Annotated in this window: 97 protein-coding genes, 1 tRNA gene and 7 pseudogenes; 54 read left to right on the forward strand and 51 right to left on the reverse strand. The window is 61.6% G+C overall.

Features of this window, described 5'->3' with window-relative positions:
• Nucleotides 1-25: 25 nt before the first annotated feature.
• Together FJ941_RS13070 and FJ941_RS13075 are read right to left on the reverse strand one after the other, a co-directional pair.
• A complete protein-coding gene (locus tag FJ941_RS13070; RefSeq protein WP_140506077.1) occupies nucleotides 26-1,120 on the reverse strand; it encodes an ABC transporter ATP-binding protein in 1,095 nt (364 codons plus the stop codon).
• A 122-nt stretch (nucleotides 1,121-1,242) separates the two neighbouring features.
• Nucleotides 1,243-2,139, reverse strand: coding sequence for a LysR substrate-binding domain-containing protein (locus FJ941_RS13075; protein WP_140506079.1), 897 nt, complete (start codon nucleotides 2,137-2,139; stop codon nucleotides 1,243-1,245).
• Nucleotides 2,140-2,215: 76 nt separating this feature from the next.
• On the opposite strand from FJ941_RS13075, the gene FJ941_RS13080 reads away from it, so the two are divergent.
• From FJ941_RS13080 to FJ941_RS13110, 6 genes are all read left to right on the forward strand, one after another.
• A complete protein-coding gene (locus tag FJ941_RS13080; RefSeq protein ID WP_181165877.1) occupies nucleotides 2,216-3,817 on the forward strand; it encodes an amidohydrolase in 1,602 nt (533 codons plus the stop codon).
• 23 nt (nucleotides 3,818-3,840) lie between these two features.
• Nucleotides 3,841-4,773: a dimethylarginine dimethylaminohydrolase family protein gene (locus tag FJ941_RS13085; protein WP_140506082.1), complete on the forward strand. Its 933-nt coding sequence runs from the start codon at nucleotides 3,841-3,843 to the stop codon at nucleotides 4,771-4,773.
• Between the two features lie 221 nt (nucleotides 4,774-4,994).
• The gene (locus FJ941_RS13090; RefSeq protein WP_140506084.1) at nucleotides 4,995-7,148 is read left to right on the forward strand and encodes a penicillin-binding protein 1A; all 2,154 of its coding nucleotides are present in this window, start codon (nucleotides 4,995-4,997) and stop codon (nucleotides 7,146-7,148) included.
• A 111-nt stretch (nucleotides 7,149-7,259) separates the two neighbouring features.
• On the forward strand, nucleotides 7,260-7,844 hold the full coding sequence (locus tag FJ941_RS13095; protein WP_140506086.1) for a DUF1214 domain-containing protein: 585 nt from the start codon (nucleotides 7,260-7,262) through the stop codon (nucleotides 7,842-7,844).
• Complete coding sequence (locus tag FJ941_RS13100; protein WP_027143955.1) at nucleotides 7,837-8,406, forward strand: DUF1254 domain-containing protein; 570 nt, start codon at nucleotides 7,837-7,839, stop codon at nucleotides 8,404-8,406. The genes FJ941_RS13095 and FJ941_RS13100 overlap by 8 nt, the downstream gene beginning before the upstream one ends.
• 411 nt (nucleotides 8,407-8,817) lie before the next feature.
• Nucleotides 8,818-9,843, forward strand: coding sequence for a hypothetical protein (locus FJ941_RS13110; protein WP_140506089.1), 1,026 nt, complete (start codon nucleotides 8,818-8,820; stop codon nucleotides 9,841-9,843).
• On the opposite strand, the gene FJ941_RS13115 is transcribed toward FJ941_RS13110, so the two are convergent.
• The 3 genes from FJ941_RS13115 to FJ941_RS13125 form a co-directional block, all read right to left on the reverse strand.
• The gene (locus FJ941_RS13115) at nucleotides 9,821-10,168 is read right to left on the reverse strand and encodes a DUF1491 family protein (protein WP_140506091.1); all 348 of its coding nucleotides are present in this window, start codon (nucleotides 10,166-10,168) and stop codon (nucleotides 9,821-9,823) included. The genes FJ941_RS13110 and FJ941_RS13115 overlap by 23 nt on opposite strands.
• Before the next feature lie 70 nt (nucleotides 10,169-10,238).
• Nucleotides 10,239-11,021 carry a peptidoglycan-binding protein gene (locus tag FJ941_RS13120; RefSeq protein WP_140506093.1) on the reverse strand — a complete coding sequence of 261 codons (783 nt, stop codon included), beginning with the start codon at nucleotides 11,019-11,021 and terminating at the stop codon, nucleotides 10,239-10,241.
• On the reverse strand, nucleotides 10,996-12,747 hold the full coding sequence (locus tag FJ941_RS13125) for a PAS domain-containing sensor histidine kinase (protein ID WP_140506095.1): 1,752 nt from the start codon (nucleotides 12,745-12,747) through the stop codon (nucleotides 10,996-10,998). The genes FJ941_RS13120 and FJ941_RS13125 overlap by 26 nt, the downstream gene beginning before the upstream one ends.
• 532 nt (nucleotides 12,748-13,279) lie before the next feature.
• Here FJ941_RS13125 and FJ941_RS13130 point away from each other — a divergent pair.
• Together FJ941_RS13130 and FJ941_RS13135 are read left to right on the forward strand one after the other, a co-directional pair.
• The gene (locus FJ941_RS13130) at nucleotides 13,280-13,630 is read left to right on the forward strand and encodes a DUF5330 domain-containing protein (RefSeq protein WP_140506097.1); all 351 of its coding nucleotides are present in this window, start codon (nucleotides 13,280-13,282) and stop codon (nucleotides 13,628-13,630) included.
• A 99-nt stretch (nucleotides 13,631-13,729) separates the two neighbouring features.
• Nucleotides 13,730-14,158: a SufE family protein gene (locus tag FJ941_RS13135; RefSeq protein WP_140506099.1), complete on the forward strand. Its 429-nt coding sequence runs from the start codon at nucleotides 13,730-13,732 to the stop codon at nucleotides 14,156-14,158.
• 168 nt (nucleotides 14,159-14,326) lie between these two features.
• Here FJ941_RS13135 and FJ941_RS13140 read toward each other — a convergent pair whose 3' ends face one another.
• Both FJ941_RS13140 and FJ941_RS13145 read right to left on the reverse strand, forming a co-directional pair.
• Nucleotides 14,327-14,752 (reverse strand): MucR family transcriptional regulator, encoded by a 426-nt coding sequence (locus FJ941_RS13140; protein ID WP_027143963.1) that lies wholly within the window; start codon nucleotides 14,750-14,752, stop codon nucleotides 14,327-14,329.
• 411 nt (nucleotides 14,753-15,163) lie between these two features.
• Nucleotides 15,164-15,533: pseudogene (locus FJ941_RS13145) on the reverse strand (SH3 domain-containing protein).
• A gap of 114 nt (nucleotides 15,534-15,647) precedes the next feature.
• Here FJ941_RS13145 and FJ941_RS13150 point away from each other — a divergent pair.
• The 3 genes from FJ941_RS13150 (at nucleotide 15,648) to FJ941_RS13160 (ending at nucleotide 18,931) form a co-directional block, all read left to right on the forward strand.
• A complete protein-coding gene (locus tag FJ941_RS13150) occupies nucleotides 15,648-17,747 on the forward strand; it encodes a S9 family peptidase (RefSeq protein ID WP_140506101.1) in 2,100 nt (699 codons plus the stop codon).
• Between the two features lie 19 nt (nucleotides 17,748-17,766).
• The gene (locus tag FJ941_RS13155) at nucleotides 17,767-18,393 is read left to right on the forward strand and encodes a LysE family translocator (RefSeq protein ID WP_140506103.1); all 627 of its coding nucleotides are present in this window, start codon (nucleotides 17,767-17,769) and stop codon (nucleotides 18,391-18,393) included.
• Nucleotides 18,394-18,529: 136 nt separating this feature from the next.
• On the forward strand, nucleotides 18,530-18,931 hold the full coding sequence (locus FJ941_RS13160; protein ID WP_140506104.1) for an SET domain-containing protein-lysine N-methyltransferase: 402 nt from the start codon (nucleotides 18,530-18,532) through the stop codon (nucleotides 18,929-18,931).
• A gap of 142 nt (nucleotides 18,932-19,073) precedes the next feature.
• On the opposite strand, the pseudogene FJ941_RS13165 reads toward FJ941_RS13160, so the two are convergent.
• The 5 genes and pseudogenes from FJ941_RS13165 to FJ941_RS13185 form a co-directional block, all read right to left on the reverse strand.
• Nucleotides 19,074-19,614, reverse strand: a pseudogene (locus FJ941_RS13165) (glutathione S-transferase family protein).
• Nucleotides 19,615-19,765: 151 nt separating this feature from the next.
• The gene (locus tag FJ941_RS13170) at nucleotides 19,766-20,716 is read right to left on the reverse strand and encodes a cytochrome c (RefSeq protein WP_140506106.1); all 951 of its coding nucleotides are present in this window, start codon (nucleotides 20,714-20,716) and stop codon (nucleotides 19,766-19,768) included.
• A gap of 9 nt (nucleotides 20,717-20,725) precedes the next feature.
• Entirely contained in the window at nucleotides 20,726-21,163 is a 438-nt protein-coding gene (locus tag FJ941_RS13175) for a cytochrome c (protein ID WP_140506108.1), read from the reverse strand.
• A 161-nt stretch (nucleotides 21,164-21,324) separates the two neighbouring features.
• Nucleotides 21,325-21,927, reverse strand: a complete 603-nt coding sequence (locus FJ941_RS13180; protein ID WP_027143971.1) for a superoxide dismutase — start codon at nucleotides 21,925-21,927, stop codon at nucleotides 21,325-21,327.
• Nucleotides 21,928-22,097: 170 nt separating this feature from the next.
• Complete coding sequence (locus FJ941_RS13185; protein WP_140506110.1) at nucleotides 22,098-22,976, reverse strand: branched-chain amino acid aminotransferase; 879 nt, start codon at nucleotides 22,974-22,976, stop codon at nucleotides 22,098-22,100.
• Nucleotides 22,977-23,131: 155 nt separating this feature from the next.
• On the opposite strand from FJ941_RS13185, the gene FJ941_RS13190 reads away from it, so the two are divergent.
• Nucleotides 23,132-23,794, forward strand: a complete 663-nt coding sequence (locus FJ941_RS13190; RefSeq protein ID WP_140506112.1) for a haloacid dehalogenase type II — start codon at nucleotides 23,132-23,134, stop codon at nucleotides 23,792-23,794.
• A gap of 171 nt (nucleotides 23,795-23,965) precedes the next feature.
• Entirely contained in the window at nucleotides 23,966-24,790 is an 825-nt protein-coding gene (locus FJ941_RS13195) for a L,D-transpeptidase (RefSeq protein WP_140506114.1), read from the forward strand.
• Nucleotides 24,791-24,824: 34 nt separating this feature from the next.
• Here FJ941_RS13195 and FJ941_RS13200 read toward each other — a convergent pair whose 3' ends face one another.
• Nucleotides 24,825-26,357, reverse strand: a complete 1,533-nt coding sequence (locus FJ941_RS13200) for a helicase HerA-like C-terminal domain-containing protein (RefSeq protein ID WP_140506116.1) — start codon at nucleotides 26,355-26,357, stop codon at nucleotides 24,825-24,827.
• Between the two features lie 343 nt (nucleotides 26,358-26,700).
• Here FJ941_RS13200 and FJ941_RS13205 point away from each other — a divergent pair, with 343 nt between their 5' ends.
• From FJ941_RS13205 to FJ941_RS13220, 4 genes are all read left to right on the forward strand, one after another.
• Nucleotides 26,701-28,143: a methylmalonyl-CoA mutase subunit beta gene (locus tag FJ941_RS13205; protein ID WP_140506118.1), complete on the forward strand. Its 1,443-nt coding sequence runs from the start codon at nucleotides 26,701-26,703 to the stop codon at nucleotides 28,141-28,143.
• On the forward strand, nucleotides 28,140-30,263 hold the full coding sequence (scpA, locus tag FJ941_RS13210) for a methylmalonyl-CoA mutase (RefSeq protein WP_140506120.1): 2,124 nt from the start codon (nucleotides 28,140-28,142) through the stop codon (nucleotides 30,261-30,263). Before FJ941_RS13205 ends, scpA begins: the two co-directional genes overlap by 4 nt.
• Nucleotides 30,264-30,334: 71 nt before the next feature.
• Nucleotides 30,335-30,565, forward strand: coding sequence for an AbrB/MazE/SpoVT family DNA-binding domain-containing protein (locus FJ941_RS13215; RefSeq protein ID WP_140506122.1), 231 nt, complete (start codon nucleotides 30,335-30,337; stop codon nucleotides 30,563-30,565).
• Nucleotides 30,562-30,951 carry a type II toxin-antitoxin system death-on-curing family toxin gene (locus FJ941_RS13220; RefSeq protein WP_140506124.1) on the forward strand — a complete coding sequence of 130 codons (390 nt, stop codon included), beginning with the start codon at nucleotides 30,562-30,564 and terminating at the stop codon, nucleotides 30,949-30,951. The genes FJ941_RS13215 and FJ941_RS13220 overlap by 4 nt, the downstream gene beginning before the upstream one ends.
• On the opposite strand, the gene greA is transcribed toward FJ941_RS13220, so the two are convergent.
• The 3 genes from greA to FJ941_RS13235 all read right to left on the reverse strand — a co-directional run bounded on the left by greA (nucleotide 30,948) and on the right by FJ941_RS13235 (nucleotide 33,917).
• A complete protein-coding gene (greA, locus tag FJ941_RS13225; protein ID WP_140506127.1) occupies nucleotides 30,948-31,421 on the reverse strand; it encodes a transcription elongation factor GreA in 474 nt (157 codons plus the stop codon). The two genes, FJ941_RS13220 and greA, sit on opposite strands and share 4 nt — an antisense overlap.
• 246 nt (nucleotides 31,422-31,667) lie before the next feature.
• Nucleotides 31,668-32,672: an asparaginase gene (locus tag FJ941_RS13230; protein WP_140506129.1), complete on the reverse strand. Its 1,005-nt coding sequence runs from the start codon at nucleotides 32,670-32,672 to the stop codon at nucleotides 31,668-31,670.
• A gap of 78 nt (nucleotides 32,673-32,750) precedes the next feature.
• On the reverse strand, nucleotides 32,751-33,917 hold the full coding sequence (locus FJ941_RS13235; RefSeq protein ID WP_140506131.1) for an acetyl-CoA acetyltransferase: 1,167 nt from the start codon (nucleotides 33,915-33,917) through the stop codon (nucleotides 32,751-32,753).
• A 189-nt stretch (nucleotides 33,918-34,106) separates the two neighbouring features.
• On the opposite strand from FJ941_RS13235, the gene betI reads away from it, so the two are divergent.
• The 5 genes from betI to betB all read left to right on the forward strand — a co-directional run bounded on the left by betI (nucleotide 34,107) and on the right by betB (nucleotide 40,419).
• Nucleotides 34,107-34,697 (forward strand): transcriptional regulator BetI, encoded by a 591-nt coding sequence (betI, locus tag FJ941_RS13240; RefSeq protein ID WP_140506133.1) that lies wholly within the window; start codon nucleotides 34,107-34,109, stop codon nucleotides 34,695-34,697.
• A complete protein-coding gene (betC, locus tag FJ941_RS13245; RefSeq protein WP_140506135.1) occupies nucleotides 34,694-36,223 on the forward strand; it encodes a choline-sulfatase in 1,530 nt (509 codons plus the stop codon). The genes betI and betC overlap by 4 nt, the downstream gene beginning before the upstream one ends.
• On the forward strand, nucleotides 36,220-37,224 hold the full coding sequence (locus tag FJ941_RS13250; protein WP_181169784.1) for a threonine/serine dehydratase: 1,005 nt from the start codon (nucleotides 36,220-36,222) through the stop codon (nucleotides 37,222-37,224). Before betC ends, FJ941_RS13250 begins: the two co-directional genes overlap by 4 nt.
• Nucleotides 37,217-38,869, forward strand: a complete 1,653-nt coding sequence (gene betA / locus FJ941_RS13255) for a choline dehydrogenase (protein WP_140506139.1) — start codon at nucleotides 37,217-37,219, stop codon at nucleotides 38,867-38,869. The genes FJ941_RS13250 and betA overlap by 8 nt, the downstream gene beginning before the upstream one ends.
• 86 nt (nucleotides 38,870-38,955) lie before the next feature.
• Nucleotides 38,956-40,419 (forward strand): betaine-aldehyde dehydrogenase, encoded by a 1,464-nt coding sequence (gene betB / locus FJ941_RS13260; RefSeq protein WP_140506141.1) that lies wholly within the window; start codon nucleotides 38,956-38,958, stop codon nucleotides 40,417-40,419.
• 6 nt (nucleotides 40,420-40,425) lie between these two features.
• Here betB and FJ941_RS13265 read toward each other — a convergent pair whose 3' ends face one another.
• On the reverse strand, nucleotides 40,426-42,660 hold the full coding sequence (locus FJ941_RS13265) for a mannose-1-phosphate guanylyltransferase/mannose-6-phosphate isomerase (RefSeq protein ID WP_140506142.1): 2,235 nt from the start codon (nucleotides 42,658-42,660) through the stop codon (nucleotides 40,426-40,428).
• A gap of 51 nt (nucleotides 42,661-42,711) precedes the next feature.
• Nucleotides 42,712-43,611 carry a LysR family transcriptional regulator gene (locus FJ941_RS13270; protein WP_140506144.1) on the reverse strand — a complete coding sequence of 300 codons (900 nt, stop codon included), beginning with the start codon at nucleotides 43,609-43,611 and terminating at the stop codon, nucleotides 42,712-42,714.
• A gap of 113 nt (nucleotides 43,612-43,724) precedes the next feature.
• Between FJ941_RS13270 and FJ941_RS13275 the strand changes: the two genes are divergently transcribed.
• Nucleotides 43,725-44,612, forward strand: a complete 888-nt coding sequence (locus FJ941_RS13275; RefSeq protein ID WP_140506146.1) for an NmrA/HSCARG family protein — start codon at nucleotides 43,725-43,727, stop codon at nucleotides 44,610-44,612.
• A 1-nt stretch (nucleotide 44,613) separates the two neighbouring features.
• On the opposite strand, the gene FJ941_RS13280 is transcribed toward FJ941_RS13275, so the two are convergent.
• Entirely contained in the window at nucleotides 44,614-46,134 is a 1,521-nt protein-coding gene (locus FJ941_RS13280) for a phosphomannomutase/phosphoglucomutase (protein ID WP_140506147.1), read from the reverse strand.
• Between the two features lie 199 nt (nucleotides 46,135-46,333).
• Here FJ941_RS13280 and FJ941_RS13285 point away from each other — a divergent pair.
• Nucleotides 46,334-46,410, forward strand: a tRNA-Pro gene (locus FJ941_RS13285).
• Nucleotides 46,411-46,674: 264 nt separating this feature from the next.
• On the opposite strand, the gene FJ941_RS13290 is transcribed toward FJ941_RS13285, so the two are convergent.
• Nucleotides 46,675-47,064, reverse strand: a complete 390-nt coding sequence (locus FJ941_RS13290) for a VOC family protein (protein WP_140506149.1) — start codon at nucleotides 47,062-47,064, stop codon at nucleotides 46,675-46,677.
• Nucleotides 47,065-47,472: 408 nt separating this feature from the next.
• Between FJ941_RS13290 and FJ941_RS13295 the strand changes: the two are divergent.
• A pseudogene (locus FJ941_RS13295) lies at nucleotides 47,473-48,231 on the forward strand (IS5 family transposase).
• A gap of 337 nt (nucleotides 48,232-48,568) precedes the next feature.
• On the opposite strand, the pseudogene FJ941_RS13300 reads toward FJ941_RS13295, so the two are convergent.
• Together FJ941_RS13300 and FJ941_RS13305 are read right to left on the reverse strand one after the other, a co-directional pair.
• Nucleotides 48,569-48,727 (reverse strand): annotated as a pseudogene (locus tag FJ941_RS13300) (SDR family NAD(P)-dependent oxidoreductase); the annotation flags it as partial.
• Between the two features lie 33 nt (nucleotides 48,728-48,760).
• Nucleotides 48,761-49,156, reverse strand: coding sequence for a cupin domain-containing protein (locus FJ941_RS13305; RefSeq protein WP_140506151.1), 396 nt, complete (start codon nucleotides 49,154-49,156; stop codon nucleotides 48,761-48,763).
• A gap of 182 nt (nucleotides 49,157-49,338) precedes the next feature.
• Between FJ941_RS13305 and FJ941_RS13310 the strand changes: the two genes are divergently transcribed.
• Together FJ941_RS13310 and FJ941_RS13315 are read left to right on the forward strand one after the other, a co-directional pair.
• Complete coding sequence (locus tag FJ941_RS13310; protein WP_246673798.1) at nucleotides 49,339-50,016, forward strand: DNA ligase; 678 nt, start codon at nucleotides 49,339-49,341, stop codon at nucleotides 50,014-50,016.
• 1,200 nt (nucleotides 50,017-51,216) lie between these two features.
• Nucleotides 51,217-51,798 carry a DUF6101 family protein gene (locus FJ941_RS13315; protein ID WP_246673800.1) on the forward strand — a complete coding sequence of 194 codons (582 nt, stop codon included), beginning with the start codon at nucleotides 51,217-51,219 and terminating at the stop codon, nucleotides 51,796-51,798.
• A 212-nt stretch (nucleotides 51,799-52,010) separates the two neighbouring features.
• Here FJ941_RS13315 and FJ941_RS13320 read toward each other — a convergent pair whose 3' ends face one another.
• Both FJ941_RS13320 and FJ941_RS13330 read right to left on the reverse strand, forming a co-directional pair.
• The gene (locus tag FJ941_RS13320) at nucleotides 52,011-52,229 is read right to left on the reverse strand and encodes a hypothetical protein (protein ID WP_140506154.1); all 219 of its coding nucleotides are present in this window, start codon (nucleotides 52,227-52,229) and stop codon (nucleotides 52,011-52,013) included.
• An 813-nt stretch (nucleotides 52,230-53,042) separates the two neighbouring features.
• Complete coding sequence (locus FJ941_RS13330) at nucleotides 53,043-56,384, reverse strand: DEAD/DEAH box helicase (RefSeq protein WP_181169786.1); 3,342 nt, start codon at nucleotides 56,382-56,384, stop codon at nucleotides 53,043-53,045.
• A 433-nt stretch (nucleotides 56,385-56,817) separates the two neighbouring features.
• On the opposite strand from FJ941_RS13330, the gene FJ941_RS13335 reads away from it, so the two are divergent.
• The 3 genes from FJ941_RS13335 to FJ941_RS28965 all read left to right on the forward strand — a co-directional run bounded on the left by FJ941_RS13335 (nucleotide 56,818) and on the right by FJ941_RS28965 (nucleotide 58,270).
• Nucleotides 56,818-57,438, forward strand: a complete 621-nt coding sequence (locus FJ941_RS13335) for a Crp/Fnr family transcriptional regulator (protein WP_348640744.1) — start codon at nucleotides 56,818-56,820, stop codon at nucleotides 57,436-57,438.
• A 19-nt stretch (nucleotides 57,439-57,457) separates the two neighbouring features.
• Entirely contained in the window at nucleotides 57,458-57,694 is a 237-nt protein-coding gene (locus tag FJ941_RS13340; RefSeq protein ID WP_140506157.1) for a hypothetical protein, read from the forward strand.
• Nucleotides 57,695-58,093: 399 nt separating this feature from the next.
• Complete coding sequence (locus FJ941_RS28965) at nucleotides 58,094-58,270, forward strand: hypothetical protein (RefSeq protein ID WP_181169788.1); 177 nt, start codon at nucleotides 58,094-58,096, stop codon at nucleotides 58,268-58,270.
• A gap of 449 nt (nucleotides 58,271-58,719) precedes the next feature.
• Here the strand turns inward: FJ941_RS28965 and FJ941_RS28970 are convergent, their stop codons facing one another.
• From FJ941_RS28970 to FJ941_RS29675, 6 genes are all read right to left on the reverse strand, one after another.
• A complete protein-coding gene (locus tag FJ941_RS28970; protein WP_181169790.1) occupies nucleotides 58,720-58,950 on the reverse strand; it encodes a hypothetical protein in 231 nt (76 codons plus the stop codon).
• A gap of 288 nt (nucleotides 58,951-59,238) precedes the next feature.
• Nucleotides 59,239-59,769, reverse strand: coding sequence for a DUF1003 domain-containing protein (locus FJ941_RS13360; RefSeq protein WP_140506160.1), 531 nt, complete (start codon nucleotides 59,767-59,769; stop codon nucleotides 59,239-59,241).
• Nucleotides 59,766-60,800 carry an alpha/beta hydrolase gene (locus FJ941_RS13365; RefSeq protein ID WP_246673802.1) on the reverse strand — a complete coding sequence of 345 codons (1,035 nt, stop codon included), beginning with the start codon at nucleotides 60,798-60,800 and terminating at the stop codon, nucleotides 59,766-59,768. The genes FJ941_RS13360 and FJ941_RS13365 overlap by 4 nt, the downstream gene beginning before the upstream one ends.
• Nucleotides 60,700-61,815 carry an NAD(P)/FAD-dependent oxidoreductase gene (locus tag FJ941_RS13370; protein ID WP_246673805.1) on the reverse strand — a complete coding sequence of 372 codons (1,116 nt, stop codon included), beginning with the start codon at nucleotides 61,813-61,815 and terminating at the stop codon, nucleotides 60,700-60,702. The genes FJ941_RS13365 and FJ941_RS13370 overlap by 101 nt, the downstream gene beginning before the upstream one ends.
• A 147-nt stretch (nucleotides 61,816-61,962) precedes the next feature.
• A complete protein-coding gene (locus tag FJ941_RS13375; protein WP_140506164.1) occupies nucleotides 61,963-62,205 on the reverse strand; it encodes a hypothetical protein in 243 nt (80 codons plus the stop codon).
• Between the two features lie 337 nt (nucleotides 62,206-62,542).
• The gene (locus FJ941_RS29675; protein WP_281405566.1) at nucleotides 62,543-62,677 is read right to left on the reverse strand and encodes a hypothetical protein; all 135 of its coding nucleotides are present in this window, start codon (nucleotides 62,675-62,677) and stop codon (nucleotides 62,543-62,545) included.
• A gap of 155 nt (nucleotides 62,678-62,832) precedes the next feature.
• Between FJ941_RS29675 and FJ941_RS13380 the strand changes: the two genes are divergently transcribed.
• Together FJ941_RS13380 and FJ941_RS13390 are read left to right on the forward strand one after the other, a co-directional pair.
• Nucleotides 62,833-63,132: a DUF1236 domain-containing protein gene (locus FJ941_RS13380; RefSeq protein WP_140506165.1), complete on the forward strand. Its 300-nt coding sequence runs from the start codon at nucleotides 62,833-62,835 to the stop codon at nucleotides 63,130-63,132.
• 864 nt (nucleotides 63,133-63,996) lie between these two features.
• The gene (locus FJ941_RS13390; RefSeq protein ID WP_140506169.1) at nucleotides 63,997-64,212 is read left to right on the forward strand and encodes a DUF3072 domain-containing protein; all 216 of its coding nucleotides are present in this window, start codon (nucleotides 63,997-63,999) and stop codon (nucleotides 64,210-64,212) included.
• 123 nt (nucleotides 64,213-64,335) lie between these two features.
• On the opposite strand, the gene FJ941_RS13395 is transcribed toward FJ941_RS13390, so the two are convergent.
• From FJ941_RS13395 to FJ941_RS13410, 4 genes are all read right to left on the reverse strand, one after another.
• On the reverse strand, nucleotides 64,336-64,602 hold the full coding sequence (locus FJ941_RS13395) for a low affinity iron permease family protein (protein WP_246673806.1): 267 nt from the start codon (nucleotides 64,600-64,602) through the stop codon (nucleotides 64,336-64,338).
• Nucleotides 64,603-64,703: 101 nt separating this feature from the next.
• The gene (locus FJ941_RS13400) at nucleotides 64,704-65,030 is read right to left on the reverse strand and encodes a DUF4112 domain-containing protein (RefSeq protein ID WP_210242221.1); all 327 of its coding nucleotides are present in this window, start codon (nucleotides 65,028-65,030) and stop codon (nucleotides 64,704-64,706) included.
• A gap of 32 nt (nucleotides 65,031-65,062) precedes the next feature.
• Entirely contained in the window at nucleotides 65,063-65,536 is a 474-nt protein-coding gene (locus FJ941_RS13405) for a YidB family protein (protein ID WP_140506171.1), read from the reverse strand.
• Between the two features lie 309 nt (nucleotides 65,537-65,845).
• A complete protein-coding gene (locus FJ941_RS13410; protein WP_140506251.1) occupies nucleotides 65,846-66,742 on the reverse strand; it encodes an SIR2 family protein in 897 nt (298 codons plus the stop codon).
• 387 nt (nucleotides 66,743-67,129) lie between these two features.
• Between FJ941_RS13410 and FJ941_RS13415 the strand changes: the two genes are divergently transcribed.
• The 11 genes from FJ941_RS13415 to FJ941_RS13465 all read left to right on the forward strand — a co-directional run bounded on the left by FJ941_RS13415 (nucleotide 67,130) and on the right by FJ941_RS13465 (nucleotide 77,198).
• Nucleotides 67,130-67,357, forward strand: a complete 228-nt coding sequence (locus FJ941_RS13415) for a hypothetical protein (RefSeq protein WP_140506173.1) — start codon at nucleotides 67,130-67,132, stop codon at nucleotides 67,355-67,357.
• Between the two features lie 639 nt (nucleotides 67,358-67,996).
• On the forward strand, nucleotides 67,997-68,779 hold the full coding sequence (locus FJ941_RS13420; RefSeq protein ID WP_181165883.1) for a heme-binding protein: 783 nt from the start codon (nucleotides 67,997-67,999) through the stop codon (nucleotides 68,777-68,779).
• Nucleotides 68,780-68,901: 122 nt separating this feature from the next.
• The gene (locus FJ941_RS13425; RefSeq protein ID WP_281405567.1) at nucleotides 68,902-70,653 is read left to right on the forward strand and encodes a methanol/ethanol family PQQ-dependent dehydrogenase; all 1,752 of its coding nucleotides are present in this window, start codon (nucleotides 68,902-68,904) and stop codon (nucleotides 70,651-70,653) included.
• A 28-nt stretch (nucleotides 70,654-70,681) separates the two neighbouring features.
• Complete coding sequence (locus FJ941_RS13430) at nucleotides 70,682-71,473, forward strand: substrate-binding domain-containing protein (RefSeq protein WP_246673817.1); 792 nt, start codon at nucleotides 70,682-70,684, stop codon at nucleotides 71,471-71,473.
• Nucleotides 71,470-72,003, forward strand: coding sequence for a c-type cytochrome (locus FJ941_RS13435; RefSeq protein ID WP_140506179.1), 534 nt, complete (start codon nucleotides 71,470-71,472; stop codon nucleotides 72,001-72,003). Before FJ941_RS13430 ends, FJ941_RS13435 begins: the two co-directional genes overlap by 4 nt.
• Nucleotides 72,000-73,013, forward strand: coding sequence for a cytochrome c oxidase subunit II (gene coxB / locus FJ941_RS13440; protein ID WP_140506181.1), 1,014 nt, complete (start codon nucleotides 72,000-72,002; stop codon nucleotides 73,011-73,013). Before FJ941_RS13435 ends, coxB begins: the two co-directional genes overlap by 4 nt.
• Nucleotides 73,010-74,983, forward strand: a complete 1,974-nt coding sequence (gene ctaD, locus FJ941_RS13445; protein ID WP_140506183.1) for a cytochrome c oxidase subunit I — start codon at nucleotides 73,010-73,012, stop codon at nucleotides 74,981-74,983. The genes coxB and ctaD overlap by 4 nt, the downstream gene beginning before the upstream one ends.
• Nucleotides 74,980-75,585, forward strand: a complete 606-nt coding sequence (locus FJ941_RS13450) for a cytochrome c oxidase subunit III (RefSeq protein ID WP_027145372.1) — start codon at nucleotides 74,980-74,982, stop codon at nucleotides 75,583-75,585. The genes ctaD and FJ941_RS13450 overlap by 4 nt, the downstream gene beginning before the upstream one ends.
• 122 nt (nucleotides 75,586-75,707) lie before the next feature.
• On the forward strand, nucleotides 75,708-75,926 hold the full coding sequence (locus FJ941_RS29425) for a hypothetical protein (protein WP_246672994.1): 219 nt from the start codon (nucleotides 75,708-75,710) through the stop codon (nucleotides 75,924-75,926).
• Nucleotides 75,923-76,801 carry a cytochrome c oxidase assembly protein gene (locus FJ941_RS13460; protein ID WP_140506187.1) on the forward strand — a complete coding sequence of 293 codons (879 nt, stop codon included), beginning with the start codon at nucleotides 75,923-75,925 and terminating at the stop codon, nucleotides 76,799-76,801. Before FJ941_RS29425 ends, FJ941_RS13460 begins: the two co-directional genes overlap by 4 nt.
• Entirely contained in the window at nucleotides 76,782-77,198 is a 417-nt protein-coding gene (locus tag FJ941_RS13465; RefSeq protein WP_140506189.1) for a cytochrome c, read from the forward strand. The genes FJ941_RS13460 and FJ941_RS13465 overlap by 20 nt, the downstream gene beginning before the upstream one ends.
• Here FJ941_RS13465 and FJ941_RS13470 read toward each other — a convergent pair whose 3' ends face one another.
• The 9 genes from FJ941_RS13470 to FJ941_RS13510 all read right to left on the reverse strand — a co-directional run bounded on the left by FJ941_RS13470 (nucleotide 77,199) and on the right by FJ941_RS13510 (nucleotide 85,798).
• Entirely contained in the window at nucleotides 77,199-78,005 is an 807-nt protein-coding gene (locus tag FJ941_RS13470) for an ABC transporter permease (RefSeq protein WP_140506191.1), read from the reverse strand.
• Entirely contained in the window at nucleotides 78,002-78,727 is a 726-nt protein-coding gene (locus FJ941_RS13475) for an ATP-binding cassette domain-containing protein (RefSeq protein ID WP_140506193.1), read from the reverse strand. Before FJ941_RS13475 ends, FJ941_RS13470 begins: the two co-directional genes overlap by 4 nt.
• On the reverse strand, nucleotides 78,724-79,686 hold the full coding sequence (locus FJ941_RS13480; RefSeq protein WP_140506195.1) for a PQQ-dependent catabolism-associated beta-propeller protein: 963 nt from the start codon (nucleotides 79,684-79,686) through the stop codon (nucleotides 78,724-78,726). The genes FJ941_RS13475 and FJ941_RS13480 overlap by 4 nt, the downstream gene beginning before the upstream one ends.
• Entirely contained in the window at nucleotides 79,674-80,849 is a 1,176-nt protein-coding gene (locus FJ941_RS13485; protein ID WP_140506197.1) for an ABC transporter substrate-binding protein, read from the reverse strand. Before FJ941_RS13485 ends, FJ941_RS13480 begins: the two co-directional genes overlap by 13 nt.
• Complete coding sequence (locus FJ941_RS13490; RefSeq protein WP_140506199.1) at nucleotides 80,846-81,532, reverse strand: ATP-binding cassette domain-containing protein; 687 nt, start codon at nucleotides 81,530-81,532, stop codon at nucleotides 80,846-80,848. Before FJ941_RS13490 ends, FJ941_RS13485 begins: the two co-directional genes overlap by 4 nt.
• Nucleotides 81,532-82,299, reverse strand: a complete 768-nt coding sequence (locus FJ941_RS13495) for an ABC transporter permease subunit (protein ID WP_140506201.1) — start codon at nucleotides 82,297-82,299, stop codon at nucleotides 81,532-81,534. Before FJ941_RS13495 ends, FJ941_RS13490 begins: the two co-directional genes overlap by 1 nt.
• A gap of 10 nt (nucleotides 82,300-82,309) precedes the next feature.
• Nucleotides 82,310-83,194 carry an ABC transporter substrate-binding protein gene (locus FJ941_RS13500; protein WP_246673808.1) on the reverse strand — a complete coding sequence of 295 codons (885 nt, stop codon included), beginning with the start codon at nucleotides 83,192-83,194 and terminating at the stop codon, nucleotides 82,310-82,312.
• Nucleotides 83,195-83,461: 267 nt separating this feature from the next.
• Complete coding sequence (locus tag FJ941_RS13505) at nucleotides 83,462-83,686, reverse strand: hypothetical protein (RefSeq protein WP_246673809.1); 225 nt, start codon at nucleotides 83,684-83,686, stop codon at nucleotides 83,462-83,464.
• A gap of 1,008 nt (nucleotides 83,687-84,694) precedes the next feature.
• Nucleotides 84,695-85,798 (reverse strand): GSU2403 family nucleotidyltransferase fold protein, encoded by a 1,104-nt coding sequence (locus FJ941_RS13510; protein ID WP_140506207.1) that lies wholly within the window; start codon nucleotides 85,796-85,798, stop codon nucleotides 84,695-84,697.
• A 767-nt stretch (nucleotides 85,799-86,565) separates the two neighbouring features.
• Here FJ941_RS13510 and ligD point away from each other — a divergent pair.
• The 3 genes from ligD to FJ941_RS13530 all read left to right on the forward strand — a co-directional run bounded on the left by ligD (nucleotide 86,566) and on the right by FJ941_RS13530 (nucleotide 91,670).
• Nucleotides 86,566-88,437 (forward strand): DNA ligase D, encoded by a 1,872-nt coding sequence (gene ligD, locus FJ941_RS13520; protein ID WP_281405568.1) that lies wholly within the window; start codon nucleotides 86,566-86,568, stop codon nucleotides 88,435-88,437.
• 91 nt (nucleotides 88,438-88,528) lie between these two features.
• Complete coding sequence (locus tag FJ941_RS13525) at nucleotides 88,529-90,235, forward strand: DNA polymerase/3'-5' exonuclease PolX (protein WP_140506255.1); 1,707 nt, start codon at nucleotides 88,529-88,531, stop codon at nucleotides 90,233-90,235.
• A gap of 970 nt (nucleotides 90,236-91,205) precedes the next feature.
• Nucleotides 91,206-91,670, forward strand: coding sequence for a hypothetical protein (locus FJ941_RS13530; RefSeq protein ID WP_140506211.1), 465 nt, complete (start codon nucleotides 91,206-91,208; stop codon nucleotides 91,668-91,670).
• A gap of 280 nt (nucleotides 91,671-91,950) precedes the next feature.
• Here the strand turns inward: FJ941_RS13530 and FJ941_RS29430 are convergent, their stop codons facing one another.
• The 3 genes from FJ941_RS29430 to FJ941_RS13545 form a co-directional block, all read right to left on the reverse strand.
• Nucleotides 91,951-92,520, reverse strand: a complete 570-nt coding sequence (locus FJ941_RS29430) for a hypothetical protein (RefSeq protein ID WP_246673812.1) — start codon at nucleotides 92,518-92,520, stop codon at nucleotides 91,951-91,953.
• Between the two features lie 277 nt (nucleotides 92,521-92,797).
• A protein-coding gene (locus tag FJ941_RS13540) for an IS3 family transposase (protein ID WP_246673819.1) occupies nucleotides 92,798-93,957 on the reverse strand; the annotation gives its coding sequence in 2 pieces (ribosomal slippage) (nucleotides 92,798-93,735 and nucleotides 93,735-93,957; 1,161 coding nt in all).
• Nucleotides 93,958-94,233: 276 nt separating this feature from the next.
• Entirely contained in the window at nucleotides 94,234-95,577 is a 1,344-nt protein-coding gene (locus FJ941_RS13545; protein ID WP_246673814.1) for a phospholipase D-like domain-containing protein, read from the reverse strand.
• A 230-nt stretch (nucleotides 95,578-95,807) separates the two neighbouring features.
• Here FJ941_RS13545 and FJ941_RS13550 point away from each other — a divergent pair, with 230 nt between their 5' ends.
• Both FJ941_RS13550 and FJ941_RS13555 read left to right on the forward strand, forming a co-directional pair.
• Nucleotides 95,808-96,032 carry a hypothetical protein gene (locus FJ941_RS13550; RefSeq protein WP_210242222.1) on the forward strand — a complete coding sequence of 75 codons (225 nt, stop codon included), beginning with the start codon at nucleotides 95,808-95,810 and terminating at the stop codon, nucleotides 96,030-96,032.
• A 1,112-nt stretch (nucleotides 96,033-97,144) separates the two neighbouring features.
• Nucleotides 97,145-98,404 carry an FAD-binding oxidoreductase gene (locus FJ941_RS13555; protein ID WP_140506215.1) on the forward strand — a complete coding sequence of 420 codons (1,260 nt, stop codon included), beginning with the start codon at nucleotides 97,145-97,147 and terminating at the stop codon, nucleotides 98,402-98,404.
• Between the two features lie 5 nt (nucleotides 98,405-98,409).
• On the opposite strand, the pseudogene FJ941_RS13560 reads toward FJ941_RS13555, so the two are convergent.
• From FJ941_RS13560 to FJ941_RS13580, 5 genes and pseudogenes are all read right to left on the reverse strand, one after another.
• A pseudogene (locus tag FJ941_RS13560) lies at nucleotides 98,410-99,715 on the reverse strand (FAD-binding oxidoreductase).
• 6 nt (nucleotides 99,716-99,721) lie between these two features.
• Nucleotides 99,722-100,405: an amino acid ABC transporter permease gene (locus FJ941_RS13565; RefSeq protein ID WP_140506217.1), complete on the reverse strand. Its 684-nt coding sequence runs from the start codon at nucleotides 100,403-100,405 to the stop codon at nucleotides 99,722-99,724.
• A gap of 2 nt (nucleotides 100,406-100,407) precedes the next feature.
• Entirely contained in the window at nucleotides 100,408-101,103 is a 696-nt protein-coding gene (locus tag FJ941_RS13570; RefSeq protein WP_140506219.1) for an amino acid ABC transporter permease, read from the reverse strand.
• A gap of 123 nt (nucleotides 101,104-101,226) precedes the next feature.
• Nucleotides 101,227-102,039 carry a transporter substrate-binding domain-containing protein gene (locus FJ941_RS13575; protein ID WP_246673816.1) on the reverse strand — a complete coding sequence of 271 codons (813 nt, stop codon included), beginning with the start codon at nucleotides 102,037-102,039 and terminating at the stop codon, nucleotides 101,227-101,229.
• 49 nt (nucleotides 102,040-102,088) lie between these two features.
• Nucleotides 102,089-102,895 (reverse strand): amino acid ABC transporter ATP-binding protein, encoded by an 807-nt coding sequence (locus FJ941_RS13580; RefSeq protein WP_140506221.1) that lies wholly within the window; start codon nucleotides 102,893-102,895, stop codon nucleotides 102,089-102,091.
• Between the two features lie 405 nt (nucleotides 102,896-103,300).
• Here FJ941_RS13580 and ugpC point away from each other — a divergent pair, with 405 nt between their 5' ends.
• The 6 genes and pseudogenes from ugpC to FJ941_RS13610 form a co-directional block, all read left to right on the forward strand.
• Nucleotides 103,301-104,356, forward strand: coding sequence for a sn-glycerol-3-phosphate ABC transporter ATP-binding protein UgpC (ugpC, locus tag FJ941_RS13585; RefSeq protein WP_140506223.1), 1,056 nt, complete (start codon nucleotides 103,301-103,303; stop codon nucleotides 104,354-104,356).
• A gap of 42 nt (nucleotides 104,357-104,398) precedes the next feature.
• Nucleotides 104,399-105,727, forward strand: a complete 1,329-nt coding sequence (locus tag FJ941_RS13590) for an ABC transporter substrate-binding protein (RefSeq protein ID WP_140506225.1) — start codon at nucleotides 104,399-104,401, stop codon at nucleotides 105,725-105,727.
• Nucleotides 105,728-105,929: 202 nt separating this feature from the next.
• The gene (locus FJ941_RS13595) at nucleotides 105,930-106,868 is read left to right on the forward strand and encodes a sugar ABC transporter permease (RefSeq protein WP_140506227.1); all 939 of its coding nucleotides are present in this window, start codon (nucleotides 105,930-105,932) and stop codon (nucleotides 106,866-106,868) included.
• 1 nt (nucleotide 106,869) lies between these two features.
• On the forward strand, nucleotides 106,870-107,766 hold the full coding sequence (locus FJ941_RS13600; protein ID WP_140506229.1) for a carbohydrate ABC transporter permease: 897 nt from the start codon (nucleotides 106,870-106,872) through the stop codon (nucleotides 107,764-107,766).
• A gap of 14 nt (nucleotides 107,767-107,780) precedes the next feature.
• Nucleotides 107,781-108,158, forward strand: a pseudogene (gene dctP, locus FJ941_RS13605) (TRAP transporter substrate-binding protein DctP); the annotation flags it as partial.
• Between the two features lie 14 nt (nucleotides 108,159-108,172).
• A pseudogene (locus FJ941_RS13610) lies at nucleotides 108,173-108,370 on the forward strand (TRAP transporter small permease); the annotation flags it as partial.

The following is a 108,370-nucleotide window of genomic DNA, read 5'->3' on the forward strand; positions in this document are numbered from 1 at the left end:
GCGGCGGATCAGGCCCCACTGGCGCTCATTGTCCTCCGTCCGGAAGGAGGAAACCCTTTTCCGCCGGCCATGTCAGCCAGACGGAATTGCCCTTGCTGAGAGCAGCCGCCGCGACCTCGTTGGGCACCGAGACGGTTACTTTGGCACCCTGGCGGGTGGTGAGGTCGAGCTTGGTTGCCGCCCCCAGATAGGTCGAGGCGATCGCCGTCGCGGCAATGCCGTTCTCTCCGGCGGCGGCCTCGCGCGCTATCGACATGTGTTCGGGCCGGATTGCCAGGATGGCGTTGGCACCGACAGTCGCCGAATTGCCGCGCAGGCTGACGGCGCGGTCCTCGCAAAGGCCGGTGGCCCCGTCATCGGCGCTGCGCACGCCTTTCAGCGGCAGCATGTTGATCTCGCCTAGGAATTCGGCGACGAAGCGATTGGCCGGCCGATCGTAGACCTCGTCCGGCGCCCCGACCTGCAGCAGTTTGCCATGGTTGAAGATGGCGACGCGAGACGACAGCGCCAAGGCCTCGCTCTGGTCGTGGGTGACGAAGACGAAGGTGGTGCCGGTCTCCTGGTGCAGGCGCTTCATCTCGGCCTGCATCTGGCCGCGCAGGCTCTTGTCCAGCGCTGAAAACGGCTCGTCGAGCAAAAGCACGCCCGGCTCGAACACCAGCGCGCGGGCAAGTGCGACGCGCTGCTGCTGGCCGCCGGAAAGCTGCGACGGCAATTTCTTCTCGTGGCCGATCAGACCGACGCGCTCGATCATCTCACCGACGCGCTTCTTGATCTCGGTGGCCGATTTCTTGCGGACCTTGAGCGGGAAGGCGATGTTGGCCTCGACGCTCATATGCGGGAACAATGCATAGCCCTGGAACACCATGCCGGCGGCACGCTGCTCGGCCGGGCGGTCGGTGATGTCGGCGCCGTCGCTGAAAAACCTGCCCTCGGTCGGCTGCACGAAGCCGGCCAGGATCATCAGGAAGGTGGTCTTGCCGGATCCGGAAGGGCCAAGCAGCGTCAGGAACTCGCCGCGACCAATATCGAGCGTCAGATTGTCCAGCGCACGGAACGAGCCGAAGCTCTTGCCGATCCCGATTGCCTTGATCTCTGCGGCCCGGCCGGGTTGCTGCATCCTGCCTCTATCCTTACCGTTGAGCCAAATCGTAGGCAGGGCCGAAGCTCACCGCAACCGAATAGTTTTCGCCTGATCGGCAAATTTCATTCATCTATGGCGGGCCGACGCCACCCTGCCCTTCAATGAGGCTGAATGCGGTTCTCGGAGAGCGTCGACCTCAGCCATCCCGCGAACGCTTCCAGGACCGGGTGCGAGGCCTTGGCGTGTTCGGAGACCAGAAAATAGGAGCGCGGCGACTTGATCGCGATGTCGAACGGCCTGACCAGACGGCCTTCGCTCAGCGCGCGGCGGCTGGTCAGTTCGTCACCCATGGCAATCCCCTGGCCGGCGATCGCCGCGGAGAAGACGAGGTTCATGTCGGAAAAGAAGATACCGCCTTCGGTGTCCGGGTTTTCGACCTTGGACAGCGCCAGCCAGCGTGCCCAGTCCTCGGTGTCGTCGAGATGGAGCAGATTGGCGCGCAGCACGTCCGCCGGCCGGGAAAAGCCGCCGACCTTGTTGAGCAGCGTCGGGCTGCAAAGCGGCGTGAACGAGATTTCGCACAACAGTTCGGCCATGCGGTTCGGCCAGTTGCCGACGCCAAACGCGATGAAGGCGTCGGCATCGGCATTGCTGACATCGTCGAGCCGCCTGGGCGTCAGGATGCGCAGCGCCACATCGGGATACATCTGCCGGAACTCGCCGATATGGGTGCACAAGAACAGCGAGGCGAAGCCTGGCGTACAAGAGACGGCGAACGAGCCGCCGACGCCAGTGCCGGCATCGCACGTGACCGCATCGCCCAGCACTGTCAGCGCCTTGCGCACGTCGCTGGCATAGCGCTGGCCACGCGGGGTGAGCGCCACGCCCTTGCCGATGCGTTCCAGCAGATCGAAGCCAAGGTCGCGTTCTAGCAGCCGCAGCTGATGGCTTACCGCGCTGCGGGTCAGGTGCAGTTCGTCGGCTGCGCGCCAGACGCTGCCATGCCTGGCGAAACTGTCGAGGGCGCGCAGCGCCTGTGTGGATGGAATTCTCAAGAGGTGAACCGAATTTGCACGAACCGGGAAAACATATCACTTTTTGGCGAGCCGCTTCACTGCTTTCTTTTAGAGCATGGACAAACCGGTGACGACATCGGCGCAAGAGACCGCGCTTGCCTGCCTCGACGGCATCCAGCCCCTGCTGTCGGCCTGGACACGCACCATCTTCGATTTCGGCGAGACCGCGTGGCGCGAGTACCAATCGGCCGCCTGGTATGTCGATCGGCTCAAGCGCGAGGGATTTTCGGTCGAGGAAGGCTCGGGCGGCATGCCGACCGCCTTCTGCGCCCACTGGACAAACGGCGCCGGACCGACCGTCGGCATGTATGCCGAATATGACGCAGTGCCCGGCAACTGCCAGGACGCAGTGACGGTGAGGCAGCCGCGACCTGGCCTTGGCGACGAGGCCGGCGGCCATACCGATCCGCATTCGGGGCTTGGCATAGCAAGTCTCGGCGGGCTGCTCGCGACCAAGGCCGCCATGCAGCGCGACGGTATTCAAGGCACGCTGCGCTTCACCGGCGAACCGGCCGAAAAGGTACGCGGCTCGAAGCCGATCCATGCCGCCAAAGGCTATTATGACGGCCTTGCCGGCATGATCTCCTTCCATCCCTTCTATATGCTGCCGCTCTGCAACACCGCGCGCTGGGACACGCATTGCGGTGCGGCCTACGCGATGATCTATCGCTTCGTCTGCGACGAACCCGAAAATTGGGTTCGCGCAGGCGACGGCGCACCGATCCCGCAGGCGCATTCGGCGGTCAGGGCACCGGGCGCCAACGATGCGCTGATGACCATGTTCATGACCTCCAAGGCGTTGCGCGATTCCATGCTCCCGCACCAGGGCGGCTGGTCGATCAGCGAGGCGATCCTGACGGCTGGCCAGGCCACGGCCGACAATCTGCCGGCAGGCCTTGCCGAGATCCAGTACATGATCCGCGTGCCGACGCTTCGTATGGCCGAGCAGGTGACGGCGGTGCTCGACCGCAACGCCGCGGCCGCGGCCGCAATCAGCGGCTGCCGCTACGAACGGCACTGGGTGTCGAAGTCGCGGCCGGGGCTCGCCAACCACGCCATGGCCGGGATTGCCTACGAAGCCCTATCAATTGTCGGACCACCTCGCTGGGACGATGCCGCCAAGACGATCGCGCGGGAAATCCAGGTCAACGCCGGCGGCACCGCGACCGAAAACCCGTTTATCGACGAACTGGAGCGGCTGATTTCGCCGCAAGAGGCCGAGGCGATCTTGCGCCGCGACTTGCCGCCGTCGCAGGTGAATTCGACTTCCGACGACTACACCGACATGAGCTGGCACGCGCCGACCGCGCGCTTCTATGTCGCTCGCCCAGCGCTCCGCTCGGCAAACGGCCACGCTTTTCCGGCATGGGTGATGAATGCGCTGGGCGGCATTCCCGCGACGATCGATCCGATGGTCATCTGCGCTGCCAAGACGGTCGCGCTGGCGGCGCTGCGCCTGCTCGAGGACAAAATCGCCCGCGAGGAGGCGATGAGCGAGTTCACCACCCGTACCGGCGGCGGCGTTGGCGGCTCCAACTGGATCGCCCCGCTCTGCGACTACGAGCCGCCGATCAATTTCCGCTGGCCGGAATATGTCACCACGCCGCGCGGGCGCGACTGGTGGATACCAAACAATGCGCGACCGACCAATTCTTGAGAACAAGCCACGAGGAGAACCGCATGACCGTTCATGACCGCATCATCGCCGAGCCGTTTTCGCTGCAGCGCCGCAATCCCTCCGGCGGCACCAAGCCGCTGACCGTTTGGGGTTTCGCCAACGAGACCGACGTGTTGACCGACGTGCTGCTCGGCTCGCCGAATTTCCTGCGTCACCTGTCGACCAGCTCGCTTTCGCGAAAACATCTGCGCGAGGCGCCCTGCAACGTCCAGATCGCGCAGGCGCAGCACAAGGATCTGGTCGCGGCTTACGAGCATTTCGGCGTTAACATCCATTGGCACGAGCCGATGCCGGAACTGCCGATGCAGGTCTATTCCCGTGATTCCAGCGTCATGACGCCCTATGGCGCGATCATCACCGCCATGGCCAATTGGTGGCGGCGCGGCGAGAACTACGCGGCCATCCGCACCTATGAAAAGCTCGGCATCCCGATCTACGATATGGTGACCGCAGGCACCTTCGAGGGCGGCGACTTCAACGTCATCGAGGACGGCGTGGTGCTGATCGGCTGCGGCGGCGCGCGCACGCAGGAGGAAGGCGCCCGCCAGGTGCAGGCCTGGTTCGAGAAGGAAGGCTGGGAGACGCGCATCGCATTCATCGACGAATATTACGTCCACATCGACCTGATGGTGGTGCCGATCGCCGAAAAGCTCACTGCCGTCTGCCTCGCCTGCACCGAGCCCGGCATCGTCGACTGGCTGAAGGGCAAGGGTCACGAGATCATCGACGTCCCCTTCCAGGACACGATGGCGCTAGGCTGCAACTTCATGTCGCTGGGCAAGGACCGGGTGATCGCGCCGACATCCAGCAAGACACTGATCGAAAAACTCAAGGCGCGCGGCTTTGAGGTGGCGGCCGTCGACATGAGCGAAATCTCCAAGACCGGCGGCGGAATCCATTGCATGGCGCAGGCGCTGAAGCGCGAAGCGGCCTGATAGCTCGGGGAAGCAAATCTCCCCTCGCTCGCCGGCCGCAGAATCTGGCGGGCGAGGAACCGGCCCGCCGGCTACCTGGCCTTCCATCGACAAACCTTGCGGCTGTGTCCTCGCCGCCCTTGTGGGTGTCGGTAAAATGGATGAATAGTCCAACAGGTCGCCGCCCTGAAATTGCCCGCTTGCGGTTTTCAGGTCGGGCCAGAGCCGAGCCGGGTTTTTGAATGGTCAACCCTGAACCACGCAAGAGAAGAGGTCCGATCGCCTCCCGCCTTCTGGCGCTGGACGCGTGGCTCGATTCCTCTCTCTATGAGATCGGGTTCAAGGCGCGCCAGTTCTGGGAGGCCGCGACGATCTTCTCGCGGCGCTTCCGTCTCAAGGGCTGGCGCCGTGGCTTCATCGAACTTTTGAGCGAAGGTTTTACACTCGGCGCCGGCGGCATGGTGGTGATGCTGGCGCTGGCGATACCCGCTTTCCAGGACACCACCGGCGACTGGCGTGCCCAGGGCGACTTCGCCGTCACCTTCCTTGACCGGTACGGCAACGAGATCGGCCAGCGCGGCATCATCCAGCGCGATTCCGTGCCGGTCGACGAGATGCCGGACCACGTCATCAAGGCGGTGCTCGCCACCGAGGATCGCAGGTTTTTCGATCATTACGGTATCGACGTGCTCGGCCTGTCGCGCGCGATCTTCGAGAATGTGCGGGCAAACTCGGTCGTCCAGGGCGGCTCCAGCATCACCCAGCAGCTGGCCAAGAACCTGTTCCTGACCAACGAGCGCACGTTCGAGCGCAAGATCAAGGAAGCCTTCCTGTCGCTGTGGCTGGAGGCCAATCTGTCGAAAAAGGAAATCCTGCAGCTCTATCTCGACCGCGCCTATATGGGCGGCGGCACATTCGGTATCGAGGCGGCGGCGGATTTCTATTTCGGCAAGAGCGTCAAGGACCTGAACCTTGCCGAGGCGGCGATGCTCGCCGGCCTGTTCAAGGCGCCCACCAAATACGCGCCGCACATCAACCTGCCGGCGGCGCGCGCTCGCGCCAATGTGGTGCTGTCCAACCTTGTCGATTCCGGTTTCATGACCGAAGGCCAGGTGCTGCAGGCAAGACTGCATCCGGCCGATGTCGTCGATCGCGGCGAACAGAAAAGTCCCGACTATTTCCTCGACTGGGCCTTCGACGAGGTCAAGAAGATCGCCAAGCCCGGCCAGCACTCGCTGGTCGCTCACACCACCTTCGACGCCAACATCCAGAAAGCGGCGGAGGAATCCGTCGAGTTCCACCTGCGCCAGTTCGGCAAGGAATACAACGTCACCGAAGGTGCCGTGGTGGTCATCGAGACCAATGGTGCGGTGCGAGCGATCGTCGGCGGCCGTGACTACGGCGCCAGCCAGTTCAACCGCGCCACCAAAGCGCTGCGCCAGACCGGCTCGTCGTTCAAGCCCTATGTCTACGCCACGGCGATGGAACACGGTTTCACGCCGAACTCGATCATTTCTGGCGGGCCGATCAGCTGGGGCAACTGGTCACCGCATAATTACAGCGGCGAATCGGCGGGCAACATCACCCTGATCATGGCGATGGCCAAGTCGATCAACACCGTGCCGGTGCGGCTGGCCAAAGACCATCTCGGCATCGCGCCGATCAAGGCATTGGCGGAATCGTTTGGCGTGGAATCGCCGCTCGAAGGGCACAAGACGATGGTGCTCGGCACCTCGGGCATGACCGTGATGGACCAGGCGACGGGCTACAGCGTGTTCGCCCAGAACGGCTTCGTCGGCTCCCGGCACGGCATCACCCAGCTCGTCACGCGTACCGGCGACGTGGTTTACGACTGGACCAAGGACGCGCCGCCGCCGCACCGCGTGCTGTCCGAGCAGGCCCTGAAATCCATGAACACCATGCTGACGGCCGTGCCGGTGATGGGCACGGCGCGGCGGGCGCAAATTCCCAACATCGTCGTCGCCGGCAAGACCGGCACGACGCAGTCCTACCGCGATGCCTGGTTCGTCGGCTTCACCGGCAACTACACGGCGGCAGTGTGGCTGGGCAATGACGATTTCACACCGACCAAGAACATGACCGGCGGCTCGCTGCCGGCGATGGTATGGCAGCGGATGATGGTCTACGCGCACCAGAACATCGACCTGAAGCCGATCCCCGGCATCGACAAACCCTTCGTCGACGAGGAGATCGCGGCCAAGGCCGCCGAGGCGCAGAAGAAGACCGAGGAGCAGGCAGCGGCCGATACCGCCGCCGAGCGGCCGCCGGTGCTGTCCAGCCGAACCACGCAGACGCTGAGGGACATGAGCCAGCTGTTCCAGACGGCGCCCAAACTCGACGCCCCCACTCCACCCGAAACGCTTTCGGCCCTGTGACATCCGCCCCGGCGCGAGCCGGGTCGGCAGGCAAATCCATCACGCCGGCTTGCCACAAGACCCCGCGCCGCGATATCCCCGAACTGCAATCCTTCGCGCACCCGGCCCTTCATGCTCAAGAATGCCCTCCTGATGCTGATTTCACTTGCCATAGCCATTGGCGGGGGCGGCGCCAGCGTCTGGTATGCGCTGAAGATCCAGGACGGGGTCGGCGCAATCAGGATCGGCCAGTGGACCGCCTTCCCCGACATCGGCACATCGGCCGCGGACCCCTATTCCAAGGCGCGCGTGGCGCGCGAGGGGGTGCTGGCGCTCGGCCGCGCCGAAGGCCTGTCCTTCGTGGCGGAAAACGACGCCGCCGGCGACCAGCTCAAGCGGGAATGCGCCTACAGGGTCGAGGGTGGATTTCCGACAGCCCGATTCTGGACGCTTTATGCCGCCGATCGATCGCTCGGCGTCGTCGAGACAGGCAAATCCCGGCTTGCGGCACTTCAGTCCTACGGGGTGCTGCGCCAACCGGACAATTCCGTGATCATCTCCGTCGGCCATCACCCGATGCCGGGCAACTGGCTTCTGACCGACGGTTCCGGGAAGATGTATTTCGTCCTGACCTTCTACGACACGCCGATCGCCAGCAGCACCGGCCTGTCCGACGTTTCGCTGCCCAGGATCGTGAGGGCGGGCTGCGATGCGTAGTTTGCATGCCGCCCTGCGCAGGCTTCTGCACGCCGTCCTGCTCGGCCTCGTCGGCGCCGGCATTGTCCACATTATCGTCCTGCTTCTGGTGCCGGATTTTTCCGAACGTGACGCCTGGTCGCGTCTTTCCATGGCATCCGATCTCTACAGGATGAACCGGCTCGATGCCGAAGCCGGCGGCGCGCCGGTGGTGAAATCGGTCGACCCGCTGTTCTATGCCACGGCCTGCCGCTTCGACCTCGAGGAAGGAATGGTCCGGATCAAGGCGCCGGGCGACGTCCCCTTCTGGTCGGTGTCGGTCTATGACCGCAGCGGTCACAACATCTATTCCTTCAACGACCACACGGCGACCGGTGGCAAGCTGGATGCGGTCGTGCTGACGCCGGCGCAGATGATCGACGTGCGCAAGGACCTGCCTGAAGACCTCCAGGGAGCGATTTTCGTCGAAGCGCCCATCGACGAAGGCATCTTCGTCATCCGCAGCTTCGTGCCGGACGAGAGCTGGAAGCCGATCGTGTCGCGCTTTCTCGATCAGAGTTCCTGCGAGCTGCAGGATTTCTAGGGCTTCAGCAAGCTCAGTGGTGCGGCACGGGCGGCCGTGGCGATCCCGGCTTGTCTGGCCCCGCGGGCCGCGCTTCGCCGGTGCTGGACCGCTCATAGCGGATGCCGGGAAATATGATTACGGCCGCCGGTATTTCGGTGGTTTGCTTTGCTCGATTGGTCGGTGCCGCACGCGGCACGAAAGACAGTACCATGCCCATGGTTCGCGCATTCCTCTCGGTTTCCCCGGAGCACAACGCAACGCCTCCAAATATCATTAAGGCCGGCAGAGGGTTAACGGAGCGCTAACGGATCGCCGCTAACTTGATCTTTGTTCCCAGGTCAGAGAGTTCTGACCGAGGCAAACGCGAAACCGACATGGTTCCGGTGGCGCGATGTCGAGTGTGTGTATCTGTTGTCAGGCGTATCCTTCGTGTCATCTTCGGACTTCAGGCAAATCGCGATAAGGACGGAATCGGGAAAAGCTGAGAGGCTGTTCCGCGCCGCCGTGTCGGCGTTCTGCTCGCTGACCCGACCGTCACGCCGCGAGATCGGCCAGCTCGAAGATCTGACGCTGCCGCTGTTCGACAGTGTATCCGTCGAATCGCGGCGCTACGTGGCAGCCGCCCTTTCCGAATGCGAATATGCACCCGCGGCCCTGGTGCGGCGCCTTTGCGAGGAACCGGTCGACATTGCCGCTCCGCTGCTCATCCGCTCACGCGCGGTCAGCGATATCGACCTGATCGCGCTGATTGGCCGGCACGGGCTGCCGCATGCGCGCGCCATCGCGCGGCGCAAGGACCTGAACCCGACCATCGCCGATCTGATCAGGGCGCTGGAAAGACCGACCCTGGTGCGGACGCGGGTTCCGGAAGCAGCCCCGGCGCAAAGCCCTGCCGTGAAGACGCAAGCGACGGCGGACAGCGCGGAAACTCAGCAGACGCCCGGCGTTGCCGCCGAGAACGCGCGGCGCAGGCTGCGCTCCATGATGCACACCGGCGACGAAGCCTTGGCGGCGAAGGTCGATGCGTTCCCAGGTGCGGATACCTATGTCAGACTGCGCGAGACGGCATTGACGGGTAACGCCGCGTTCTTCCAGACCGCGCTTGCCGATGCCCTCAACATTGATTTTTCGATCGCGCAATCGCTGACCGCCAACCAGAATTATGCGCCGCTGCTTGCGGCGCTGCGTTCGCTCGATTTCAGCGAGGACCGGGCATTCCTGATCACGGTTGCCGTCTATCCCGGCCTGTTCCCGCATCCGCAGGCCATCCGCACCTATCTCGACCGTTACCGCCTGCTGCACCGCGATACGGCCCTGGACAAAGTGCGGGGATGGAAAGCCAAAACCCCGTCCAGGGCAGCTCGCGATGCTTCGCCGACAAACGGCGACAGCCGCAAGGCCTCCAACAGCGACGAAGCCGACGCCCCCGGCCTCAGGGTGTCTTCACGGAAATAAACTCCTCGACGGGAACATTCCCGGCCTCGATCTCGACCACCCAAATGTCGGGATCGAATTTTTTCTCGCGCTCAAGTCTCGCATCCAGCACGGACGCATCATCGCCGGCGGCCAGAAGGCTGAAAAAGCGGTCTTCGGGCTTGGCCGAATCGTAGCTTGTCTGCGGCGCCGGCCCGTAGAGAGCCGTTTCACCCATCCTGCCCCGCGCCAGGATGAACACAGCCCCGGCCTCTGTCGCGCCGCGATTGACCACGGCGGCAAATCCGCCAGCGCCGAAAACTCGGCGCAACAGGGCCGACACCCACAGATCAGCGGTTACGCGCATCGAAGACTCCCGACAACATGCGGGCTCTCTATCGAAATTTCCGATGCAGGGCGAGCCGTCGTTTCGGCTGTCAGTTGGTCAGGCCGATCTCGCGCATCTTGACGTAGACGATCTCGTCGGGTTCGCCGGTCTGCGGCAACCCGAACAGCGTCTGGAACTCCTTGATCGCCGCCTTCGTGCGTGCACCGACGACGCCATCCAGTTGCATGTCGTCATTGCCGAAGGCCTTGAGCCCAGCCTGGATCTTGACGATGCGGGGATCAGGCCCCTGCAAAGCGGCATTCGTCTGTGCCTCATTCGTCTGCAAGGACACGGGAACAGCGGCCGGCGCAATGTCGGGACGAGGCTGCGGCTTGGGCACGGCGGCCGTCTTCGGCGTTGCACCCAGTTGATCCAGCAGCAGCGCATCGATCTCGCCCGAGGCGTTCAGCCCGACCTTCTGCTGATAGGCCTGTATGGCCTTGCGCGTGTTGGGGCCGGAAATGCCGTCGACGGTGCCGGAATAGAAATCGAGGTCCTTCAATATGCCTTGCACCTGCTCGACCACCGGATCGCCCTTAATCGGGGCGGGCGCGGCATTGGACCGCACAATGTTGATTGTCGTTTCCGGCTCGTCGGCGGCGGCGTGCGGAAAGCCCTGGAAATGACGCGTGGCGAAAAACGCCCCGGCGTGCGGGAAAGGCTGATACCACAGCGCGTTGGCCGAGACGTAGAACAGCGTCACCAGGAATGCGGTCGATCCTCCCACCAGGACGGGATTGCGCGAAATCATGCCGCCAACGGCGATGGCGCCGTCCTGCAAGGCGTTGCTGCGGCGTTTGACCGCCTTAGCCTGTTTTGCGGAGCGAGCCATTTCCGTCCCCTTTCGCCCTCGTCACCGGCATCGTCAGCACTCCGGTCGAGTTGGCGGGGCGTCCCTTCGGCCCGCTGACCGGCAGGCTGATGGTCACCGTGGTGCCCTCGCCCGGCATGCTTTCGATCGACATGGTGCCATCATGCAAGGCCACCAGCCCCTTCACCAGGGAAAGGCCAAGACCCGTACCCTCGAAACGGCGGGTATAGTCGTTCTGGATCTGCATGAAGGGTTTGCCGAGATTGGCGAAATCCTCCTCGGCGATGCCGATGCCGGTGTCCCTGACCCAGAAATGCAGACGTGAGCCGATCCGCTTGGCGCCGACGACGACATCGCCGCCGTCGGGCGTGAACTTGATCGCGTTGGAAACGAGGTTGATGAGCATCTGCTGTACCGCGCGGCGATCGGCATTGATATCGCCCGCGTCAGGGGCGATCTGCGTCTGCAGGTCGATGTTCTTGGCCTGCGCCTGCAGCCGCATCATCGACTGGCACATGTCCACGGCTTCCATGAACCGGAACGGCTCCGGCTCGGTGGCGTAGACACCCGATTCGATCCTCGAGACGTCGAGTATGGATGTCACGACTGCCAGCAGATGCTGGCCCGAATCCCGCACGAGGCCGACATATTCCTTCTGGCGCGGATCCTTGAAGGCGCCGAACATCTCGTGCAGCAGCATGTCGGAGAAGCCGATGATGGCATTCAAGGGTGTACGCAGTTCATGGCTCACCACTGCGAGGAAGCGGCCCTTGGCCACTTCGGCGGCGGCCGCCGTCTCATTGGCTTGCGCCAGTTCTTCGCGCAACCGCGCGGTCTCGTCGTTCTTGCGCAGGACAAGCGTGAAAACGTCGCTTTGTTCCTCGCCGCGCACCAGTTCGAGCGCGAATGGCTGGTAGTTGTCGGCCACCAAACCATTTCCGTTGTGGGCGCCGTTGCCACTCTGGGGCAGCCTGATGCGCAATTCGAGGCGGCGCGACAGTGCGCCGTCACGCATGTCGGCCAGGGCGCTGAGATAGGAGACACGGTCCGACAGGTGGACGCGGTCGAAGAGGCCCGTTCCGGACAACAATTCAGGTGGCAATTTCAGAAGCGTACGCGCCTTGGCGGACGCCTCCACGACTTCGCCGTGGCGGGTGACCCGAAAGACCACCGCGTCGATGATGTCTTCCAATCCGTCACCTGCATCGAGCGTAGCGGCCGCGCCGGCGGTGCCGCGAAAAGCCGAAATGCGCGGGAGGAGGGTCAGCGCCCACGCCAATGGCACCAGCCAGTGCCAGGCGGCGATGTGCGCCTCCGCGAATGGAAGGAAGGTGGCCGACAGGGACTGAAGGGCGATGGCAATGACGGCCGAGGCGCCCCCCCACACAGCAGCACGCCGCGAGGTGCCGATCCACCAGGCTTCGAATGGAAGCGCCAAGGCAAGCATGGCGACAGGTGAACTCAATCCGCCGGCGGCACCGATGAGACCGCCAAGGGCTATCGCCGCCATCGCCAGGGCGATCGGCCCGGCGGCGGCCATCTTGCCGGTCGCTGCTACCAGCAGGGCGACGAACCAGCACAGACCGAAGGCCGCGAAAATGGCGGCCATGGTCACCGCAGCCCCCATGCCCGACGTAACCAGCGTGACCGCGGCACCCGCTGCAAAGAACGGCGCGGCCAGCATCACGCCGATGAAACGGCGCTGGCGCTCGCGGTCGCTGCGCCCGAGAACGCTGGGATGAACCATGCGTTCACAACCGGCCGCCATTGCGCCAGGCAATTCAGCGTATCTGGCCTCGATCGGCATCAACTCAACGCACTCGCACTCGTCGTGAACAGCTCTGCTTTTGCAGATCGTCTTGGTGGCTTTGAAACTCGCATCCAGCGTTTAAGGAATGGATAAGGCAGGGCGGACCAAGGCCGGCCCTGCGGCAAATATCGGGATGACGGCCGCCGAAAGCCCGGGCAAATGCAGCCATAGTAAACGGAGGGTTATTCGCGAATGCCCGTCATCAGCGGCCCAGAGGCAGGAACGGGATCGCGTCCATTTGCGAAAAATCCGGTAAAAACAACCAGATAGATGGTTATCGAATGGTAACGAGAATCGTCCCGATATGAAACAAATCGACAACAAAACGCTTCGTCTCGAATTTGCCTAAAATTTGAGGAAAATTCTCGGCGATCATGCAAGCCGTCCTTTGTGCCTGTGTGCCAACATCCTGCCCATAAAAGAGGTCGTGCCCTATGATGCATGATCCGGTCACGACGAGAGGCAAGGCATGTTCTTCCTGATAAGAATGGCTTTCTGGTTTTCACTGGTGCTGCTGGCGCTGCCGCTGGGTGTCGGGTCCGATGAAACGGGCCAGCAAAGCGTCGGGCCGATCCAGGCGCTGTTCGCGGCGCGGGACGCCGTCGGCGACATCGCCGGTATCTGCGAACGCAAGCCCGATGTCTGCGAAACCGGGAAATCGGCGATGCACACCATCACCGCACGCGCCAAGGAGACCGCCAAGATCGCGGCCGCCATGCTGGACGACAAGTCCGCCGGCCCCGACGTCTCGACACTGACGGGCAGCGAGCCGGAAGAAATCGTCCTGCCCCAAACGGTCAACCTGCCGATAAAGAATTAGGCCGTCTCGACGGCGCACCGCGGACCGTCTGCCCTCTCGACGTCCGCGGTGTTCTTGTTTTTCCGTGACGCGGCGCCATCGCGTGACTATATCCGGGTCATGACGACCACGATCCAGACGATCCGCGACGACTTCTCGTTCCTCGAGGAATGGGAGGACCGCTATCGTTACGTCATCGAGCTTGGCGAAGCGCTGCCTCCCTTTCCCGATGCCGAGCGCAACGCCGCCAACAAGGTGCCAGGTTGCGTCAGCCAAGTCTGGCTGACCACCGAACGGGGTCCGGGCGCCGATCCCGTCATCACCTTCACGGGCGATTCGGACGCCCATATCGTGCGCGGACTGGTCGCGATCATGCTGGCGCTGTTTTCCGGAAAGACGGCCAGCGAAATCCAGAAAACCGACGCTGAAGCGACGCTGAAGGCACTCGGCCTCGACGAACACCTGTCACCCCAGCGCGCCAACGGCCTTCGCTCGATGGTCAAGCGCATCAAACGCGATGCCGAGATGGCGCTCGCGCAGACCGCCTGACAGGCTTCTGCCCCGATCTTCCTTGTTTTGACGCAATTCCCTGGGGAAAGCGCTACGCGCTTTTCCCGGGAAACCGGTTCACACTTTTCCTGGAATTGCACTCGCCCGCAAAATCAAACGGCGCCCGAAGGCGCCGTTTGATTTCAGTTCTAATCCGGCAAGCCGCGACTACCGCGCCTTGCGCTTGCGACCAAGGCCCATTTTCTTGGCAAGCTGCGAACGGGCCGCCGCGTAGTTCGGGGCAACCATCGGATAGCTTGGGTCCAGGTTCCACTTTTCGCGATACTGATCGGGCGTCAGATCGTAGTGGGTCATCAGGTGACGCTTGAGCGACTTGAACTTCTTGCCGTCTTCAAGACAGACAATGTAATCGTCATGAACCGAGCGTTTCGGGTTGACAGCCGGCTTCTGCTTGTCGGCAGGCGGCTGTTCGACGGTTCCGCCCACACGCCCGAGAGCGGCGTGGACATCGGATATCAGGTTCGGCAGTTCGCCGACCGGCACGGGATTGTTGCTGACATAGGCAGCCACCACATCGGCGGTAAGCTCGATCAGCGCATCATTGTTTCTGGAAGGTGTTTCGACAATATCCATGGTCTTCAGGCCCCAACAAGAGTTACGTCGATCTGTGCCCCTTTTTACAAACAGGGCATTGCACGAATTTTGCGCAGATAGAGCTGCGACGATTCGCGTCACAGGGACATCAATGCGGCCACACGTCAAGTAAGTCAATTCGCTCTCTGCATTATATTTACGAATGTTGGTCAACTATTGCGCGATCAGCTTCAATCTTTCGTGCACCATGTAATTTTTCGATATTTCGGTCGCCAAACGGACAAAGGCTGACGTCGGGTCAGCTAATCGTTACATTCGCGATAACTCACAAAACAAGTTTCAATGCTCCCGGTTTGCTTGGCGACCACACCGACAAGCTTGGTTGTTCACACCTGTCCACGAAACCATAGGTTGCCAAACCATCCCGCCATCAATCAGGCCATTCCCCGGTCAAAACGGCGCGATGTATCCGCCATAGGCCCAGCCGGTTACGAAGACGCCGTTCTTGGCGGGGTCATGCCAGATTTCGCACCAGCGATAGCGAACCGTCTGCTGCTGTTTCCATGCCGGTTGATTGGCGATATCGAGCAGGTTTATGCCGCCGGTGCATCTCCCGGTCATCTGCAGGACGCGCCCCGTTCGGGTAGGCGGCCTGTTTCTGGGATGTTCCCGACGGATATTTGCGCACATTGAGCGTGTCGCCGAACGGCACATTGGCCACTTGCCAAGCCGCGAATACGGTCGCATGAGACTGGCCGGCAAAGACCAGAGTTAGCGAAGCAACGGCGAAGGCCGCAGCAATACGAGACCGAATAGTCATCTTCCCTCCTCCCGGCCACCTCATGGGCCCACACCACCTCTACGCAACTGCTCTTGAACCCGCCCTGATCGGTGTGTTCATTCGTCATTCAAGATATTTCCAGAGCGAGACGCAATGACCAGGACTTCCCGATTTCCAATCGTCAGCGCCCCTTCCCCGGAGAAGCGGCCAGTCTCGGACACGCATCACGGCATCACGCGAACCGACGAATATGCCTGGCTGCGGGCGGATAACTGGCAGGAGATGTTCAGGGATCCCTCCTTGCTCGATCCTGGAATCCGCGCCGAACTCGAAGCCGAAAATGCCTACCAGTCGAAGCTGATGGCCGACACGTCAGATTTGCAAAAGCAGCTCTTCAAGGAAATGAAGGGCCGCATCAAGGAAGACGATTCATCCGTTCCTATGAAGGACGGGCCTTACGCCTATGGCTCTTCCTTCAAGCTCGGCGGCGAGCAGCCGCGCTATTTCCGCATGCCGCGCGACGGCGGGCCCGAGCAGATCCTGCTCGACGGTGACGCCGAGGCCGAGGGCAAGGCCTATTTCCGGCTTGGCGGCGTCGAACATTCGGCCGATCATCGCAAGCTCCTGTGGGCCTTCGACGACAAGGGTTCCGAATTCTACACGCTGCGTGTGCGCGACCTTGCCGATGGTAAGGAACTGGCGGACCAGATTCCCGCCACCGGCGGTTCGGGCGTCTGGGACGCGGGCAATGACGGGTTCTTCTACACGCGTCTCGATCCAAACCACCGGCCGTCCAAGGTTCTGTTCCACGCACTTGGACAGAACCCCGAAAGAGACCGCCTGATCTACGAGGAAACCGACCCCGGCTTCTTCATGGACGTCGACGGAACCCGCAACAATCAATGGATCATGATCGGCATCAACGATCACGAGACTTCGGAATACCGCCTGTTGAGCGCCAGCGATCCGTTTGCCGAACCCAAGCTGGTTTCGGCGCGCGAGACCGGCCTTCAATATGAACTTGAGGAAGGCGGCGACATATTCTTCATCCTGACCAATGCGGATGGTGCCAAGGACTTCAAGATCATGACGGCGCCGGCAAGCGATCCGGTCCGCGCCAACTGGCAGGAACTGGTGCCGCATGAACCGGGCCGGCTGATCCTGTCGGTGATCGGCTTCAAGGACCACATGGTCCGGCTCGAGCGCAAGGAAGGCCTGCCGCGTATCGTCGTGCGTGACCGTGCCAGCGGCGAAGAGCATCTGATTTTCTTCGATGAGGAAGCCTTCTCGCTCGGCCTTTCAGGGGCCCTGGAATACGACACCGAGATGATGCGCTTTTCCTACTCGTCGATGACGACGCCGTCGCAGATGTTCGACTACAACATGCGCACCCGTGAGCGTGTGCTGCTCAAGACCCAGGAAGTGCCGTCCGGCCATAACCCGCATCAATACGTCACGAGGCGGCTGATGGCGCCCGCGGCCGATGGTGAATTGGTGCCGATCTCGCTTCTGCATCACCGCGACACGCCGCTGGACGGCTCCGCGCCTTGCCTGCTCTACGGCTATGGTTCCTACGGCATTGCCGTTCCGGCCGCCTTCAATACCAACTGGTTCTCGCTGGTCGATCGCGGCCTCGTCTTTGCCATTGCCCATGTCCGCGGCGGCAAGGACAAGGGCTATGGCTGGTACGATGACGGCAAGCGGGCGCACAAGATGAACACCTTCACCGATTTCATCGCGTGCGCCCGCCATCTCGTGGCCGAGCGCTATACCGCACATGACCGCATCGTCGCGCAGGGCGGCTCGGCCGGCGGCATGCTGATGGGCGCCATCGCCAACATGGCGCCGGATTGCTTCGGCGGCATCGTGGCCGAGGTTCCGTTCGTCGATGTGCTTACCACCATGCTCGACGCGACGCTGCCGCTGACCCCGCCGGAATGGCCGGAATGGGGCAATCCGATTGCGTCGGCCGACGATTACCGGACGATCGCCGCCTATTCGCCCTACGACAATATCGCAGCACTCGACTACCCGCCGATCCTGGCGCTCGCCGGCCTTACCGATCCGCGCGTCACCTATTGGGAGCCGGCCAAGTGGGTGGCGCGGCTCCGTGACCGCAAGAGGGGCGCCAATCCGGTGCTGTTCAAAATCAACATGGATTCCGGCCATGCCGGTGCCTCCGGTCGGTTTTCGCGCCTGGAGGAGATCGCCTATACTTATGCCTTCACGCTGAAGGTAACGGACAAGGCATAGTTTACGGAGGAACGCCGCGGTGATCGATCTGTCCACATTGATAGCCTATATCGCGGTTGTGTTCGGTTTTGTCTTCATTCCAGGTCCGGCCACACTGTTGACGATCGCGCGCGCAACGAGTTCGGGAACCAGGGTCGGGATCGCCACCGGCGCCGGGATCGCGGCCGGCGATGTGTTTCATACCGTGATGGCGATGGTCGGCATCTCGGCGATCATCGCTACTTCGGCGACGCTGTTCAGCATCATAAAGTATATCGGCGCGGCCTACCTCGTTTACCTCGGCATTCGCGCCATCATCGAGAGAGCGCCGATCGATCCGACCGCCGGCGCGCTCGCGATCTCTGCCGGAAAGGCGTTTCGACAGGCCGTCCTGACCGAGGTGCTCAACCCCAAGACCGCGCTTTTCTTCCTCGCTTTCCTGCCTCAGTTCGTGCGGCCCGAAAAAGGATCGGCGATGGTTCAGTTAGCCGTATTGGGGATCATCTTCGTCATGCTGGGGCTTTTCAGCACGGTCGTGTTTGCCGTGAGCGCAGGGCGGCTGGGCGGTTTCCTGCGCCAAAATCCGACAGTGCTGAAATGGCAGGGCAAGGTTGTCGGCGGCATCTATTGCGCCCTGGGTGTCCGCCTGGCCTTGCAACAGCGCTGAAGCCAGGCGACTCACGTCTGCCGATCATATTTTTTGAATTCCGCCCAGCTGATTTCCGCTCGCAATTGCAACGGTCGCGCGCTACCCAAGCACGATTTTCCCGGGCGTGAAGCCCACATTCGCACAAGGGTCCATTATGCTGCTCGTCGACGTCTATCTCGACAAATCGCCGATCCAGGGCATCGGTGTGTTTGCCAAGAACCACATTGCCAAGGGCACGCTGGTCTGGAAGCTCGACCCCCGGTTCGACCGGATCATCGACGTCGAGACCTATGAGGGCGAGACCGGGCCGGTAAAGAACTATCTCGACCGCTATTCCTATCCCGACCGGCGCGATCCGGCCTATATCGTCTTCGAAGCCGACGACGCCCGTTACATGAACCATGACGACGAGCCGAATTGCGATGTCTCGTCACCCGAGGAAACCTACGCCTTGCGCGACATCGCCCCGGGCGAGGAAATGACCTGCAACTACAATCATTTCTTTGAGACGGGCTTCGATTTCCTCGGCGATCGTCACCTGCAGTCCGAAGATTAGGCAAGTAGACTCGTAAGCGTGGAGCCACGGCCGGATTGAAGCCAGCTGAACCATGCGAGGAGGCCCCCTAATTGGTAGACCCCCATGAGGAACTTTTCGCGACTGCTCAACCAGGCGCTTGGCCGCTTCGATGAAGCGAGCACTACAATCCCGGTGATCTCGCCGCCCACGCCTTGGTGGCCTGACAGCTTTCCATTGCTCGGGCGTAGGCGGGGCGTGCCGTCGTGCGAGCGAGATAGTCCCGCTCGATAGACCGGGGACATAGTTACCAGTTCGCAGGCCGAGCGGGAGGGCGTAGCTCACCGAGATATCGGCAGCAGTGAACCGCTCGCCGGCGAGATAGGGGCAATCCGCGAGGCGGCGGATAACCAACCCCAGCCGGCTCTCGAAGGTCTCCAATGCCCAGCGGGTAACCCGGGCATCTCGTTCGGCTTCGGGCGCCGGTTCGCGACCGACTAAGACGGCGTTCATCGGCCGGCGAGCCCGGCCTCGCCTAAGTGAAAAAATTGCAGATAGAAGGCGAAAGCGGGATCGTGCGGGGCGACGGCGGGGTTGATCGCGAGAAAACCGCGATCATTCTCGACTGCGAGCAGATCGACCGGGCGCAGCCGATAAGCCAATCCTAATTCCTCGAGCAGCCAAACAACACGGAAGCCACGACCTTCGCCATAGACGGCGAGCATAGTTAAACGTCCCTGGATTGGGCTGGATGTACTATCTCGCAGAGGTAAGCCAGTCGCGCAACGGACTATCAATGGCCCATAATGCACTCAGGGCTTGGCGCATATTCGTATCCTACAGATGCGGGCCCTTCCCACTTTATGGATTCCCGACCTATTTCGTGCTTTTCTTGCGAGCCGGATAGCCGTTGGGGTGCGGCGGTATCGCCTTGAGATAGGCGGCAATCGCCGCGCGGTCGTCCGCCGTCAGTTCGGCCATGTTGCGCTGCACATCGACCATGGCGCCGCCGACGGAATCGAAATCCGGCGTGAACCCGGTTTCCAGGTAGTTTGCGATGTCGGATGCGGACCAGCTGCCGATACCCCCCTCGCCCGAAGTAAGGTTTGGCACGACGCCCCAACCCTCGGCGGCGACGGCGCCGGCCAGCCATTGGCCCTTCCTGGTGCCGCCAGCCAAGTCGCGCGGCGTATGGCATTCGCCGCAATGACCCGGTCCTTCGACCAGGTAGCGGCCTGCCATCGCGAGTCCCGGCGTGCCATCAGGCAGGGGAATGACAGGCTGGTCGCTGAGATAGAGGCGCTTCCACAGGCCAATGCCTCGCCGGATGTTGAAAGGGAACGCCAGCGAATTGCCCGGCGCCTTGCCGGCGACGGGGGGAAGCGTCTTCAGGAAAGCGTAGAGGTCGGCGACATCAGACGGCTTCATGCGCGCGTAGGAGGCGTAGGGAAAGGCCGGATAGAAATGCTCACCCGTGGGCGAAACACCCTTCAGCATGGCATTGGCGAGATCCCCGACCGACCATGCGCCGATGCCATCATTGGGATCTTGCGAAATATTGGGAGGCACGAAGGTGCCGAACGGCGTCTTGAGTTCAAGCCCGCCCACGAGTTGAAGCCGCGCATCGCCCCGCGACCCAGGCTTCGCATGGCATGAGGTGCAGCCGCCGGCATAGAAAATGCGCTTGCCCCGGACAACATCGCCTGGGCCGAGTTGCGCCAGAGCGGTCGCATCAAGCCTGACGGGTGCCGACAGCAGCCACCCGGCGGCCGCGCCGGCGACGCCCAGAACGAGGGCCGCGCCGACGAGCTTCTTCAGCCATGCCATATCAGGCGATCAGCCCTTCTTGACCCTGTAGCTCTGGTGGCAGGTGCCACAGTCCGAGCCGATGGTGCCGATCTGTGTCTTCAGCGCGTCGACGTCGGCCGGAGCCGCCGCGACCGAGGCCTTGACGTCGGCAAGATACTTATCCTCGGCCGTTTTGAAGCCGGCCATGTCTTCCCAGATCTTTGGCGCCGCCGTGGTGTCGCCGGTATCGCTGCCCTTCGGGAACAAGGCCTCTACGTCGAATTTCTCGGCATTTGCCTGCAATGCCTGCAACTGCGTCAGCACCGCGGCGGCATCAAAAGGTTCCTCGCCCTTGACCACTTTCGACAGGCCGCCGACGATCTTTCCGCGTTCCTTCATCAGTGCCTGCCGGCCGAGGACGGGATCGGCAAAGGCCGCCGACGCGGCGAGTGCGAGCATAGAGATGGCGATGACAAGCTTTCTCATTCATTTGGCTCCGTGATGAAGGCATTTCAGGACAGGACGTTAACGGCTGTGGGAGGAGGAATATTCCCTTCTCTCCGCATGAATTTGGACGACTCTGGCTGCGGTGGGGCTTCGACTTAAAAGAAAAGGCCCGGGGGTGCCGGGCCTTTTCGGAAGATCGATCAGGCATTTGCCTTTTCGTAGAGCTCGAGCACGTGATCCCAATTGATCAGGCTGTCGACGAAGGCCTCGAGGTATTTCGGCCGGGCGTTGCGGTAGTCGATGTAGTAGGAGTGTTCCCAGACGTCGACACCGAGGATCGGCGATGCGCCATGAACCAGCGGGTTTTCGCCGTTCGGCGTCTTCGAGATCGCCAGCTTGCCGTCCTTGACCGAAACCCAGGCCCATCCCGAACCGAACTGCGTCGTGCCAGCGGCGATGAAATCAGCCTTGAATTTGTCGTAGCCGCCGAGATCGCTGTCGAAAGCCTTCTGCAGCGCGCCAGGCAGCTTGTTGCCGCCGCCGCCCTTCTTCATCCATTTCCAGAAATGGATGTGGTTGTAATGCTGGGCGGCATTGTTGAAGAGGCCGGCGTTCTTGCCGAACGACTGCTTGACCGCCTCTTCGACCGAAAGATCGCCGAGGCCGGCTTCGGCGGCGAGCTTGTTGCCGTTGTCGACATAGGCCTTGTGATGCTTGTCGTGGTGATACTCCAGCGTCTCTTTCGACATATAGGGCTGCAGGGCCTCATAGTCGTAGGGCAGAGCGGGCAATTCGAAAGCCATGGGTAGTACTCCCTCGTGGAAAATCCGGTGTGGATACCGGAGTAAGATAGGTCGGGATTGAGCTGGAGCAACTCCGGGAATGAAGCGCCGGTTCCCTTTCTAAGCGGGTTCCCGAAAACTGTCACACGCTTTTCCTGGGGCCAACCGCGCAGCGACAAAAAGGCCGGACCTCAGCCAGCTGACGTCGAATGCGCCCAATCCCAATAGAGTTCGCGTGCCTTCTTGGCCACCGGGCCGGGTTGCAGGTCGCGGTCCTCGACGCGGGTGACCGGCACCACCTTGGAGTGGTTGCCGGTCGAGAAGATTTCGTCGGCTTCGAGGAAATCCCGCACCGACAGCGTCTTTTCGGTCGTCCTGAACCCATAGTCGCCGAGCAGCGTCATCGTGCGCGAGCGGGTGATGCCGGACAGGAAGGTTCCGTTGGGCGCCGGCGTCAGCACATGGCCGTCCTTGACCAGGAAGATATTCGAGCTTCCGGTCTCCGCGACATTGCCCAGCATATCGAGCACAAGCGCATTGTCGAAGCCGCGCGCCTTGGCCTCGAGGATGGCGCGGCCGTTGTTGGGATAGAGGCAGCCGGCCTTGGCGTTGGTCGGCATGGTTTCGATGGTCGGGCGCCGGAACGGCGATACGGTCACGGAAAAGCCGGTCGGCGAGATCATGGGCGATTCATAGAGGCAGAGGCAGAAACGGGTCGAGGCGGAATCGGCCGGGACGCCCATGTAGCCGCCATGCTCGGCCCAGTACATCGGCCTGATGTAGACCGCCGTCTTGCCGTCGAATTTCTTCAATCCGTCCCAGGTCAGCCCGACGATCTGCTCGGGCGTCATGTTTGGCGCGAGGCCGAGCGCCATCGCCGAGGCATTGACGCGTGCGGCATGAAGTTCGAGATCGGGCGCCACGCCCTCGAACCAGCGAGCCCCGTCAAACACGCTGGTGCCGAGCCACATGGCGTGGCTGCGCGGCCCCAGAATGGCGACATTGCCTTCGTACCAATCGCCATCGACGAAAGTCCATGTCGCGGATTGCGCCGCCGCCGCCAGTGTCATCGCGTTTTCCTGTTCCGGTCGATCTTGTGTGACAACATTGGATGATGCTTTGGCCGCTGCCGTCAACCAGCATTGGGGAGTTTTGTTGAGGCCAGCGACGGGTGCGATGCAATCAAGGCTTGCACCTTGTCCCGCCTCGCCTCAAAACTGTTGCCATGCAATACGCCGCCTATGTTTTCGACGCCTATGGCACGCTATTCGACGTGCATGCGGCCGTGCGCCGCCATGCAGGCGCGATCGGCCCCGACGGCCAGCTCCTGTCCGAAATCTGGCGCGCCAAGCAGCTTGAATACTCCTGGGTGCGCACGTTAATGGGCGCCTACGCCGACTTCTGGCAGTTGACGGAACAGGCGCTGGACTTCGCCTTGCGCAAGGTCCCTTCGGCCGATCCTAGTCTCAAGGCAAAGCTGCTGGAGGCCTATTGGAGGCTGGACTGTTATCCCGAAGTGCCGGCCGTGCTGAAGGCGCTCAAGGCCTCGGGCGCCAGGCTGGCGATCCTCTCCAATGGCTCGCCCGAAATGCTGGAGGCGGCGGTCAAGTCCGCGGCACTCGACCAGGTCCTGGACAACATCTATTCGGTCGATGCGGTGCGTCGCTTCAAGACCGATCCGGCGGTCTACGACATGGTCGCCACGGATTGGCGGCTCTATCCCGGCGCGATCTCCTTCCAGTCTTCCAATCGCTGGGACATAGCGGGCGCCACCAAATTCGGCTTCCGCACGGTTTGGATCAACCGCTCCAACCAGCCGGAGGAATACCGGGACTTGCCGCCGGCCCTGATCCTGCCGTCACTGGAGGCCCTCGTATCCGGTGGCTAGCGGACCTGTGGCCCCAACGCCACAGTGGCGGCGCAGTCACAGCTTCGCCTTTGTTTGTCCACGTTCGGGCCAGAATCGGAACCGCCTATCGCCTCAGGTGTTGTCAGGCACCCGCAGCGGATGTCGGCGTGTTGACGCTTTGTTGCGATTTGAGTCTTAAAGAAGGCAGCCATGTCCATAACCGAAATCGAATCCTATCGCCTGAGCCGTCGCGGCTTCCTCAACGCCGCAGCCCTGGGCGCCGCCTCGATCGCGGTTTCGGCATGCGCCACCACCGGCCCCGGGCCGGCCGAGCCGCCGCCACCAACCTATGTCGAGCCTCCGCTTGCCGACTATGCGTCGATGTACGCGGCGGTCAGCGATGGCGGCTTCGATCTGCCGGCCATCCCGGTCGACAGGATCGATCCGCAGTTCCTGCGCCAGATCGTGCCCGACCCGACCGGCCAGAAGCCGGGAACCATCGTCGTCGATACGACAGGCCATTTCCTCTATCTGGTTCGCCCGGGCGGCCAGGCCATCCGTTATGGCGTCGGTCTCGGCCGCGCCGGCTTCGAGTGGTCGGGCGACGCCGTCGTCCAATGGAAGCAGAAATGGCCGAAATGGACGCCGCCGGATGAGATGGTCGCCCGCCAGCCGGAATTGAAGCAGTATAGCGCCGACAATGGCGGCATGCCCGGCGGCTTGAAGAACCCGCTCGGCGCGCGCGCGCTCTATCTCTTCCAGGGCAATGTGGACACGCTCTATCGCCTGCACGGCTCGCCGGAGTGGCGCTCGATCGGCAAATCGGTGTCGTCGGGCTGCGTGCGCCTGATGAACCAGGACATCATCGACCTTTACGATCGCGTGCCCTCCAAGACGCCGGTCATCGTGACCAGCGACGCCCGCCAGCCGATGGTGGCGACGGCCAACCACAAGGCAATCCCGATCGACGCCGGCGTGCCGGATGGATCGGTCCTGCTCGGACCAGTCAAAGCGGTGACGGACGCGATTTTCTGAGCTCACAGGACAGCGGCAACGCCGCTGCCCGATTCTACCGCCCCCGCGACAGGCTGCCCAATATTCCGCGCACGATCGCACGGCCGACCGAAGAGCCGACCGAGCGCACGACCGACTTGATTGCGGCTTCCGCCACCGTCTGGCGGTTGGACGGGCGCGGCGCAGGCGCGCGCCTGCCGCCGGACTGCGGTGCGGGATCGTCATTGCCGAAGCCTGGAATGGTCCAGCGCGAGCCGCCGGTGCCTGCCTGCTGCGCCTGCGCCTCCTTGGCCTTCTTCTGCAGCATCTCGAAAGCTGACTCGCGGTCGATGACCTGGTCGTACTGGCCGGTGACCGGGCTTTCCCCGATCAGCTTCTGCCGCTCGGCGGGGGTGATGGGTCCAAGCCGCGATGACGGCGGACGGATCAGCGTGCGCTGGACCATGGACGGAATGCCCTTGGCCTCCAGCGTCGAAACCAGCGCCTCGCCGGTGGCGAGCTGGGTGATGGCGGTGGCGCAGTCGAAGTCCGGATTGGGCCGGAAAGTTTCGGCCGCCGTCCTCACCGCCTGCTGCTCCCGCGGCGTGTAGGCGCGCAGCGCGTGCTGCACGCGGTTGCCGAGTTGGGCCAGGACCTTTTCGGGGATATCCAAAGGGTTCTGCGTGACGAAATAGACGCCGACGCCCTTGGAGCGGATCAGGCGGACCACTTGCTCGACCCGGTCGATCAGCACCTTCGGCGCCTCGTCGAATAAGAGGTGCGCCTCGTCGAAGAAGAACACCAGCTTCGGCTTGTCGGGGTCGCCGACTTCGGGTAGTTCCTCGAACAGCTCCGACATCAGCCAAAGCAGGAACGTCGCGTAGAGGCGCGGATTCATCATCAGCTTGTCGGCGGCGAGCACGCTGATGGCACCGCGACCGTCACGCGTGGTGCGCATGATGTCGGCGATCCGCAAAGCCGGCTCGCCGAAGAAATTCGCCGCGCCCTGCTGCTCCAGCACCAGCAGCGTGCGCTGAATGGCCCCTACTGACGGCTTGGTGACGTTGCCGTAACGGGCGCTGATCTCTTCGGCGCGCTCGGCGATGTTGGCGAGCAGCGCCTGCAGGTCTTTCATGTCGAGCAGCAGCAGCCCTTCCTCATCGGCGATGCGGAAGGCGATGTTCATGATGCCTTCCTGAGCGTCGGTCAGGTTCATCAGCCGCGACAGGAGCAGCGGTCCCATTTCCGAAATGGTCGCGCGGATGGGGTGGCCCTGCTCGCCGAACAGATCCCAGAAGATGACCGGAAATTCCTGAAAGTCGTAAGGGTCAAGCTTGACCTGTTCTGCCCGCTTGACAAGGAAATCCTGGGCGGTGCCCATCATGGCGATGCCGGAAAGGTCGCCCTTGATGTCGGCGCAGAATACCGGCACGCCGGCATTCGAAAAACCTTCGGCCAGGATCTGCAAGCTGACAGTCTTGCCGGTACCGGTGGCGCCGGTCACCAGGCCGTGGCGGTTGCCGTATTGCAGCAGCAGATTTTCGGCGCGCTGATAGCTGTCGTCGGGCTTGCGGCTGGCGCCGATGAAAATACTGGTATCGTCAGCCATATGTCGGTTCTCCGCAAAGTGATGTGTGTAAGGCCAGCCTTTGTCCGAAGGTATAGTGAGGCCGTTGCATAGCGACAATGACAATTGTCCAAAGCGAGGCCAATCATCCAATCAGGGCCAATCGTCCAAACCCGGACCAATCGCCAGGAGCGGATTTTGGAACTTGCGAATTTCGATGGTGTTTGGCAATCGTCCATGGTCGGTCCACGCAAGCCAACCTATATCAGGTGGATCGAATATCTGGTGGTGGGATTCAGGCCTTGGATGCGCATTGCGATAACCGTCCGGGGACCGTAGACTGGGCTGCCCGGGCTGGTGCGGCCACATAGAACGAGGACGATGAATGGGCGCCGGAGCCTTGACCAGGGATGTTGAGCCAATGGATGCGCAGCGTCAGCAATGGCTGGCCTTGGCGGAAAAGGCGTCGGCCGGCGCATCCTTTGAGGAAAAGCTGGTCTCGCACACCGACGACAACATCCGCGTCGAGCCGCTCTATGATCGCGCGACCGGAACGGAACCGATCGTGCGCGCCAATCCTCAATTGCCCTGGATCGTCAGCCAGCGCGTCGACGACCCCGATGTCGATCGCGCCAAGACCCAGGTCCTGGAAGATATCGCGCAGGGCGCGACGGGACTGTCGCTCGTCTTCGAGGGTGCTCCGAACGCATTCGGCTACGGCCTGCCGAGGACGGCGCAGGCACTGGAGACGGTACTAGAGGGCGTACCCCTCAACCGGGTCCAGATCCGCATCGATACCCACCCGTGGAGCCGCCCCATGGCCGACTGGCTGGTGGCGTTCCTGAGCAAGCGCCGCTCCGATCCGGCAAAGCTCAACCTTTCCTTCGGCATCGATCCGGCGGCTATCCTCGCCGGCACCGGACGACTGCGCATGTCGATCGAGGCGCTGCAGGAATCGATGCCGCAATCGCTGGCGCATTTCTTCTCGATGGGCGTCCCCGGTGTGCTTCTGGAGGCGGACGGTCGCGTCTTTCACAATGCCGGCGCCACGGAAGCGCAGGAACTCGGCATCATGCTGGCTTCGGCGGTTTCGTATCTGAGGATGTTCGAGAAGGCGCGGCAGCCGCTCGTCTATGCCGCGCCTCATATCGGTTTCGCGCTCAGCGTCGACCAGGACCAGTTCCTGTCTATGGCCAAAGTGCGGGCCCTGCGCAGGCTGTGGGCACGGGTGCAGGAGGCCTGCTCGATCCCCAATTCCACGGCCAATATCCATGCCGAGACATCATTTCGCATGATGACGGCATTGGACCCCGAAAACAACATCCTGCGCACGACGATCGGCTGCTTCGCCGCGGCGGCGGGAGGCGCCGATTCGATCTCAATCCTGCCGCATACGATCGCGCACGGCCTGCCGGCGGCTTTTGCCCGCCGCGTCGCGCGTAATGCGCAACTGATCATGGCCAATGAAAGCCATGTCGATCATGTCACAGATCCCGCCCATGGCTCCGGCGCGGTCGAAGCGCTGACGTCAGATCTTTGCGAAGCAGCGTGGGCGGAGTTGCAGGCGATCGAGGCAGAGGGTGGCGTGCTGTCCAGCCTTCGGGACGGATATATCCAGCAGCGCGTCCGCACTGCCGCCGCCCAGCGCGGCATTGCCTTCAAGTCAGGCGAGCGGGCCATTGTCGGCGCCACGCTTCATCCCTTGAAAAGCGAGCGTCCGGTCGAAACGCTGGACGCAGAGCGGCGACCTGCCTTCACCGAGGGTGTCGTGCTGTGCGAGGCACTGTCGCCGGTTCGCATCGAGCAATCCATCGGGGCCGCTTCTTGATTCCGGATTTCAGTCAGATCGGCTGGGTGCCGCCGCGCCGCGCACCGGTCGAGGTCAAGGGACAGCGGACGACGCCGGAAGGTCTTGTCGTCAAGCAGTTGTACAGTCAGGGCGACCTCAAGGGATTGCCGCATCTCGATACCTATCCAGGCCTGGCGCCGTTCGTGCGCGGCCCCTACCCGACCATGTATGTCCAGCAGCCCTGGACGATCCGGCAATATGCAGGCTTTTCGACCGCCGAAGAGTCCAACGCCTTTTACCGGCGCAACCTTGCCGCCGGCCAGAAAGGTCTTTCGGTTGCCTTCGATCTGGCCACGCATCGCGGCTATGATTCAGACCATCCGCGCGTGGCCGGCGATGTCGGCATGGCGGGTGTGGCCATCGATTCCATCCTCGACATGCGGCAGTTGTTCGACGGCATTCCGCTCGGCGACATGACCGTGTCGATGACGATGAATGGCGCGGTGCTGCCGATCATGGCGCTCTACATCGTGGCGGCGGAAGAACAAGGCGTCGCGCAGAAGGATCTGGCGGGGACCATTCAGAACGACATCCTGAAGGAATTCATGGTCCGCAACACCTACATCTATCCGCCGAAGCCCTCGATGCGGATCGTCTCGGACATCTTCTCCTACACCTCGAAGAACATGCCGAAGTTCAATTCGATATCGATCTCCGGCTATCACATGCAGGAGGCCGGCGCGACCGCCGACCTGGAGCTCGCCTATACGATCGCCGACGGCATCGAATACGCCCGCGCCGGCGTCGCGGCAGGGCTCGACATTGACCGTTTCGCGCCGCGCCTTTCCTTCTTCTGGGCGATCGGCATGAACTTCTTCATGGAAGTGGCCAAGCTCAGGGCCGCCCGCCTGTTGTGGGCGACCCTGATGAAAAAGAATTTCGCGCCGAAGGACGAACGGTCGCTGTCCCTGCGCACCCATTGCCAGACCTCCGGCTGGTCGCTGACGGCGCAGGATCCCTACAACAACATCATCCGCACCATGATCGAAGGGATGGCCGCGACCCAAGGGCATACCCAGTCGCTGCACACCAATTCCTTCGATGAAGCAATGGCGCTGCCGACCGATCATTCGGCGCGCATCGCCCGCAACACGCAACTCATCCTGCAGAAAGAATCCGGCACCACGCGGATCATCGATCCGTGGGGCGGTTCGGCCTATCTCGAGCGGCTGACACATGACCTGGCGGCGCGTGCGCTCGCCCATATCGAGGAGGTCGAGGCTCTCGGTGGCATGGCGGCGGCGATCGAAAAGGGCATACCCAAGCTGCGCATCGAGGAAGCCGCGGCGCGTACGCAGGCGCGTATCGATTCCGGCGAGCAGATGCTAGTCGGCGTCAATGCGCATCGCCCCGGGACCGATATCGAGGTCGACGTGCTGAAGATCGACAATGCCGAGGTCAGGGCCCGGCAACTCTCGAAGCTGCAACGGCTGAAAGGCACGCGTGACGTCGCCGCGGTCGAAAACGCGCTCGATGCGCTGACCCGTGCCGCCCAAGGCGAGGACAACCTGCTGGAGTTCGCCATCCGCGCCGCGCGCGCCAATGCCACTGTCGGTGAAATCTCGTTCGCCTTGGAAAGGGCTTATGGCCGCCATGTGGCCACGGTGCAGACCATTTCCGGTGTCTACCGCAAGGCGCTTGGCGACAATCCGGTGGTCAACCGGCTGCAGGTCAAGCTTGATGCCTTCGAAAAGAAAAACGGCGGCAAGCCGCGCATTCTCGTGGCCAAGATGGGACAGGACGGCCACGACCGCGGGCAGAAGGTGATCGCCACGGCCTTCGCCGATCTCGGCTTCGACGTCACCGTCGGCGCCATGTTCCAGACACCGGAAGAGATCGCGAAGCTGGCGATCCAGCATGACGTCCACGTCATCGGCGCCTCATCGCTGGCAGCGGGTCACCTGACGCTGATCCCCGAATTGCGCGACACGCTGAAGAAACTCGGCCGCGGCGACATGCTGATCGTGGCCGGCGGCGTTATCCCACCGCAGGACTATGACGCGGTGCTGCAAGCAGGTGCTGCGGAAATCTTCCCACCGGGCACGGTCATTCCGGAAGCGGCGGAGCGGCTGCTGGATCGGCTGCTGGCGGCAGGCTGATGCTGTTATAATTTCTGTTGCAACATCGAGTACGCTGCGTTATAATCAGCGTTGCAACAGGATGTTTCATCATGAACACCACAATTCGCAAGATCGGTAATTCGGACGGCCTGATTCTGCCGAAAGAGCTTCTCGATCGATTGAATCTCAAGACAGGCGACAACGTGGTCGTCGTCCAGGAAGGTCAAGAGCTTCGCTTGCGCCGATTGGAAGATTCTGCCGAAGAATTCGAGCGCAAGATGAAGGTAGCGCGCGAGCGGATGAAGAAATACGAGGTTGCCTACCGCGCGCTCGCAAAATGACCGCACATCATTCGCGAGAGTTCGTGCAGGCGATGCATGCCGAGCAATTGCGTCTTCACGGCGGCGCATCGGGCATCCGCGATGAAGGCCTGCTGGAATCGGTGCTCGCACGTTCGCAGCAGAAAGAAGCATACGGCGAGCCAGATCTAAGTGAACTCGCCGCCGCCTATCTTCTCTTCGGCATCGCGAAGAACCATCCGTTCGTTGATGGCAACAAGCGCACGGCTTTCGCTGCGGCCGACTTGTTTCTCTATTTCAACGGATTAAGCATCGAAGCCGAACAGGAGGAGATCATCCAATTGGTGATGATGGTCGCTGCCGGTGAGATCGACGAAGCGGGTGCCGCCGCATTCTTCCGCGACCATGTCGTCAAGCTTGAAGACTAACTCTCCGAGAGCTTGACGATCTCCCACTCCTTGCCGTTGACGCTGGCGACGTCGCCGACCTTCTTGCCAAACAAGGCCACCGCCATCGGCGAGACATGCGAGATGCTGCCCTTGGCTGGATTGGCTTCGTCCTCGCCGACGATCTTCCAGTGCACCTTCTTGCCGTCGTCACTTTCCAGCGTGACACCCATGCCGAAGCGGATAACATCGCTGCCGGGCTCCGGCACGGAAAGCTCGGCACTCTCGCGCCGCGCGGTCCAGTAGCGCAGGTCGCGCGACACGATCGCAATGCGCTCGCGGTCGGCTTTCCGCTCCGCTTTCGCCATGATATCGCGCAGATCGGCCAGATTGTCCTCGATCTGCGCCAGGCCGCGCTCCGTCACCAGGTTACGATGCGTGCTGATCGGCCGCTCGCCAACGCCAGCGATGGCGTTTTCGCTGTCTTCTTCGCGGGTAAAAGCTCTGCTCATTCCCTGAACTTAGGCGCCGAGTGGCTGCTCGGCAAGCCGTTGCCGCCGGAGATGAGGCGCGTCGAGCGTCCGGTATGATTCCCGCAAGGCAGGCACCGGCATCGTCGTCAGCGTATGGCGCGCCGAACGGGGCGGTTGTGGGCCGACGCTGGGCCGAGCCGGTGACGTCTGACCTCATCCAGACCGGCAGCAGCGGCTATGCGCACCTGACCGTCGAGCGCGACCCGCGTCAGCTGATTGCTGCCTTCAATTCAGCGCCGGCGTCGGCTTCAGCGCCCCGACCTTGGCGCCAATCCGGCTTTCGACAGGCGCGTTCGCCAGTTCGAGCAGCTTCGCCGCCAAGGCTTCATCCGCCCGCAGCAGCCTAGCGAGTACAGCGGCTGCGATCGCGTCGCCGGCGCGCCCGGCACCGTCATCGCATTTGACCGCGATACCGAGGCCGAGTTGTGGAATTGCGGCACAGTGGACGCCCTCGGCTCCGCCTTTCGCAAAAATTCGCCCGGGAGCGGCTTCCATCAGCAACAGGTCCGCACGGCCGGTGCCCGCGACGAAGAACGGCTCCGCCATGCAGGCGGAGAGCAGGCGCTTCGCGGCCTTCGCCCGCGCCGGGCCAAAGCCGTGGGCCGTGGCCATGCGGGCAAAGCCGAGCGCGAAACTCCTGAGCGGTACCGCATAGGTCGGGATCGAGCAGCCGTCGATCGCGCGTTCGTCGGGGCTGTGGACAGCGCCGGTGACTGCCTGCATGGCGTCGCGCACCATTTCCTGCAAGGCGTGATCCGGCCTCACATAGCCGCGATGGGCGATGTCTGAATGGACGCAGGTGCAGAGGAAGCCGGAATGCTTGCCGGAACAATTATTATGCAGCGCATTTGGTGAACCGCCGGCACGCGCGAGCGCAATCTCCGCGTCATGGCTCGAAGGCCAGTGGGTCCCGCATTCGAGCGCCGACCCATCCAGCCCAGCCCTGGCCAGCATGGACCGCGCCAATTCGACATGCGCCGGCTCGCCGGAATGGGAGGCACAGGCCAGCGCCAGTTCGCGGTCGCCGAAGCCATAGGCGTCGGCGGCACCCGTTTCGACAAGCGGCAGGGCCTGGATCGCCTTAACGGCGGAACGCGGAAAGACCGGCTTCGACGTGTCGCCGATCTCCAGGACCGGCTTGCCATCGGCATCGAAGACAGCGACCGCGCCCCGATGGGCGCTCTCGACAATGGCGCCGCGCAAAACCTCGATCAGAACCGGATTTGTCATGTCACCTCCCGCAAAATCAAAGTGTTACAGCGTCGTTTGCGCGCCCCAAACGGCGCGCGGCGCTGTAGTACGGGCGGTCTATCTGATCCGGTCGAGAATGGAAACGTAGTTGGCGACGGCCGCACCGCCCATGTTGAAGATACCGCCGAGTTTCGCGCCCGGCACCTGGATGCCGCCGGCTTCGCCGACAAGCTGCATGGCGGTCAAGACATGCATGGAGACGCCGGTGGCGCCGATCGGATGGCCCTTGGCCTTCAGGCCGCCGGAGGGATTGACCGGCAGGCGGCCGTCTTTTGCCGTTGTGCCATCTAGCGCCAATTTGGCGCCCTCACCCGGCTTGGCCAGCCCCATCGCCTCATATTCGATCAATTCGGCGATGGTGAAGCAGTCATGCGTTTCGACGAAGGAGAGATCGTCGAGTGTCACGCCGGCGTTCTTCAGTGCACGGGTCCAGGCCTGTTCGCAACCTTCGAACGTCAGGATGTCGCGCTTCGACATCGGCAGGAAATCCTGCACATGCTCGTTGGCACGGAAGGCGACGGCGCGGCGCATCTTCAGCGCCGTCGCCGTGTCGGCAAGGATAAGGGCGGCGGCGCCGTCGGAAACCAGCGAACAGTCGGTGCGCTTCAGCGGACCAGCGACAAAGGGATTCTTTTCGCTCTCCTGCCGGCAGAATTCATAGCCGAAATCCTTGCGCATCTGGGCATAGGGATTGTCGACGCCGTTCTTGTGGTTCTTGGCGGCGATCATGGCGAGCGCATCCGACTGATCGCCATAGCGCTGGAAATAGGCCTGCGCGATCTTGCCGAAGACGCCCGCAAAACCGGCCGGCGTGTCGCCGTCCTCGGGCAGATAGGACGCCTTGAGCAGGTTCTTGCCGATCTCTGGCCCGGGCGTGGTCGTCATCTGCTCGGCGCCGACCACCAGAACGACCCGGGCAGCGTTTGCGTCGATGGCGCGGATGCCTTGCCTGACCGCCGCCGAGCCGGTAGCGCAAGCATTCTCGACCCGTGTCGCCGGCTTGAAACGCAGCCGGTCATCGGCCTGAAGCACCAGGCTTGCCGTAAAATCCTGCGCCGAAAAGCCGGCGTTGAAATGGCCAAGCACGATCTCGTCGACCTCGTCCGGGCCGATGCCGGCATGATCGAGCGCGTCCGTCGCGACCTTGACGATCAGATTTTCGAGCGTCTCGCCCTCAAGCTTGCCGAAACGCGAATGCGCCCAGCCAACGATGCATGCGGTCATGGCGGTCTCCATCCTTGGCGCCAGCCTCGTCCAAAGCTTCGCCGTTTATTGTTCAAATATAAACATTCCTCCCCGAGCCGTGAAGGGGCCGCAACGCAACAATCGCTTGGTGCAGGTCGCGTCAGCGTCGATTTTTTTATTGATTGACGCGTCAATAAAAAATAATCTCCGCACGAAATCGGGAACGGCATGCCAAAAGTCGGAATGGAGCCATTGCGCCGTAAGGCGCTCATCGACGCGACGATCTCGGCGATCGGTCAGCGCGGCTCGCTTGACGTGACCATGTCGGAGATTGCCGGCCGCGCCGGTGTGTCATCGGCTCTTGCCCATCACTATTTCGGCGCCAAGGATGAGCTGCTGTTCGCGACGATGCGGCACATTCTGGCTGAACTGACCACCGACATGCGCCGCGCGCTCCAATCCACCACTTCCCCGCGCGAGCGCGTCTCGGCCGTGGTCGCCGTCAATTTTTCCGACATCCAGTTCCAGGCGGAGACCATCGCCGCATGGCTCGCCTTCTATGTCGACGCGCAGCAATCGTCGTCGCTTCGCCGGCTGCTCAGAATCTACGCCCGGCGGCTGCATTCGAACCTGATGAGCGGATTGACCGGTATCCTGCCCAGGACCGAAGCCGACCGCGCCGCGGAAGCGACGGCTGCGATGATCGACGGGCTCTACATCAGGCGCGCGCTGAAGGACGGCGTGCCCGACGCCGCGACCGCGATCGCGCTGGTCGAGGATTATCTCGAAACCAAACTTGGCGGACGGCACAAACAGTGACAGCGAAGCGACCTAATTTCCTGATCGTCATGGTCGACCAGCTCAACGGGACCTTTTTCCCGGATGGGCCGGCGGAATTCCTGCACACGCCGCATCTGAAAGCGCTGGCCGCTCGTTCGGCGCGCTTTGCCAACAACTACACCGCCTCGCCGCTCTGCGCACCGGGCCGTGCGTCGTTCATGAGCGGCCAGTTGCCGTCGCGCACCGGGGTCTATGACAATGCGGCCGAGTTCGCCTCGTCGATCCCGACCTTCGCCCATCATCTGCGTGCCGCCGGCTACTACACCTGCCTGTCGGGCAAGATGCATTTCGTCGGACCGGATCAGTTGCACGGTTTCGAGGAGCGGCTGACCACCGACATCTATCCGGCGGATTTCGGCTGGACGCCGGACTACCGCAAACCCGGCGAGCGCATCGAGTGGTGGTATCACAATCTGGGTTCGGTGACCGGCGCCGGCGTTGCGGAAACCACCAACCAGATGGAGTATGACGACGAGGTCGTGTTCCTCGCGTCGCAGAAGCTCTATCAGCTTTCACGCGAACAGGACGATGCGGGCCATCGGCCATGGTGCCTCACCGTCTCGCTGTCGCACCCGCACGATCCCTATGTCGCGCGCAAGCAGTATTGGGATCTCTATGAGCATTGCCAGGCGCTGGACCCGGAAACCGGGTTCATCGCGCATGACGAGCAGGATACGCATTCCCAGCGGCTGTACCACGCCAGCGACTATCCCTCTTTCGAGATCACGCCCGAGCAGGTGCGTCGTTCGCGGCGCGGCTATTTCGCCAACATCTCCTATGTCGACGACAAGGTCGGCGACCTCCTGGACGTTCTCACGCGAACGCGCATGCTCGACGACACGATAATCCTGTTCTGTTCGGATCACGGCGACATGCTCGGCGAGCGAGGCCTGTGGTTCAAGATGAGCTTCTTCGAAGGCTCGGCGCGGGTGCCGTTGATGATTGCCGGCAAGGGCATTCGTGCCGGCCTGATCGAGGCGCCGGTCTCCAATCTCGACGTGGCACCAACGCTTTGTGACCTCGCCGGCATCGATATCGGGGCGATCGCGCCGTGGACCGATGGCCAGTCGCTGCTGCCGCTCACCAAGGGCGGGCAGCGCACGGCACCGGTATTGATCGAGTATGCCGCGGAAGGCTCTTATGCGCCGTTGGTGGCAATCCGCGACGGCAGATACAAATTCGTTCATTGCGAACTCGATCCGCCGCAATTGTTCGATCTCGAAGCCGATCCGCTCGAGCGGGACAATCTGGCCGACGACCCGGCCAATGCGGGTCTTGTGGCGGCATTCATGGAAAAGGTGCGGGTGCGTTGGGACATGGCCGACTTCGACGCCGCCGTGCGCGAGAGCCAGGCACGCCGCTGGGTCGTCTATCCGGCGCTGCGCAACGGCGCCTATTACCCCTGGGACTTCCAGCCGCTGCAGAAGGCATCCGAGCGGTACATGCGCAATCACATGAACCTCGACAATCTCGAGGAGAGCAAAAGGTATCCGCGAGGCGAATGATGGCAGACCTTCTCGTCCCCTCCCTCGACCATCTCAGACAGGCTTATGCCGTCACCTCCCAGGCGACACAGGTCACGCCACTGCTGGAATCGACGGCGCTGGCCAGGGAAACCGGCGCGGCCCGGATCTTCATCAAGCCGGAATCGCTGCAATGGGCCGGATCCTTCAAGGTTCGCGGCGCCTATTGGCGGCTGAAGCGGCTTTCGCCCGATGAGGCGAAGAAGGGCGTCGTCGCCTATTCCTCCGGCAATTTCGCGCAAGGGCTGGCCGCGGCCGGCCAGGCGCTCGGCATTCCGGTCACCATTGTCATGCCTATCGATGCGCCGGCTGCCAAGCGGGACGCCACCGCAGGCTATGGCGCGCGCGTCGTACTGACCGATCATGACGATCGGGCTCGCGAGGAAGTCGCGGCCGCAAAGGCGCGCGAGATCGCGGAGACCGAAGATCTGGCCCTGCTGCATCCTTTCGACGATCCGGAGATCGTCGCCGGCCAGGCGGGTGCCGGCCTTGAAGCGCTCGACCAGCTATCGGCCAAGGACGCCAGCGCCGACCTGTTGTTCTGCTCGGTCGGCGGCGGTGGGCTGATCGGCGGCGTTTCGCTCGCCTTCCACTATCTGTCGCCGGCGACCGGGATCATCGGCGTCGAGCCCGAAGGGTTCAACGGCATGGGTTCCTCGCTGGCGCATGGCAGCATCGAGACCATGCCGATCGGACCAAAGTCGATCTGCGACGGGCTGATGTCGCGCCGGCCAGGCGACGCGCCGTTCGCCGCGGTCAAGACCGCGGGTGTCCGCGGCATCACCGTCGACGACCAGTCGGTGCGGCGCGCCATGCGGATCGCTTTCGAGCGGATGAAGCTGGTGCTGGAACCGTCGGGTGCGGCCTCGCTGGCGGCACTGCTCGGCGGCAAAGTGGATGTGGCGGGAAAGACCGTCCTTGTAATGGCTACCGGCGGCAACGTTTCGCTCGCCGATTTTATGGCGCATATGAACCATGCTTGAAGCGGATTTCGTCATCATCGGCTCCGGCTCCGCCGGCTCGGCCATGGCCTATCGCCTGTCTGAAGACGGCAAGCATTCGGTCATCGTCATCGAATTCGGCGGCACCGATCTCGGACCTCTGATCCAGATGCCGTCGGCGCTGTCGATCCCGCTCAACATGAGCCTCTACGACTGGGGGTTCGCCAGTGAGCCGGAGCCGCATCTGGGCGGCCGCGTGCTGGCGACGCCGCGCGGTAAGGTGATCGGCGGCTCGTCCTCGATCAACGGCATGGTCTATGTGCGCGGCCACGCCCGTGACTTCGACCATTGGGCAGAACAGGGCGCCGCCGGCTGGAGTTTTGCTGACGTGCTCCCCTACTTCAAGCGCATGGAGGATTCGGACGGTGGCGAGGATGGCTGGCGCGGGCACGGTGGGCCGCTGCATGTGCAGCGCGGCTCGCGCCGCAATCCGCTCTATGGCGCCTTCGTCGAAGCGGGCCGCCAGGCAGGGTTTGAACTGACCCACGACTACAATGGCGCCAAGCAGGAAGGCTTCGGCCCGATGGAGCAGACCATTCTGGGCGGCCGCCGCTGGTCGGCGGCATCAGCCTATCTGAAGCCGGCGCTCAGGCGCAAAAACGTGAGTCTGGTCAAGGGTTTCGCGCGCCGGGTGATCATCGAGAATCAACGCGCCATCGGCGTCGAGATCGAAGCTCACAAACAGATTCAGGTCGTTAAGGCGCGACGCGAAGTGATCGTCGCGGCATCGTCGATCAATTCGCCAAAGATCCTGATGCTGTCCGGCATCGGCCCGGCCGGGCATTTGCGCGAAAACGGCATTGCCGTCGTGGCAGACCGGCCCGGCGTCGGCGGCAACCTGCAGGACCATCTGGAGCTCTATATCCAGCAGGAATCGACCAGACCGATCACGCTGAATTCAGTGCTGAACCCGTTCTCCAAGGCGATGATCGGGGCGCAATGGCTGTTTTTCAAGTCGGGCCTGGGCGCCACCAATCATTTCGAGGCCGCCGCCTTCGTGCGCTCACAGGCTGGCGTCGACTATCCCGACATCCAGTATCACTTCATCCCGGCGGCGGTTCGCTACGACGGCAAGGCGGCGGCGAAGTCGCACGGGTTCCAGGCGCATGTCGGGCCGATGCGCTCGAAGTCGCGCGGCTCGGTGACGCTGCGCTCGCCGGACCCAAAAGCGAAGCCGGTCATCCGCTTCAACTACATGTCGCATCCGGACGACTGGGCGGAGTTCCGCCACTGCATCCGCCTGACCCGCGAAATCTTCGGCCAGTCGGCCTTCGATGCCTATCGCGGACAGGAACTCTCGCCGGGCAGCCATGTGCAGTCGGATGACGATCTCGACGTGTTCATTCGCGACCACGCCGAAAGCGCCTATCACCCCTGCGGCACCTGCCGAATGGGCCGCGTCGATGATCAATCGAGCGTCGTCGATCCGGAATGCCGGGTCATCGGCGTCGACGGATTGCGGGTCGCCGACTCCTCGATCTTCCCGCGCGTGACCAACGGCAACCTCAACGCGCCATCGATCATGACCGGAGAGAAGGCGTCCGATCACATCCTTGGCCGTACGCCGCTCGCGCCGTCCAACCAGGAACCATGGATCAATCCGCGCTGGCAGGCCTCTGACAGATAGGCCATGATCCGCCAATAGAGTGAGCCGCCCGACAGCCGCCCGCCCAATAGCCGACGCGTGGGGCCGAAATGATTTGGAGACCTCCCATGCGCGCCCAGCCCACGGCTTCGCACTATGTCAACGGACGCTATATCGAGGACGACGGCGGCGCGCCGCTGCCGGTGATCTATCCCGCGACAGGCGAGACGATCGCCATGCTGCGTTCGGCGACGCCGAACGTGCTGGAACTAGCTATCGAGGCCGCACGTGCCGCACAGCCTGCCTGGGCGCGGCTTAAGCCGGTCGAGCGTGGCCGCATTCTGCGCCGTGCCGCCGACATTTTGCGCGCCCGCAACGCCGATCTTGCCCGCATCGAGACGCTCGACACTGGGAAGGCGATCCAGGAGACGCTGGTGGCGGACGCCCCTTCGGCAGCCGATTGCCTCGAATATTTCGCCGGCGCGGTCGCCGTCTTCAACGGCGAAGCGGTCGACCTCGGCGGACCCTTCGCCTACACGCGCCGCGAGGCGCTTGGCGTCTGCGTCGGCATCGGCGCATGGAACTATCCGATCCAGATCGCCGGCTGGAAATCAGCGCCGGCGCTCGCCATGGGCAACGCCATGGTATTCAAGCCATCGGAAAACACGCCGCTTTCGGCACTGGCGCTGGCCGAGATCTACTCGGAGGCCGGCCTGCCCGACGGGCTCTTCAACGTCGTGCAAGGCTATGGTGATGTCGGCGCCGGGCTTGTTGGCCATGATGTCGTCGCCAAGGTCTCGGTGACCGGCTCGGTGCCGACCGGGCGCAAGGTGCTGTCGCTGGCCGGCTCCAAGATGAAGCACGCGACGATGGAACTCGGCGGCAAGTCGCCGCTGATCGTCTTCGACGATGCCGATCTCGAAAATGCCATTGGCGGCGCCATGCTCGGCAACTTCTATTCGACCGGCCAGATCTGTTCCAATGGCACGCGCGTCTTCGTCCAGAGCGGCATTCACGACCGGTTTGTCGAGCGGCTGGTCGAACGGACCAAGAAAATTCGCATCGGCGATCCGCTCGATCCGGAAACGCAGATGGGGCCACTGGTCTCCAAGGCACAGCACGAGAAGGTCGTCGGCTATGTCGCGGCCGGCAAGAAGGATGGGGCGACGCTGGCCTGTGGCGGCAATGTGCCGTCGCTGCAGGGCTTCCAGGGCGGCTTCTTCGTCGAGCCGACGGTGTTCACCGGCGTCACCGACACGATGCGGATCGCCCGCGAGGAGATTTTCGGCCCGGTCATGAGCGTGCTGAAATTCAACAGTGAGGACGAGGTGATCGACCGCGCCAACGGCACCGAGTTCGGCCTTGCCGCGGGCGTTTTCACACGCGACCTGCCGCGCGCCCACCGCGTCATCGCCGAGTTGCAGGCCGGAACTTGCTGGATCAACGCCTACAATCTGACGCCGGTGGAAATCCCCTTCGGCGGCGTCAAGCAGTCCGGCATCGGCCGCGAGAACTCGCTGGCGGCGCTGGCGCTCTATTCGCAGCTGAAGTCGATCTATGTCGAGACCGGGGACGTCGCCAGTCCGTACTGATCCTGCCTATTTGTCCACCGCGCGATCCAGATACTGGGTCAGCGCACAGACCAAGTGGTAGAAGATGCTCGCCGGCACGTCCGGCGCCAGCGAGCGGCCGCGCTCGTCGATGCGGTCGATCCACAGACCGAGCGGGGCCGGGTCGATGTGCCAGCGGAACAGCCGGCCGACGCGCGCCTCGATCTCCGGCTTCAGATCAGGACCGCCCGAGCCATCCAGCGCGATCGCCGCCTTGAGCGCCTCGGCCTGCGGCCAGCTGCGCGATATCAGGTCGAGCGGCAGGCCCTGCCGCGAGACTGCCCCATAGGCAAGGCCGGTGGCACGGTTAAGGCCGTTGGCGATCGCCGAGGCATAGAGTTTTCGGGCAAAGACGCTTAGTTCGGCCTGGCCGCTGCGACCGGCGAAATCGACCAGCAGCGACGCCCATTCAAAGTGGTGGCCGGGTTCGGTCCAGGTTCCCTTCTCTCCGGAGACCGGTTTCCATTCGGCATCGAAATACTCGCCGAGCGTCCAGCTCTCAGGGTCGAAGAAATGGCTGCGGAAGAGGTCGATGATGCGCGCCGCACGACGCAGATGCGCGCGCTCGCCGGTCGCCTGGTGCCAGGCCAGGAAAGCTTCGAGTAGATGCATGTGCGGGTTGGAGCGCCGCTCGCCCGTCCCGCCCGATGTCTCGAGGAAGCCGGTCATGCGGCTGTCCTCCAGATGCGCATCGAGGAAGGCGAAGGTCTCTTCGCCGAGCCGCAAGGCATCGGGATTACCCGACATATGCGCGTGCGCCAATGCCAGCAGGATGCAGGAATGATCGTAGGCATCCTCGACCGGGTCGGCGACGGAGCCATCGACATTCAGCGTGCGCACCCAACCGCCCCGTTCGGTGCGGCCGTGCCCCGCCATGAAGTCGATGCCATGCGCGATCAGCCGGTCGGCCGGGCCGGTCCAGCCGTGCTCCTTGGCAACCGCGAAAGCGTAGATCTGCCTGGCCTGGGTGCGCATGCGCTTGGGTTTGATGAGCGGCTTGGCGTCGAAACCCAGCGCCTCGTGGAAGCCGCCATGGCGCTCGTCGACGCCTGATGTCGACCACAACGGCAAGGTCTCGTGGAACAGCCAGTGATGCACCCGTCGCCGCCAGGCGCCGCTTTGGATGACGCGGTCATGCGCGGGCGTAAATCTGGTTTCCAGCCGTCCCGATTTTTCGAGTTGCTCGACGATCTTCTTGACGTGCTGGCTGTGACTGACCGGGGCAACGAAAGTGGCATCGGCGGTCGAGACGATGGCAACGTCCTTCATGCCGATCGCCGACAGCAGGCGGCCATCGCTGCGGATATAGGAATTCTCGCAATCGATGGCGACGACATCACCGACGACGACATTGCCCCGGCCGTCGGCGGGACCGACATCGAGGAGCGATTGCCAGGAGCCGAGATCGTTCCAGCGGAAACCGGCCGGCACCATGGCTATGTCTTTTGCCCGCTCCATGATGGCATAGTCGATCGAGTTCGACGGGATCGCCGCGTAAAGCTCCAGCGGCATATAAAGGCCGGACAGGTCCGATGTCGCCGCCTTGTAGGCCGCTTCGGCGGCGTGCCAGATATCGGGCTGGAATGCCTCAAAGGCGTCGCGCATGGCACCGGCCCGAAACAGGAAGATGCCGGTGTTCCAGTAGAAATTTCCCGCCTTGAGATAGTCGTTGGCCGTCGCAAGGTCGGGCTTCTCGACGAAGCGCGAAACGTCGAATATCCCTCCCTTCTCGGCCGATACCTCGATATAGCCATAACCGGTTTCCGGCTGGGTCGGCTTGATGCCGAACACCACCAGGCGGCCGGCGCGCGCCGCCTGCGATCCCGCTTCGATGCTTTGCCAGAATTGCCCTGCCGTCGCTATTTCATGGTCCGAGGGCACCACCAGCACCAGGCTGTCGCCGAATTCCGACAAGGTGCGCAGGGTCGCCAGTGCGACGGCGGCGGCAGTGTTGCGTCCCGCGGGCTCGAACAGGGGGCCGCCACCTGCAAGATCGAGACCGGCCAAGTCGGCACGGACACGGTCGGCATGACGCTCCGAAGCAATCAGGAAGATCGGCGTCTCGCCAGCCGCTCTCGCCGTCAGGCGGCGCAAGGTCTTGGCCAGCATGGAACCATCGCCCGACAGATCGTGGAACTGCTTGGGATTGTCCTCACGTGACAACGGCCATAGCCGAGAACCGACGCCGCCGCTCATGACAAAACTGACGATCCGCTCGGTCATTCAGGTCTCGCGCTCGGGAATTGAAGGTCGATTGAGTAGCACAGACGCCTTTTAAGCGGTATCAGCCCGATTGGAAATCCGCCCGGCCGCCAGTTCGATAAAGGCCTTTACCAAGGGCGAAAGGTGGCGGCTGCTCGGATAGAGGACATGCAGTCCGCCGGCCGGTGTCGTGTAATCCTCGAGAACGCGCTGCAGGCGCCCCTGATCGATCAGCCCTTCGGCCATCGCCTGGGGCAATTGGGCGATGCCGAAGCCCGCGAGCGCGGCCGCAACCACCGCCTGCATTTCATTGGCGGCGAAGCGCCCCGCGACCACGACCGTCTCCTGGCCTTGTGGTCCATCCAGCACCCAATGAGCAGCTGAGGCCGATGGGCCCGCGATGACGCATCGATGGCGCGCCAGATCCGCCGGACTTTCCGGTATTCCGTATCGCGTTAGATAGTCGGGGCTTGCGCAGAGCAGCCTGCGCGTGGCGCCGAGCTTGCGGGCGATCAGCGTCGAATCCTGAAGGGTGCCTGTGCGGAAGGCAAGGTCGATACCGTCCTCGACCAAGTTGAGCTTGTCGTCGGTGAGGCGAAGCTCGACGTTGGTCTTCGGATACAACGCCAGAAAGTCGACCACGGCGCGGATGAGGAAATGGCTGCCAAAACCTACCGGGGCTGAAATGCGGATAGTGCCCGACGGTTCTGCCCTCGCCTCCGCGAGACGCAGATTCGCTTCCTCTATAGTCCGCAGTCCCTGGCTGCTCTGCTCATAATAGGAGCGCCCGGCATCCGTCAGGTTGAGGCTGCGCGTCGTGCGCTGCAGCAGGCGCACGCCGACCTCGCGTTCTAGCGCGGCGACACGGCGGCTGACCGTCGTCTTGGGTATGGCGAGCAGGCGCGCGGCGGCGGTGAAGCTGCCGGCTTCGACGACGCGAGCAAACACGACGATATCATTGAGATCAATCATTGTGCTCACAAGTGGAACAAAGTTTTCCAATTATAGGCAATTATGCATCAATCAGACAGGGCTTAATTTTGCTCCGGACAAACAAGCCAGACAGAGAAGAAGGAGCAGACGAAATGACCAGCAAACGAAGCGTTCTTGTGACCGGCGCCACGGGCCAGCAAGGTGGCGCGGTTGCGCGTGCCCTGTTGGCTAGAGGCCATCACGTCAAGGGACTGACGCGCAAGCCGGACAGCGAGGGCGCGCGGCAACTGGCGTCGGCGGGCGCCGAGGTGGTGGCCGGCGATCTCGCTGACGCGGGCTCGGTCGTGAGCGCCGCAAAAGGCGTCGACACCATGTTCCTGATGGGCAACAGCTATGAAGCCGGCCTCGAGGAGGAGACCCGTCTGGGGATCCTTGCCGCCGATGCTGCGAAGGCCGCCGGCGTCGGACACCTGATCTATTCCTCCGTTGCCGACGCCGACAAGAATACAGGCATCCCGCATTTCGAAAGCAAATATCTGGTCGAGCGGTATATCGAGCAGCTCGGCATTCCCTATTCGATCAGCGCGCCGGTGGCCTTCATGGAGAATGCCGTCGCGCCGTGGTCGATCGGTGCGCTCAACCATGGCATCCATGCCTTCGCGATGCCGCCCAAGCGGGTGCTTCAACTGGTCGCCCTCGCGGATATCGGCGCATTCGTGGCCGCTCTGGCCGAGCGGCGGGAGCGGGTGTTCGGCAAGCGCTTCAATTTCGCCGGCGACGAATTGTCGGGCGAAGAACAGGCCGCAATTCTGTCCGGCGCCATCGGCCACCCGATCCGCTATCAGGAAATACCGATCGCGGTTGCTCGTCAGCAAAGCGAGGACGCTGCGCTGATGTTCGAATGGTTCGACCGCGTCGGCTACGACGTCGATATCGCCACCTTGCACAGGGAATTTCCCGAGGTGCGCTGGCACGGCTTTGCCGACTGGGCGCGCGCGTTCGACTGGAGCGTTCTGACGACCAAAGCGCCAGAACGCTGAACTAGAAGGTCTGGTTGTAGGCGCCGACTTCCGGACTGCGGCGCAGCACGGCGTCGACGGCATCGAACATCTGCCGGCGACGCTCGGACGAGACCGGGCTTTCGACGACCACGACCAGTTCCGGCTTGTTCGACGAGGCGCGCACCAGACCCCAGGTGCCGTCCTCGGCGACGACGCGCACGCCGTTGACGGTGACGAGGTCCACGATCTTCTGGCCCGCGAAACTGGAGCCGTCCCGCTTCATCGCCTGGAAATCGGAGACCACGCGTTCGACGATGTCGTACTTCACCTCGTCCGCGCAGTGCGGAGACATGGTGGGCGTGCCGAAGGTCAGCGGCAGCGCATGGTAGAGATCGGCCATCGAACTGGCCGGGTTGCGGTCCAGCATCTGGCAGATGGCGATTGCCGTGACCAACCCGTCGTCATAGCCGCGCCCGATCGGCGGGTTGAAGAAGAAGTGGCCTGACTTTTCGAAGCCGGCGACCGCGCCGAGTTCGGCAACGCGGCGCTTGATGTAGGAATGGCCGGTCTTCCAGTAGTCGGTAACGGCGCCATTGGCGTGCAGCACCGTGTCGGTGTTGAACAATCCGGTAGACTTAACGTCGACGACAAAGGTCGAACCCGGATATTGGCTGGAAATGTCACGCGCCAGCATGACGCCGACCTTGTCGGCAAATATCTCGTTGCCTTCATTGTCGACGACACCGCAGCGATCACCGTCGCCATCGAAACCCAGCCCGACATCGGCCCCTGTCTCCAGCACCTTGTCCCTGATGGCATGCAGCATCCGCATGTCCTCCGGATTGGGATTGTAGCGCGGAAAGGTGTGATCGAGTTCGACATCGAGCGGGACCACTTCGCAGCCTATGCGCTGCAAGGCTTCCGGGGCAAAGGCGCCGGCAGTGCCGTTGCCGCAGGCGGCGACCACTTTGAGCTTTCGTGTGATGCGCTTGTCCCCGCTCAGGTCGTCGAGATAGGTGGCGCGAAAATCGCGGACAAAATCATAGGAGCCGCCGCCTGTAAGGTCGAAATCGCCGGCCAGCACGATCGCCTTCAGCGCGCTCATCTCCTCGGGCCCGAAGGTCAGCGGCCGCGCCGCTCCCATCTTGACACCGGTCCAGCCATTTTCGTTGTGCGAGGCGGTGACCATGGCCACCGACTGCGTCTCCAGTGCGAACTGCGCGAAATAGACCATCGGCGACAGCGCCAGGCCGATGTCCTTCACCCGTGCGCCGGCCGCCATCAGCCCGGAAACCAGCGCCAGCTTGATGCCAAGCGAATAGGAACGGAAATCATGTCCGGTGACGATATCAGGTCCGGCGCCGAGACGCCGGATCAGTGTGCCGAGCCCCATGCCAAGCGCCTGGACGCCTATCAGATTGAGTTCCGGCGGCACCGTCGAACCGGGATGGCCGAACCACCAGCGCGCATCATATTCCCGAAAGCCGGATGCCTTGATCAGCGCCGCGGTTTCGAATTCGAAGCTGTTGGGCCAGGCCTCGGCGACGATTTTTGGGGGCAAGACAGCAGAGCTCCAGGCGGCAAAAACACGATCTATCGAGGCAGCGGCTTAGCACACAAGGCTTTAAGCCGCGTTTATCCCGGATGGAAATCCGGGATAAACGGCACTACCCGACGAAAGCGGACGAAATGCGACAGAAGGGCTGCCATTGCCGCTTGCAGGAACGAAGTGTGGCGGCTATAAGCCCGCGGTCTGGTCACGGAGTGTAGCGCAGCCTGGTAGCGCACCTCGTTCGGGACGAGGGGGTCGCAGGTTCAAATCCTGCCACTCCGACCAGAAAAAACAACGACTTAGGCATCCCGAAGATTGCCTACCCCACAGATATCCCCACAGAAATAGATGAGCATTTAGGCGCCTCGGCCCAACCTGCAGACGTACAAAGCGTTTTCTGAGCAACTACTCCGGGTGGGCCGCGCCCCGGATAGCCTTAGCAAGCTGAACGCAGCAGGAAGCCAGACACCTTTCTGCATCGGAACGAGACTGCCTGGCCAGCGGAGCGCCCGAAGGTCTATCCAGTCGCCGGAGGCGCGTTCGTTCAGCTCATACGGCGGCGGCCTCGTAAAGTTCGATCGGGAGTCCATCCGGATCGGCGATGAAGGTAAACAAGCGCCCCGTGTAGGGGTCTGTTCGGATTGGCTCCACGTCAACGTCTCGCGACCGAAGCAGTTCGGCAGTTGCCTCGACCGACGCGACCACGAATGCAATATGTCTTAATCCGCAGGCCTCGGGCCTGCTGGGCCGGCTCGGCGGATCCGGGAAACTGAACAACTCGATCTGGACGAGGCCATGACGCAAGTCGCACTTCCAAGACCGCCTTTCGGGGCGCCAGTTTTCGGCGAGGATGACGAAACCAAGCTTGCTCGTGTAGAACTGCTTGGACGTCTCATAGTCGCTGCAGATGATTGCGACATGGTGGACAGCCAGGAGCATCACATTGGCCTCGCGTAAGCGTCGATAAGGCGTCGCAGGCAGAATCTCATCCGCCTTGGGCGCAACTAAGCGCCGACACCGGCCTCGCCGGCTTGGGCGAAAGTACCCTCACCTTCGGTTGGGCCCCCGATCGTCCGACTTACGTCTTTGAAGCAAAAAAGTGGGGACGTAAACTGCGGCTCGCACTGGACTACGGGCACGGCCGGATGAGAACAGTGTGAGTGTGGCGAAGGTCGCAGCACGTTCAGAGGCCCTCGGGGCACCTAATAGCATCGTTCCCCTTGGAAGACGTCATCCCCCATAATGCAAATCCGCCTAAAGCAGATGCTGAACTAGGCTCAGGACCTATTAAATTGCTTGCGGGGATAGTGATCGGTTGATTCAATGGCGGCGTAAGGAGACGCTGTCATGGGTGATTTGATCTGGCTGTCGGAAGCGCAGATGCGCCGCATTGAGCCATATTTTCCGCTATCCCACGGGGTACCTCGTGTCGATGATCATCGGATCATCAGTGGGATCATCTTCGTGATTAGGAACGGCTTGCGGTGGCGCGATGCACCTGCGGAGTACGGCCCACCAAAAACGATCTACAATCGCTTCATTCGCTGGAGCAGGCTGGGCGTATTCAACAAGATTTTCGCGGCGCTTGCGGCGAAGGGTGGGAAGCCCGACCATCTGATGATCGATGCGACCCACCTGAAAGCCCACCGGACGGCAGCAAGTCTGCTTAAAAAGGGGCTGTTCCCCGACGTATCGGACGTACCAAAGGCGGTCTGAACTCGAAGCTACATGCCGTCTGCGACGGCAAAGGCAGACCCCTGGTGATGCTACTGAGCGAGGGGCAGATGAGCGACTACAAAGGCGCGGCTCTCATGATCGACGCTTTGCCCAGAGCCAAAGCCTTGCTGGCAGACAGGGGCTATGACGCCGACTGGTTCCGCACCGCTCTCTCAGAGCGCAAGATCACCGCTTGCATCCCGTCAAAGGTCAACCGAAAGGTGCAGATCCCGCACGATGCCGTACTCTATCGTCAGCGCCACAAGATCGAGAACATGTTCGGCAAGCTCAAGGATTGGCGGCGCATCCACACCCGCTATGACCGTTGTGCACACCTTCATGTCTGCAATCTGCATCGCAGCCACCGTCATCTTCTGGATCAATCAATGAGTCCTGAGCCTAGTGAACCTTTTATGAGGACGTTATCATGAGACCGTATTCGACTACTCGTCGTCCGATCACATCGGAGCGCATCGGACGGGCTCTCGACCGCGTTGCCGAAATTATCGTCGCCCAAGGCGACCAAGGTGAGGCATTGCTTCCGCTACACGATTACCTGGAGGGCGCTATGCAGGATCTTCAGACGAAGGACAAACGCCTGGCGGCAGTGCGCGAGCGATTCAAACGGTCTAAGGGTTGAATGAGAGCGCGACCTTCGGCCTAGTAGCGGTCATTAATGGTCGCCCCGAAGCTAATCCAGCTAGAGCATTCTTCACGTCACGGTCTGCCCGCCAGCCTGCGCGATCTCATCAGCGATCTGCTTCAACCTGTAGACGCGCCGGGCGCCTAGAACGACCTTCGCTCCCTGGCTGGCAAGCAGCCTGGCGGTGGCTTCGCCGATGCCGGACGATGCGCCAGTGAGAATGACGACTTTTTCTTTGATCATGGTCGGATCCTTTGGTTTTACCGGCGGGGCCAATCAGGCGCCGTATTGTTCGTCGGAGACCTTCTCCATCCAGTCGACGACCTTGCCGTCCTGGACTTCCTGCATTGCGAGGTGGGTCATTGCGGTCTGCGGCGCAGCGCCGTGCCAGTGCTTCTCGCCAGGCACAAACCAGACGACGTCTCCCGGCCGAATCTCCTCGATCGGACCGCCCCAGCGCTGGACCCGTCCGACTCCCGACAGGACCACCAGGGTCTGTCCAAGTGGGTGCGTGTGCCAGGCGGTGCGGGCGCCCGGTTCAAATGTCACGTTGGCGCCTTGGACGCGCTCGGGGGCAGCCGGATTGAAAAGTGCATCGATCCGCACCGTCCCTGTGAACCAGTCGGTCGGGCCCTTTGCCGAAGGCTTCGATCCCGCTCTGAAAATATCCATCGAACTTCTCCTCGGGTCGAGATATGTACGCCAGGACAAGTCTTAGGATGCGAAGCTAACGACAAATCGGCCTTGTGCGCAGATATTCGCAGCGGCTTGGGGGGCTCGGTACAGGTGGCAGGCATCATGTTGGGGTGATGTCGTGCTGCCTGTGCCGGTCAGCCGCCGCTGCGCGATCAAAGGTGGCGCCATTGAGCAAGCGTGCCAAGGTCAACGGCGGCCCGCTGGAGTTTATTCCGCCGCAGATCCCGACCCGGGTAGAGTTGCCGCCTGCGGATGAGGGATGGGTCCACGAGACCAATCTCGACGGCTATCGAACGCAGATCGTCATCGATAATGGCGGCGTCCGCCTTTACAGCAAAAACGGCCGTGACTGGACCAGGAAATACTGGCCCATCGTACTGGCCATCGATCTACCGTGCCGGACTGCCATTCTCGACGGTGAGATCATTGTGCCAGGCGAGCAGGGAGATCCCGATCGCCCTGTGCTCGAAAGCGCGATCTGGAACGAGCCGAGCCGGCTGGTGTTCGTCGCGTTCGATATCCTCCATCTCGACGGCCGCGATCTAGCCGCCTTTCCGCTGCTGCGGCGCAAGGAGGCGCTGTGGCAACTGGTTGAGCCTGGGCTCGGCAAGATCCAATACAGCGAGCATTTCGAGGGCAATGCGCTTGCGATCTTCCGCTCCGCCGGGAGGATGGGACTCGAAGGCATCATCTCGAAGCGCGCTGACAGCCGCTACAGCAGCGGACCGTCAAGCACATGGTTACTGAGCGTCGACTACAGCATCCGGCGCAACCGCGACCTCAGCATCGGCACCAGTAATGTCCGCTTTGGCCGGCGGCCATATCGGCCGGAATGACCGAGATGCTGCGCAATACTTCCACTTCGCTGACGTATCAGACTGGCATAGGGCTCTCTCGTTGTTTGGAAGAAACGGCTTCCCAACGCGGCCCCTACCTAGACTAGTTGCAATAAGAACAAACACGGAATGCTAAATTAGGAATTAGCTTTCGATGGACATTACGAGAACAAAATGAGTAACTTGGAAACTTTTAAGAAAATCTTTCTACATTCTTAAACAGGTGAGAACCACGACGAACGACGGTAATCTCCGTTAAGCAACTCAAGGCATTAGCAACGCCGGCCTTGGCGCCTCTGTGGACGGCTCGAGTGGCGTCAATGCCGGAGCCGGCCGGGCTTGGCGCCAATGTCGGTGGAACAGTCGGCGTCGGTGCAGGTTGGGAGTGGGTACCGGTCTCAACGCTGGTGTGATCGGAACGGTCCCGGGCACGCTGAGCACCCCAGGAGCAACCCGCATTTCGGGTAAGATGCGGGCCGTTGTGGCGGATATGTCGAAGTTCAACTGACGAGGATGAAGAAGCGTTGTGTCGATGTGCTGAACAGCCAAGTCACCTATGACGGCGACCTGCGCCAGCTGTGCCTCATGATCTCTCGCCGTTGACGCTGGGGAATGGGGCTGCGGAACCAGCGGTGGGGCTTCGACCTCACTCTCCTGGCCTCCGGCCGGCAGGAAAGCTCGCCGCCTATGCGGGCTTTCCGCTGCGATTGATAATTACCGTGGCGCAAGACAATGGGGGCGCTTGTTGGAGGCCCCCTCCCTCATAGGTCAGACAACGGTTTGAACAAATCAAAGTCGATCCCGCGGTTCGCAGCCGCCCCTTAGGCTGGATCTTCAGGAAGGCAGATGTCGCTGGCGCGAAGCTCTTTGCTGCACTGGGGGCCAGCAAGCCTCGTTTTCATCCACGCGGTAGTCGAATCGCATAGCTCGGCCGATGGCCTTTTTTCCAAGGTACCAGCAAATTGACATAAATTAGTAATCGCTAATACAGAATGCACTGCTATTTTATCGGCAGTAGGACATGTGCTGAGAATTCGAGCCGGGTAGATCCGGTACGACCTCAATAAAGGAGTAGAGATTGCGAAGGCACGCAGCTGTTGCTGGACGCAAGCCGAAGACGGCGGCGCCGCAGAGGATTGGGCTCCACTCGCGGCATTGCTTGCGTGCTTTGCTTCAGGCCCGTTCTTTCTCCAGGTGCCAATGACGGACGATGGTAAGCGGGCTCATACTGAACCGGAGACGAGTTCCTGGACCGGCCGCAACAGGCGTCTCGACCCATCGCGCCTGCCGGAGATGGTGAGCTATACCACGCGCGACAACTATGGCGACGTGACCTTCACCCTCAACCAACGTGGTGTGGTGGTCCGCCGCACGCAGGATTCAAGCAGCGTGCCGGCAATCATTGCCCTTCCCGCCAAGACTTTCCGCGGCGTGGCCGCCTGCGCGATGGAGGATCCGGATGAAAAATTCACAGCGGAGCTCAAGCTTCTGCACAATGATCCGATGCTGACGGTGCCGCTGCTGGTGTCCGACGACCTCGAACTTGTTGCCGCCGACTGGCGTGCCTGGGCCGAGGCCTACCGACTGCCGATGCTTCTGCTTGGCGCCGACGGCATTGCCCGAACGCTTGAGGAAACGCTCGGTTCGAACGTCAACGCGCTCTCACCCCAGCGACCGAAACATCGGCCGCGTCTCGACCAAGCGCCCAGGCTTTCCAAGGTTGGCCTGATGAACAAACTGACGTCTCTAGAGCGTATCGGCCGATTGGTGGATCGGAAGTGATGTGACGCGTGTCTCGTGTTCATTTGGTCTGCAGGGTCGATCCTCCCACTGCGTTGGTCGCTGGGGAGCCTCGCCAGGCGCGGCTAGGTAGGGTCCGCTAGTTACATCATCGATGAGGATCCATCTGAGACGGCAGGGCTGCCGAAATGAAGCTCGCCGCCAAGCATTGAGGCAAGAGAGCGTCGGCGCCGTAAGGTTCGCCCATAGCTGCGTCACCCCATTGCAAGAAAGCATTGGTGACGGTGGCGAAGAGAGCAGAACTGCTGCAGCAGGATGGAGACGGCAAACAGCACGACCACCGGGCAATGCTGGAAAAGTGAGCGCCCGCCGGCACGTAGCGGCCGTTCGATCAGATCAAAGGGCTGCACGAGTAGCCCTTTGACTAGGCAGCGGAGGCCGACGGCGTTCAGCGCATCGAGATGATCGAGCACCGTCGTTGCGCCACGTTCCCGAACCTCCACAGAGCGGCGGCGAACAGCAGCAGTAGGTTGGCTGTGGCTTTGGCACCGGCCGCCCCTAGGGAAGTGCCGGGCGATTTTGGCCAGCAAAGATACGGTGGAAGACCCACAGAATTGCTGGGCAAACCAGGAGCATGACGGCGCCGAAGTCGAGCGCCGCGCTCGCGGAGCCGAGCGACGTGGAAAGCTTTCCGCCGATCGCGGACCCAACCGGGCTTTCAGCATAGAAAGCCGTTTAGAATATTCCCATTCCGATCGCCCGCGTCTTCGGCTCGAGCACGCGCGCAGGCAGGCTCATAATGGCGCCGGCAGGCAGCCCGCAGCTGGAGGCAGCGGTGCCATGAAAACCGTGTCAGATGCGGGATGGTGGCTGCAGAGCATAAAGGCAGTCGTCGCGCGGCAGCGGCGTAGCCCCGGAAGGCGACGCTGACGGCCTCCTCGTCGATGACGGCCCTTCAGCAGGAGCAAAACCTTGAGCGAACTGCCCGCGCGCCGGACGCGCGCTCGCCAGGATTTCATTTGCCTGGAAGGTCGACCTTACAGAAGACCGCGTCCTGCCTTTCAGGGCGGGAACATAGCTTGCGGCAGTAAGTTGGAAGGCCATCGGAGACAACAGGTACGCAGCTGATGGGCGTCCACATCAATCACTTCCTGAAGGATATCCTCATCGAGGTCGCTGAAATGCTTCCGGTTGTGACTCAAAGGGAAAGAACGCCAACTGACGAACTGCCCGTCGCAGCGCCGAACTTTCCCCATGATCTGGAACCGGTGATCCAAGCGAACCCATCACGCACTGGGCCGGCTGGACCTGGCCGCACGCAAGGCTCCAACTAGGGAGCGGACGGCATCGACGCCTGAGCCGCGGGGCGGGATCGACGGCCTGAAAATCAGCCGGCCGTTGCGGAACTCGAAGCTCTGTGCGTTTTTAAAGCGCCATTCGGATGCCACCGTTTTCTTGCGGAAGGTGATTGCGATGGCTTCGGGTCCCACGTCGACTTTGCTGATGCCCAGTTCCGCCGCGCCTATGCGCAACCTGGTCAGTTCCAGTAAATCCGCTGCTGGACCGGGCATATCTCCAAAGCGGTCCTCGAGCTCTTCGCCGAACGCGTCGAGATCCGTCTCGGAAGTCATGTGAGACAGCCTCGCATAAAGACCAACGCGCACTGTGGGCTCGTTGACGTAGCTTGCGGGAAAGGCCCCATTTGCGGCGCCTTTGATATCGGCAAGATGCTTGTCTGGATCGGCCCCTCCCCCAGCCAGCGAGACCGCCCGCTCCAGCAGATGCTGATAAAGCCCCGCTCCGATCAGCTTCATGTGCCCGGCTTGATCTTCGCCGAAGAGGTCTCCTGCCCCGCGCAGGTCGAGGTCTCTTTGACTGATCGCCAGGCCGGAGCCAAGCCGATCGAGCGCAATCATGGTCGAAAGTCGAGCTCTTGTGCCTTCGGCCAGCTCGACGCTAGGCTCGGTAAGAAGAAAGGCAATAGCCTGCGCCGCTCCCCTTCCGACCCGGCCGCGAAGCTGGTGCAATTGTGCCAGACCGAACCTGTCCGCCCGCCAGATCAGGATGGTGTTGGCCCGCGGTACGTCGAGGCCGCTCTCGATGATGTCGGTGCTCAAAAGGATGTCGCCTTCACCGTCAGCGAATCCGACCATGATTTCGTCCAGCCGTGTCCCTTTCATTTCTCCATGGGCCGTCACAACCGCGAGTTCCGGCACCAATCTGTTTAGCTGCTCGCCAACCGGGTCGATGTCCTCGATGCGTGGAACCACCAGGAAGCTCTGTCCGCCCCGGCGAAATTCGCGCAAAAGGGCGGCTCTAACCGAAGCTGGATCGAAGGGCTCCAGAATCGTGCGGACGGGACGCCTTTTGGCAGGCGGGGAGTTGAGGACGCTGACTTCCTGGATGCCTGACATCACTGATTGCAGCGTGCGCGGTATCGGCGTGGCGCTCATGCTCAGCGTATGAAGGCGGGGCGCCATGTTCCGCAGCGCCTGCTTCAGCTTGACACCGAACCGGTGCTCCTCGTCGATCACCAGCAGTCCCAGATTGGCGAAGGTGACGCTCTTGGCCGCCAGGGCTTGCGTACCCACAACCACCGCGACCCGACCGCTCCGCAGCCGCTCTTTGACCGTTCTCGCCTCCGCCCCGCCAACCATTCTCGAGAGGTGGGCGACATCGAGGCCTGTCCCGGCAAACCGACGGCTGAACGTCTCATAATGCTGGCGTGCCAACACGGTTGTCGGGGCTATGACCGCAACCTGCTTCCCGCACAGGGCGGCGGCAGCGCAGGCACGCAGGGCCACCTCTGTCTTGCCGAAGCCGACGTCGCCGCAGACAAGCCGGTTCATTGTTCTCCCTGACGACAGGTCGTCGAGCACATCGCGAATGGCGGCGGCCTGGTCGGGAGTCTCGGTATAGGGAAACTTCGCCGCAAACCGGGCGAGATCCGCGCGCGAGGGTTTCATGATCTCGGCAGGCTGGCTGGACCTGGCTTTGGCAAGGCCCGTCAAGCGCTTGGCAAGCTTGTCGATGTCGCGCAGCGCAGCCTTGCGTCGGCTGAGCCACCCGTCGCTGTTCAAGCGATCGAGCGACACGGCATCGGGTTCCGAGCCGTAGCGCCAAATCCGCCCAAATTCATCGACCGGAACCAGCAACGACGCCCCGCCATGATATTCCAGCCTGACGACATCCTGTGGCTGGCCGGCCAAGTCGACCTGTTCGACCGCCACCAGAATGGCCAGGCCATGATCCTCATGGACGACGACGTCGCCAATGCGCAACTCGGGGTCGAGCATACTGGTGGCGGCGCCGCCGTTTGCCTTCAAAGCCCGGCCAAAAAGATCGGTCGCAGCCACCAGCGCGATACGGGATTGCTCGTCGACAAACCCTTCGTCGACAATGAATTCGGCCTTGAGAAGAGAGCCCCTTGCGGCCGAACGGATTTGCGGCCAGTCCTCCGCCTCCTCCATTCGCCGGCCAAGCCTCCGATCGAGCAGACGATCCGCACGCTGCAGTTCAGAGGCTTCGCCGGCGAACACCACAGTGACACCCGACCTCGTCTGCCTTTCCACAAACTCGGCGAACTGATCTCGGGATCGCGCCCGCCGAACGAATTTGGGAACTCGGGTGGCCGAGACGGTAGGACTCGTGCGGCGGCGTTTACGAACCGCGACATCCCATTCCTCGCGCGACAGGTAAAACTGTTCAGGCAATGGTGTTGCGGGTTCGGCAACCTCTTGCCTGGCACGACGTGCATCTTCGATCAGATCCAGGAAGCGGTCGAGCGGCGGGCCTTCGAGCCCTTCTGGCAAGGAGATTGAGGCGCCGGATGCCACATCGAAGACCGACGGCATACTGCCATACAACGCGATCAGGCGTTCTTCCATCGGTGTCGTTCGCATTGGTGCCAACTCGGAATGATCAGCTGTTGCGAACATCAGCTCGGATGCCGGTCCAACAGTGATCGACTCTCGCGAATGTTCGCTAAGCTGGGTGACGGGATCGTAGATCTTGAGTTCTCGGATGCAGCTATCTGGACCGAGGACAAGACGGACCGGGTGATCGGCGCCAGCAGGGAAGATATCCATCAGGTCGCCCCGAAAGGCTATCTCGCCGGGTTCGTCCACCCTCTCGTCGACGGCGTATCCCACCGCCTCGGCTTTCGTTCGGAAGTCGTGCGGGTCGAACATTTGTCCGAGTTCCAGAATTGTGAAGCCCCCAGCAATGACTGGTGCGGGCGGCACCCGCTGGAGAGCGGTCTCGATCGACAGAACCATGACGCGCGGGCGTTTGGGCTCGCCTGCGATCTCATGCAGCGCGCGAAGCCTCCGCCCCATATTGGCGCGTGTCGGCCATACCCTGTCGTAGGGCAGGCAGTCCCAGGAGGGCAGGAAGATGATGTCTGCGCCTGGCAGAAACTGACGCAAAGCTCCAGCGATCTCTTCGGCACTGCGTTCCGAGGCGGATATATGGATAATATGCTTGTTCGGACCGTCCTCCAGCGAGTCGGCCAGCGCCGCCGCAATTGCCGCAGAAGGCGAGACGCCCTGTTCTCTCGCGACCTCCCTGTCGTTTGAGGGGTGATCGAGTTGTTCGATAATTTCAGTCCTCGAAATAGGTCTGTTCACTGAGATCTCACCTTGCCAACGGTGGGGAACGTCAAGGGGGCGACCCCGTTCCTCTGGCGCGGATTAAAGTGTGGAAGGCAGTGGCAGGGCGTGCGGTTTATCGAGCGGCGATGCCAACACGCATCGCCTGCCGGAACGTGCGTAAAGCTGGGCGGTGTCCGGCAGGGGTAATCTCCTCTCGAAGTCGCCTGCCCGGCTTCATGCATTCGAACAGAGCCGTTGATGCCGCGCGACGCCCGTCGGTTCCGAACTGTCACCGCCAGCCGGAACTTTTGGCGTGAATAAAAGTTCGATAGCCAACATCAGCTAGGTAGCCATTTTGTCTCCCACCTCATCCTCGGATGTACTTATCCGTAAACTGCAGACCATCTCGGACATTCGAGAAGCCGAAATTAGGGTTTTGAAAAGCATACCGATTCAGGAGAAAGATTTTTTGGCCAACCACGACCTGGTGCGTGAGGGTGACCATCCTCTTTACTCGTTTGTCGTTCTGGAAGGCTTGATCGGTTCCACCAAATACACGGGGGAAGGAAAACGACAAATCACCTCCTTCTTCGTGGCCGGGGACATTCCGGATCTGCACGGGCTGCATCTGTCAGTCATTGATTGTAATTTCTCGACGCTTACGCCGGCCCGAGTGGGCTTCATGCGACACGACGCTCTGCGCAGCATTTGCGACCAACACCCCCGCATCGCCACGGCTTTCTGGCGGTCGACGCTAATCGACGCCGCAATATACAGGGAGTGGGTCACCAATGTGGGGAGACGGGAGGCTTATACCCGGATGGCTCACATTTTATGCGAACTGATATGTCGCATGCGATCGGTGGGGCGCATTGAGGATCACGTTGCGGATGTTCCCATAACTCAGGCCGCACTCGGCGATGCATTGGGTTTGTCAACGGTCCACGTCAACCGAATGCTTCAGGAACTACGACGTGAAGACCTCATCGCCACCACAGGATCGAGAGTGCATGCTCGCGACTGGGCCGGCCTCAAGCGGGCAGGAGATTTCGACACAACCTACCTGCACCAAAAGAACCCCGCAGATTAGTGGTGACGGGAACTCTTCGATGGCACGATTTTTCTTTGACAGCGGTGATCGCGATCTGGTCTTGCAGGATGAGATAGGTGTGGAGTGCGCTGGTATCGAAGAGGTGCGCCGTGTCGGATTCGAGGGCCTCGTCGACCTCTCGAGAGACGAACTGAAAAGCATCGACGGGCAGCAATTGTTTGTCGAGGTGCGTGATGAGAATGGGAAAAAAGTCCTGCGACTAAGTCTATCACTTGATATCAAAATGATGAGATGAATTCGTACGGTTTTCACGCCGGCGGCTGCGCCCTTGCGACGGCATCCGGTTGCTCCCGAAAATCTCTGCAACAGGAACGTGGCAACGGCGCCACGAACAAAGTTGCTTTAGTTTGCCGCCTGCCGGATTAGGCCCCGCCCACAAGCTAACCATGCCCATCGGACGGCATCCAGCGACAAGACGTCGAATGCTGTGACGCCGGGAAGATGGTTCGGGCTTGATCACGGAGTAGATCGGCGCAAGTCGGCGGGCGCTTTAATCTATGTAAGTGCATCAAAGTCGGTGAGCGATTAATTTGGTTTATGTGCCGAGCGACAATGCCCTGCTTCGCACGCAGGACTTGTCAGCTGACGGGGCCCGATATCAGCTTGGAGCAAGACATGACAATCGGTTCCCAACATGGAAGAAATCGGCAAGGCGCAACAGAGGGCCATAGCCCGTCTCATACGTCAGTGGATTTCCTCGGACGCCAGCCGTCGCCAGCTTCGGCAGTTGCTGGATCTGCCGACAGATGCGGACATGCCCCGCGAACATCGGTCATTGCTCGACGAACTCGACCGCAGGCTCGACGAATGAGTGCATGCTTGCTCGCACGAGGGAATTCCGACAGGCACCCGGTCGCGGCGGAGTATTCTTCTCGGAGGCCCCGGAACTGCAACTTGCAGTGATCGTTAGTTTATCTCAGCAGCGGATAGTGCAATGCAACGGGCAGCAAACGAAGCGGGCCGAGTGGCAAAAGGCCAGGAACTTGAGGTTGAACACCTGGTTGAGCTCACGGAGATCGATCCCAAGCAGGCGCGAAGGCTTTTTCGCAGGCATGGGGCCGATTGGCCGAAGCTCAGAGACGAGGCGGAAGCTCTGAAGACGGAAGATTAGTCGTCACCTTCCCAGCGGCTGCCGAGAAAGCTGTTCAAGTTCGTTCTCGTCCGTAATCCCGGCTTGATAATAAGCAAGGATGCGCGATGCACGCCGTTCTCTCTCGGTTTCGGTTTCGTTTTTGATATTGCTGCGTGCCAGGACGCGGCTCAGTACGGCAAGTTCTGATGGGGTATAGGCGTCCCTATGCATCGCATCTCAACTCCCGCGTGGCCCGCCTCCGGAAGGGCCGACGTGGCCTGGATCGGGTCGAAAGCCGCCAGCGCCTGGGCAGCATTTCGACCGCCGACGAACTGGAACCAAGCCTCCTCCAACCCTGACTCGAGGTCGAGCAGTATCATCGGCTCATCTTCGACGATCAGAACGGCGCCATCGTTCACCGGAATATCCCCAGGTCGCCCACCGCTACCTCGGCGTCAACTTGGTTCCGTCTGATACCGGCGGTGGGTGACTCCGAAGCGTTACGCCACCGCGACATCCAAGCGTAGTGATGAAGGCCCGCCTCGGACAAAACCGAGACGGGCCGAAGCTGCTTTGACAGCCTTGAGGCCAAGACAATGAGGGAGGATTGTAGGCCTGCAACCAAACATTGAGCAGCGGTAAATGTTCCTCGGGGTAAGCTCCTTCAGTCTCGGCGGCGGCCCGCTCGACGTGTGCATCTTGTTTGCTCAAGATTTCTCCTGATCTGCGGAAGCTTGCTGGATTTGCGTCATCACCTGCCGGGGATCGACATTCTCGGCCAGTTGCGGCAGCTCCTCATCGGCCGGCGTCGAGACATTCAGACGGCCTGTCAAGGCGGCCACCATTTCGATGAGCCGCGTGGTTTCGTGCTCGTTGAGAAGGCTGATCTGGAGGTCCAGTTCCGCTCGGCGCTCGCTGTGTTCGGCCATTCTGTTTTGGTTGATCAGCACGAAAGTGGACAGGAAGATTGCCTCGACCGAGGCGACCATGGCCAGGATCACAAAAGTTGGGTCCCAAGCTGGGATGGCGGGTATCGCGTCAAGGTTGGCAAGAATCCAGGCGACGAGAATTGCGAGATGCAAATAGACAAAGGCCATACTTCCCGCGAAGCGCGAAATGGCGCCAGCAATTCGCGCCTGAAGGCTTTGGTCCTCCTCCTGCTGTCGCCTGTGGTCGATCAGGGCCTGGATGTTCTGGTGAAGGACCGACTGTATGTCGGCGGGATGTTGATCGTTCATTTCTTTAAAGCCCGGTTTGGCGGGGATATCATCTGCTGGCCCTCATCGCCGGCTGGTAGCTCGGGCGAGACCGAACTTGTCGGCTGGCCTAGGTCGCGGCCGACGGCCCCTTGAAACGAGGAGTGCCGTCCTGCAATCGCGTGGACCATGGCCACCACCGCCTGAGGGGCGCTCTGGTGAACCATATGGCCGGCGCCCGCAACGACGTTGAGGAGGGACCCGCTGACCTCCGCATGCAGGCGTCGTGCTTCCCGCTCCGCGTCGAACAACCGGTCTCCAGAGGCGGCCACGATGCCGGTCGGCACGGCAATATCCCTGTAGCTGGCCTTCGTCAGCAGGGCCGCGGCCAGCATTGATGCCGACTCCGAGCACACGGCGCGCAGTTGGGACGGGCGGCTGGCGACCTCTTTTGCGCGAGCGGCGAAGTCGGCAGCGACAACCGCCGGGTGAAAGATCTTCTGCATCGCCCACGGCCAGGCAAGCCTCACAAGCGACGGCAGCAAGGTGTGGCGAAACGCTGTGCCGGCGACCGGCAAAGCCGGAAGTGCGGCCAGTGCAAGATCAAGCCGCGGGGGCGGATAATAATAGCCGGAAACCAGCACGATACCGGCAATCGAAGGAGAATGCCTGCGCGCCAGTTCGAGGGCTATCCAAGCGCCCCACGAATGCCCAAGCACCAGATATTTCTCGATGCCCAGCCTGCCGGCGGCGGCATGTATGAGATCGGCTTGGTCGCGGGCAGACCACCGCCGGCCCCGCGCCCGTGTGCTTCGCCCGAAGCCCGGTCGATCAAATGCGAACACCCGATAGGTCTTTGCCGCCTGATCGAAGATGCCACTCGACTTGAAATCCTGCGCCATGGATCCGTTTCCATGCAACAGAATGAGCGGCATGCCAGTGCCGGCTTCGAGAAAATGCAAGCGTATACCGTCAATCTCCAACACACGCCCCTGCGCCCGGCCGGCAAGCGCACGCTTGGCGCGGACGTGGTTGTATCCGGCAAGTGCCGCCAACGCGGCGACAAGCAGCACGGTCGAGAGCTTCGGTCCATCTCTGTCGAACGCCATGCCAATGCCTGCCAGGAAGTGTCTTGCTCGGTTGCCCGCCGTGTCGAACCTTCGGGACGACAGCTTGTTCCGCCAGACAAAGACAATGCTTTGTAGCCGGCTGAAAATGGCTCAGGCGGTAAGCTCTCTGGGCATGAGACGCGGCAATGGCAGCCTGTCCAAACGCGACGGCTATCTGGTTCAACGCTTTTACAACGTCACCGATCGCGTACATGCCGTCGACGGACGACTGCTGGTGCTCATCGACCGTGATGTAGCCCTCCGCGCAACATCTCGCGCCGAGGCCCAGGGCGAGTTGGGAGCGCACCTTGCAGCCCAATGCCGCATAGACTGCATCGAAGCGGCATGTCGTTCCGTCTTGCAAAATCGCCGCACACCCGTCAGCAGCCTGGCTGAGCTTGTCGAGAGTGTGACGGATGAGTATCCCTCTTTCGCCGGCCGCGCGGCGCGTGCTGGTTGAAAAGTCCGATGCGTGGGTCCCCAGCATCGTTACGTGTGGCGTGAAGCGGCTAAGGAAAATGGCCTCGTGCAAGGCTCTGTCGCCCTGCCCGACGACCGCTATCTTCCGGTCGATAACCTCGTATGCGTCGCACACCGGGCAAAGCCGAACGACACCTGCGGCAATTGCCTCCGCCATGCGAGGCAAGACGGGTGTCGTGTCGATAATTCCGGTCGACAGGAAGACCTTACGCGCCCGGATTGTGCCGATCGAGGTCTCAGCGTCAAAGCCTCCGTCGCCAGAGGCCAGCGAAAAGACTTGCCCCTGCATCACGGTTGCTCCGTACAAGCTCGCGTGACGTCGGAGCCGATCCAGAAGATCGGGGCCACTTATCCCTTCTGGAAAGCCCGGACAATTATGGCTCCTCGGGATCAGGGCGGCACGGGGATCGCCGGCATCGACCACCAGCACGCGATGGCGGAAGCGGGCAAGATACTGGGCCGCGGTCAGTCCCCCGGGCCCGCCTCCGACGATCAGCACATCTTCGGCCTCGGCGTTCGGGTGACTGGCGTGGCTGTCATGCCTGGTGGTGAACTATCTGGATTGTTCGTGGATCGAACTTGACTGGCGGCCCGGCTATTGAGAAATCCGGGCTTCAGAGCGATTGTGCGCACCTGACCGTCAACGTCAGGCAGCGTTGATGGCTTCCGTTTTCCAATCGCCCTGCCAACGCGCGCGCACGGCAATCATCAGCATGGCCGGTTCCGTCATCCCGGTCTGGAAAAGCCTGATCAGCTCTCTCGCGATAAAATGTGCTGCCGCGGTGTCCGGGAGAACGTCAAACTCCTGACACATCGCGTCGAAGACCGCACGGAGCGTATCCAGATCATTGGGGTAGAAGGTGTCCGTGCGAATGGGTCGGTCAAGCATCAAGCGTCTCCAAACGAGCGAGAGTGCGATGGTCTCCCAAGCAGCGGAGCATTGCCCGCTGCCCTCGCGTTTTATGCGGCACAGCGCACGATGTGTCGCTAACTTATGATGTACCAAGCGAAGTTCGCGTACAAAGAGTCAGGCCCGTGCTCATCCGATGCCGCGCTCAACCGCACGGAGCGGTTTCCGGGTCGAAGTAAGCCACCCTCCAGAAATCGTGTTGGTCGCCTCGATGAGTGCTGATTAGAGGGCTCGCACGCCACACTTGCGAGCAGCGGGCGAGCCCTATCCGGCGCAGGAAGGGACATAGCTGCGCGGATCCCGTTGGCCGCCCTCGTCATCCAAGAGCTACGCCGATTGCCAGGAGAGTAATCGCCATCGCGAAGACCGGTGCCAGCAACCAGCGTGCCTGGCCAATACTTTTTTCCATGACGCTTTCTCCAAATTTGCGGCGGTCAACGGCGCCGGTCATGGTTCCTCGATTTTGCTGAACGCAGACCTTTTCAGCATCATTCCAAGCCCAAAGTCCGGGATGCAAATCGGACCTAGGTACGGGCTCGGAACGTTTCGGATTCGGACACGTTCGGTCCAGGGCGATTATGCCCGAGCTCACAGGAAGGCTGTCACATGAGAATGCATTTCACCGCCGCCGCTGCTTCGTTTCTGCTCCTTGCCGGTGTCGGCATCGCTGCAGCCCAGGACGTCGTTATCGCGCCTGAACAGGACACGGTCATTCAGGAGTACGTGCACAAGCAGCCCCTCGCGTCCGTGGAAGTCCCCGGGGTCGAACTCAGCGTCGGCGCCGCGCTTCCCGACACCGTCGAGCTTCGCGAAGTTCCCAACGTCAAGTACCGCTATGTCGTGGTCCACAACCGGACAGTTCTCGTGGACCCGGGCACCCGCAAGATCATCAAGGTCTATAACTGACCAAAGTGCTGGTAGGTCGCTGATTGGGGCGACGGGCTGTACCGATTCAGAAATGGCGATCTTAGTGAGCGTCTCGCATAGACGAGGTTGGCGACAGCATCGACCATGACCGCAAATGCTGTCAACTTCCTCCCCATTCCGATATCCCGCCTTCACGGCATGCCGACCACGCGTTCACCGGTTCGGCAGAAGCGCCGCTCACTGTTAACCACCTGTCGAGTTGCGCCGCAGACCATTGTGGGCGCGCTCCGGCGGTGAGCGTCAGGGGGGTGAAGACCGGTGCTTTCTCAGCCTGGTAATCGCCGAGCGTCCGACGGTGATCACGCCGCCGCAGTCAGTCCGCACCGTCAACTTGTCGGCTTTGCGATCGATGCGGATGATGTCTCCAACAAGAACGACCTTATCTCCAGCGCGGGTTTTAGGTGGAGGGTCAACCGAATAGGGTCGGTCATACGATGGAATGTTTACTTTGGCGCGTCCGCTAGGCAGCATCGTGCTAACCGTACCCGTCAAGGTGACCTCGTCACCGATCTCAAATTCCCGGGGCACGCTATAGTGTAGCATAGACCTCCTCCGGCGCGTTCCTGATATTAATGCCGGCAAACTGACTTGGTTGCGTGAAATCGCAAGTCTCCGTGGCCCCAATCAGGCCGAGCACCCCGCTGCCAATGAGGCTTGCGGAAGCGCGGGTAGGAATTGCCGACGCCGTCGATGAATGCATGGATTGATCGCCGCCCATCCAGCGCGCCCCTCAGGGCTGGCAATCTTGTCGACGGGGGTCGATGAACCGCGGCTCGTGACAATTCCCTTACGGAACAAAAAGAGATCAGAGACATTCTCTCCTGCTCAGACAGGAGACCTCAAATGCAGAACCTAAACGACAATGCTGATGTTTCAGCCAATATCGACAAGGACCCTGATGAATGGGTTAGTGGAGACGATCCAATGACGCCATCGCAAGCCTCATACTTGAAGACCCTGAGTGAGCAGGCCGATGACGCCGCGAGCTTCGAACAAGGGCTTAGTAAGGCCGAGGCATCCAAGCGCATCGATGCGTTAAGGGCTAAGCTGAAACTCTAACCGAACCTCCCGCGCTAGCCGTTCAATGCTGGAGACGGCGCAGCGTGTCACTTTGACGGCGCTGACGATTGCGACTGCCCCGCGAAAGCGGAGAAGGCCATTAGCCCATGTACCGCGACGCTGCTATGAACGAGTTCGATCCTTCTTGGACGCGTCCCGGGATAGGGGCAGCACGTTCGATTGAGTCGCTTCCTCTTCGAGCATCACTCGCTTTGCCCGGATCTCCTCGGGTTCGGCGTGCTCTAACCCGACAACATCGTTTCTGGTCTCTTTCAACGAAACGACGATCTCATCGAGCTTGGCATGAAGGGCGGCGGTGTCCCGATAGCCTTGAATGAGCACAACTCCGGTGATCACGATGGCCGCTACCGACGGGCTAGGTAACTGCATTCGTCAGGACACCAGCGCGGTACACAGCACCATCGCTACAACCATGACATAAAAGCCAGGTGGGCGCGAAAGGAAGTCGGCCGTCAGAAAGAGGATGTGATTCATGAGGGGGTTCCTGTCGCGTACTCCTTCACGGTTGCGCCAAGGTGAAGAGGGCGACCAGCGCAGCGATAGCAACACAGATCGGTACAGCCGCGTCGGTTCCGACCGGTTGCTGCATCCCCTAGTACTGGCACTAGGCCCACTAAGGCATCCAATCCAAACCGAATTGGCGTTGCCGGGAGGCGCCATCGTGAATCAAGCAGAACGGCCAACAAGTCGAGCTCAGCAATTGCATTCGCAGTCTGACGATCCACAATAGGCTGCTCGCTTGTCCATAGCTTGGCGGCTGGCCTTGCTCGCTCGATCCGATCTCCTCGATAGCGCACTGCCCTTTCAAGTCCGCCTCCACCATCTCTGATTAGCTTTGCGTCGGCCGGAAAGGCACGTCATCGAGCAGCGTCGGCTCGCCCGAGGCATTCGTTTGGTGATCAGCTGGCAGGTTGCCGTTTGGGGTGATCTGGTTAATGGCATCCGGCAGATCCCTGGTGATCCTCGCAATCAGCTCCTCGCGCGAAAGGCCAGTCTGCCTCGAAAGAGCTTCCAGCGTCTGCACGTCAATGGCCCTTTCCACCTCGTGAGGCTCGATCGGCTCGTTCGGCCCGGTGCCAACCCAAGAGTCCACTTTCGCGCCTGCACCTGCATTTCTAAAACGGTCGAGAAGATCGCCGAGCGCTGTACCGGAAACGCCCTTGGACACCTGGTCCAAAATCCCACCTTGCGGATTGTTTGGATCGCGCTCTCCCGCCCCACGGATCATCTCTGCGATCTTGTCGCGGTTTTGATAAGCCAGGACTCCCAGCATAGCGATCGCAAGTCTTCCAAGATTTGCCACTCGTTCCTCCTCTGGTCTCGACTATGGAAAAGGTCGCGCGCTGCCAAAGGTTCCGCAATTGGCCAGCTAACATTTGGGGGCGCGCAGGTCCGGTCGGGTGGAGGGCGGCAAGACGGTGGGATAGCCGTTTCGCACCACCAAATTATGGATTGAATGTTGCCTGGCTTTGACCTCGGAGCTCTCCTGATCCTGCAAAACCAGTGCCAGATACGAAATGCCGGTTTGATGCTTTCGATGCTGCGGACCGAAATTGATGTTGAAATTTCGGACGGAATTCTCTGCCTCTCGCGGCTCGTTCAAGAGGCCCGCCTAACTTCCCCCCGAGCCGGTGGCTCCATTCGTCTGCCGGGCGGACATCGTTCCACCGGGGTCCGCCCGTCCAAATTTCGCCTCCTCCCCGACCGCCTCCACCAGCTGCCTGAGAAAGTTCACTAGGGCAGCCTGCGGATCATCGACCTCGCCGACGACCGCCGAAATGCCCCAGTGTCCAAGCACCGCCTCCTCCACGGGGTTTCGGCTGGCCATGAAGATGAACGAGGGAGGACGATCTTTTTCATAGCCGGATCGATGCCAGGTTTGCCAAAGGCGGTGCAACAGCAACCGGATATTCGGGTCGGAAAGGCTATAGCCTATGAAGAGGATCGTGCTACCAAGTGCATCCGCACGAAACCGCACATCCAGTGGGGAATTAAAGGAAAGCCGATCGAGGTAGTCCGTTTCGGTCAGGACAAGCGACGAATCATCGTCGAAGTCGCCATGGAATTTCACGATGTGGGTGACCCCCTGCCGGGCTTGCGCTACATCTCGTGCATTGGCCACTTTGACGTATCGCTGACCGTATATTTCGAAAGCCAGTTCCAGGTTCCGGTCGTAGTTCGTGGTATAGATAATGGGGAAATTGAGCATCACAATGAGGCGATGCAACTCCGATGTCTCAATGCGGTCCCTGGCGACCGACCAGTTCCTGTCCATCCAGCTGCGCAGTGGTCCGATGCTGCCATGCCTAATCCGATAGTACTCGGCCAGAGTTTGAAAACGGTCGCGCCGCATCGAAAATTCCTCATCGATCCCAAGTTCTTTTGCCATCTGCTCGATCAGCTTTTCCCAGGATGGAAGCCCAACGCTGATCGACACACCCGCTCCGACAAACAGGATCGCGCTACCGCGGCCGATCGCTTTTGCCAGTGATGCGAGCCCATCGGTCATAGATAGGAGCCGACGCTGGATGAGGCGCTCCAAGCAGTTGCAGCCGTGGCAGAAGGCATTGACATTCTCTTTCGGATCACTGGCATCGTCCGCGACCAAACCAGCGGAGCGACGCTGTGTTCCCACGGGGCAGTCCGAAAGTTGCCGTCGGGGCTGGCGCGTCTGGTGACGACGTCTGTTGGAGCAGGGCAGCCGTTCCTTGAATAGTGGGGCGATTACGTCGCGCTGAAGGCACAACCCGGAAGCCAGCAGAGATGTGAGGTTCCGATCAGAGGATCGAGCTTGCCCGTGGCCGAGCACCTTGGCTGGGCAAAAATTTATAGCCATTAACAAATCTAAGTGCGGGCTAGTTCTGTTCCCGTACATTCGCGAGGAAAGGAGGCTGAGATGAGCCAAAAGCACCGCGATCTGGACTATCTTATCCAGCACTATATTGAGTGCAGGAGAGGCAAACCTTGGCCGCTTTCGGTATCGGCGGCCGTCGTCGCGATACGCACAGTTTTCCGGGGTTGCCTCGCTTCTGATTATGAACTGGCCACGCTCATTGCAAGAGCTGCGGTCAGCCGAGGCCAGATTGTCGATTTCGACCTCAATGAGCCTGCACAGGCGGCATAGCGCCAGCAGGACGCAGCTTACCTCGACAAATCCGCACGATGTGACAGAGACTCCTCAAGAGACTGGAGGTGGCTCTTCGGATCAGGTGCCGATAGCGCGTCACGAAGGCCCCACACAGCTCGTCACGCGAACACCAACACGAAACTGCGCCGAATTCCGTCAATAGCGGGGCTGCACCTGTTGCCCTGGCGCTCACAATTCAAGGCCGGCGGGTCAAGTCAAAGGCAATGGCACGTCCTGACCAGCAAGAAAACGCCCACTGCGTAAGGGATCAACAAAAGCACGACGGCCAACCAGTAACCAGGCTGAACCATCGCGGCCAAATCTGATCGAAGCTGCTCCATTGGCTGTCCAACGCAGGGCAGTTCTGCTTGTTCCTTGGCTGCGATCATCAGAGTCCGGCGGTCAAGCCGGCTCTTCCGGTCACTGGCGGGCTGCAGAAGAGGAAAGATATGCTCTCACCAAGAGCGCTGAGGGCACCTGCATTGGCAGACCACTCAAGGGCAGGCCAGCCCCGGCTGCTTCGCGCGCCTAATGCCTGCAACACTGTCGCTCCACGCATCAGGAACAAAGCAGCTCCTTGTTCGTTCGGTGCCCAAGAGCGGATCAACTCCCATGCAGAAGGTGTTTCGAGGAGCCATGGACCGTCGCCAGTTTCCCTTACCATCTCTGTGCCTCTTGATCCTGACCATTGTCGGGCTGGCACAAAACCCTGCGCGAGCCCAAGCGCCGTGCCCAGCCGACCACGAGAAGCTGCTCGCAGCCTTGAAGACCAATGTCAAGGCAAGCGGGGGCCCGGCGAATGGCGGCTTCGAGACCAATGAATGGGCGGCCGTCGTCGCCCGCGACGGGACGGTCTGCGCCGTCGCCTTCAGTGGACCTGCCGTCGATGCGCAATGGCCGGGCAGCCGGCTCATCGCCGCCGAGAAGGCGAATACAGCCAATGGGCTCAGCTTGGCGAACATGGCGCTCTCGACCGCCAACCTCTATGCAGGGGTGCAGCCGGGTGGGCCGCTGTTCGGTCTGCAGGCCACCAATCCCGTCAACCAGGCGGCAGCCTATGCCGGGGATGCCAAGACTTTCGGTAGCGCCCAAGATCCGCTGCTAGGCAAGCCGATCGGCGGCATTGTCGTGTTTGGCGGAGGCTTGGCTCTATACGACGGCAAAACGGTCGTCGGTGCACTTGGCGTCAGTGGCGATTCCTCCTGCGCCGACCACAATGTCGCCTGGCGCGTTCGCGCGGCGCTCGGCCTCGACAAAGTTCCGGCGGGCGTCAATCCCAATCGCAAGGATGCCATTATCTATGATCTCGATCCCGGTGGCAAAAGCGCCTCCGGGTGGGGCCACCCGCTTTGTGCCGGGCATGAGGCCGATGTCGCGGCCGAACTTGGTTCTGGCGTCGGAGGCTCGACGCCGAAATGAAGCGAACAGCCCAACCTGTCGCGCCCTGCGTTGTCGCGGTATGCGCCAACCGCTCGGCGGCACCCAGAAAATGTCTTGCGAGCATCTTTGCGATGCTGCTGCTGGTGTCCACTCCCTTACTGATGGCCGCTTCGGAAGCTCCGCCAACGCCGGCGATCTCGCCGCCGCCTTCCGCTGCGCCACCTGACGACGGGCAGTGGACGATGCCCGCCAAGAACTACGCGTCGACCCGCTACAGCGAGCTCACGGAAATCAACGAAGGCAACGCCAAGAACCTGCAGGTGGCCTTCACCTTCTCGACCGGCGTCAATAAGGGCCAGGAAGCGGCGCCGTTGGTCGTCGGCGGCACGATGTACATCGTGAGCCCCTTCCCCAACATCGTCTACGCGCTTGATCTCACCAAGCCGGGTGCGCCGATGAAATGGAAGTTCGAACCCAATCCCGAGCCGGCGGCGCAAGGGGTTGCCTGTTGCGATGTCGTCAATCGCGGCGCCGCTTTCGCGAACGGACGCATCTTCTTCAACACACTGGACGGGCACACCATCGCGCTCGACGCGAACACCGGTCAGCCGATCTGGAACGCCCATATCGGCAACATCAACATCGGCGAGACCATCACCATGGCGCCCTTGGTGGTGAAAGGCAAAGTGCTGGTCGGCAATTCAGGCGGCGAGATGGGCGTCCGCGGCTGGGTCAAGGCGCTCGACGCCGGCGACGGTCACGTCGTCTGGACGGCCTACGGCACCGGGCCGGACAAGGACGTGCTTATCGGCCCGGACTTCAAGCCGCACTACGACATGGACAAGGGCAAGGACCTTGGCGTCACAACATGGCCGCCGGAAGCCTGGAAGATCGGCGGCGGCAACATGTGGGGCTGGATTTCCTACGATCCGGATCTCAACCTGATCTTCCACGGCACCGGCAATCCTGGACCGTGGAACCCCGATCTGCGGCCCGGTGACAACAAATGGACGTCAGGCATCTTCGCCCGCGATCCCGATACCGGCGCGGCGAAATGGTTCTATCAGTGGAGCCCGCACGACCTCCACGACTATGATGGGATCAACGAGCAGGTCCTGCTCGACATGAACTGGCAGGGCAAGCCGCGCAAGGTGCTGGTCCGGCCTGAACGCAACGGCTACCTCTACATCCTCGACCGGACCACGGGCGAAGTGCTGTCCGCGAAACCTTTCGGCCCTGTCAATTCCAGCAAGGGTGTCGATCTCAAGAGCGGCCGTCTGATCGAAAACCCGGACAAGAAGACCGGGACCGGCAAAGTCGTCCGCGACATCTGCCCAACCGCGTCGGGGCTCAAGGACTGGCAGCCTTCCGCCTTCTCGCCGAAGACCGGGCTGCTCTATATTCCGCATAACAATCTGTGCATGGACGAAGAAGGCGTCGAGGTGAACTACATCGCCGGCACCCCCTATGTCGGCATGAACGTGCGCATGATCCCTGGGCCCGGTGGCAACCGGGGCGCCTTCACCGCCTGGGACATCGCTGCGCAGAAGCCCGCCTGGAGCCTCAAGGAGAACTTCCCGGTGTGGAGCGGCGCGGTCGTGACGGCCGGCGATGTCGTCTTCTACGGGACAATGGAAGGTTGGTTCAAGGCGGTCAGCGCCAAGACTGGCGATCTGCTTTGGCAGTTCAAGACGGCGTCCGGCATCATTGGCCAGCCCATCACATATCGCGGTCCCGACGGACGTCAATATGTAGCGATCCTGTCGGGTGTCGGCGGCTGGGCCGGCGCGATCGTATCGGGCGATCTCGATCCGCGCGACGCCACCGCCGCGCTCGGTTTCGTCAACGCGATGAAGGACCTCAAGGAGGCCACAACGGCGGGAGGCACGCTTTATGTGTTCCGGCTGCCCTGAACACTGGGCCGCGCGCCTGGCGCTCGGCATGGCCGCGCTCGCCTTGCTGTTCTTGCCGGTGGCAGCCAATGCCCGTGAACTGAGGGTCTGCGCTGATCCGAACAACATGCCATTTTCCAACGCGGCCGGTCAGGGTTTCGAGAACAGGATCGTTGAGATCGTGGCCGCCGATCTCGGTGCCAAGCTGACCTACACCTGGTGGGCGCAGCGCCGCGGCTTCGTGCGCAACACGCTGAAAGCCGGCCTTTGCGATCTCGTACCAGGCACGCCTGCCAACCTCGAAATGCTGCGCACCACCACACCCTATTATCGCTCATCCTATGTTTTCGTCACCCGCCAGGACGGTCCGGATGTGGCGTCCTTCAACGATCCGCAACTGCGCGCTATGCGGATCGGCGTGCAACTCATCGGCGACGACGGGGCCAATTCGCCCCCCGTTCAGGCGCTTGGCCGCCGTGGCATCGTCGGGCACCTCGTCGGCTACCCGGTCTATGGCGACTACTCCGCACCCAACCCCCCAGCGCGCATCGTTGAAGCGGTGGCGACCGGCGAGATCGATCTTGCCGTCGTCTGGGGCCCGCTCGCCGGCTACTTCGCCCAGAAGCAGAAAGTGCCGCTGCGCATCACGCCGGTCACCCCTCGCATCGACGGACCGCAGTTGCCCATGATCTACGACATCTCGATGGGCGTTAGGCGCGAGGACGATGTGCTACGTGGCGATGTGAATAGCGCGCTGGCCAGGCACAAGGCCGAGATCGACGCATTGCTGTCGCAATATGGCGTGCCGCGGCTCGACGGCTCGGGGAGTCCAGTGCGATGAGGCCGGGCGCCGCCATGCTCCTGTTTGCGCTCCTGACGCTTGCGGCATGCCAGCGCGAGGAGCGGGACACGCGCCCGCAAAATTCGCTCGGATCGGGCGAGCAGCCGACGCCTGTGACGACATTGGAACCCGGCGGACAGCGGGCTTCCGCCAGCGATAACAAGGCGGCGAGTTTCGAGGCCAACGCCTTCCACCTCAGCGAAGGCAAGCGGCTGTTCAGCTGGTTCAACTGTTCAGGCTGTCATGCCAATGGCGGCGGCGGCATGGGGCCGGCTTTGATGGACCAGAAGTGGCTTTACGGCAGCTCGATCGAAAGCATCCACGCTACGATCCGCGATGGTCGGCCAAAAGGCATGCCGAGCTTCCGCGACAAGATCCCCGATGACCAGATTTGGGAGCTTGCCGCCTTTGTCCGCTCGCTGAGCGGCAATGCGCCCTCGTCCGCCGCCCCGCAGCGCAATGACGACATGATGCCACATCCGTCGGAAAACCGCCTGCCGGACGCCGCCACACTGGGGAAATCACCGTGAAACGCCTTGCGTCGACCGGGTTCGGCACGACCTGCGTCTTGTTTCTGCAGGGATGCTCGGGATGGCAATCAGCGCTCGATCCGAAAGGTCCCGCTGCCAGTGAGCTGGCATGGCTCATTTGGTTTTTCACCGCGCTTTGCGCAGTGATCTGGGTCCTGGTGATGATCGCGCTTGCCGCGCCGCTGTTGATGCGGCCTCGCACACGTTCCGAGCCGCTCGCGCTCGACGCGGGCGCCGACCATCGCAAGTTGCGGGTCGTCGTGATCGCCGTCGGGCTGACTGCCGCGATCGTGGTCGGGCTGACCTTGCTGAGCTTCTTCGCCAACAGGACGCTAGCGGCGATCGGCTCGGACGCTGCGCTCACCATTCGCGTTACCGGCCACCAATGGTGGTGGGAGGTGCGCTACGAAGATGCCACGCCGAGCCGCATCCTGACCACGGCTAACGAGATCCACATTCCCGCCGGGGAGCCCGTGCGGCTTCTGCTGACCTCGACCGATGTTATCCACTCGTTCTGGATCCCGAGTTTGGCCGGCAAGCTCGACCTCATCCCCGGTCATATCAATGTACTTGATATCAGGGCCGACAAGCCCGGCGTCTATCGCGGCCAGTGCGCTGAGTTCTGCGGTGCACAGCATGCTAATATGGGCACCTTCATCATCGCCGAGCCGCGGGCAAAGTTCGACGCCTGGTGGAACGACCAGTTGCAGCCGGCTGGGCCCCCGACGAATGGGGAGGCCAAAAATGGCGCGGACCTGTTCCTCAAGCGCCCCTGCGTGATGTGCCACAGGATCGGCGGCACTCCAGCGGGAGGAACCGTCGCGCCTGATCTCACGCATGTGGCCAGCCGGCAAACCATCGCTGCCGGTACCTTGATGATGAGCCGCGGCAATCTGGCGGCCTGGATAGCGGATCCGCAAGGCGTGAAGCCCGGCTCCCACATGCCGGTGGTGGAGCTCAACGGCGACGAACTCAACGCCATCGTCGCCTATCTCGAGGGTCTGAAATGAGCAGCGCGGATCTAACGAGCGAACGCGACCTGCCGCAACGGGGGACCGCCACGCAAGGCGACGTTGCTCCCGAGCATGACGGACCGCGTGATACCGGCATGGACGACGCCAGCCTGCACCGCTGGCTGGCGCGGGCATGGTGCACGCCGCCCGGCATCATCGGCGCTCTGTCGAGCGTCGACCACAAGGTGATCGCAAGGCGCTATCTGATCACGGCCTTCATCTTCCTATGCCTTGGCGGACTGAACGCGGTCGCCATGCGAATCCAACTCTCAGGGCCGCAGCGTGGGCTGATCGGGCCGGACCTGTACAACCAGCTGTTCACGATGCATGGCGTCACCATGATGTTCCTGTTCGCCGTGCCTATCGTGCAGGCAACGGGGATCTATCTGGTGCCGCTGATGGTCGGCACCCGCAACATCGCCTTCCCGCGGCTCAATGCATTCGGCTATTGGGTGTATCTTTCGGGCGGCGTCTTTGCCTGGGTTTCATTCCTCCTCAACATGGCACCGGACGTCGGCTGGTTCGCCTATGTGCCTTTGTCCGGTCCCGAATTCTCTCCCGGCAAGCGCGCCGATGTCTGGGCGCAAATGATCACCTATACCGAAGTGTCCTCGCTTGCGGTCGCCGTCGCCACCATCGTGACCGTGTTCAAGCAACGCGCACCCGGCATGTCGCTGGACAAGATACCGCTTTATGTGTGGGCACTGCTGGTCACTTCGTTCGTCGTGGTCTTCGCGATGCCGGCAGTCATGATCACCTCGACCTTCCTCATTCTCGACCGGCTTGTCGGAACCCACATTTTCAATCCGGCGGAGGGCGGCGACGCCCTGCTGTTCCAGCATCTGTTCTGGTTCTTCGGCCATCCCGAGGTCTACATCATCTTCCTGCCGGCGACAGGCATGGTCTCCTCGATCATTCCCGCTTTTGCCCGGCGACCGACGTTCGGCCATCTCGGGCTGGTCCTTTCGTTGATCGCGGTCGGTTTCCTGTCGTTCGGCCTCTGGGTGCACCATATGTTTGCGACGGGATTGCCGAAGTTGGGGGCGAGCTTCTTCACGGCGTCCAGCATGCTGATCGCCATACCCAATGGCCTGCAGATCTTCTGCTGGCTGGCGACTTTGTGGGATGGCAGACCGGTGATCCGCACGCCGCTGCTGTTCGTCTTCGGCTTCTTCTTCATCTTCGTCATCGGCGGGCTCAGCGGCGTCATGCTCGCCTCGGTGCCGCTCGACCTGCAGGTGCACGACACCTATTTCGTCGTTGCCCACTTCCATTACGTGCTGATCGGCGGATCGGTATTCCCGCTGCTGGGCGCGGCCTATTTCTGGTTCCCCAAGATCACCGGCCGCATGATGAGCGAACGTCTCGGACGCTGGCATTTCTGGCTGGCCTTCATCGGCTTCAACGTGGCTTTCTTCCCGATGCATCTGGTCGGCCTGTGGGGAATGCCGCGCCGGGTCTACACCTATCCGGCGGAGCTTGGCTGGGGCAACATCAACCTGCTCATCAGCGCCGGCGCGGTGCTGTTCTTCTTGAGCTTCGTCCTGTTCACTTTCAACCTCGTGCACGGCGTATTGAAAGGCGTACCGGCCGGGGACAATCCCTGGGATGCAGGCACCCTGGAATGGGCAACGTCCTCGCCGCCTCCAAGCTATAATTTCACACGCATCCCGATCGTGACAAACGTTGAGCCGCTGTGGGCCGAACGAGACGCGCTTCCCGTCGCAACCGGCCTGCGCGTCGACGTGCGCGAGTTGCTCATCTCGACGGTGGCGGAAGCCCATCCCGACATCCGCGAGAAATCGGCGACGCCGTCAATCTGGCCCCTGCTTGCGGCGATCGCCGTGGGCGGCACTTTCCTCTACTCGATCTTCACGCCGTGGGCGGTCGTGTGGGGCGCCGTGCCGATCGCGGTCACGCTGGTCGGCTGGTTCTGGCCCAAAGGCGATCCGGAGGACGAGGAATGAACCAGCGACCCGTCGCCGACCTTTCCGGGCTTCCCACCTTTGGACATGGTCCGCGCAGCCCGACCTGGTGGGGCACGCTCGGCTTCATGGCGCTGGAGGGGACGGGCTTCGCGCTGGCGGCCGGCGCCTATCTCTACCTGGCAATGTCGTGGCCCAACTGGCGTCTGAGCGCCCCGGAGCCTAACCATTGGCCGGGAACGATCGTCACCCTCCTGCTGATCGCCAGCCTGGTGCCGAACCACATTCTCAATCGCTACGCCGAGCGTTGCGCCATTGTACCGGTGCGGATCGGCATGGTGGTGATGTCGCTGTTCGGTCTCGCCCCGCTCGTGGTGCGCTGGTTCGAGTTCCCGGCGCTGAATATCTATTGGGACACGAACGCGTACGGCTCGATGCTTTGGGTGCTGCTTGGACTGCACACCACCCACCTGATCACCGATGTCGGCGACACGATCGTGCTGACGGTGCTGATGTTCACACGCCATGGCTACAGCGGCCGGCGCTTCGGCGACGTAGGCGATAACGTCTTCTACTGGGATTTCGTGGTGCTCACCTGGATCCCGATCTACCTGCTCATCTACTGGGTACCGAGGCTAGGCTGATGCGCGCGCTGCAATTGGGAACGTCCTGGGGTGGCCTTCTGTCGGGGCCCTCGGCTTGGGCAATTTCGACGCAGCTGAATTACGCGCTTGTTCCCTGGCAATGCAATCGCCAGGTCCCGGTCGTGCTTCCAATCGCACTGCTGCTTGCCTTGCTTTCGCTTCTCGGCGGCATGCTTTCTTGGCGGGCAAAGCGGCAGGGGGGCGCGGCTTTCAAGCCGGAGCGCACGCGCAGCACCGAACAATTCGTCGCCGATCTCGGCATTCTTGCGGCTTTGCTTTTTGCCCTCGTCATCGTCATGCAGGGGAGCGCCGCGCTCATCCTTGACGAGTGCCTGCGATGAGCTTCGAGGCTTTCCTCTCAACATCGATCTGCTATGGCGCCGGCGCGCCCGAAGCGGGATGGACACTTGCGTTTCCCATCACGCTCCCTCTGGCCACAATCGCGCTCATCTATGCGATCGGAGCGAGCCGGCTGTGGCGCCGCAGCAGCCGGGGCCGCCCCGAGCGGACGCGACAAGCTCTGTTGTTCGTCGCCGGCTGGAGCCTACTGACGGGAGCGCTGGTCAGCCCGATCCATGCGCTTGGCGAACGGGTGTTTGCCGCCCACATGATCGAGCATGAACTGCTGATGGCGGTGGCGGCGCCGCTCCTTGTCGCCGCCTGCCCCGGCGCAGCCTTGATATGGGCATTGCCGGCCGCATTCCGCCGAGGAACGGGAATGCTCACGCACGGCAAGTTTCTCCAGGCGGTCTGGGCCGTTGCCAGCCGTCCCCTCAACGCAACCGCCATCCACGGTATCGCGATCTGGATCTGGCACGTCCCCGTACTGTTCGAGGCAGCGCTTCAGCAGGGCGTCCTGCACTATGCCCAGCATGCGAGCTTCCTCGGCACAGCCCTGCTGTTCTGGTGGGTGATTCTGCCGCGTTCCGGCCGCCAGCAGGCCTATGGCAGCGCGGTCATGCATCTCTTCTTCACCTCGCTGCACACGGGTCTACTTGGCGTGCTGCTGCTGTTGTCGCCCAAACTCTGGTATCCGCAGAATGCCGCTGGCGCGGCGCTCTGGGGACTGACCCCGATCGAGGACCAGCAGCTCGCCGGCTTGGTGATGTGGGTTCCGGCTGGCCTGATCTATGGCGGAGCCGCCTTGCTGCTCGCCGGCCTTTGGATAAGCAAGAGCGGAATCAGGGAGGCCACCGATGGGCTCCGGCCTGGCTAGGATGACCGGCGGCGCGCTCGCCGCCATCCTGCTGCTGACCGCCGCCGTCGCCGGGGCGACCTTGTGGTCGGACCGGCGTGATCGTGTTCGCCACGAATCGGACGTTGCGACCGGTGGCGTGGGCGCGCGCGCCATTCCGATCATGACCGCGAATGGCTGCTCGGGGTGCCATACAATCCCCGGCGTGCCAGGGGCACAAGGCCAGGTTGGTCCGCGCCTCGATTCCAGCCTTGCCGACCGGGTCTTTATCGGCGGGGTGCTGGCTAACAATCCCGAGAACCTGATCCGCTGGGTACGAGAGGCCAGGGAGATCAATCCGCACACGGCGATGCCATCGACAAGGATTACGCAGCAGCAGGCGCGCGATATCGCCGCCTATCTCTATGCCCTCAGATGATTAGCCTTCGCCGCCGCGCCGGGACCACAAGCCACGACCGGGGTCATAGCCGACCACTGCCCCAAGGAAAAACCCGACGAGGCAAGCGAGAACGACGAGAGCCGAAACGGGATCGAAGCGCAGATAGAGGGCGAAGCGTATCAGCTCGACCGCCGAACTGAACGGGTTCCATGCGGCGATCATTGCCAGCACCGGCCCAGCCTCGGCGAGTCGCCATATCGGATAGAGAGCCGTCGAGGCGAAGAAGGTCGGGAAGATGACGAAGTTCATCACGCCGGCGAAGTTCTCCATCTGCGTCGAGATCGACGAAACCAGCAACCCAAACGCGCCGAGCATCAAGCCGGACAGGACGAGCGCCGGAAACACGGCCAGATAGCCTAGAACTGGGGGGCGCACGTCCCAATAGCGCGCGATCAGCAGGAACAGATAGACCAGCGGCAGACTGACGATGACGCTCGCAAGCAGCCGCGCGGCAAGCAGGTACCAGCGCGGAAGCGGTGCCGTCAGCAACAGGCGCATGCTGCCCATCTCGCGGTCGTAGACCATGGCCAGCGAACTTGCCATGGCATGGAAGAGCAGCATCATGGCCGCCAGTCCGGGGACGACATAGACTTCGTAGAGCACGTAGGTCTGGTAGGGCGGCGTGATCGACAGGCCAAGCACCGAGCGGAACCCGGCGGCGAAGATGGCGAGCCAGACCAACGGCCGTATGATCGCCGAGAGCAGCCGGCCACGCTGCCGCAGCGTTCGCAGCATCTCCCGGCGCAGTATGCCTGTAATAGCCCGCAGCGCGTGACGCCTTTTCATGCCGCCTCCGTCAGCACATCGAACGCATCGGCCATGCTGGCGACCGCAAGATCCGCCGCGACGCGGCCGGCCCCGCCAGCCCAACGCAGCCTGCCCTTATGCAGCACCACCAGGTCGTCGTCGGCCGACACCTCTTCCAGGAAATGCGTTGCCCAGAGAACGGCGATACCTCGTTCCCGGCAGAGCGCGCGCACATGCTGCTCGATCGCCCGGCGCCCAGGCACGTCGAGCCCGGTCGTCGGCTCGTCGAGCAGCAGGATGCGGGGCCGATGCATCAGGGCGCGCGCGATTTCGACACGTCGCCGCTGACCGCCCGACAGTGAACGGACCGGCTCGTCGCACCGGTCAAGGACCTCCAGCCGTTCGAGTTCTTCGCGCAACCTCGTTTCGCAGACGCCGGCCGCCAGCCCGTGCAGGGCGCCGTGATAGCGCAGATTTTCGGCGGCGGTGAGATCGAGGTCGAGCGTCTGCTGCTGGAAGACAACACCCATCTGGGCAAGTGCGGCGGCCGGATCGGCCCGCATGGAGTGGCCGAACACATCGATCTGGCCGGATCGGGCATGATAGAGGCCGGTGACCAGCGAGAACAACGTCGTCTTGCCGGCGCCGTTGCGTCCGAGCAGTATGCACATTCTGCCTTCCGCGACCGAGAACGACACGGCTTCGAGAACCCGCCGCTGTCCGAAGCTGTGTCCGAGACCTTCGAGTGACAGCGCCTTCATGGGCCGATCACCACTCCCCAGGGGCCGCGTCCCACCGGCACCGACTTCACCACCTCCTCGTCTTCAAGATCGATGAACGAGATGTCCCCGGAATTGCCATTGGCGCTTACCAGGCGCTTCTGGTTATCCGACAGCGCCACATGCCACGGGCGCTGGCCGACGAGGTAGAGGCGGCGCACGGCCAGCGTCCTGGTATCGACTTCGGCAATCCGGTTGGCCGGACCAAGCGCCACATAGGCAGTGGCGCCGTCGCGGGTCATTTCGATGCCTACCGCCTGGACGCCCTCGCGGCGGATACCGGGAACCTCGAACTGGACCTTGCCGGCCTCAGCACGAGACGTAGCGTCGAAGACGGTCACGGTTCCGCGTATTTCGGAAGACACCCAAAGCTGCTTCCCATCCGGCGAGAACGACGCCGCGCGGGGACGGGTGTCGACCAGGAGGTTGTCTACGAGGTCGAGCGTGCCGGCGTCGATGAGGTGCACCATGCTGGTGGTCTCAGAGGTGCAGGCAACGTAATGGCCGTCGGCACTGACCGCCATACCCTCGGGTTCGACCCCGACGTCAACGGTACCGATCACCTTGGCGGACGCGATATCGACGACTGAGACCAGATTGTCATTCTCATTGGCGACGAACAGGCGTTTGCCGTCAGGATGCACAACAAAAAATTCCGGATCGACTCCTGAGGGGAGCTGGCCGGTCACCTGCCGTTTGGCGAGATCGACAATGTCGATCCGGTTGTCGTCGCCCACAGCCACGAAGAGCAGCTTCTTGTCGACCGAAAGCGCCATGCCGCGTGGGCGCCTTCCGACGTTGATGGCCGTGGAGAGGCTCATGCCGGCGCCCTCCACCACCGCCACTGTGTTGTCCTGCTCGTTCGATACGTAGATCGTCTCCGCTGCGGCAGGTCCGGCGACAATCAACACCGACAGCAGGATTGGGATCACGACCTGCATGCGCTCTCCTCGAGGTCGACGCCCAGCGTGTCGAGGGGCGTGCGCTGATGCAGGAAACCCGGTTGCGGTGAGCTGGAGACGAGCAGCCGCGGCCCCGCTATCAGGATGGGCTGCCGCATCTGGCCGTCCCATGACCGGAAGCTGAGCCCCTGCCCCTTGAAGCCGGCGAGAAGGAATTCGTCGCTGCGCAAATATGCCGTGATCGCCGAAGCATCGAGGCTGCGCAGGCGTGTTGCCGCTTCTCCGACGCTGCGCACGGCGAGCCAACCGGCGTAGTCGTAAGCCGTCATCCAGCGCCCGGCCTGCTTGCGGAAGCGGTCTTGAAGTTGCGTTGCGCCCCATTCCTCGTTGACCGCGCTCCAGCCGGTCGCCACGATCCCCTGCGTCCCGGCGACCGGCCGTGGTAGCGCGGTTCGGCCCTCGAGATAGGCGCCGAACTCGTCCGCCTCGTCGGCGACGACCAGCACGTCGTAATCGCCGACCTGGGTGGCGGCCGGTATCTCGGTCTGAAGCGTGACATGTCCCGTGTCCGCACGACCATTGGCAGGCCGGAACGTCCAAGGCTTGTCGACGACGATCTCGGCGCCGAAGTGTGTCGCCGCGCGGCGCAACGCTGCAGCCAGCGCCTCGTCAGCAGGATGCGGGCCGACCAGCAGAAACCAGTGCTGCCAACGCTTCCAGATGAGATATTGCGCGAGGCCGTCGGCGAGCATGGCGCGACTTGGAACGGTATGCAGGAGGTTCTTGCGGCAGTGCTGCTGGCGGAGCGCATCGTCCGGCGCACGGCTGTTGAACAACAGCATCTTGTCTGCTCCGGGTGCTGCGAGAGCCTGGTTCAGCGTGGCCGCATCGAGGTCGGCCACGACGAAAGTGACGCCGCTCGCGGCAAGGCTGGCGATTGCTTCGGTGGGCGCTTCGCCTGGCTTCAGCACGCGTTCTTCGAGCTGGAAATGCTGGCCGAGGAAGCGGCCGGTGCCGCCGTCATCGGCGATGCCCAGCCGGGCCCCCTGCAGGCCGTCATCGCTGACGGGCTGGTCAAGCGGTCCTAAAGGCAGGGGTGGCGTGCGCTCCTGGCCGATATAGCCGACCACCATGGCCTGCGGTGCGGCGGAGCCGGGGGCAGCGGCCAACAGGAGCAGCACGATCGACAGCACCAGTCTCATTCCGCTCCGCCTGCCTGCAAGCTGGCCGGCCCACGCGGTGAAGCCGGTCCGCCACCCCGGGCAATCCCGACATCGCGCACGATAGCTGCCGGCGAGCCTTCCAGAACGACGAAGCGGTCGGCCAGCGACGAGACCTGGGCCAAATTGTGCGTGACAATAAGCGCGGTGGGCGGCCGGGTGTTGAAAACTTCACGCAGCAGGAGGCTCATCGTGTTCGCCGTCGCCTCGTCGAGCGAAGCGAAAGGTTCGTCGAGCAGCAACAGCGCGGGCTCGACGGCAAGCGCGCGGGCGAGCGCCACGCGCCGGGCCATGCCTCCGGAGAGACGCTGCGGATATTCGTTTGCGTGATCCTCAAGGCCTACGGCGGCAACCCACCTCGATGCCTCCTGCTCCCGCCCGGGGATCACGAGTTCGACATTGCGCAAGACGGTCAGCCAAGGGAGCAGACGCGGTGTCTGGAACATCATCCCGACAGGAAGCGCGCGTCCCTCCACCACGCCGCGGAATTCGCGGTCGGTGCCTGCGACGATCGAGAGCAGCGTCGATTTGCCAACTCCCGAGGGCCCAGCGATCACACAAACCTGGCCGTGCGGCACATCGAGAGCGAAGTCCCGGAACACGGTCCTACCCTGGCCCTGGCCGGGAATAGCGAAGGTCTTCATCTCTATCCTGATGGTCAGCATCAACGCCGCCACACGCCAAGTCGGCCTTCCAGAGGCCCGAGCAGGCCGTACTCGATGGCCAGCATCACCACTCCGAAGCTTATGGCATAGGCCAGGATGTGGGACACGTCGAAGTTCTGGAAATAGATCTGCAGCTGGAATCCAACCCCGTTGGAGCGGCCAAGCAATTCGGCGAGCAGCACGATCTTCCAGGTCAATGCCAGTCCGCTGCGCAGGGTGACGAGGAAAAACGGTGCCAATTGCGGGAGCACGATGTAGCGCAGCGACCTCGTTCCGGTGAAACGATAGACCTCGGCCATTTCCGTGAGGTCCTTGTCCAGCCGGCTGGCGCCCTCGCGAATGGTCACTACCACATTGGGGATCTTGTTGAGCGCGACCGCGAACACGAGCGCGGTCTCGACCAGACCGAGCCAGACATAGATGAGGATGACGGTCACCAGCGCCGGCACGTTGAGCAGCAGAACGATCCATGGCTTCAACCAAAGATCAGCATCACGCGAGCGGCCGGCAGCATAGCCAAGCGCGGAGCCGACCACGATCGCGACGGAAAGGCTCACAATCACTCGCGTTAGCGAGACGCCGAGGTGAAAAGCGAGTTCGCCCTGCAGCGCCTCTTGCAAGAGGACGATGGTGACCTCCAAAGGGCTCGGCAAAAGCCGGCTGGCCACCACCGATGCCGCCGCCTGCCAGATCAGAAGCATACCAAGCAGCGCCGCGACGCTCTGCCATCGCTGGGCATTGGCGGAAGCGGCCAAGCTGTTGCTCATGGATGCGGTCTCAAGCGGGTATGCTCCAAAAGATGCCGGGATCGAAGCCTTTCGCCTTGCCGACCAGAGCTTCACCGCCCAGATCGGCCAAAATTGAAAACAGGCGCGCCGCGTCGTCGCGCTCCTTCCTGCCGAAGCGGCGGGGGATTCCATCCCGATAGGCGTCGCGCAAGGCGGCCTGAAGCCGGACATCATCTGTTCCCAGTTGCGGCGCCAGCGCGTGCCATTCGCTGTCGGAAGTGGCAAGAAGCGACTTTGCGGCCATGACCGTTTTCAGGAAACCGGTAAGAACCGCAGGATCAGCACGCGCCCAGTCTTCATGGAAGACATAGCCGAGCATCGGCAGCTCGCCGGAAACGCCCAGCCCCTCCAGAATCTGTCCAACGTTCAGCAACCGCTGGGCTCCGTCGGCTTCGAGTTGGGCCGCGAAGTTCCAGAATGTCAGCAACCCGTCGAGCCGGCCTGCAAGGAATTCCTGTTCGAGCAAAGGCGGCGCTCCGAATACAGGCTGCACGCTCGCGGCGAGGTCGCGTCCCGACTGTCGAAGGTTAAGCGCACGCAGCAAGATCCAGCTCTTGTCGAGCGGGCCGCCCGCGACCCCGAGCCGTTTGCCATCGAAATCCGCTAGCCTGCGGACGGGGGAACCGGCGGGTATCTCAAGTGCGCCGACCACGCGCGAATAGGGAACAAAAACAAGATCGGCGCCTTCCGCGCGCTGGCGCGTCACCCACACCCAATCCGATACGATGACGTCGACGCTGCCGGCCAGCAACGCGGTCTTGCCGGCTTCCGTGCTGGCAAGACGCCGCACCTCGAGAGAGACGCCGTGCGAAATGTCCAGCCCATATCGTTGGACCACGTCGACTTCCCAGGCGGCCGTGCCAAATCCGAGCACGCCAAACCGGACAGGGCGGGATTGCCCAGACGCGGCTGCAGTGGGACCGGCCACGATCAAGGAGGAAAGCGCTGCAAGAACCGCGCGCCGCGATATAAGGGGCCAATCGGCTCGGGTGAGCCACTCACGTGGAGGATTCGAGATCAGCACGAGCGCACCGGTGTGGCGGACCCCCCCTAACACCGGGCTGGCAGGAATGTTCCTCCTGGTGCGCTGACCATCGGGTACGCCTGCGCCGCCAATAGGAGTCGCTGCGGGGTCCGGGATTTAGCGTGCTGAAGCAGGCGGCTGATTCAAGGCGGCGATGTGAGCTTGCCTTTTCATACGGTTCCGCTCGGCGCTTAGCAGCTCTTCCTCGCCCATAAGCCCGTTCAGGAAAAGCTTCAGGACATGGGACGCGAGTGTCTGTGCCTGCGGGCTGTCGAGCGGAATATCCCGCTCGTTGCAGGCGGTCCGACAGACTCGGGTGAGCATTTCCAGTTCGTCGGACATGACGACTTGACCCGGAAACAACATGGCTCCTCCGTCCCGCAGATGTGCATTGAACGCTGCAACATGACTCCGCGTGCCCCTTGAGTCTTTAACAAATGATGTGAGCAGGCGCCTTGGTCGGAAATGGTAGAGTCTCTTGGAATTCGAACTGCACACCGGCGAGCGATAAACGCAGCGCATTGGGTTTGGCGTTCTCCGGCAAATCCTCGTCCGCACCCGCGCGGAAGGGCGTGCAGCCGCCGGATGCACAGTGCTCCGGGAGCACATTAATCTGACCGGCATCTGCGAGGCGTCATGTCGTTTCGTTGGAGATTGGCACGGCTTCTTTAGATAAGGCTCTGAAACGGTCGTTACAAAGTCAATTCTTCTGCAACTGGGCTGAGGATGTGCCAGACGGCACAGATCAGCCGTATTCCCGGGTAGCAGGTGGTGTTCCTCGCGGGGATGACCAGCGGGTGATCAGCCGGGATGCGAGACATCTTCTTGCGAGTTTTTCAAATCTGCCGGTGTTTAGTTTTCTTGCGCTACTCCACGCTGCATGGATGGTGACGTCGAATATGCGCAGCTTGGGCTGATTAGAGAAATACGATTGACGGAGGCTCAGCAGATGGGAGATCGGATAGTCCTGCTTGAATCCGAATTGATCAATGCGGCTGGTTCCAAAGGCAATCCAATTTGCTTAATGCGGGTCACCAGCTTGTTGGCCAAAAGCTACGCTGGAAGGCCTCGAACAATGCACAGCCTGGATGCCGAAACGGCTCTGACAGCGTCACCCAATCCATTGAATCCGTTCGCAGCTTTTGCCATGCTGGCAAATCTGAGGCCGCGAAGAGATGGCGGCTTCTGGAAATTCTCTGCAAATTCCAGACTGCCTTTATGCGCTTTTGGACGAACACACGGCGAACAGACCTCAACAGCTAGGTTATACTCCCTCGTAAGCGATCCTGATCAACGCTGGTCCTCTTCAATCCAACCGACAAGGGCGGCTTTCGAGCCTCGTCCTTTTGACTACGACTTCGAGTTCACGGCCGAGTCGAAGCCGTCCAGCTCCTCGCCGATCTCGACAAGGGCCTTTCTGACTGTGTCCTCAACTTCCTGTCGTTTCTTCGGCGGCATCAGGCCCAGCCCCTTCAGCATCGCCTCGCGCCAGTGCTGCCCCCTCCCCCACGCTTCCGAGAACGCTGTTGCAAGGTCATCCTTGCGACGGGTCGCCTCCAGTGCCTCGACGAGGAGGCTGGCCTGATGGACGTCTTTTTCGCGCTTGGCGACGCCGTTTGCATCTGATTTCCTGCGAGAGGCGACGATGAGCTTGTGAACTGCATACCGTTCCGGCGACGGCACGGTTACAGGCACCCCTGACCGATGCAGCATCACGGTCCGGATGGGCTCGTGGATCAGGAAATCGAGGAAACGCAAGGGCTGCGCCGAAGCTCCGCCCAGTGCTGGCATCGGACTGGCGCGGTCGGTGTAGTCATCCGATCCCCGGTTCGGCGTAAGGAACTCGACCTTGTATCTCGTTGCATTCTCGAATTGGGTCGTGTGTCCGGGATCCGATCTATGGGGGATCTCCCTGAAGGTTGGATCAATCTCTCTCAAGATTTCCAGGATCGGCGGCAGGGTGTCTTCGACTGACGACGAAGTCGAGTAATGCTGCGCGAAATCGGCATCGCCGGTTTGCAATGAAGCACCAGGCAATCTTACGCCGAGATGTCCCGCATACGTCTGGAAGGCAACCGTACCGACGAGCACGCCTCTTAAGCGGAAGATTCCTGCTGCTCCGATGGCTTCAACGACATCGCCAGTGAACCGGTCCGGTGCGGTCAGCCCTGCTTCGCGAGTCAGCGTGGAGACGAGTTTTCGTCGGCTACGGAGGTCTTCCTTGATCTCTTGGAAGGCTTCAACGCGTTTCGCGATCTCGGGATCGTCGGACGGGCCGACATACTTCCGCGTTTTCTTGGGTTGGGTTTCCTCAAAATACCAATAGCCCCGCCCCTTCACCGGAACCCGGACGAAATTTCCCGCCGTGGAGAAGTCGGTTACGAACGATGCATCAAGGCAGCGCTGAACGAGTTCCGCATACATCGTGCGATAAACGAGATCGACCGTCTTCACGCGTCGGCTCCGTTATAAGAAAAATGCGTTTCTCTTATAGCGGCATGAGCTGAAGCGACGCAAGTGACGTTATAAGACAATTGCAGAGGTCTTATAACGCTGCCACATCGCCAACCATACAGGCGCGGCGATCGATGCCGGGTGCTTCGACACGGAGAAGTTCCGTTTCCACGGCCCGGATGGCTTCGAGGTGGACTACGCCGGGCTTACCAACTACTTCAAGTCCATAGCATTCGACGATCGCTAGATCCCTCGAGGCATCATCGTCGTCGAAGGTGACTATGTCGCCTGCCAAACCTGGGTCGAGGGACGCTTTGCCCGCGAATTCACACAGTCGCCCGTCGGCCCCCCTTGCCTCCGAACCGCCGGCGTGTGACCTGGGATTTGTCCAACATTTTTCGTTTCGACGATGAAGGCTGGCTCATTGAGGAGTGGGTGCGGACCGATTACCCGGAGTTTCCTTCACCAATTGGTGCGGAAGGCCGATAGGCCCGTGACACCGCGACGCTTCAAGCGATCTCCGCGACTACTCTGGCTCTTGCCCGGCCCGGCGACATTGTGCGGGTAAACTGAGAAGATGGTGAACGGAGGCAGGCAGTACGGATTCAGCTGAGAGCAGGCCGAGGCGCTGATAAGGCGCGACAATGATGGCAACAAGCTCCAAGCTTCTCGGCGAAACTTAAGAAGCAGTCGCGCGTTGGACGCGATTAAGCCATTTCGTCTTGGGTATGGGGCGGTGAGTGGTCATGCCAACGTCGCGTAAGGCAATGCAGGGGTCAACCGCTCATCAAGCGACGTCGCCAACGCGTGAGCAAGCCAATTTGGCACTGCCCACTTTTCGGCCCGTCCAGCTCGCAACGCTCGTGGACGTCGTCCCTGCCGGCGACCGCTGGATCCACGAAATGAAATACGACGGCTATCGCATTCTTGTTGCGGTCGGCAGCGGCGAAGCGCGTGCCTACACGCGATCTGGCCTGGACTGGTCTCACCGTTTTCCATCCATTCTTTCGGAGGCCCGCAAGCTCCAGGTCCGCTCTGCCCTGATTGACGGAGAGGCCGTCGTTGTCGATGCCGACGGACGATCAAACTTCCAGGCGCTTCAGAACGCATTAAAGGGTGTGCCAGCCAGTATCGACTTTTATGCGTTCGATCTCCTTCAACTCGACGGCGAAGATCTCACGAAGCATCCTCTCCTTGAACGCAAGGAAAAGCTCCAGAGAATTTTGCCCGCGAAGAACCCGGTGCTTCGTTATTCTGATCATATTCTGGGGCGCGGAGAAGAGCTGCTCGGCCGCTTTTGCGCAGCCGGGCTCGAGGGGGTGGTTTCCAAGCTCGCCGATTCGCATTATGTGGCGGCCCGCGGCGGAAACTGGCTCAAGATCAAGTGCATCAAGCGGCAGGAGTTCGTGATTGTCGGTTGGACGCCGTCCGAAAAGGTCCGCGCGTTCCGGTCATTGATCCTTGGAGTGCATGATGGCGGCAAGCTGCGTTATGCCGGAAAAGTCGGTACCGGCTTCGATACAGCTGAACTTTTCCGTCTCATGGAGATCATGGCACCGCTCGAGCAGAAGGCCGCGACCGTCGCGGCGCCGCGAGCCGAAGTTCGCGGAGCACACTGGCTTCGCCCCAAGCTGGTCGCGGAGATTGCCTTCGCCGAGATGACTAACGAAGGAACGTTGAGACATCCGAGCTACCTCGGTCTGCGCGAAGACAAGAAGCCGGAGGCGGTCATGCTGGAGACGGAACGTCGCACAGCCAAGCTGACCACGTCGCCGCGGAAGACCATCGCCATCAGCAATCGTGACCGCGTGATCTATCCGGAGTCGAATATCACCAAGGGTCAGCTCGCCGACCACTACGCGGCCGTCGCTGAGATCATGCTTCCTTGGGTTGGGAGTCGACCGATCAGTCTGGTTCGGTGTCCCCAAGGCCGGGCCAAGAAGTGCTTCTTCCAGAAGCATGATGCCGGGAGCTTTGGCGACAAAGTCCACCACGTCGGTATCACTGAAAAGGACGGCCAGGAGGAGCCATACCTTTATGTCGACGATGCCGATGGGCTGATGACCTGCGTACAGATGGGAACGATCGAGCTGCATGGGTGGGGAGCTCGGATCGAGGATATCGAAAAGGCCGACCGCCTCGTTTTCGATCTCGACCCCGATGAGGGTCTCGATTTTGAAGCTGTCCGCGCCGCAGCTTTCCAGTTTCGTGATATTTTGAAGTCATTGGGGCTTACGACATTCCCGATGCTGACCGGAGGCAAAGGAGTGCATGTGATCGCGCCGCTCACCCCTCAGGCCGAGTGGCCGCAAGTGAAAGACTTCGCGCATCGCCTCGCGCAAGCGGTCGCTCAAAGCGATCCCTCTCACTTTACGGCCGCGTTGTCGAAGAAGCGCCGGAAGGGTCGCATCTTTGTGGACTATTTGCGCAACCAGCGTGGGGCGACCGCGATCATGCCCTACAGCGCTAGGTCCCGATCGGGCGCTCCGGTCGCGGCGCCGATCACCTGGGCGGAAATGAAGACGATTGATGCGCCCTCGCATTTCCACGTCGGCGACGCTTCTGAATTGAAGAAACGCGCAATCAGCAAATCTCTGGCGGGATGGGGGCGAGCCGACCAATCATTGCCAAATTTGTAGCCCCACTCCGCGAAGGCAGTAAGGCTGGATAAGGGCTTCGTTGCCTTGGCCTGATTGGAACCTGCGAAGATTGGCCCCGTTTGCCTCGACCATGGCAAAAACCGATTCGCGGACAGTCGCCAGCCTCCTAAGGGAATACGGACATCGCACGGCGCTGCGCGGGGACAACCCCTATCGCACCAAAGCATATCTGCGCGCTGCAGACAGTCTGGCTGCGTTGTCGCAGCCGCTCGACCGGATCATCGCCGCGGGCGCCCTCATCAGGATCCCGGGGATCGGTAACGCGATCGCAGATATTGTGCGCAAGCTCTATGAAACGGGCACACATCCACGCCTTGAGAAGCTGCGGGAAGAGGTCCCGGCGGGTGTGATGGAGTTGTTTGCCATACCAGGGCTTCGGCCCGACAAGATCCTGAAGCTTCATCAGGCCCTCGGCGTGAACTCGTTGGCTGAGCTCGAAGCCGCCGCAAAGGCAGATCGAATCCGGCCAGTCAAAGGCCTCGGTGCTTCGCTTCAGACAAAGATCCTGCACAATCTGGCCATCGCGCGAAGCGGCGAAACACAACTTCACCTGCACAAGGCCGCCGCTCTTCTCGAACATGCTGTCGTGTTGGTGAAGCAAGAGCATCCCGAGTTTTCGCGCGTGGAAATTGCCGGTGATTTCCGGCGCGGTTGCGAACTGGTCACCGACCTCGCACTGGTTGCAATGGGGAAGAAGCGGACCGCGACCGAGCAGTCCACCCTCACACTTGTGGTCACAGACAAGAAGCACTTTGGCGCGAGCCTTCTCAAAGCAACCGGTTCGGCCGCCCATGTTGAGCAGTTGAAGATGTACGCGACCGAGAGAGGGTTCGCCCTCAAACCCGACGGGCTCTATCGCGGGAGAAAGCTGATCGCAGCAGCGACAGAGGAGGAAATCTACGACGCGTTGGACCTGCAGTTCATCGAACCGGAACTGCGCGAAGGCAGGGACGAGATTGAGCGGGCAGCGAACCAGCAGTTACCACCCCTCGTCCGGGACGGAGATCTGCATGGCATCCTGCATTCTCACACGACCGCATCCGATGGCACCGAAACGCTTGAGGCAATGGCTGAAGCGACACGTAAGCGCGGGTTTGAATACTTTGGTATCGCCGACCATTCGCAGTCTGCCCACTACGCGGGCGGGCTCACACTGCAGGAGATCACTGAACAGCACCGCGACGCGGATCGGCTGAACACGAAGTACGGTGGTAAATTCCGTGTCCTGAAGGGCATCGAGGCAGACATCCTGGCCGACGGCTCGCTTGACTATCCGGACCACGTCTTGAAGCAGTTTGATTTCGTTGTCGCGAGCGTGCACAGCCGCTTCAAGTTGCCTAAAAAAGAGCAGACGGAGCGTATCATTGAGGCAATCGCGAATCCCCTCACGACAATTATCGGGCACATGACCGGTCGCCAGTTGTTGCGTCGTCCCGGCTATGAGCTGGACGTCGCCAAGGTCCTCAGAGCGTGCGCAAAATATGAGGTCGCTGTCGAAATCAACGCGCATCCGTGGCGGCTCGATCTCGACTGGCGGTGGCATCAAAGGGCGCTCGACTACGGCTGCATCTTCAGCATCAATCCGGACGCTCATTCAATCCGTGAACTCGACCACATGCATTGGGGTGTCGAGATGGCCCGCAAGGGAGGAGTGCCCAGGACGCGGGTTCTCAATGCGCTGGGTTTGGCAGCTCTGCTTGCGCACCTTTCAAAGCGCAAGTCCGCGTCAAAGACCGACGGCAAGCGCCGCTCGCTTGGGCGGAAAGCTGTCGCATGAGGCCCGAGCTCTAGCGGCTGCAAACAGGCAACGGTTCTACCAGTCGCTGCCTGGTGTGATCCCTCGGAGCGCTGGCAACGCGATGAAAGAACCTCATAACGCTCTCTTTCTTGTGGCGTTAGACCGGCGTTTTACGTTTTGGATGCGAGGAACCAGTGGACCAGGTTCGGGATCGTCTGGGTTGGGGAAGAAGGCCATAGAGCCGTGCAAAGTCGTGGGCCTGTCAAGGCCGGGCTTGTCAATCAGGTCGATGCGGTTCGGCTGTACTTCATCGCTACAGGCGGAGCTATGCACCGGCTCCAAATCCAACCGGAGGTCCTGGCGTTCCGGATATGAGCTGAACGTTACGGTGCCCCCATAGCTCTGAAGATATCAGCGACCTCGTTCTGTCTGATGTCGTACCCGCGCTTTATCGACGAGTTAAGGTCAGCCACCAGTTTTTGCTGGGTAAAGCAGCGATGGAATGAAAATTTACATCGACCGACACCTGCCGGCGTACCATCAGATGGAGGCGAGGACGTGCGCCTGGAACCGTTTCCGGTGTGCCACGAAATTGTTGAAAAGCTCTTGGACGAGTTGCGCCTTCATCATCTGCACGTCTATTAAATCGCTTCGCGCGCGAAGAGACGCGGTCAAAGGGGCTGGCCTGACCTGGCGGCACTACCAAAGCGTTATCAAGATCCATGAGAAAGCGATCGATGACGAACAGCTTCGCTGCCTGGGATTTAGATCTCACGCCTTATAAGGATCTGAAGGATTACCCGTTGCTCCCGCGTTTGGTCCAAGCATCGAAGTAACTCGTTGCATGGGATGGTCTAACGCACCGAGGCAGCGGGAAATCGGAGCAGCCGCATTGTCAAATTTTCTCGCCAGTGGAACTTCCCGACGGACTGCAGGTTCGCCTGCATAGGGACGACTGAGGCTACTTCGGCCTGTTGCAGGCGGAGCGCCTCGCCAACAGGAGACGGCCATGAAACATCAGACACTTGCGGAACTGCATGGGGTCGCGGAAGTCGAAGCATCGTTTCCGGGTATGACGCGGCGCCAGCGTTTGGAACACTGGGCCATGCTGCTCGAGCGAAATCCCGAGCGGTGCCTCGCCGCCTTCCCCGGGACGGAATACATGACCTTGGACGTGCGCGAAAAAACCCAGTCCCTCGGCTCCGCGCTGAGCATCGCTTTCGCCGATCCAACTTTGCGGACTGAAGGGCTGAAGAACGATACGTATGGCGAAGCGAAGCGCTTTTTCGAGCTTACGGATTGGCAGTTGCACGCTATTGTCTGCCATTGCCATGTCGGCGGGACGATGAAAGCCGGATGGGCTGCCGTTCAAGTTCGGTCTGCCATCAACAAAGAAGGCAAGCTTTTCAGCAAATTGCGCGAAGCGATTGCCCATTGGCCGGTATTCCGCATTTTGACTCACGCGAGGGAGTAAGAGGCGACCGAGCAAGCTGAAATAGGCAGGTGACCGGAAAAGGTCCAAGCACACGAACGACGGTATATCTTGGACCCCGACATCCCTAGCTGTGACAATAACGGGCGAGCGTCAAGTACGGATATGTCCGGGCGAAAGCCGGCAAATGGCATGATGAAGGGCTCCGACCGGTTCATTCTCATCCGACCGGGCTTCCTATCGCTTGCTTGGACTGAACTCTTCGCGCTCACCGTGCGTGAATGGGAGAGCTGGTCAAAACGATGTGGTTCACGCAACGCGGCTACTGCGTCATCTCCGAGCGGGAGAAAGCGAAGCGATGCTCCTGGAAGGCTGAAGGTTCAGCAGAGCTTCGGCGTGAAGAGCCGGATGGCTGTCCCGTCGCGAAATCGACGAGCTCCTCCCAGCAATCAACAAATCCCGCGTAGGGCAGTACAGCACCAGACGCGGAGGGGTGGCGCCGCACCATGCCGTAATGAAGGGACTCCTCGCTTTCTGCCATCGCAATCAGATCGAGATGCGATATCGCACAAAAATCACGGGGATCGTGCGAACTGCCTCGAGGGTGACCGCCGTGCTGGTTGGGGAGCATCGGATCGAAGCGGAATGCGTCGTTGCCTGCGCCGGCCCCAACAACCACGGTATCGCATCTCTGGCGGATGTGCCGTTGAACGGATTCGGGATGCGCATCGAAGCGATGGCACTGGAGCACCTTCATAAAGCCGGCGATCGCGCTCATAGATAGCCTGGCGTATTTCCACCAGACCTCGCGCGGCGAGGTGGTCGGTGGCACGGAAGTGCACGAACGGCCACGTATGTCGCTCAAGGTCGATTTTCCGGTGATGGCTAACATGGCCAACATCTGCCTGGATATGTTCCCCCAGCTGGGTGAGGTCCGCATACTGCGCCATTGGGCGGGGGGCCGCGTCGACGCCATGCCGCTTTCCTCTGAGCCGAATATCCATCGCCAGCGCGGGGTGATGGGGCCTGGGGCCATCTCCGTCGCGACCAGCATATCCTGCTTGAAAGGCCGTCCACCGGCAGCTTTTCGATGAAGTCGGGCCTGACCGTGGCGGGTCGATAACGTGCGAGTTCGACCAGTGTCGGACCCATGACCTGCCACTGAAGTTTCATCCAACGGCGACTAGAGCCTCGACCGTTTCTGTTACGCCGTGGGGCGCGGGTTGAGCAACCGGCGAAGACGCGGAGCCTTCCATCAGCACAGCATCGGAGCCGGTTGCGGTGATGACCTCGGCATAGGCCGCCGGGGTCTGGTAGCCGAGCGAGGAATGCGGCCTCGCGGTGTTGAAGTCCTCCCGCCATTCGGCGATGGCGCTGCGGGCATGGTCGAGGCCGAAGAACAGGCTCTCGTTCAAGAGCTCGTCGCGCATGCGACCGTTGAAGGATTCGACATAACCGTTCTGCATCGGCTTGCCCGGCGCGATGTAGTGCCATTCGATCCCGTGGTCCTTCGACCATGCAAGGATGGCGTTCGAGGTGAACTCGGTGCCGTGGTCGGAGACGATCATGCCGGGCTTGCCGCGCTGGGCGATCAGTTCCGTCAGCTCGCGAGCAACCCGGCGGCCGGAGATCGACGTGTCCGGAATCGCGGCCAGGCATTCGCGCGTTACGTCGTCGACGATGTTGAGCACACGGAAGCGCCGGCCGCAGGCGAACTGGTCATGGACGAAATCCAGCGACCAGCGCGCATTCGGCTTTGCCTCGACCAGGATCGGCGCCCGCGTGCCGACCGCTCGCCGTCTTGCCCGGCGCTTGCGCACCGTCAGACCTTCCTCGCGATAGAGACGGTAGATACGGTTGACCCCAGACGCCTCGCCCTCGCGCCTGAGCAGGATGAACAGCCGCCGGTAGCCGAAGCGTCGGCGCTCGTTCGCGAGATCGCGCAGCCGACCACGCAGCGCCGTCTCTGGCGGTCGGCGAGACCGGTAGCGGACCATCTTGCGATCGGCGCCGACGAAGGAACAGGCCCGACGCTCCGATAGGCCCATGACGGCCTGCAGATGCGCGACGGCTTCGCGCTTGGCGGCGGGCCCTACCATTTTTTTGACAGAAGCTCGCGCAGCGCCGAGGCTTCAAGCATCTGGTCGGCGAGCAGCTTCTTCAGCTTGGCGTTCTCGTCTTCCAGTGCCTTCAGCCGTTTGGCGTCGGACACGTCCATCCCGCCATACTTGGCCTTCCAGTTATACAGCGTCGCCTCCGAGACCCCGTGCTTGCGGGCCAGATCGCCCGCCTTCGCACCCGCCTCATGCTCGCGCAGAACCGCGATGATCTACTCTTCCGTGAACCGCTTTCTCTTCATCAGTCCGTCCTTCGATCAAGGGCCGGACTCTAATCTCAGATGGAGGGAATTCTTAGGGGCAGGTCACCCACAACCGCAAAAGTCCTCCGCGAGCCTCAGCCCATGTGCTGTGAGATCATTTACTCGGAGCCATCATGTCTCCAGCATGAGCGGCAAACTAACCCTACGAGTTCATATGCAAGGCGTGGCATCACAACCGAGACGCTCCAAATTCAATTAGCTTTAGCAAGTGCCGGGACTAAACATCTAAAGTTGTGAATGCAGCCTGCTGGCCATCCAGTCCGTGACCTTCTCGCTCAATGGACGCGATTGCCATTCGTCCAAACTGATCTCCCTTGATCGCTTGAGGTCTTCGTTGAACAAGTCGATTTGCGTGCGCGCAAAATCCCGGCCGAAGACGTTCAGAGAGGCTTCGTCGTTCAGCCGCAAAGACCGCTCGTCCAGATTGGTTGAACCAAAGCTCGTCCATACATCGTCAACGATCAGGAGTTTGGGGTGGTACATGGTGGGCTGGAACTCATAAATCCGAACTCCGGCCTTGAGCAAATCACCCCAGAAATAGCGAGAGCCTTTTCGAACGATGGGAACATCTGTCAGGCCGTTGGGACAGATGACGTCAACCGCCACCCCTCTTTTTCTGGCGTCCAATATTTGCTGCAAGGCAATGTTATCGGGGACGAAATAGGCCATCCCTATCCGAAGGTGTTCTTTGGCGGCGGCTATCGCAGCCAACATCATCAGTTCCATGCCTTCGGAGCCATTTGGCTGGGAAGATAGCACCAGTTGAGCATTCAGTGCTCCCGCTGCTTCCGGTGGCGGGTAGAACTTCTCTCCCTGCAAAGTCTCGCCCGCGGTCTCGAGCCAGTTCTCAGCGAAGGCTGCCTGGAAGGCGGAGACAGCAGGGCCCTCGATCTGGTAGTGGGTGTCGCGCCATTCATCAGGGTTGCGGGCGTCCCCCAGCCAGTTGTCTGCGATACCCACCCCGCCGGTAAAGGCGAACCGTCCGTCAACGATCAGCAGCTTCCGATGCGTCCGGTTATTCACCCGGTCAAGCGTGTACCAGTAGATAGGCCGGTAGCGCTGAAACCGCACGCCCGCGCTTGTCATGATGTGGATGAGATCCTCGTCGAATGGCAGACTGCCGACCCAGTCCACCAGCACACGAACCTCGACGCCCTTCCGCGCTTTCGCGGCCAAGGCATTGGCGAACTCATAGCCGACCGTTCCGGACCAGTAGATGTAAGTTTCCATGTCGATGGTCGACCGAGCCGCATGGATGGCCTGCAGCATCGCTGGGAAGATCTCATCTCCATTGACCAGCGTTTGCACAGCGTTTGCCTCGAATACCTGTCCTTGCGAATAAGCGGCCATGCTTCGCGCGAATTGTGGATCGGTCGCGTCAAAACGATGCGGCACGATGGATCGCAGGACACGCGGTTCGGCTGTGAGGTTTATGACCACCAGGGTGAAGAAACACGTGGCAATTGCCACCGCGACATACTTGAGAGCGTCGAGGCAACGGGCGAACCTCCGTCCGGTCGGGACGGCATTTCTGAAAGCCGACAATGCACCGAAACTTTTAGGCCGCACTTTGGTCCCCTTTGACCTGCCAAGAACTTTCGAAATTGATGCGGGTTCCACCCCTCGTAAGGCCGATACGAGCAAGTGGGCACCATTGTAGAGGATGAACCTCGCCGCCAGCATCGTTCATGAGCAGCGGCCTGATTGCGTCTGCGGCTGCCGCCGAGCGGGCTCAGGAGGCTGCCTGATGGCCAGGCCGCGGCATACACCCGATGGTTCATCGCCGTCAGGTCGAGGCTTTGGCCGGCTACCGCGTGCCGGAACCCGACATTGCCGGTTTGATCGGCATCGATCCCAATACTCTGCGCAAGAACATCGATAGGAACTTCATCACCTCAGACCAAGGCCAACGACAGGTTGCCGAGAACCTCTTTCGCAAGGCCACCGGTGAAGGCCGCGAGGCAGTGACGGCCGCGATCTTCTCGTTGAAGTCGCGGGCCCGCTGCAGGGAAGCGATGCTCTGACCGATACCCGAGGCATAGGCGGCGAGATTGCCCAGGATGGCTTCGACTATCAACTTTGGGATGGTCTTGCGCGGCTTCCCGGCCTGGCTGGCCAACCCCGCCTTTGAGCAGATGATATTTGAAGGCCTGGACGATCTGGAAGCACGGTTCTTCGCGCCTCAGGCGCCGAGGGGCGATTGCTCGAGTGCTTCCAGGCGAAGGCCGGCTCACTGGCGCAAGCCGCGGTGCGGGAGATTTTCGAGACGTTTGCGCGCTTCGAAAGTGCCTATCCGCGTGCCGCGCGTGTGCAGAGCCTGATCACACCTCCGTTGCCGGCGACTGTTGGCTGGCTCGCGCGGAATCCAAGTCGAGTCCGCAAGGCCCGTCCGTTCTATGCAGCTTTCGCCGACATTATGGCGGCAAGCGATGCCGAGTTGCTGAATAGGCTCGTCGACACTTACGGAGGTCAACCGGGGACCACGGAGGTCAACTGGGGACCTTCATCGCCCAGTCGGTCGATGTCAGCGAGGTAATCTCTTGGATCGCGATGCAGCCTTGGCGACCTTCGGAGTAGAACTCGACCGGGCCTATCCTTCCCTGGAAGCACCGCAGAAGCGGGTGAGCGAGGCGTTCGAAGCGTTGAGCGCTCTTGCGCGCAGGTCGATAGGTACACCGCTCGCGCGGGACGTGCTGCCAAGCCAGCGGGCCAGGCGCTCGGCTCCCGCGCTACCGGTGCGGACGATCCTCTGCGATAACGTTGTAGAGCACACAACAGGCCAACAAGGAGACAACGCCGCCTAGGAGATCACTCGCCGTCAAACCAGAAAAATACACGAATTCAAACGCTGACACGGCCGCCCCTCTACCTTGGAAATCGACCAAGATAGAACCGTTAGAGAGCTCTGATGTTCCGCTTCGGTTTGCAGTTTTGAACTCTCCCCCGCGGCGGATTCTGCCTTTGGGGCGTTCGGGACGTGGACAAACATCGGTACGACAACCAGTCTGAAACTTCTCGCCCTTCGCGTAGCGCCCCTTCCGGTATTGCTGTCCCTGTCCTGAAGGCGGCTGCCCTGCCGTCCTTGCTTGACAACCGTCCCTGAATTTACGTTCGTGCGCTTGAAATTCAAAGTTAGGTGAACGTCTACATGCCGGAATTGGGCAAGGAAGTGGCAATTATTGGAGCGGGCATCGTCGGCGTCAGCGCAGCTCTTTATTTGAAACGTGCAGGTCTGAACGTCACGGTCCTCGACCCGTTGCCCCCCGGCACCGCGACGTCTTTCGGCAATGCCGGAATGGTCAGGCACGACTGCAACGTGCCTGTGGCCATCCCTGGAATGCTGCGGCAAGTGCCAGGCTGGCTCACCGATCCGTTGGGGCCACTGGTTTTGAGGCCTCGCTATGCGTTGAAGGCAGCGCCTTGGCTGCTCAGATGGATTCGGGCAGGACGGATGGACCGCGTGAATAGGGCAGCAGACGCCCTATGCAACCTTCATAGGGGCAACCTCGAATGCTATCGTGATTTGATCGGCGGTCCAACGTTCGCAGCCCTGATCCGCGAGGTAGGCGGTATCCAGATCTGGGAAAGCGAGGCCCTTGGTCTCTCCGACCGCATCACTGCTGAAATCAACGAGCGGCAAGGCGTCGTCACCGAACCGTTGTCTCGCTCGGATTTGGAGCGCTTGCTGCCGGGTATTTCAAACATTGCAAAACGCGGGCTCCTCTATCCCCACAACGCCCATACGATCGATCCACATAGCTTGGTCATGGCCATTGCTGACGGGGTGCGGCAAGCCGGCGGCGTGTTCGAAGCGGAACGCGTGCTGAAGATCATCCCTCGCGAAGCAGGTGGCTACACGCTTATGACGAACACGGCCAACCGAAAGGCGGAGGCCGTGATCATCGCCGCTGGCGCCTGGTCGAACCGCTTGCTCGAGCCGCTCGGTGCCGAATTGCCGCTCGAGACGGAACGTGGTTACCACCTGATGATCCCCTGCCCATCGATCGAATTGCCGATGCCGGTCCAGATGAAGAACCGGGGTTTCGCGCTGTCGCCGATGGAACACGGCCTCCGTCTTGCCGGCACGGTCGAGATTGCCGGCCTGGAAGCCCCACCTGACGAACTGCGTTCCGAAATCCTGCTCACCCACGCTCGAGCGCTGTTTCCCGATCTGAAGGGCGGAGAGCCGACGATCTGGATGGGCTTTCGCCCCTCCCTGCCTGACAGCGTGCCGGCGATTGGCCAGGTGCGGGGACATAGCTCGCTCTTCGTCGCGACGGGCCACGGTCATACGGGTATGATCGGCGGCGGCTCGACGGGACGGCTGATCGCCGAACTCGTCACCGCCAGTCGGCCCCATATCGACCCCGCGCCATATTCGCCTGACCGCTTCTGAAACGCCTAAGCAACGCGCCTTGAGCGGCGTTCGCGGACGAGGTCCATGGCTTGATAGGCCCAGTAAGTCATTTGGACAGCAGCAGTGCCGAAAAGGCCGCCGTTCCACAAAAAACCGAAAGGCGCAAACGCCCGATAGCGGTCGCTCTCGCCCGCAATTGCCTCGGCGACCACCCGGGCGCCGATCGCGGTGGTGTTGAGACCATGGCCGCCGAACCCTGTACACGCCCACACGCCCGGCATAACCGGTCCGATCAGCGGCATTAAATGTCTTGCATAAGCCATCAGTCCCGACCATGCCACGTCGACCCTCAAGCTCTCTAGTTGGGGGTAGGTCGCGATCATTTCTCGCCGGATCACGGCAGCGATATCGCGCGGGTCGGTGGTGCGCGTGGTTATGCGCCCACCCCATAGCAGCTTGCCGTCAACCACACGGTAGTAGTCGCCGGCGCGCCGGCCATCGCTGATCCCTGATTGCGTGCGGATCGCGGTTGCAATCAGTTCGGGCGCCAGTTCACTCAGCACGACGTATGTGGCGATCGGCAGGAAGGCGCGGCGCAAAGCCGGCAGCATGCGGTCGGTATAGCCACCGCCGGTAAAGACGACGCTCGCAGCTCGTACTTCGCCTTCGGGCGTGCGAATTCTTTTCTCCGCGCTTGCGAGATCGGCAGAGACCGCGGGCGTATCCTCGTGAACGGATCCGCCGAGCCGAACAATTTCGCGCGCCAGCGCGCGGGCATAATTCAGCGGGTGGAAATGGAACGAGGCGTCGTCCAGGAGCCCTTGATGGTACTTCCTCGATAGCAGCAGGCTTTGTACTTCCTCGCGGGAAAGCAAGCGTAACTGGCGGCCGAACTCAGTCTCCTGTTCGTCACGCTGAGCCTTCAGTGCCTCGCCATTTTCGTAACGCGATACCCGCAAGATGCCGTGAATGACCTGCGCATCGGTGATGGCCAGGTCGCGGATCGCGTCGGAGACCATGGCGACGCCCTCCATCGAAAAGGCGAAACAGGGCCCTGGCATGGTCGGTACCCACGCGCTTACGGATCTGGTCGCCGCGCGCCGCCCAGCCCGGAGACACGAAACCTCCGTTGCGGCCCGACGCACCCCAAGCGACGCGGCGTGCCTCAAGGACCGTCACCGAAAGCCCGCGCCGGGCAAGCTCGAGCGCAGTCGTCAATCCCGCGAGGCCGCCGCCGACAATACAGACGTTCGCATCATGCCGGCCAGACAGCACGGGGTACGAAGCCTCTGACGTCAGCGTGCGTCTGTAGTAGGTGTCGACATAGGGGTCATTGGATCCGCCGGCCACGCTAGCTCAATCGAGGTTGATGAAACGGGTACCGCCGACCTTACGCTCCGCCCAACGCGTGAAACGCAGGACCGGGTAGCAGTAGGCGAAATAAATTAGGGCGATCACGCCGTATACGAAAAGCACGTCGCGCGGGAACCGCATGATCGAAATCTCACCCTGGCGCGTCAGCTCCGAGATGCCGATCACCGAAAGGATGGCTGTGTTCTTGATGATGTTGACATAGACGCCGCTCATCGGCGGCACTGTCAGCTTCAAGGCCTGCGGCAGGACGACCAGGCAGAGTATCGGGACACGTCTTAAGCCCAGGGAGGTGGCAGCCTCCCACTGCCCCTTTGGAACAGCGTCGATAGCCCCCATCACAATCTCGGCGACATAACTGGACGTATAGACCGAGAGCGAGACGAACGCAGCCATCTCGGAACTCCATTGCAGCGCGTCAATACCAGTGTTGGGCAGCACGAAATAGAAGACGTAGAGCTGCACCAGGAACGGTGTCCCGCGCAGCATGTGGATATAGAGGCCGAAAAGCTGGTGGAACACCGGCACCCGCTGGCTTCGCACGACGCCGATTAGGAACCCCAGCACGGAGCCGACGACGATTGCGATGAGCGAGACCCAGAACGTCTGCACGAAACCGGTCCACAGGAACGGCAGGATCGCGACGACTATGTCGAGATAATGCTGCATTGCTACCTCCCGGCGTTCCATGCGGGGCCGGCGAGCCAGCGCTTGACCGTCCATGACAAACCCAGCATCACGGCGTAGATAGCGAGATAGCCGGCGGCTATGGTGAGGAAGCTCTCGTTGGGCCGCACCCTTTCGCTATTCAGCAACAGGCCGGCACTGAGGAAATCAAACACCGCAATGATCGAAAGAAGCGAGGTGTCCTTGATCAGCACCGCGGTCTGACCAAGCAGCGGTGGAAGCGTATTGGCGAACGCCTGCGGCAGGACGATGTATCGCAACCGCTGCAGATAGGACATGCCAACTGCCTTGCCGCCTTCGATCTGCCCCCGCGAAACCGACGCGATGCCGCCGCGCACGATCTCGCTCATGTAGGCGGCATTGTGCAGCGACAACGCCATGATGCCGAGCGTCAGTTCGCTCCAGCGGCCGGTTGCCGGAACCAGGATCGGCAGCCCGTAATAGATAAGATAGATCTGCACCAGCAGGGGGGTCGCCAGAATGAACGCGACATAGCCGGCCACCGGGCGCCACAGAATTGCGCGGCTCGACATGCGGCAAAGCGCCAACATCGTGCCGACGATGACGGCGGCGATGAGGCTGACAGCCGCCGCGACAAGCGTGTTTTCAAGACCCTCGGCAAAGCGCCCGAGATACTGCTCGACGATCCGATAGTTGTAAAACTCGAGGACTAAGTTCATCCGGTTTCCGCGTTGGGGCTCAGGCTTTGGCCGTCGAGACGGCCAAGTCAGGTCGTAGGCTATGCGCAGAAGGGAGTTTGATCGACGCGACCCAGAATCGCCGCGTCGATCGGTTCCAGCGGCTTATTTGTGATCCTTCTCCCACGCATCGGAGGTCCACCAATAGGCCAGCAGTGTCTGCAACGAATTGTCGGCCGTCTTCAGCTCTACATAGTTGTCCAGCCACATTTTGAGATGGAAAGCGTTGGGCCGGGTGGCAAAGGCCAGTGGCTCACGCGTCATTATCCCTTCGAGCGGCTTCAGATTTTCAAACTGACGCACATATGAATTATAATCCTGCCCACCGACCATCGCGTCGACACGCCCCATGGTGAGGGTCTGCGCTACGGCCGGGCCGCCGCCTGCAAACACCTTCAGCGTCGCTTTCGGCAGATATTTGGTCACCGCATCGGCGTAAGTACTGCCTTGCAGCGCCGCGACAGTCACCCCTTCCTTGTTGAGGTCCTGCCACGTCTTGTACTGCGAATCCTTCGCGGCAAAGGCCAGCGTGTCGTTGAAGAACATCGGCCGGGAAAACAAAAGCTGCGCCGCGCGCTGCGGGGTTGGGGTCATATCGCCGGCAATCATGTCTGCCTTGCCAGCCAGAAGCGCCGGAATGAGGCCTTTCCAATCGTAATCCTGGAACACAACCTTCACGCCGAGGTCGGCAGCCATCTGCTTGGCGAACTCGACGGCAAGGCCGGTGCGCTCGCCCTTTTTATCGACGAAGCTGACCGGCGGACCCTGCGTCTGGACGGCGACGACTAGTTCGCCCCGCTTCAGGATATCGTCCATTTCGTCGGCTTGCGCCATGCTCGCTAGCATGAACCAGGCTGCCAGCATGGCGGCCAAGGTCGCTGCTGCTCCGGTCAATCTGGTATTGAAACTGTTCTTCATCTTCTCTCTCCCTTTTCGTCTTGTTGATTGCGATCTGACGTTGTCAACATCATAGTATCTGATTGAGGAACTCCTTTGTCCGATCTTGCCTTGGCGAGTGGAAAATCTGCTGAGGGGTGCCTTCCTCGATGATCAATCCGGCGTCCATGAACAGCATCCGGTCAGCGATTTCACGCGCAAAGCCCATCTCGTGGGTAACCACCGCCATCGTCATCCCGTCAGATGCCAAAACCTTCATCAGGTCGAGAATGCCGGTGACGGTTTCCGGGTCGAGCGCCGACGTCGGCTCATCGAACAACATCACCTTGGGGTCCATGGCCAGAGCGCGGGCGATGGCCACGCGCTGCTGCTGTCCACCGGACAGTTGGCTGGGGTAGTGCCCCGCGCGATCATCTATGCCCACCTTTTCGAGCAATTCATGTGCCCGACGCAACGCTTCCGTCCGTGAGCGGCGACGCACCACCGTTTGCGGCAATACGACATTGTCGAGCGCCGTTCGATGCTGGAACAGATTGAATGATTGGAAGACCATACCCACCTCGGCGCGTAGCCTGTTGAGGTCAGCCCCGGGTTCAGAAAGCGAAACGCCATCAATGACGATCCGCCCGGAATCGATCCTCTCCAGCGCGTTCATCGTGCGAAGGAATGTGCTCTTGCCGGAGCCGGAAGGTCCGAAGACGACGAGCACCTCGCCATGCCCGATTGCAGTGGTGACCCCGGCAAGCGCAAGGTGTGAACGGCCATCATTGGACCGATAGGTCTTGCGGACATCTTCAGCGACGATGATCGGCTTGCGATCCTTACCAGGCGTAAGTGTCACGATATCACAACATAGGTTCGCGTCGTGATTGAACATTCTGTATTAGCCCAAGGATTCCCCCAGTCGACATTATGGGCGCAAATTCGGGCGCATCAATTTTGCCGTCGCATCGGCTAGTTGCAAAGCCGGCGATCATCTTTCCTATCCAATGCATTCTGGTACTCTCGAAAGACCTTTATGAAAGCCGATCGAACTGGCCAAAACAAGCGGTTTCTTCGAGAGGCTTGTAAGGTTCCGAGCGCCATGATGGAACATAAGCTTCCGAAGGTGCTTTCCAGATATGAGGGCCGGCAAACTGACTTAGTTTGCGTGAAATCGCATGCTTTACACGCACTGCTGGTAGCGCTACCACTTCAGATGGAGGACGCGGCAAGACTGGAAGCTGCGTGGGTAAAGTAGACGTCTTCCTTGCAGGGCGTCGCATCGCTCGGGAGGAAATCGATGGCATCCGTTGCGATCCGCGATGTCTATAAATCTTTCGGCGCCGCCGAGATTCTGCATGGCGTCGGCATCGACATCGAAGACGGCGAGTTCGTCACGCTGGTCGGCCCGTCGGGCTGTGGGAAGTCGACGCTGTTACGCATGATCGCGGGCCTCGAAGGCATCACTCGCGGCGAGATCGCCATTGGCGGGCGCATTGTCAACACGGTCGCCCCCAAGGAACGCGACATTGCCATGGTGTTCCAGAATTACGCGCTTTACCCACATATGACGGTGCGCGAGAACATGGCGTTCTCCTTGATGTTGAAGCGTGTCTCGAAGCAGGAGAGCGATGGCAAGGTCGAGCGTGCCGCGGAAATTCTCAACCTCACGCCGCTGCTGTCGCGCTATCCCCGGCAGCTTTCGGGCGGGCAGCGGCAGCGCGTGGCCATGGGCCGGGCGATCGTGCGCGACCCACAGGTTTTTTTGTTCGACGAGCCGCTCTCCAATCTCGATGCCAAACTGCGCGTGCAGATGCGCGCAGAGATCAAGGAACTGCATCAGCGCCTGAAGACCACGACCGTCTATGTCACTCACGATCAGATCGAGGCGATGACGATGGCCGACAAGATCGTCGTCATGCATGACGGCAATGTAGAGCAGATCGGGCGACCGCTCGATCTTTATGACCGGCCGGACAATCTTTTCGTGGCGATGTTCATCGGCTCCCCGGCAATGAACATGCTGACAGGCCGCATTGGCGCCGGCGGCTTCGAAGGCAGCGGCGGCGTCGCCATAGATTTGCCGCGTACGCCGCAAAACCTGAATAACGGTCCGGTGGTGCTTGGCATACGGCCCGAGCATCTGCGCCTTTCCGATCACGGCTTCCCCATCACCGTTTCGGTCGTCGAACCGACCGGGTCGGAGTTGCAGATCATCGGCCGCGCGCCTGGCGGTGAAGAGATCGTCGCGAATTTCCGGGAGCGACACCCGTTCCAGCCCGGCGAAACCGTCAAGCTTGCCGCCGAGCCGAGCCTGATCCATCTCTTTGACGCGGATACGGGCCGCCGGCTTTGAACATGCCGAGGTCTCAGCCAATCAAAACAGGAGGAAATGGCAATGAGATTCACCAGACGCGACGTGATACGAACCAGCGCCGGCGCGGCGGCTGCCGGAGCAATCGGCAACCGCCTGCTTGGCACGCCAGCCTTTGCCCAGGATGCGCCGAAATACACGCCCGAAAAAGGCGCCAAGCTCAGGCTCCTTCGCTGGTCGCCGTTTGTCCAGGGCGATGAGACCGCCTGGCTGGCGCTGACGAAGAAATTCACCGATGCCACCGGTGTCGAGGTGCGCGTCGACAAGGAGAGCTGGGAGGACATTCGTCCCAAGGCGGCGGTCGCGGCCAATGTCGGCTCGGGCCCCGACCTGATGTTCGTCTGGTTCGACGATCCCTTCCAATATCCCGACAAGCTCCTCGATGTGACCGATCTCGGAGATTATCTGGGCAAGAAATATGGCGGCTGGCACGAGGGCCCGAAGAGCTACGCCACCAAGGACGGCAAGTTCATCGGCTTGCCGCTGGCCACCATAGGCAACGCCATCGTCTACCGCGAGAGCTGGGTGAAAGAGGCCGGTTTCTCCGAGTTCCCGAAAGACACCGACAGCTTCCTCGAATTGTGCAAGGCCGTGCAGGCCAAAGGCCATCCGGCCGGCTTCACCCATGGGCATGGCGTCGGTGACGGCAACAACTACGCTCATTGGCTGTTGTGGAGCCATGGTGGCAAGATGGTCGACGAGAACAGCAAGGTGGTGATCAACAGTCCCGAGACGATGAAGGCGATCGAATATGCTCAGGCGCTCTACAAGACCTTCATTCCCGGCACGGAAAGCTGGCTCGACGTGAACAACAACCGCGCCTTCCTGGCCGGCGAGTTGTCCGTCATCGCCAACGGTATCTCGGCCTATGAAACCGCCAGGATCAACAAGGACAAGGATCCTAAGCTGACTGAAATGGCCAAGGACATTCGCACCGCTAGCTTGCCGATCGGTCCGATCGGCAAGGCAGTGGAGCTTTACCAGGTCACCTCGGCGGTGATCTTTAACTACACGCCCTATCCGAACGCGGCCAAGGCCTATCTGCAGTTCATGTTCGAGGAACCGCAGATGTCGGAATGGATCAAGGGCTCTTCCGGCTATTGCTGCCAAACGTTGAAGGCCTACGACGACAATCCGATCTGGAAGGCCGATCCGAACTATGCGCCCTATGCCAAAGCGTCCGCAACGCTGCGCAACAACGGCTACGCCGGGCCGCTCGGCTACGCATCGGCCGCCACCATGGCCGACTATGTGCTGGTCGACATGTTCGCCAAGGCGGTGACCGGTCGGGCGACGCCACAGGAGGCAATGGAAGAGGCCGAGAAGCGCGCCAACCGGTATTACCGGGTGTAGTCCGCACGTCTTCTTCCGTTCATGGAAGAAGACGCTTGTATTTTCGGGTCGGCCGCAGCGTGGGTCGAGACGTGCCGCCGAAATGCAGGCGCCCTATGAGGAGAGCGCGGGACCGTGAGATCCGCGCGCCAGCAGTCTTCTCCACGAAGGCGGAAGGACTGCTGGCTCGGCGCCACTCGATATCCACCAGAGGAGCCTTTTCATGGCCGTGACAACCGCCGCCGCCCCGCCCCGCCCCTCCTTCTTGTCGCGCATTGCGGAAAGCCGCGGGCTGCTTAGCTTTGGCTTTATGCTGCCGACAGTGGTGCTGCTGCTGGTCTTCCTGACCTATCCGCTGGGGCTCGGCGTCTGGCTCGGCTTCACCGACGCCCGCATCGGCAGGCCAGGCGTCTTCATCGGCCTGGAAAACTACGAATATCTCTGGGACGACAGTGTGTTCTGGCTGTCCGTGTTCAACACGCTTCTCTACACGGTGAGCGCGTCGATCCTGAAGTTCGCCCTTGGCCTGTGGCTGGCGTTGCTGCTCAACGAGAACCTGCCGTTCAAATCCTTTTTCCGTGCGGTGGTGCTTCTTCCCTGGGTGGTACCGACGGTGTTGTCGGCGATCGCCTTCTGGTGGATCTACGATTCGCAGTTCTCGATCATCTCCTGGGCTCTCAAGCAGATGGGCCTCATCGATCACAACATCAATTTCCTTGGCGATCCGCAGAACGCCCGCGCTTCGGTGATCGCCGCCAATGTCTGGCGCGGCATTCCCTTCGTCGCCATAACCCTGCTCGCCGGCCTGCAGACGATCCCGCAATCGCTTTACGAAGCCGCCACGCTGGACGGCGCCGGTCGCTGGCAGCTGTTTCGCTATGTCACCCTGCCGCTGCTGACGCCGATCATCGCCATCACCATGACCTTTTCGGTTCTGTTCACCTTCACCGATTTCCAGCTCATCTATGTCCTGACGCGCGGCGGCCCGGTGAACGCCACACATCTCATGGCGACGCTTTCTTTCCAACGCGGCATTTCGGGCGGGCAACTCGGTGAAGGCGCAGCAATCGCGGTGGCGATGATCCCCTTCCTGCTAGGCGCGATCCTGTTCAGCTATTTCGGCCTGCAGCGGCGCAGATGGCAACAAGGTGGTGGAGATTGAGATGGCGCTGATCGACCCCAAACCGAATCCAGCAGGCGGCGACGAAGGTGGCATGACCTATCTGCAAAGCATGCCGCGTCGGGTGGTGACCGTCTATGTTCCGTTGGCAATTTTCGTCATTGTGCTGCTCTTTCCCTTCTATTGGATGACGATCACCGCCATCAAACCCAACGCGGAAATGACCAGCTACGATACATCGAGCCCGTTCTGGGTGGTCCACCCGACGTTGCAGAACATCCGCTACCTGCTGTTCGAGACCTCCTATCCGGGCTGGCTGCTCAACACGACGATCATCTCGATCGCCGCTACCGTGCTGTCGCTCATCGCCGCGGTGTTGGCTGCCTATGCGATCGAGCGGCTGCGCTTTTCCGGGTCGCGCCAGGTCGGGCTCGCCGTCTTTCTCGCCTATCTGGTGCCGCCGTCCATCCTGTTCATTCCGCTGTCGGTCATGGTCTTCAATCTCGGGCTCTACGACACGCCCTTTGCCCTGATTTTGACTTATCCGACTTTCCTGGTGCCTTTCTGCACCTGGTTGCTGATGGGCTATTTTCGTTCCATTCCCTTCGAACTGGAGGAGTGCGCGCTCATCGATGGCGCCAGCCGCTGGCAGGTGCTGACCAAGATCGTGCTGCCGCTGTCGGTGCCGGGGCTGATCTCCGCCGGTATCTTCGCCTTCACGCTGTCATGGAACGAGTTCATCTACGCTTTGACCTTCATCCAGTCGTCCGAAAACAAGACCGTGCCGGTGGGCGTGCTGACCGAGCTCGTCCGCTCCGACGTCTACGAATGGGGTTCGCTTATGGCCGGCGCTCTGATTGGCTCACTGCCGGTGGTGATCCTTTATTCCTTCTTCGTAGAGCATTATGTGTCGTCAATGACCGGGGCGGTCAAAGAGTAGCCCAGCGCTACGGCACCGGTGCGATTGACGGGCAGGACAATCCGCTGCCATCCGACAAGGACTCCAAATTCTATGAGGTCACCAAGCAGATATGCCTGACCAGTCACCTCGTGGATCTGAACTACCTCGCCTTTTCGAAGAAGGTCTGGGACGGGCTTGCACCCGATCAGCAGGAGGCGGTGCAGAAGGCGGCTGACGATGCAGCCGAGTCCGGACGGCAAAAGCAGCTGAAGCTGGAATCGGAACTCGAGCAGTTCTTCAAGGACAAGGGTTTGAAAGTCTACACACCCGACGTCGACGCCTTCCGCAAACATGTGCAGAAGGCCTATCTGGACTCCGACTTCGCCAAGGACTGGCCGGAAGGCATGGTCGACAAGATCAACGCCCTCTGAGCCGGGAAAGACCGATGTCCGCAACCATCCGCTGGTTGCAGGCGCGGGCCGATAACGTGGCGGTGGCGCTTCTCGCCGCCATGTTCATCGCCTTCATCCTGCAGATATTCACGCGCTACGTGATCAACGATCCGCTCGGATGGACACTGGAAGTGTGCCTGACGACCTGGCTGTGGCTGGTGTTCTGGAGTTCGGCATTCGTGCTCACCGAG

This window comes from Mesorhizobium sp. B2-3-13 (assembly GCF_006442195.1).
In the GTDB taxonomy this organism is placed as follows: domain Bacteria; phylum Pseudomonadota; class Alphaproteobacteria; order Rhizobiales; family Rhizobiaceae; genus Mesorhizobium; species Mesorhizobium salmacidum.

Bases quoted from the DNA above. Each gene is read 5' to 3' on its own strand.
- FJ941_RS13175 (WP_140506108.1), bottom strand. From the start codon at position 21,163: ATGAGAAAGCTTGTCATCGCCATCTCTATGCTCGCACTCGCCGCGTCG.
- FJ941_RS13120 (WP_140506093.1), bottom strand. From the start codon at position 11,021: ATGGCTCGCTCCGCAAAACAGGCTAAGGCGGTCAAACGCCGCAGCAAC.
- FJ941_RS13460 (WP_140506187.1), top strand. From the start codon at position 75,923: ATGAGCTTCGAGGCTTTCCTCTCAACATCGATCTGCTATGGCGCCGGC.
- FJ941_RS13425 (WP_281405567.1), top strand. From the start codon at position 68,902: ATGGCCGCTTCGGAAGCTCCGCCAACGCCGGCGATCTCGCCGCCGCCT.
- FJ941_RS13315 (WP_246673800.1), top strand. From the start codon at position 51,217: ATGACGGACGATGGTAAGCGGGCTCATACTGAACCGGAGACGAGTTCC.
- FJ941_RS13100 (WP_027143955.1), top strand. From the start codon at position 7,837: ATGCGTAGTTTGCATGCCGCCCTGCGCAGGCTTCTGCACGCCGTCCTG.
- FJ941_RS13410 (WP_140506251.1), bottom strand. From the start codon at position 66,742: ATGACCGATGGGCTCGCATCACTGGCAAAAGCGATCGGCCGCGGTAGC.
- FJ941_RS13475 (WP_140506193.1), bottom strand. From the start codon at position 78,727: ATGAAGGCGCTGTCACTCGAAGGTCTCGGACACAGCTTCGGACAGCGG.
- betB (WP_140506141.1), top strand. From the start codon at position 38,956: ATGCGCGCCCAGCCCACGGCTTCGCACTATGTCAACGGACGCTATATC.
- FJ941_RS13580 (WP_140506221.1), bottom strand. From the start codon at position 102,895: ATGTTCAATCACGACGCGAACCTATGTTGTGATATCGTGACACTTACG.
- FJ941_RS13195 (WP_140506114.1), top strand. From the start codon at position 23,966: ATGTCCATAACCGAAATCGAATCCTATCGCCTGAGCCGTCGCGGCTTC.
- FJ941_RS13270 (WP_140506144.1), bottom strand. From the start codon at position 43,611: ATGATTGATCTCAATGATATCGTCGTGTTTGCTCGCGTCGTCGAAGCC.
- FJ941_RS13465 (WP_140506189.1), top strand. From the start codon at position 76,782: ATGGGCTCCGGCCTGGCTAGGATGACCGGCGGCGCGCTCGCCGCCATC.
- FJ941_RS13275 (WP_140506146.1), top strand. From the start codon at position 43,725: ATGACCAGCAAACGAAGCGTTCTTGTGACCGGCGCCACGGGCCAGCAA.
- FJ941_RS13250 (WP_181169784.1), top strand. From the start codon at position 36,220: ATGATGGCAGACCTTCTCGTCCCCTCCCTCGACCATCTCAGACAGGCT.
- ctaD (WP_140506183.1), top strand. From the start codon at position 73,010: ATGAGCAGCGCGGATCTAACGAGCGAACGCGACCTGCCGCAACGGGGG.
- FJ941_RS13570 (WP_140506219.1), bottom strand. From the start codon at position 101,103: ATGAACTTAGTCCTCGAGTTTTACAACTATCGGATCGTCGAGCAGTAT.
- FJ941_RS13360 (WP_140506160.1), bottom strand. From the start codon at position 59,769: ATGAACGATCAACATCCCGCCGACATACAGTCGGTCCTTCACCAGAAC.
- FJ941_RS13490 (WP_140506199.1), bottom strand. From the start codon at position 81,532: ATGCTGACCATCAGGATAGAGATGAAGACCTTCGCTATTCCCGGCCAG.
- FJ941_RS13530 (WP_140506211.1), top strand. From the start codon at position 91,206: ATGAAACATCAGACACTTGCGGAACTGCATGGGGTCGCGGAAGTCGAA.
- FJ941_RS13525 (WP_140506255.1), top strand. From the start codon at position 88,529: ATGGCAAAAACCGATTCGCGGACAGTCGCCAGCCTCCTAAGGGAATAC.
- FJ941_RS13230 (WP_140506129.1), bottom strand. From the start codon at position 32,672: ATGACAAATCCGGTTCTGATCGAGGTTTTGCGCGGCGCCATTGTCGAG.
- FJ941_RS13200 (WP_140506116.1), bottom strand. From the start codon at position 26,357: ATGGCTGACGATACCAGTATTTTCATCGGCGCCAGCCGCAAGCCCGAC.
- FJ941_RS13600 (WP_140506229.1), top strand. From the start codon at position 106,870: ATGGCGCTGATCGACCCCAAACCGAATCCAGCAGGCGGCGACGAAGGT.
- FJ941_RS13420 (WP_181165883.1), top strand. From the start codon at position 67,997: ATGGACCGTCGCCAGTTTCCCTTACCATCTCTGTGCCTCTTGATCCTG.
- FJ941_RS13140 (WP_027143963.1), bottom strand. From the start codon at position 14,752: ATGGATATTGTCGAAACACCTTCCAGAAACAATGATGCGCTGATCGAG.
- ligD (WP_281405568.1), top strand. From the start codon at position 86,566: ATGCAGGGGTCAACCGCTCATCAAGCGACGTCGCCAACGCGTGAGCAA.
- FJ941_RS13590 (WP_140506225.1), top strand. From the start codon at position 104,399: ATGAGATTCACCAGACGCGACGTGATACGAACCAGCGCCGGCGCGGCG.
- FJ941_RS13340 (WP_140506157.1), top strand. From the start codon at position 57,458: ATGGCACGATTTTTCTTTGACAGCGGTGATCGCGATCTGGTCTTGCAG.
- betI (WP_140506133.1), top strand. From the start codon at position 34,107: ATGCCAAAAGTCGGAATGGAGCCATTGCGCCGTAAGGCGCTCATCGAC.
- FJ941_RS13435 (WP_140506179.1), top strand. From the start codon at position 71,470: ATGAGGCCGGGCGCCGCCATGCTCCTGTTTGCGCTCCTGACGCTTGCG.
- FJ941_RS13470 (WP_140506191.1), bottom strand. From the start codon at position 78,005: ATGAAAAGGCGTCACGCGCTGCGGGCTATTACAGGCATACTGCGCCGG.
- FJ941_RS13380 (WP_140506165.1), top strand. From the start codon at position 62,833: ATGAGAATGCATTTCACCGCCGCCGCTGCTTCGTTTCTGCTCCTTGCC.
- FJ941_RS13095 (WP_140506086.1), top strand. From the start codon at position 7,260: ATGCTCAAGAATGCCCTCCTGATGCTGATTTCACTTGCCATAGCCATT.
- FJ941_RS13130 (WP_140506097.1), top strand. From the start codon at position 13,280: ATGTTCTTCCTGATAAGAATGGCTTTCTGGTTTTCACTGGTGCTGCTG.
- FJ941_RS13190 (WP_140506112.1), top strand. From the start codon at position 23,132: ATGCAATACGCCGCCTATGTTTTCGACGCCTATGGCACGCTATTCGAC.
- FJ941_RS29675 (WP_281405566.1), bottom strand. From the start codon at position 62,677: ATGACCGGCGCCGTTGACCGCCGCAAATTTGGAGAAAGCGTCATGGAA.
- ugpC (WP_140506223.1), top strand. From the start codon at position 103,301: ATGGCATCCGTTGCGATCCGCGATGTCTATAAATCTTTCGGCGCCGCC.
- FJ941_RS13595 (WP_140506227.1), top strand. From the start codon at position 105,930: ATGGCCGTGACAACCGCCGCCGCCCCGCCCCGCCCCTCCTTCTTGTCG.
- FJ941_RS13215 (WP_140506122.1), top strand. From the start codon at position 30,335: ATGAACACCACAATTCGCAAGATCGGTAATTCGGACGGCCTGATTCTG.
- FJ941_RS13125 (WP_140506095.1), bottom strand. From the start codon at position 12,747: ATGGTTCATCCCAGCGTTCTCGGGCGCAGCGACCGCGAGCGCCAGCGC.
- FJ941_RS13430 (WP_246673817.1), top strand. From the start codon at position 70,682: ATGGCCGCGCTCGCCTTGCTGTTCTTGCCGGTGGCAGCCAATGCCCGT.
- FJ941_RS13115 (WP_140506091.1), bottom strand. From the start codon at position 10,168: ATGCGCGTAACCGCTGATCTGTGGGTGTCGGCCCTGTTGCGCCGAGTT.
- FJ941_RS13090 (WP_140506084.1), top strand. From the start codon at position 4,995: ATGGTCAACCCTGAACCACGCAAGAGAAGAGGTCCGATCGCCTCCCGC.
- FJ941_RS13085 (WP_140506082.1), top strand. From the start codon at position 3,841: ATGACCGTTCATGACCGCATCATCGCCGAGCCGTTTTCGCTGCAGCGC.
- FJ941_RS13235 (WP_140506131.1), bottom strand. From the start codon at position 33,917: ATGACCGCATGCATCGTTGGCTGGGCGCATTCGCGTTTCGGCAAGCTT.
- FJ941_RS13395 (WP_246673806.1), bottom strand. From the start codon at position 64,602: ATGCAGTTACCTAGCCCGTCGGTAGCGGCCATCGTGATCACCGGAGTT.
- FJ941_RS13305 (WP_140506151.1), bottom strand. From the start codon at position 49,156: ATGGATATTTTCAGAGCGGGATCGAAGCCTTCGGCAAAGGGCCCGACC.
- FJ941_RS13170 (WP_140506106.1), bottom strand. From the start codon at position 20,716: ATGGCATGGCTGAAGAAGCTCGTCGGCGCGGCCCTCGTTCTGGGCGTC.
- FJ941_RS28965 (WP_181169788.1), top strand. From the start codon at position 58,094: ATGGAAGAAATCGGCAAGGCGCAACAGAGGGCCATAGCCCGTCTCATA.
- FJ941_RS13485 (WP_140506197.1), bottom strand. From the start codon at position 80,849: ATGAGACTGGTGCTGTCGATCGTGCTGCTCCTGTTGGCCGCTGCCCCC.
- FJ941_RS13575 (WP_246673816.1), bottom strand. From the start codon at position 102,039: ATGAAGAACAGTTTCAATACCAGATTGACCGGAGCAGCAGCGACCTTG.
- FJ941_RS29430 (WP_246673812.1), bottom strand. From the start codon at position 92,520: ATGTTAGCCATCACCGGAAAATCGACCTTGAGCGACATACGTGGCCGT.
- FJ941_RS13070 (WP_140506077.1), bottom strand. From the start codon at position 1,120: ATGCAGCAACCCGGCCGGGCCGCAGAGATCAAGGCAATCGGGATCGGC.
- FJ941_RS13495 (WP_140506201.1), bottom strand. From the start codon at position 82,299: ATGAGCAACAGCTTGGCCGCTTCCGCCAATGCCCAGCGATGGCAGAGC.
- FJ941_RS13505 (WP_246673809.1), bottom strand. From the start codon at position 83,686: ATGTCCGACGAACTGGAAATGCTCACCCGAGTCTGTCGGACCGCCTGC.
- FJ941_RS13080 (WP_181165877.1), top strand. From the start codon at position 2,216: ATGGACAAACCGGTGACGACATCGGCGCAAGAGACCGCGCTTGCCTGC.
- FJ941_RS13160 (WP_140506104.1), top strand. From the start codon at position 18,530: ATGCTGCTCGTCGACGTCTATCTCGACAAATCGCCGATCCAGGGCATC.
- FJ941_RS13265 (WP_140506142.1), bottom strand. From the start codon at position 42,660: ATGACCGAGCGGATCGTCAGTTTTGTCATGAGCGGCGGCGTCGGTTCT.
- FJ941_RS13375 (WP_140506164.1), bottom strand. From the start codon at position 62,205: ATGCTTGACCGACCCATTCGCACGGACACCTTCTACCCCAATGATCTG.
- FJ941_RS13220 (WP_140506124.1), top strand. From the start codon at position 30,562: ATGACCGCACATCATTCGCGAGAGTTCGTGCAGGCGATGCATGCCGAG.
- FJ941_RS13135 (WP_140506099.1), top strand. From the start codon at position 13,730: ATGACGACCACGATCCAGACGATCCGCGACGACTTCTCGTTCCTCGAG.
- FJ941_RS13180 (WP_027143971.1), bottom strand. From the start codon at position 21,927: ATGGCTTTCGAATTGCCCGCTCTGCCCTACGACTATGAGGCCCTGCAG.
- FJ941_RS13450 (WP_027145372.1), top strand. From the start codon at position 74,980: ATGAACCAGCGACCCGTCGCCGACCTTTCCGGGCTTCCCACCTTTGGA.
- FJ941_RS13205 (WP_140506118.1), top strand. From the start codon at position 26,701: ATGGGCGCCGGAGCCTTGACCAGGGATGTTGAGCCAATGGATGCGCAG.
- greA (WP_140506127.1), bottom strand. From the start codon at position 31,421: ATGAGCAGAGCTTTTACCCGCGAAGAAGACAGCGAAAACGCCATCGCT.
- betA (WP_140506139.1), top strand. From the start codon at position 37,217: ATGCTTGAAGCGGATTTCGTCATCATCGGCTCCGGCTCCGCCGGCTCG.
- FJ941_RS13480 (WP_140506195.1), bottom strand. From the start codon at position 79,686: ATGCAGGTCGTGATCCCAATCCTGCTGTCGGTGTTGATTGTCGCCGGA.
- FJ941_RS13415 (WP_140506173.1), top strand. From the start codon at position 67,130: ATGAGCCAAAAGCACCGCGATCTGGACTATCTTATCCAGCACTATATT.
- FJ941_RS13185 (WP_140506110.1), bottom strand. From the start codon at position 22,976: ATGACACTGGCGGCGGCGGCGCAATCCGCGACATGGACTTTCGTCGAT.
- FJ941_RS13565 (WP_140506217.1), bottom strand. From the start codon at position 100,405: ATGCAGCATTATCTCGACATAGTCGTCGCGATCCTGCCGTTCCTGTGG.
- FJ941_RS13290 (WP_140506149.1), bottom strand. From the start codon at position 47,064: ATGCTCCTGGCTGTCCACCATGTCGCAATCATCTGCAGCGACTATGAG.
- FJ941_RS13390 (WP_140506169.1), top strand. From the start codon at position 63,997: ATGCAGAACCTAAACGACAATGCTGATGTTTCAGCCAATATCGACAAG.
- FJ941_RS13150 (WP_140506101.1), top strand. From the start codon at position 15,648: ATGACCAGGACTTCCCGATTTCCAATCGTCAGCGCCCCTTCCCCGGAG.